Source organism: Haliea alexandrii (genome assembly GCF_003719295.1).
Classification (GTDB): domain Bacteria; phylum Pseudomonadota; class Gammaproteobacteria; order Pseudomonadales; family Halieaceae; genus Haliea; species Haliea alexandrii.
The window spans coordinates 344,156-459,498 of the sequence record NZ_RFLW01000002.1 but is presented as its reverse complement, the minus strand read 5'-3'; the positions used below and the strand labels follow the sequence as shown (position 1 = coordinate 459,498).

Sequence of the window (115,343 nt, the reverse complement as noted above, 5' to 3'; positions counted from 1 at the left end):
GAGATGGTGCTGCCAGTCGATGGCCATGTGCCGGACCCGCACGGCATGGACAACTCGACACAGCGCAGCGCCGCACAGCGCGCCATTGAGTACATGGGTCTGACGCCGGGCATGGCGATTACTGATATCCATCTCGATCGCGTGTTTATTGGCTCCTGTACCAACTCGCGGATTGAAGACCTGCGCGCGGCGGCCGCGGTGGTGCGCGGGCGGCAGGTGGCGTCCAGCATCAAGCAGGCCCTGGTTGTGCCCGGCTCCGGCCAGGTGAAGGCGCAGGCCGAAGCGGAAGGGCTGCACGAGATATTTCTCGCGGCGGGCATGGAGTGGCGCGAGCCGGGTTGCTCGATGTGCCTGGCGATGAATGCTGACAAACTGGGGGCGGGAGAACACTGCGCCTCTACCTCTAACCGCAATTTTGAGGGGCGCCAGGGGATTGGCGGGCGCACGCACCTGGTCAGTCCGGCGATGGCGGCGGCCGCCGCGATCGCCGGGCATTTCGTTGACGTTCGCACCTTGCAGGAGTCCACACAATGAAAAGTTTCACCGTGCTGGAGGGGCTCGTCGCGCCAATGGATCGCGCCAATGTCGATACCGACATGATCATCCCCAAGCAGTTTCTCAAGTCGATCAAGCGCAGCGGTTTCGGGCCCAACCTGTTTGACGAAATGCGCTACCTCGATGAGGGGCAGCCGGGAGAGGATTGCAGCAAACGGCCACTGAATCCTGATTTCCCCCTGAACCAGCCCCGCTATCACGGCGCGACAGTGCTGTTGGCGCGGGAAAACTTCGGCTGTGGCTCCAGCCGCGAGCACGCGCCCTGGGCGCTTGAGGATTACGGCTTTCGGTGCATTATTGCCCCCAGCTTTGCCGACATCTTCTACAACAACTGTTTCAAGAACGGCATTCTCCCGGTGGTCTTGCCCGCTGCAACGGTTGAGCAGCTGTTCACGGCGCTGTATGCACAAGAGGGGTATCGCCTGGAGATCGACCTGGCTGCACAGGAGGTGCGCACGCCCGCGGGCGAAGTGCTGGGTTTTGAGGTAGATGTAGCGCGCAAGCAGTGCCTGCTGAAGGGGCTGGACGACATCGGCGTGACGCTGGAGAGCGCTGCGCGTATTCATACGTTTGAGAATCAGTGGCGGGAGCAGTCCCCCTGGTTGTTCAATGTGATTGGTAAAGGGCAGGGCTGAGATGAGTAAGCGTATTCTGGTTTTACCCGGCGATTACATCGGTCCGGAAATCATGGCTGAGGCGGTGCAGGTGCTGGAGACGGTAAACCAGCGCTATCAGCTCGGGCTGTCGCTGGAACACGGCCTGCTCGGTGGCGCCGCCATTGATGCGCACGGCGTGCCGTTGCCGGATGCCACGTTGCAGGCGGCGCGGGACGCCGATGCGATTCTGCTCGGCGCTGTAGGCGGCCCCAAGTGGGACGCCGTTGAACGGCATTTGCGCCCGGAGCGTGGGCTGCTCGGTTTGCGTTCGCAGCTGGGGCTCTTCGGTAACCTGCGTCCCGCCATTCTCTACCCGCAGCTGGCCGAGGCCTCCAGCCTTAAGGCAGAGGTGGTTGCCGGTCTGGATATACTGATTGTCCGGGAACTCACCGGCGGCATTTACTTCGGTGAGCCCCGCGGCATTCGTACCCTGGAGAATGGCGAGCGACAGGGCTTCAATACGTATGTCTACAGTGAGTCCGAAATCCGCCGCATTGGCCATCTGGCGTTCGGGCTGGCGCGGCAGCGCGACCGGCGCGTGTGCTCGGTGGACAAGAGCAACGTGCTTGAAGTGACTGTGCTCTGGCGTGAAGTGATGGAGGAGGTCGCTCGCGAATACCCTGATGTCGAACTCAGCCACATGTATGTCGACAACGCGGCGATGCAGCTGGTGCGAGCGCCGAAGCAGTTTGATGTTATGGTAACCGGCAACATGTTCGGCGATATCCTGTCCGACGCGGCGGCCATGCTCACCGGATCGATCGGCATGCTGCCCTCCGCGTCGCTGGATAAAGACGGGCGCGGCATGTACGAACCCTGCCACGGTTCCGCACCGGATATCGCAGGGCAGGGCAAGGCGAATCCGTTGGCCACGATCCTCTCGGTCGCCATGATGCTGCGCTACACTCTTGACGAGGCCGAGGCTGCGGAGGCCATCGAGCGGGCGGTGAGCAGCGTGTTGGACCAGGGCCTGCGCACACCCGACATCGCCGCTGCGGGTCAGCCGGCGGTGTCTACCCGCGAGATGGGCGCCGCCGTGGTGGCGGCGCTTCACGGTTGAACGTTCACTTTTCGAATTGAGGTTGTTATGAGCAAGCAGTATGACGTCGCCGTTGTCGGTGCCACGGGCGCCGTAGGCGAAACCATGATGTCCATTCTTGAAGAGCGCGACTTCCCGGTACGCACCCTCTATCCGCTGGCCAGTGCGCGCTCGGCGGGCAAGACCGTGAAGTTCCGCGGCAAGTCGGTGCGAGTCACGGACCTCGCAGAGTTCGATTTCAGCCAGGCCCAGATCGGACTGTTCTCTGCGGGTGGCAGTATCTCCGAGGAATTTGCGCCGAAAGCGGCGGCTGCGGGTTGTATTGTTATCGATAACACCTCCCATTTCCGCCGTGATGCTGATATCCCGCTGATTGTGCCTGAAGTGAATCTGCCCGCACTGGCGGGTTATACCCAGCGCAATATCATTGCCAACCCCAACTGTTCGACGATCCAGATGCTGGTTGCGTTGAAGCCCATTTATGACGCCGTGGGTATTGAACGCATCAATGTGTGCACCTACCAGGCAGTTTCCGGCACCGGCAAGGAGGCGATTGAAGAGCTTGCGGGACAAACCGCGCGGCTGTTGAACGGACAGAGCATCGAGTGCGAGGTCTACCCGAAGCAAATCGCCTTTAATGTGCTGCCCCACATTGATACTTTCCAGGAGAATGGCTATACCCGGGAAGAAATGAAAATGGTCTGGGAAACGCACAAGATCTTCGGTGACGAGAGCATCCAGGTGAATCCCACCTGTGTTCGGGTACCGGTTTTTTTCGGTCATTCCGAGGCACTGCATATCGAAACACGCGACAAAATCTCTGCTGCTGACGCGCGCAAGTTACTCGAAGGCTCTCCGGGCATTACGGTGATCGACGAGCGTGCAGACGGCGGCTACCCCACAGCGGTCACCGAGTCGGCGGGCAAGGACCCGGTGTTTGTCGGCAGGATTCGCGAGGATATTTCCCATCCCCGTGGCCTCGATCTCTGGGTTGTATCAGACAACGTGCGCAAGGGCGCGGCGCTCAACAGTATCCAGATTGCCGAGGCGCTGATCCGGGGTTATATTGATTAACCCTTTGCGTTACAACAGACTTGCGGTATCTTCGGAGTCGTCATGAAAGGGCTCGAGCTGCAATAAAGATGGCTCAGGGGATGGCAGGGGAGCATAACAAGGCGTGTTTATGGCTCGAAAGAAGCGGTTGGCAGTTACACTGGCAGCCTTGGGGTGCCTGCAAGCAGGTTCTGTTTGGGCATTGGGGCTTGGCGAACTTTCGCTGAACTCGTTTCTGAATGAACCGTTGCGAGCGGAAGTCGGCTTGCTGGATGTCGGCAATCTCGATCAAGACCAGATTCGTGTTCGTCTCGCAACCGCAGACGACTTCGATCGGCTGGGCATTGATCGTGCGTACTTCCTGACGGGTATCAGTTTTGAAGTGCGCGTCGACAAAAATGGCGGCGGCGCGATTATCCTCACCTCAGAAGATCCGGTGCTTGAACCGTATCTTGATTTTATCGTCGAGGCCCGCTGGCCGTCCGGCCGTCTGTTGCGCAATTACACGGTACTGGTCGATCCGCCGGCATTTGAATCCCAGGGCGCGACGGTGTCTGCTTCACGGTTGGTGGCCGAAGCCGAAGCTGAGGCGAGTGCCGAAGTGCCGGCAGAAACTGCCGAGTCAGCGGGTGAAGGCACGCGGGTGGGCATGCGTGAATCCGACCTCGCACCCGGGGCGATGCCCGAGCGAAATTTTAGCGCGGGCACCGCGTCCGATCCGGCGCCGGGTGCCCGTTACATGATCCGTCGCGATGAGACTCTGTGGACGATTGCCCAGCGTGCGCGCCCTGAGGGTGTCACGGTGCAGCAGGCCATGCTGGAAATCCAGCGCCTGAATCCCGATGCTTTCATCGACGGCAATATCAATCGCATCAAAGCCGGTTATATTATTTATCTGCCCGACAGCAGCGACGTTGCCGGCGACGCAGATGTCGCAGCCGTGCTCGCGGAAGTGCGTCAGCAAAATGAAGACTGGCGCGCGGGTCGTGCCTCAGCGCCGGCGTCGGCCGGTCCTGCATTGCGCATCTCGGCCGGAGCCGCCAGCGAACAGGGCGACGCGGATACGCGTGCCGATGCAGTGCCTGACAGCACCTCTGCAACCGAAGTCGCCCGCGCAGCCGCGGAAGACGCGATGGCTCCGGCTACAGATGCTGCAGCCGATGCGCGCGAGCGCGCCGTATTTAGTGAGCAGCTCACACAATTGACCGATCGCCTCGATGCACTTGAGCGCATGGTTGAAGTCAAGGACGCGGAAATTGCAGCTCTGCAGCAGGCCCTCGCCGAAGCGGAAGCGACGCCGGCCAACGCTTTACCGGCCGCCGATGCCGGTGCTGACACGGTGGTGGCTCCTGTCGTTGCACCGGCGCCCGCTGCGGTCGTGCAGCCAGAGTCGCCCGCGCCGCAAGCAGGCAGCAATAGCTATTGGCTCTATGTCGCAGGTGGTGCAGTCCTCGCGCTGCTGGCGGGTGTGTTCGTGTGGCGTCGCCGACAGGAAGACGACACAGGTGAAGAAGCCGTGGCGGTAGTGCCCTCTGCGCGTGCGCCGCGCCAGAAAGAGGTCGACGCCTTCGCGGATATTCAGCTGCAGGATCATGCAGTCGAGTTTGATGAAGACGAGAGCAGCGAATCGGCGGCGGCAACGCCGCCAGAGACGCCCCCTGTGGATGCCGGGCTGCAGCGCGGTGGCCAGCGCGGCTACGGTGAGCGCAAGCACGATGAATACGCGTCCGATGTTGACGCCGGTGATGCGCTTGCGGAAGCGGATATTTATATCGCCTATGGGCGCTACGCCCAGGCCATGGACTTGTTGCGCAAAGCCACCCTGTCGGATCCCGATAACCCGGCTTACCGTCTCAAGTTGCTGGGTCTTGCCGCTGAGACGGGCGAGCGCGATCAGGCTGATCAACAGATGATGGAGTTGCAGCGAATTGGCGATGCCAACAGCATTGCCCGCGGCGAGAAGCTGCTCAGCGATGCGCGACTGTCGCCGGTTGACGAGCGCATCGATGCAGAGGATGACTTTGCCTCCTCTACACCGGGTGACGCATTCAACAACGGCGGGTTCCTGTCGGATCTCGACGAAGACTCCACACCACCGGCCACACCCGCGCGCGCGCCCGCATCCTATGCGCCTGTTGACGACCTGTCCGGTGATTTGCCGGAGCTGGAAGAGTTGAGCAGTCTGGATGGGCGCGATGCGCTTGTCCCCTCCGTGGATGAGGAGCCCGAGTTCCTCGATCTTGAAATTGAGGATGGCAGCGCTGATGAGCTCGATTTGTCGGCCGATTTCGAGAAAGCGCGCAGTGGTGGTGACAGCAGTGAAGACGATTTCGTGTTCGCCGACGACGGCGACCCGATGTCTACCAAGCTGGATCTCGCACGGGCCTACATCGACATGGGCGATGACGATGGCGCACGGCAAATTCTCGATGAAGTGATCCTCGGCGGTAGCTCGGAGCAACAGCAGGACGCGCGGGAGTTGCTCGAAAGGCTTGGCTGATTCAGGCATGGGGCAGGCGTTTTCCAGCGCGCTGCTTCCCACCGGTACGCGCATCGCCTGCCGTATAGAGTACGACGGCAGTGGTTACCACGGCTGGCAGGCACAGTTGAAGTCCAGCTCACCCACCGTGCAGGGCGCACTCGAGCGCGCCCTTGAGCAGGTGGCGGTGCAGCCCATACGTGTACACTGTGCCGGGCGCACTGATGCCGGTGTCCACGGCCACGCGCAAATCGTGCATTTCGACGCCCCCTGTACCCGCAGCGCCAAAGCCTGGGTTCTGGGTGGCAACAGCCACCTGCCGCCGGACGTGCGTATACACTGGGCACAGCCGGTGCCGGCGGACTTTCACGCGCGCTTTTCGGCGCTTGCCCGACGCTATCGCTATGTCATCGTCAACAGCGCCATTCGGCCCGCCCTGAGCAGCCGCCAGTTGACCTGGCAGCGCAAACCGCTGGATGCAGTGCGCATGCACGTCGCCGCGCAGGCACTGCTTGGCGAACAGGACTTCAGCGCTTTTCGTGCCGCGGCGTGCCAGTCGAGTACGCCGTTTCGTTGCGTGCACCATTGTTCCGTGATGCGCCGAGGGGATTTGCTGGTCATCGACATCGAGGCGAATGCATTCCTGCATCACATGGTGCGCAATATCGCCGGCAGCCTTATGGCAGTAGGCTGTGGCGATCAGCCGCCTGAGTGGATTGCCGAGCTCTTGCTCGCAGGGGACCGCACCCGTGCCGCTGAAACCGCGCCCGCGGAGGGGCTGTATCTTGTAGGCGTGCGTTACCCGGCGCAGTTCAGCTTGCCGGCAACCCCGCCGGGGCCCCTCGTGTTGCCGGGTTGAAGACACTGCGCCCCAGGGTCTGTTATCATCCGCGGCCTTCGTCAGGCAATCACCGATTCGAACTGTGGCCAGAACCCTTGTCAAGATATGCGGCATCACCCGCGTTGCGGATGCTATTGCCGCCAGTGAGGCCGGAGCCGATGCCATTGGTCTGGTGTTCTATTCGCCCAGCAAACGCTGTGTGACGCCACAGCAGGCCGCGGAGATCGTTGCCGCGTTGCCGCCGCTTGTCACGGTTGTGGCCTTGTTCGTTGATGCTGGCGCAGAGGAAATCCATAGCACTCTGCAGCGCGTACCCGTAGATTGTTTACAGTTCCACGGTGACGAGCCCCCGCAGTTTTGCGCGCAATTCGATCGCCCCTACCTGAAAGCCTTGCGCATGAGGCCGGGGATCAACGTTGACGCGATCGCGAAGGGCTATCACGGCGCACGTGGCCTGTTGCTGGACAGTTGGCAGCCCGGTGTGCCCGGCGGCACTGGGCAAACCTTTGACTGGACGAGCATACCGGCCCGGCTACCACGGCCACTTGTGCTCGCTGGCGGACTTGACGAGCACAATGTGGCCAGTGCCATTGCGGCCGTGCAGCCCGCCGCCGTGGACGTGAGCGGGGGTGTGGAGAGCGCCCCCGGTATCAAGGACGCGGCGAGAATACAGCGCTTCATCGCCGCAGTGCACAGCTGATTTTTTTTGCAGGGGAAGATGTCATGACAACGGATCTCAGTACGAAAATTTTTGCGTCGGTGCCCGACGCGGAGGGGCGTTTCGGCGTGTACGGTGGCAAATTTGTCGCCGAGACACTCATGTCGGCGCTGTCCGAGCTTGAGGCCTTGTATCGCAAGTTGGCCGATGATCCGGAATTCCAGCGCGAGCTGGATGAGGACCTCGCGCACTACGTCGGTCGACCGTCCCCGCTGTACGAAGCGCGTCGCTGGTCGGACCGCGTAGGTGGGGCCCGTATTCTGCTCAAGCGGGAAGACCTGAATCACACCGGTGCGCACAAGGTGAATAACACCGTCGGGCAGGCGCTTCTGGCCAAGCACATGGGCAAGCGGCGTGTCATCGCCGAAACCGGTGCCGGCCAGCACGGTGTCGCCACGGCCACGATCGCCGCAAGGCTGGGCCTCGAATGCCACGTCTTCATGGGCGAAGAGGATGTGCGGCGCCAGGCACTCAACGTGTACCGTATGAAGCTGCTGGGCGCCACGGTTGTGCCGGTTACCTCCGGCTCGCGCACCCTCAAGGACGCGATGAACGAGGCCATGCGTGACTGGGTGACCAACGTCGATGACACCTTCTACATCATCGGTACAGTGGCCGGCCCGCACCCGTACCCGATGCTGGTGCGGGATTTTCAGTGTGTGATCGGTCGCGAAGCGCGGGCACAGTCCCTCGCTCAAACCGGGCGTCTACCGGACGCGCTGGTGGCCTGTGTGGGCGGTGGTTCCAATGCTATCGGCTTGTTCCATCCGTTCCTCGAGGATGAGTCAGTCGCCATGTACGGTGTGGAGGCGGGCGGTCACGGCGTTGCCAGTGGTGAGCACGCCGCCCCCCTGACGGCGGGTACACCGGGTGTACTGCACGGCAATCGCACCTACCTGATGCAGGATGAGGACGGGCAGATCATGCACACGCATTCCGTGTCAGCCGGCCTCGATTACCCTGGTGTCGGCCCCGAGCATTCGTGGTTGAAAGACGTTGGTCGGGTGAACTATGTCACGGCTGATGATGCCGAGGCATTGGCGGCGTTTCACGATCTGACGCGCACCGAGGGCATTATGCCTGCGCTCGAGAGCGCACATGCGCTGGCCTATGCTGGCAGGCTCGCGGCCACCATGACGCCCGAGCAAACCATCATCGTCAACCTGTCAGGCCGTGGCGACAAGGACATACACACCGTCGCCGATATTGACGGCATGGACTTCTGAATTGCAGATGCACAAGGAGAACACCGAGTGAGCAAGATAGCCGGGCGCTTCCAGCAGCTCGCCGCCCAGGGCCGCAAGGCCCTTGTGCCCTATATCGTCGCAGGGGATCCCAACCTTGCCAGCACCGTACCGCTGATGCATGCCCTGGTTGCTGCGGGTGCCGATATCATAGAGCTGGGGGTGCCTTTTTCCGACCCCATGTCCGAGGGGCCGGTTATCCAGAAAGCCCACGAGCGTGCACTCGCCAGCGGTGCCCGCCTGCGCGATGCGCTGGCCATGGTGGCCACGTTTCGCGAACAGGATTCCGAAACCCCGGTGCTACTGATGGGTTATGCCAATCCGGTAGAGCACATGGGTTACGCGCGCTTTGCCGATCAGGCAGCCGCGGTCGGCCTCGATGGCCTGTTGACCGTGGATATCCCGCCGGAGGAAGTGGCCGGTGTCAACGCCGAGCTGCACCGCGTGGGCATGGATAATATTTTCCTGATTGCGCCCACAACGCCGAAAGCGCGCATCGAGTCGATCGTCAATCAGGCCAGCGGCTTCATTTATTATGTTGCCCTGAAAGGGGTTACCGGCGCCGGCAACCTGGATGCAGAGGACGTGGCGCGGCACCTCGCACATATTCGCGAAGCCACCACACTGCCACTGGCTGTCGGCTTCGGCATCAAGGATGCCGAGTCCGCGCGTCGTGTGGGCGCCACCGCAGATGGCGTGGTGGTGGGCAGTGCGCTGGTCGATGTCATTGCGCAGGCCGCCGCCGGGGGTGCCAGTCAGGAAGATCTGCTGCGCGTGGCGGCAGAGCTGGTGGCGAGCATCCGCAGCGGATTGGACAGCATCGCTTCCTAGAAGGTGCTGCCGGCGGCTATAATGGTGCCACCAAACGGGGGATACCATGAGCTGGATTGACAAGATACTGCCTTCCGGAGTGCGCAAAGAAGAGGGCGCTCGCCGCTCCAGCGTGCCCGAAGGATTGTGGAAAAAGTGCGTCAAGTGCGATGCCGTGCTGTATCGGCCTGACGTCGAGCGCAATGATGACGTCTGTCCAAAGTGCGATCACCACATGCGTATCGGCGCTCGCCGTCGCCTGGATATTTTCCTTGACCGCGAGGGTCGCGAGGAAATCCTCACGGATATCGAGCCTGTCGACCGACTGAAATTCCGTGACAAGAAACGCTATCGCGATCGCCTCTCGGCCGCACAGAAAGCGACCGGGGAGAAGGACGCCTTGATCGCCATGCGCGGTACCCTGCAGGGTATGCCACTGGTGACCGTCGCCTTCGAATTTGCGTTTCACGGTGGCTCCATGGGGTATGCCGTCGGCGAAAAATTTACGCGAGCAGCCCAGCTCGCGCTTGGCGAGGGTATTCCTCTGGTGTGTTTTTCGGCCTCGGGCGGCGCACGTATGCAAGAAGCGCTTATCTCGCTGATGCAGATGGCGAAAACCAGCGCAGTGATTGAGCGCATGAAAGTAGCCGGTGTCCCCTATGTCTCTGTAATGACCGACCCCATCTATGGTGGCGTATCTGCTTCTCTCGCCCTGCTGGGCGACATCAATGTCGCCGAGCCGGACGCGCGTGCCGGGTTCGCCGGCCCCAATATCATCGAGCAGACGATTCGTCAGAAGCTGCCAAAAGGCTTCCAGCGCAGTGAGTTCCTGCTCGCGCACGGCGCTATCGACATGATCGTGCACCGCAACGACATGCGCGACACCCTGGCGCGATTGCTCGGCAAGTTCACCGGGCAGGTGCCGGTGGTGCCCGAGGACACCGAAGACGATGCCAGCAGCGCGGACGCCACTGGCTCGGTCGAGAGTATCGATCATACGGATGACTGAGCCTTCGCTGGCCGACTGGCTGGCGCGTCTGGAAGCGCTGCATCCCCGGGAAATCGAGTTGGGCCTGGACCGGGTTGCGTCGGTCGCAGCCCGTCTGCACCTGTTGGCGCCATCCGCACCGGTGATCACGGTCGCGGGAACCAATGGCAAGGGCTCCGTTGTGGGGGCGCTGGAGGCGCTCTTGACGCACAAAGGGCTCTGCGTCGGCGTTTACACGTCACCGCATCTGCTGTGCTTCAACGAGCGGATACGGATAGGCTCGCGGAACGTGGACGACACGGATATCATCGCCGCATTCGAGGCGATTGATGCCGCCCGGGGCGATGTTTCCCTGACCTATTTCGAGTTTGCGACACTCGCCGGACTTTTCCTCTTCAAGCGGCGCGCTGTGGATGTCGTGGTGCTGGAGGTGGGCCTGGGTGGGCGTCTGGACGCGGTCAACATCATTGATCCCAGCGTGGCGGTGATCACAAGTATTGCTCTGGATCATCAGGATTGGCTGGGCGACAGCCTGGACGCGATCGCGCGCGAGAAAGCCGGCATTCTGCGCCCGGCAATTCCTGCCGTTATCGCCTGTAATGCGCCGCCTGCTGGATTAACGGCAGCGGTGGCGGCGAGCGGAGCGCGGGCGCATTGGCTGGGTGAGGCATTCGGCGTAGAGTCCGCTGCGGGGGGCGGGGCAGGATGGTTGGCCAGTGCCGGCGGTAAGCAGCGCCGTTTGCCGGTGATACATAACCCGGCGCTGCTCGCACAGAACCTGTGCGCAGCGCTGCAGGCACTCGAATGCCTGGGCATGCCGGCTTCCGATACGGAGCTCCTTGAGGTGTTACCTGCACTGCAATTGCCGGGGCGGCGCCAGCAAGTCACGGTGGGCGGTGTACGCGTGCTGCTCGATGTGGCGCACAACCCTGCTGCAGTGGCCAGGCTGGTTGAATTCCTTGAGACAGAACCCTGCGGGCAGAAGACGATTGCGGTATTTTCTGCCATGGCCGACAAGGATATCGCGGCGATGCTGGAACTCGTCAAGCGTCACGTTGATGGCTGGTTTCTGGCCGATCAACCGGGTAATGCGCGTGCCGCTTCTGCCGCTTCGATCGCGGCGCAATTGCGGGACGTGGGGGTGGGTATGATCAGTGTCAGTCGCAACCTGCGTCAGGCGTTGGCACGCGCGCGCAGCGTAGCAGCCCCTGGCGACCGGCTGCTGGTATTCGGCTCCTTTCACACGGTTGCGGCGGCTCTCACCTGGCTGTCGCGGGAACAGGAAAAGGCGTAAGCAGTGAACGATATTCTCAAGCAACGACTCGTCGGTGCGCTCATACTGGTCGCGCTCGGGGTGATTTTCTGGCCGATCATTTTTGTCGAGCCACCGTCGGACGGCAACATCGAGAACTTGCGCATTCCTCCGCGACCGGACGTAGATACCACGCCGATTGCCGCACCGGATGCCGACAGCCTGCGAGGCTCGCCGGATGCATCCCTGGACCTGTCGGAGGATAGCGAGCCGCTCGTGGATGATGATCTGGGCTGGTCGGAGCCCCCCGCGGTGGCTGCTACGCCGGAGACGGAGGGCGGCGGCGTTGAGGCAGCGCGCGAGGCCGTCAGCGAGGAGGCCGATGCCGGGCGAGCGTCGCCGCCAGAGCCGGGAGAGACACGGCAGGAGGCCCCGGAACAGCCCCTACTGGATGCTCAGGGCGTACCCATCGCCTGGATGCTGCAGGTCGCCAGTGTGAGTAGCCAGGACAAGGCGGAAGCCCTGCGGCAGCGCCTGGAAGCGATGGGTGAAAAGGCGTGGGTCGACCCGGTCAGCGTGGGTGGCCGCACGATGTATCGGGTCAATGTCGGCCCCAAATTCGAACGCGCCCGGCTCGACGCCCTGCGCCCGGAGGTAGACACCGAGTTTGGCGTCAAGTCTTTGGTGCGGCGGTATTTACCCTGATGAAGGGCCCGGTGACCTTTGGTGTTGCGCGCCAAGCTGGTAGACTTCCGGCCCCGCGAGCTCGGCAATGGCAGGCGGCACTGTGCTGAATATTGATGCGTTGACCTGGGTGGATTGGGCGATTTTTGCGATAGTGGCCCTGTCCACGCTGCTTAGTTTGCTGCGCGGTTTTACCCGGGAAGCGCTCTCCCTGGCGGGTTGGATAGCAGCATTTGTCCTCGCCTATGTGTTTGCAGGCGATCTGGCTTCACGCCTCACCGGCCTCATCAGTAACCTTACGGCGCGCTACATTGCGGCGTGGCTGTTGATCCTGGTTGGCGTTCTCCTGTGTACAGGGCTGATCGGCCTGCTGCTGGCCCAGCTGGTGAGGGTGACGGGATTGGGTACACTCGATCGTCTGCTGGGTACCATTTTTGGTTTTGCCCGCGGCGTGATCATCGTGCTGGTACTGGTGTTTCTCGTGCGCGAGTTGCTGCCACCGCGCGACCAGATGTGGCTGCATCAGGCCTATTTGATGCCGCAGGTCGATGCGCTGCTGGATTGGTCCATGCAGCGACTCGGCGAGTTCAACGCCGGGCGGCTGCCGGCGGTCAGTGTCTGACAAAGAGGAATACGCAGTATGTGTGGGCTGGTAGGACTGGTTGGCAAGGGTAATGTTGCTCCCGATATCTATGATGCTCTGACGGTGTTACAGCACCGGGGACAGGATGCCGCCGGCATAATGACCTGTTACGGCGGGCGCTTTACACAACGCAAGAGCGAGGGCCTCGTACGCGATGTGTTCCGACAGGACCACATGCAGCGACTCAAGGGTCCCATGGGGATCGGCCATGTGCGCTACCCCACGGCGGGCAGCTCGGGTACGGCGCTGGCGCAGCCGTTCTACGTCAACTCACCCTATGGCATCGCGCTGGCGCACAACGGCAATCTGACCAATTCGGAACAGCTTACACGCGAGCTGTTCCAGGACGACCTGCGCCATCTGAACACAGACTCCGACTCGGAAGTCCTGTTGAACGTGTTCGCGCACGAATTGCAGACTCTGGGCAAGCTCAGCCCGACAGCGGACGATGTATTTCAGGCGGTCATGGCCGTGCATCGCCGTTGCCGCGGTGGTTACGCGGCGGTGGCCTTGATTGTCGACTACGGCGTGGTGGGGTTTCGCGACCCGCTGGGTATTCGTCCGCTGGTGATCGGCGTGCGTAAAACCGACACGGGGGACGAGTATATGCTGGCCTCTGAAAGTGTCGCCCTGGATGTGCTGGGTTTCAGCATGCTGGGTGATGTCGCACCGGGAGAGGCGGTTTTCATTGACAGCCGCGGTGCCATGCACCGGCGCCAGTGTGCACAGAACCCGGAGCTGCGGCCGTGTATATTCGAGCATGTGTATTTCGCGCGTCCGGATTCGCTCATGGATGGCATTTCGGTGTACAAGACCCGCATGCGCCAGGGCGAGGCGCTGGCACGGAAGGTGTTGCGCGAACGGCCCGGGCACGACATTGACGTGGTAATCCCGATTCCCGACACCAGCCGCATTGCCGGTCAGTCGCTGGCCTCCGAGCTGGGCATCAAGTTTCGCGAAGGCTTCATGAAGAACCGCTACATCGGGCGTACATTTATCATGCCCGGGCAAAGCCAGCGCAAAAAGTCGGTGCGCCAGAAGCTCAATCCGGTACCACTGGAATTTGAAGGCAAGAACGTCATGCTCGTGGACGACTCCATTGTGCGCGGCACTACCTGCCGCCAGATCATCCAGATGGCCCGCGACGCGGGGGCCGCCAAGGTCTACTTCGCCTCTGCGGCACCGCCGGTACGCTATCCCAATGTCTATGGTATTGATATGCCGTCGGCCACAGAGCTGATTGCCCACGGGCGCACTGTCGACGAGGTGTGCACACTCATCGGCGCCGACTGGCTGGTGTATCAGGATCTTGAGGATCTGGTGAACTGCTCCCGTGAAGGCAACAAGGGCACACTGGGCTTTGATTGTTCAGTGTTCAATGGCGATTATCCCACCGGGGATGTGGATCAGGCCTATCTTGAACGTATCGAGGCACTGCGCAACGACGATGCCCAGAGCCTTAGCCGTGCCCGGGTGCTCGCCGAGGGCACCGTGGTGGGCATTCACAATGACGTCAGCTGAGGCAGCATGAACGATTCCAACGACCCGCTGGAAGGCGCCGGACTGGACACACTGGCAATCCGCGCCGGTATTCACCGCACAGCGGAGGGGGAGCACTCCGAGCCCATTTTCGCCACCTCCAGCTACGTCTTCGACTCCGCGGCGGACGCGGCGGCGCGCTTTGCCGGTGAAGCACCGGGCAACGTCTATTCCCGGTATACCAACCCCACGGTGCGCAGCTTTGAGGAGCGTCTGGCGGCTCTGGAAGGCGGTGAAGCCGCGGTGGGCACTGCCTCTGGCATGGCGGCCATCCTCAGTACCTGTATGGCGCTGTTGAAGGCGGGCGACCATGTTATCTGCTCGCGGGATGTCTTCGGCACCACAACCAACCTCTTTGCGCGCTACATGACCCGTTTCGGGGTGAGTGTGGATTTCGTACCCTTGCTCGCGACCGAGGAATGGCGTGCCGCGCTGCGCCCGGAAACGCGCCTGTTGTATCTCGAGACGCCCTCCAACCCGCTGTGCGAGGTCGCCGACATTCGAGCTCTGGCGGATATCGCTCATGCGCAGGACGCGCTGCTGGTTGTGGATAACTGCTTCTGTACACCGGCGCTGCAGCGCCCCCTCGCGCTGGGCGCGGATATTGTCATTCATTCGGCGACCAAGTATCTCGACGGGCAGGGGCGCTGCGTGGGCGGTGCCGTGGTGGGCTCGCGGGCGCTGATGGACGAGGTGGTGGTATTCCTGCGCACCTGTGGGCCGACCATGAGTGCGTTCAACGCCTGGGTTTTCCTGAAAGGGCTGGAGACGTTGCGCCTGCGTATGGAGGCACATTCGCGCGCGGCGCTGGAACTGGCCCTGTGGTTGCAACAGCAGCCACAGGTCCAGCGTGTGTATTATGCAGGCTTGCCTGAACACCCGGGACACGCACTCGCTGCCAGCCAGCAGACGGCTTTTGGTGGTGTTTTGTCCTTTGAAGTGCGCGGCGGTCAGGCGGCCGCGTGGCGTTGTATTGATGCCACGCAGATTCTCTCCCTGACCGCGAACCTCGGGGATGCCAAAACCACCATCGTACACCCCGCAACAACGACTCACGGACGCCTCAGCGCACAACAGCGTGCTGACGCGGGCATCAGCGACGGGCTGATTCGGGTCGCCGTGGGGCTCGAGGATGTGGCAGACCTGCGCAGGGATTTACAGCGCGGCTTGAGCGCGGCGGGCTGAAGCCGATTATCCTGCGTAACACCTTGCCAGAGCATTGGAAAAGGCCAGGAGCAACAGCATGGATATAGAAGGCGCGATTGACAGTGCCGTGGCAGAGGTTGGCACGGCGCTGTTGGGCAAAGAAGCGCAAATCAGGCTGGCGCTGTGTTGCCTGCTGTCGCGCGGGCACCTGCTGATAGAGGACTTGCCAGGGATGGGCAAGACGACCCTGTCTCATGCACTCGCGGCTGTGCTTGGCCTCTCCTACAAGCGCGTACAGTTCACCAGCGACCTGCTGCCCGCAGATATCCTCGGTGTCTCTGTGTACAACCGCAACGATGGCAGCTTTACCTTTCACCCCGGCCCGGTGTTCACCCAGGTCCTGCTGGCAGACGAAATCAACCGCACGACGCCACGCACACAGAGCGCGCTGCTGGAAGCCATGGCTGAAGGGCAGGTGACCATCGAAGGGGAAACCCGCCGTCTGCCCCGGCCGTTTTTTGTTATCGCCACGCAGAACCCGATCCACCAGTCGGGAACCTATCCGCTGCCGGAAAGTCAGCTGGACCGTTTTCTGATGCGATTGCATCTCGGGTATCCCGACCCGCAGGCCGAGCGGCAGATGTTGCTCAACACCACAGCCGGTGAAGACCCCGAGGCCGCCCTGCAACGCTGCCTGACGCCAGAGGAGCTGGAGTCCTGCCGCGCCGCAACGAGCCAGGTGCATGTGGCTGACAGCGTACTGGACTACCTGCAGCGGCTGGTGGCGTTTACCCGTGAACGCGCCGAGTTTGCCGTGGGTTTATCGCCACGCGGAGCACTGGCACTGCTCGACTGTGCCCGCACCTGGGCGTTCATGAACCGCCGCCAGCATATTGTGCCTGAAGATTTGCAAGCGGTGTTGGCTGCTGTGGCTGCGCACCGCCTGGTGCCCAGCGGTGATTACGCCGGGGACGGACACGCGCTGGTGGATCTGATGCAGCGCAGTGTGGATGTGATCCGGTCCTGATTCCGGGCATGGCAGACGACAGGCACGCAAACGGGGAGGGCAATGGGCTGCGCAGGCATTTCGGGCGCTGGCTGGCGCGGCGTATTCCACCTGCACGCTCAGTAACGCTGGACCAGCGTCGCATCTTTATTTTTCCCTCCCTGCCGGGGCTGTTTTTTGCGGTACTGTTGCTGCTCATTCTAGTCACAGCCATCAACTATCAGAACAATATGGCTTATGCCGTCGCCTTCCTGCTCGCCACGCTGTTCGTTATCTCCACACTGCACACCTACGCCAACCTGGCCGGGTTGACGCTGCATGCGCTCTCGGCCTCGCCTGTATTCCCCGGGCAACGCAGTCAATTCCGTGTGCGGGTGCAGCGTGCTGGCAAAGCAACCCACTACGCCCTGCGCCTCAGCTGGCCACAGGGGAGCGACAGCGTCGTCAGCCTGGTAGATCGGGACAGCTGCGAGGTGACGCTGTACGTTCCCGTCGGGTCCAGAGGCTGGTTCAATCCCGGGCGCCTGTTGCTGGAAAGCCGCTATCCACTCGGTTTGCTGCGCTGCTGGACCTGGCTGGACCTGGACCTGCAGGCGCTGGTTTACCCCCGGCCCCTGATCACCTCGGCACCGCCCGGGGTCGCCAGCGAACGTCCAGAGGGCACGGCGGTTGAGACTGCAGGCAGCGATGATTTCCATGGTTTCCGCAGCTATCGGCAGGGCGATGCGCTGCGGCAGGTGCACTGGAAAGGTGTGGCACGAGGACACCCGCCACAAAGCAAGGTGTACGGTTCCTATGCCAGTCACAGTGCCTGGCTGGATTGGGAGGCTTTTGCCGATGCTTCCGGCGAACAGCGCCTGTCCTACCTCTGCTACTGGGTGCTGGCACTGGAACGTCGGGGTGAGGATTATGGGCTGCGCCTCCCGGGCGTCGAGATAGCCCCCGCCTCGGGTGAGGCCCACCAGTCCAGGGTGCTTGCCGCCCTCGCCGTGTTCCAGCGTGCTGGAGGAGGGGGGAAATGAGCCAAACGTTAGCCGTCGGCACCCTGATACCGCGCAATGCACTGGTGTGGATTATCATCAGCCAGTTTGCGCTGCTGGCGCCGCACCTGACGCGGTTGCCGCTGTGGTTGGTGCTGGTTTACCTGGCCACGGCGGTGTGGCGAATTCTGGTTTTCCAGGGGCGCGCGTCATTCCCCGGGCGGGCACTGCGGGCATTGTTGGCGGTTGCCGGGTTTGTGGCTATTTACCTGAGTTACGGCAACTTGCTTGGCCTGGAACCCACGGTTGCGCTGTTGCTTGTTGCATTTGCCTTCAAATTGCTCGAACTGGTGAAGCTCAAAGACGCCTATGTGCTGCTGTTTCTGGGCTACTTCATTTGCGTCATCGGCTTTCTGTTCAGTCAGGACTTGTTGTTGGTCCTGTACGCCCTGTTCACGCTGGTGCTTGTGACCACGGGGCTGGTGGCCCTGCACCGGCCGCGGGAAGACCGCTTCCGTCTGGGCAGCGTGCGTCTGCCGGCCCTGATGCTGGCGCAGGCGTTTCCGTTGATGCTTGTGCTGTTTTTCCTGTTTCCGCGCATCGGGCCGCTGTGGACGGTGCCGGTGAAGAGTCACGCGGCGAAAACCGGCGTCAGCGACTTCATGAAACCCGGTGATATTTCCACCCTCAGCCAGTCGGGTGAGGTGGCGTTCCGGGTACAGTTTGAAGGCGATATTCCACCCAAATCCGGGCTGTACTGGCGGGGCCTGGTATTCAGTGTCCTCGACGAGGGCGCCTGGCGCAGCCTGCGTTACAACGAGTTGCCGGCCGGCGAATTGCGTCAACCCGCGGTGACGCCCAAGGGCACCCCACTGTCTTATAGTGTGCTCATGCTGCCCACGCAGCAGAACTGGCTGTACAGCCTGCGCTATGCCGAGCCGGAACAGCGCGGCATTCTGCGTACCTCCGATTTCCGCCTGTACTCCCCGGTCGAAATCGAGGAGCAGATGCAGTACAAAGTGCGCAGCTGGCCGGCCACCTCACTTGAGCTGGAGCTGTCCGCCTGGCGCCGGCAAACGGAGTTGGCCCTGCCGGCGCAGCACAACCCAGCTACCCGCGAGCTGGCACAGCGTCTGCGTCGCGACGCGCAAGACGATGCGGGGTTTGTCGACGCCGTGCTGCGCTATTTCCGCGAAGAGCCTTTCATCTACACCCTCCAGCCACCGCTGCTTGACACGCAGGATCCCATGGATCAATTTCTGCTGCAGACCCGGCGTGGTTTCTGTGAGCACTACGCGTATGCCTTCGTGGTCATGATGCGTGCCGCTGGCGTGCCCGCGCGGGTGGTGGCCGGGTATCAGGGCGGTGAGGTCAACCCGGTGAACCGCACGGTGATCGTGCACCAGTTCGACGCGCATGCCTGGGCGGAAGTCTGGCTGGAGGGGCAGGGCTGGGTACGCATCGACCCCACGGCGGCAGTCTCACCCGACCGCATCGAACTTGGGCTGGAAGAGGCGGTTGCCGGCGAGGGCAGCTTTCTCGCCAACTCCCCGCTGTCGCCACTGCGCTATCGCGGCGTGAACTGGGTGAATATGCTGCGTCTGCGCTACGATGCGCTCACCTACCAGTGGCAGAGTTGGGTGGTGGGTTTTGACGGCGAGGAGCAGTACCGGTTGCTGCAGAACCTGTTCGGCAGTATCCGCACGCCCGTGTTTGCCGGTGTTGTGCTGGCCAGCGGTGCCCTCGTTCTGCTGCCCGTTGCCTGGCTGTTGCTGCGCCGCCGTCGACCTCCGGCCCTGCCACCGGAACAGGCGCTTTACCTCGACTTCTGTGAGCAGATGCACAAACGCGGCATCACGCGCCGGCCCGGGGAAGCGCCCGGCAGTTTCGGGCGGCGCATTGCCCTGGAGGCGCCCGCGCTGCAGCAGTGGGCAAATCACGTTACCACGGTGTTTGACCAGCTCGAGTACAGCCGGGACTCCGGGGAGCCCGCGGCACATCGTCAGCAACTTGCACACCTGCGGCAGCTGTTGCGCCGCGGGCCGCAGGTGCAGTAGTGGTGGCAGGGCCGAGCGCAAACGAGCGAAGGTGACTCTATTGGGATGTGGCGCGGCGCTGTGGGCCCCGGGTTACAGCAACGTGCCGTAATCCGCCTGCAGCTGGTCGAAGTTCAGTGAGGCGATAAAGCGCGAAAAGCTCATCCAGGTCGCAAGCCCGGTCAAATCGGCGAAGTGGGGCGGCAGGAAACGCGGTGGGCTGACCACGCCTTCGTCAATAAGCAGGCGCCAGTCCTTGATGTCCTCCAGCAGAATCTTGCCGCAGAAGAGTACCGGCAGCGTGTCCAGCTTGCCGGTGCTCATGGCCAGGCGGAGAAAATTGTAGGTCTGCACGAAACCGCGCATGTAGGCGAGATCCTTGGTGTACGGCCGGCCCTCCGGCGTACTGCCGCGAAACACCCGCACGGCGATGCTGTAGCTGTCGTCGGCGCTCATGTTGTGGTCCTGCAGATAGTTGAATACCTCCAGGAAGTTTGCGCCGTTCTCCGCCAGTGTGACCGCGCGAACGCGGTTTATCAGCCTGTACAGCCGCGATGGGCTGGAGCGCAGGGTGAGTATTTCGGTCAGGACCGCGAGCCCCTCCTGCGTCGTGGTGGCTGAGGGGGTGCCTTTACTGAGGAAGGTACAGGCGGGCTGCGCCGTGCCGTTCAGCGTAGTGCCCAGATGTACCCAGCCTTCATGCACTTCCAGGACATCGATATCCAGCGCGTTGAATACGGCATCGCTGCGGATTTTCAGGTAATCCGAACCCGCCGCGGCATCCGCCGTCATCTGGTCGTTAAGCAGCACACGGATTCCCGCATCAGGAAACGCCAGCAGCAGACGCTCGTTGAGTATTGCCACGGCGTCTGCCGCTGGAATTGTCTTGGGCGCCTCCTGCATGGAGGTGTTTTGCAGCAGGTTAATCAGGGTGGCTTCCATGGCGGTGCCGAGGTCGGCCAGCGTCGGGTCACCGGCGTGGAAGACATCGGAAGAGGAGCCGTAGAGGTCCTCGGATATCTGGCCGAATTCGGCCTGTCCCCGGAACTCCAGCATCTGCACCACACTGCGATACTCGCGACACATCCGGCGCATGATTTGCGCCAGTGGGTTGAGCTGGCCCAGTTTACGCGCGATATCGCGTTCGATTTCCTGGAACTCTGCGCGTTTCGCGCCGGGGTCAAAGTCCAGTGGGTTGTGCTGCTGATAGAATGCCGCATCCACCCGGGGCAGTTCACGACAGCCGCTGGCAAAAAACTGGCGCCGCACAGTCCCGTTCCACTTGATGGCATCGAGGATGCGAATTGGCCGTTGGGCCTCAACGATGCGGTCAGACAGCGTTCTCACCAGTGCGAGGTAGTGTGGATCTGCACTCATGTCAGGCGGTTCCGCGTGGCCTGATTGCGACCACCGCGCGCAGGCGATTGCCACCAAAGCGGCTCATGGCGGCGAATTCTTCCCGGGCAATGGGTAAATACTGGCAGTCGAGTGGGGCCTTGTTGTCGTCCCGGCTGCCAGCGGGCGTGCCAAGGTCATCGAGCTCGGGATCGTGGACGTAGAAGCAGGCTTCGTCGTAGCCGGACAGCGCTACCCAGTGCGGTGCCTTTTTGCTGTCCAGGCGGTAGGTGGAAATGAGGATAAGGATATTGGCGCCGGCGTTGAACATGGCCAGCAGCCGCTCCTGATCCAGATCCTGGTAGTGAACCGTTATGCCGCGTGCGGCACACTGGCTGACAAAGCCATCGTGAACCAGGCCTATCACGCGTTTTTTGTTCTCGTCACGGACGCCTTCAACGAACAGTGGGCCGGGTGCGTTGACCCAGACCTCGGCGTGGAAACCACGAGCGTCAGCAGCCAGCGCCAGCCCCAGTGGGTGACAACCGCCATGACCGGAGGTCATGAAGATGGTGGTGGCCTCGCGCCAGATCTCGATTTCCTCCAAGGGTGATGGGAGGTAGGTGTCATCCAGGCCGGCCATGGCCATCATCAGGGCTGCGGGCCCACAGGTGAAGGGGGTTGTCTGCGCCAGCCAGGGTAGTGTGCGTGGGCCACTCTCGGGTTGGTAGGCGCGCACACATTTCTCCATGCGCAGGGCATCGCTGTGGTCTTCGTAGTAATCGTCATAGCGTCCGAACTGTGCGTACCCCATGTGCTCATAGAGCGCGATAGCGGCGGTGTTGCTGGCGGCGACTTCCAGGCGTAAATAGAGCGCACCGCTGGCGCGCGAATCGATTTCAGCTTGCTGCAACAGTTGGCGCGCTACGCCTCGCCCCTGGCGATCAGGGGAGACTGCGAGCGAATAAAGCCGCGCGAGGCGCGTGCCCTGACGCAATATCACCAGGCAATAACCCGCCAGCCCGTCGGTGTCGCGGGCCACCAGAAACACGCAATCCGTGCGGCGCAGCCACCGCTTGAAGCTGCGCCGGGAAAGCCGGTCCGTGCGAAAACAGCGGTTTTCGATCTCCAGAAGCCCCTCGAGGTCATCCGGGCGCGCGGCTTCTATCTGCAGCGCGCTCTCGGCTCGGGCTTTTTCGGTTGTGATTTTGGCGGGTAACGGCATGATCAACAGGTTCCTCGATACGCGTCAATATAGTGTGTGTTGGCGTCAGCTGTCACGGTTACCTCCATGGCAGGTTGAAAACTACCAAAACACTGCCGTTGCCTGTTAGGCTGTAGCTTCACAGGCGGGCGCCAAATTCTCCTTGCGTTTGCTCTACAGCGCCTTAGAATCGGCGCCGTTTCAACGACCCTTGTACGCCATGCCGTTGACGAGCAATCGCTGCACCTGAGGTCCTCCCGCCTCTGTGTGCACACTGACAGGAGCCCAGGAGGACCATGACTGATTCAGCACAGCCTACGCAGGATTGGAGTGCAGCGGATAGCGCAGAACTCTATGGCATCAACGCCTGGGGTGCCGGCTATTACAGCATTGCCGACAGCGGCGACGCCCAGGTCACCGTCAATACCGGCGAGGGCGAAACAACGGTTTCGCTGATGGATATCGTCGCAGGCATGCGCGCTCGCAGCCTCGAAATGCCCGCCGTGCTGCGTATCCGCAATGTGCTGGACCACCGTATCAAGGTGCTCAACGAGGCGTTTGCCGATGCCATCAGCAGCGGTGGCTATCACAACGTCTATCGCGGTGTGTTTCCCATCAAGGTGAACCAGCAGTGTCACGTGATAGAGGAGATCGCCAACTATGGCAGCCGCTATCACCACGGCTTCGAAGCCGGCAGCAAAGCCGAGCTGACAATTGCGCTGAGCCAGTTGCGCGACACCGAGAGCCTTGTGGTGTGCAACGGCTACAAGGATTCCGAGTTTATCGACCTCGGCCTGTACGCGCGTCGCATGGGGTATCCCTGCTTTTTCGTACTGGAGTCCCTCAGCGAGCTGCGCATGATTATCGAGCGCAGCAGGGTACTGGGCGTGGAACCCCTGATTGGCGTACGCATGAAGAGCTCGGTCAAGGTGGATGGCCATTGGAGCCAGGATAGCGGCGACCGTTCAATTTTCGGCCTCTCGACTGCGGCACTGATTGCAGTGGTGGATGAACTGCGCGCCGCCGACATGTTGCACTGCCTGCAGATGCTGCATTGCCATCTCGGCTCTCAGGTGCCCAATATCCGCAACGTGCGCAACGGTGTGCTCGAAGCCTGCCGGTACTACGCCGGGCTGGTGGAAGAGGGCGCTGCCATGGGCTACCTGGACCTCGGTGGCGGTCTTGCGGTGGACTACGAGGGCGCCCGTACCAACAGCACCCACAGCATGAATTATCAGCTGGAAGAGTATTGCGTCAACATTGTGGAGAGTATCCGCGAGACCTTCGACCCGTTGGAGATTGCCCACCCGGTAATCATTTCTGAGTCCGGGCGTGCCACTGTTGCCTATTCCTCGCTGTTGCTGTTCAACGTGCTCGACGTGCGCAGCTGTGAGCCCATGGATCTGCCGACGGCTATCGATGATGACTGTGTAGAACCGCTGAAGCACATTCAGGAAGTGCTGCGCGTGGTGGGGGAGGCCAACTTCCAGGAGTGTTACAACGACGCCCTGTTCTACCGTGATGATGTGCGGGACATGTTCAACCACGGCCAGGCCAGCCTGCGCGAACGCGCCATGGCGGAGGATATCTGCCTTGCCGTGCTGCAGCGTATTGCGCAGATTCTGCCCGGTGTGGCCCGCGTGCCACCCGAGCTGGAAAACCTCAGCGAGGTCCTCTCCGACATTTACTACGGTAATTTCAGCCTGTTTCAATCGCTGCCCGATATCTGGGCGATCGACCAGCTGTTCCCGATCATGCCCTTGCACCGCCTGCAGGAGTTACCCAACCGCCAGGCCATGCTGGCGGACCTGACCTGTGATTGCGACGGCAAGATTGACAACTTTTCGCTGCCGGCGGGAACCTCGAAAACGCTGCCGTTGCACGCGCTGCGTGAAAATGAGGACTATATCCTGGGTGTGTTCCTGGTGGGCGCCTACCAGGAAACTCTCGGCGATCTGCACAATCTCTTTGGTGATACCAACGTGGTGAATGTCACCATCAACCCCGACGGCAGCTTCGACTTTGCACGCGAGTTTCACGGTGACAGCATTTCCGATGTGCTCAGCTATGTGGAGTACGAGCCGAAGCACATGCAGGAGCAGTTCCGGCAAGTGGCGGAAAGTGCGGTGCGCAGCGGGCGTATCTCCGTTGCCGAGCGCCAGGAGATCCTGCGTGCGTTTCGCGATAGCCTGCAGGGCTACACGTATTTCGAGCATCACTGAACCACTCAGCTATACAGGAGCAGGGTTATGTCCAGAGTCATTATCATTGGAGCGGGTGGCGTCGGCGCTGTGGTGGCCCACAAGTGTGCCCAGCTACCGACTGTTTTTACCGACATCATGCTCGCCAGCCGCACCGAGGCCAAGTGCAAGGCCATTGCCGCGCAGATAGAACGGCCTATTCGCACGGCACAGCTAGATGCCGACAATGTCGCTGAACTCACCGCGCTATTGGAGCGTGAGCAGCCTGAACTGGTGATCAATGTCGCACTTCCCTACCAGGACCTGAGTATCATGGATGCCTGCCTTGCTGCAGGAGTGCACTACCTCGATACCGCAAACTACGAGCCGCCGGATACGGCCAAGTTCGAATATCACTGGCAGTGGGCCTATCAGGATCGTTTCCGCGAGGCGGGCTTGACGGCGATATTGGGCAGCGGCTTTGATCCCGGTGCAACCAACATTTTCACCGCCTATCTCGCCAAACATTATTTTGACGAGATACATGAACTCGACATCATCGACGTCAACGGCGGCGATCACGGCTACCCCTTCGCGACGAATTTTAACCCGGAAATCAACATCCGCGAGGTCAGCGCGGAGTGTCGGCACTGGGAGAACGGGCGCTTTGTCGCCACGCCTGCCATGTCCAAGCAGGCACGTTTCGAGTGTCCGGATGCGGTGGGCAGCTACAACATCTACCGCATGTACCACGAAGAGCTGGAGTCGCTGAGCAAGCATTTTCCGTCCTTGAAACGGGCCCAGTTCTGGATGAGCTTCTCGGAGAACTACCTGAAGCACCTGGAAGTTCTGGAAAATGTCGGCATGACGGGGATACAGCCGGTCGAGTTCCAGGGACAGCAGATTGTACCCATCCAGTTTCTGGCCTCCTTGCTGCCGGACCCCTCCACCCTGGGGCCGCGCACCAAGGGCAAGACCTGCATCGGCTGCGTCGTGCGCGGCGTCAAAGATGGCAAGGAACGGGTGATGTACCTGTACAACATCTGTGACCACGAAGCCTGCTACCGTGAGGTGCAGTCACAGGCTATTTCCTACACCACCGGTGTGCCTGCGGTTATCGGTGCGAAGATGATTCTCGAGGGGCACTGGCGCGAGCCGGGCGTCTGGAACGTTGAGCAGCGTGACCCGGACCCCTTCATGTCGGACATGAATCTGTACGGTCTGCCCTGGCAGGTGGTTGAGCTTGACCCCGGCTTCCAACTGGACGTGGTGCAAGGCCGGGACCTGTAGCATGCAGATTCTGCAGTTCACCGATTTCAGCAAGCTGGATCTCGCGCGGCTCCCGTCCCCGTGCTACGTTGTTGACGAAGTCGCCATTGAGCGCAATCTCCGGATTTTGCGGCACGTGGCGGATGCCAGTGGTGCCAAGGTGCTGGCAGCGCTGAAAGCGTTTTCCTGCTGGCGCCTGGGCGCACTGACTACACGCTATCTCAGTGGCAGCTGTGCCAGTGGCCTGCATGAGGCGCGCCTCGGGCACGAGCACTACGGTGGGGAAGTGCACGTTTTTGGCGCTGGCTACCATGAGGCTGACCTGCAGCAGATTCTGGAAATCGCACATCACGTGGTGTTCAATAGCTGTGCCCAATGGCGGCGTTTCAGGCCGCTGTGCCTGGCTGCTCAACAGCGTCGGCCCGAGCTGCGCTTCGGCCTGCGCATCAATCCTGAACACTCCGAGGGCGATGTACCCATCTATGACCCCTGTGCGCCAGGTTCGCGACTCGGCATCCTGCGTTCGCAACTGGATGTCGACAGCCTTGAGGGCATCAGTGGCCTGCACTTCCACACGTTGTGCGAGCACGACTTTCCGCCACTGGCCCGCACCCTGGCAGCGGTCGAGGAGAAATTCGGCGACCTGCTGCCGCGCATGGAGTGGGTGAACTTTGGGGGTGGGCACCACATCACCCGCCCGGACTACCAGGTGGATGAACTGATAGCCTGCATTCGCGATTTTGCGGCGCGCCGCCAGGTTCAGGTCTATCTGGAGCCCGGCGAGGCGGTGGCGATCGGCAGTGGGGTACTGGTCAGCGAAGTGCTGGACCTCACGTGGAACGCGCTCGACCAGGCGATTCTGGATTGCTCGGCGACCTGCCACATGCCCGACACGCTGGAGATGCCCTATCGCGCCGAGGTCATGGATGCGGATGCGCCGGGGGTATTACCCCACACCTATCGCCTCGGCGGCCTTACCTGTCTTGCTGGTGACGTGATCGGCGACTACAGCTTCCCGCAGCCCTTGCAGGTCGGCCAGCGCGTGGTTTTCAAGGACATGGCGCACTACACCATGGTGAAAACCTCTACCTTCAACGGTACCCGCCTGCCCGCCATCGCCCTGTGGAATTCGGAGACAGATGCACTGGAGATCGTGCGGCGGTTCGATTACGAGGATTTCCAGCAGCGTCTGTCCTGAGCTGTCGTCTGCTCCTTCGGGGCTCATGGGCGTTGGTCTCGCGCAAGCTCCGTTTGCACAGCCCCAGCATGCCGCTACAATCAAAGGCGACGCGTTTGCCTCTGGAGCGCCCTGCGATGTCCCACCGCCTGTTTTGGCCGCAAACTTGTCCATTGGGCGGCTGCGTCTCCCACTGGCAGTCGGCGGCACTGCTGGTAATGGCGACGCTGGTCACCGCCTGTGCGGGTCTGCCAAACCCTGACAGTTACGCCAAACCCGTTACGCATGTCATAGCCGATACGGAAAACACGGCCCTGGCACGGCAGATGGAGCAATGGTATCCCGTCGATGCACCAGGGCTCTCCGGGTTCGTGCCACTGGCCGAGGGCATGCGCGCTTTCGTCGCTCGCGTGGGGCTTATACGGGCTGCCGAGCGCAGCCTCGATGTGCAGTATTACATCTGGCACGCGGACACCAGTGGCCAGCTGCTGGCCCATGAGCTGCTGCAGGCGGCTGACCGCGGCGTGCGGGTCAGGCTGCTGCTGGATGACCTGGATACTGCCGGCAAGGATACCTTCCTCAGCCAGTTCGATGCCCACCCGAACATTTCGGTTCGGCTGTACAACCCTTTTGCCTATCGCGGCAATCGTGGGCTGGGTTTCGCCTCCGATCTCAGCCGCCTGAACCACCGCATGCACAACAAATCACTGACCGCAGACAACCTGCTGGCTGTGGTGGGCGGGCGCAACATCGGCAATGAATATTTCAACGGTCTCGCGCACACGGCTTTCTCGGACCTGGACGTGCTGGCGGTGGGCCCGGTTGTGAACGCGGTGTCATCCATGTTCGACCAGTACTGGAACAGCGATGCCGCGGTGCCCATGGCGGCTTTCGCGCGCGCTGGCGATGTCACAGTGGAGCGCCTGTCCGCGGCGCGCAGTCAATTCGAGGCGGTTGCCCGCTCGGCCTTCGCATCGGACTACGTACAGGCCGTCAAGGACTCTAGCTGGCTTGAGCAGATGCAGCTGGATCAACTCACATTCGCCTGGGGCAGCGCCGATGTGATTTTCGATGCTCCCGACAAACCCCGCAACCGTGAGGTGACGGCGGAGACGCATCTTGCACCGCAACTGCTGCCCATGTTGCAGAATGCGGAGCGCGAAGTGTTGATAGTATCGCCGTACTTCGTGCCCGGCGACAGGCTGGTGGAGTTCCTCGCCGGCCTCGAACGGCGCGGCGTACACGTGCGGATCCTCACCAATTCCCTGGCCGCCAACGATGTTGGCCTGGTGCACGCGGGGTACATGCGCTATCGCAAGGATTTGCTGCGCGCCGGAGTGGAGCTCTACGAATTCAAGCCCGAGCCCGGGGAGCTGCAACGGAACAAGCGCTGGACCGGCTCTTCTGCGGCGAGCCTGCATGCCAAGACCCTGGGCGCTGATGCGCGGCATGTTTTCGTCGGCTCTTTTAACCTCGATCCGCGCTCCGTGGCGCTGAACACCGAGATGGGCATCATTATCGACAACAACGAGCTGGCGTCGCAGATGCGCGCAGGTTTTGAGCAGGTGGTCAGCAACAGTGCCTATGCCGTGGCGCTGAACGGGGAGGGCGACTTGCGCTGGCTTGACCCGGCAGCGCCAGGGAGTGAACCGCTGGCGCAGGAGCCGCGCACCACCTGGTGGCAGCGATTTGTCGTCGGTACGCTTTCTCTTGTCGTACCCGAGAGCATGCTCTAGGCGAGCTGGCTCTCGCTGTCGCGGCGGCGGAACAGGGGCAGGGGCTCGTCGACGCTCGCCTGATAATGTTCCGAGAACACGCGCAACTGGCGCAGGTATTCCTCGATACGAGAGGCGTCTGCAGGCTGGAAAGCATCAAAACCGCAGCGACGCAGGTAGTGGACCTGGTCGGGCATGAACTCGCCGGTCGCGCGCAGTTCGCCGCGATAGCCACGCTGTCGCAGCTCACGCGCGTAGGAAAAGCCGCGGCCATCGGTAAACACCGGAAAATCTACGGCAATGAGTTCGAGCGTATCCAGCGCCTCCACAAGCGTGACGACCTCGTCACCCGGCTGCAGCTGCACGGTGGGGAGCGTTTCTGTCGCCGCTTGCCATTGGGCCAGGGTGGGGAAATGGCCTTTGGCGAGCTGATCGCTGTCGGGCAGGGCGCGCTGCCAGCTATCGCTGCTGACGGCGTCGTTCTTAATCAGCTTTGGCATAAACGCGCTCCTTGAAAGGTTCAATCCCGACCCGGTTGTAGGTCTGCAGGAAGGTTTCTTCGCCTTCACGCAGGCTGACGAAGGTGCCCAGCAGGTTTTCCACCACATCGGGAACCGCTTCCTGGCTGAAGGAGGGCCCCAGAATCTTGCCAATAGCGGCATCCTTGGACTGACTGCCACCGAGGCTCACCTGGTAGAATTCCGCACCCTTCTTGTCCACACCCAGAATACCGATGTGACCAATGTGGTGATGGCCGCAGGCGTTCATGCAGCCGCTGATGTTGAGCTCGACAGGCCCCAGGTCATACAGGTAGTCGAGATCCTCGAAGCGCGCCTGGATCGCCTCGGCCACGGGAATCGATTTGGCGTTTGCCAGAGAGCAATAGTCGCCTCCGGGACAGCAGATGAGGTCGGTGATGTAGCCGATGTTGGCCGTGGCCAGGCCCGCTTTCTGCAGGTGCTGCCACAGCTCGTACAAGGCGGCTTCCTCTACATCAGCAAGCACCATGTTCTGCTGATGCGTCGTGCGCAGCTCGCCAAAGCTGTAGCGATCTGCGAGGTCGGCCAGCAGTTCCAGCTGACGGTCGGTGACATCGCCGGGCGCAATGCCGGTTGCCTTGAGGGATATGGTGACCGCCCGATAGCCGGGCACCCGGTGCGCGCGGGTGTTACGGGCCAGCCAGTTGCCGAATATCGGATCTGTTGCCGCCCGTGCCGCCAACGCCTCCTGCGAGGACCTGCCGTCCAGCGCGGCATACGCCGGGCTGGTAAAAAACGACTGGGCACGGGTTATCTCGCATTCGGTCAGCGTGCTGGGACCGTCCTTGAGCAGGGCCCATTCGGCCTCCACCGCGTCGCGAAACGCGTCGATCCCCATTGCCTTGACCAGAATCTTGATGCGGGCCTTGTACTTGTTGTCGCGCCGACCGTGCTGGTTGTAGACACGGAGTATGGACTCGAGATAGGTCAGCAGGTGACGCTTCTCCAGCCACTCGCAAATCACCGAACCCATTACCGGCGTCCGGCCCAGACCACCGCCGACGAGAACTTTGAAACCCAGCTCGCCCGCAGCATTGGGCAGCAATTCCACGCCGATATCGTGCGCGTGAATGGCGGCTCGATCCTCCTCACTGGCGCAGACTGCAATCTTGAACTTGCGCGGCAGAAAGGCGAACTCGGGATGCAGGGTTGACCACTGGCGAATGATTTCACACCAGGGGCGGGGATCTTCGCGTTCGTCGGCGGCTACCCCCGCGAACTGGTCGGTCGTGGTATTGCGAATACAATTACCGCTGGTCTGTATGGCGTGCATCTGCACGCTGGCAAGCTCGGCGAGAATGTCCGGCACTTCCTCCAGCAACGGCCAGTTCAGCTGGATGTTCTGGCGGGTGCTGACATGCGCGTAGCCCTTGTCATAGTGGCGTGTAATGTGTGCCAGCTTGCGCACCTGCTTGCTGCTTAGCAGCCCGTAGGGTACGGCGATGCGCAGCATGGGCGCCAGCCGTTGTACGTAGAGCCCGTTCTGCAGGCGCAGCGGCAGGAACTCTGCGTCGCTCAGTTCCCCGGCAAGGTAGCGCCGGGTCTGGTCCCTGAATTGCGCGACTCGCTCGTCGACGATGCGCTGGTCGTACTGGTCGTAAATGTACATCGAAAGGTCCTGTCACCTGTCGGCAAATCTGCGAGGCGCTACCTTACCAGAAAGCGCCGCGCTGAATTATGCTGATTGTTTATAAGTTTAGAACGCGAGCTGCAATTACCCCGGCGAGCCGGCGGTCACCTGATTTTGGCGCGGAGGTGCGTTGGCAGTGGGGCCTTTCCTGCTATAATCGCGGACGTTGAGAGCCGGAGTTACCGGAAACCACGAACCAGCTGGAGCGCAACCTATGTCAGGATCCACTAAACAGAGCGATGGGGCAGCCGACGCGATCGCCGCCACCGCCATCATCACCATCGTGGTGTTCGGGCTGTACCTGTGGCTGGGAGCCATGCCTGGCTAGGCAGCACTGCTGATCACTATCTTCACGATAGCGACCACAGTCACGATAAACAGCAGGGTGAAGATCAGTCCTGCGGCGATGAACACCCCGAATCGACCCTGCTTGAAATCCCGCTCACGGTTGCGGCTGCTCTGGACGCCCAGGCCAGCCGCAAAGACACTGCTGATGACTTGCCAGGGACGCAGTGGCGCTTTCTGCTCGACATCGTCCTCAGCTTTTGCACTCTGCGCCTGCTGTGTTTCAGCGGGTTCGGACATTGTTACACTCCTCGATTTTGCTCAGCGTGCTCGCGCACATCATCAATAGTCCAGTACGGGGGCCAGCCAGCGCTCCACGTCATCAACCGTCATCCCTTTGCGGTGCGCCACGCTGTTGACCTGGTCGCGCCCGATTTTGCCGACCGCGAAGTAGCGCGCATCGGGGTGGGAAAAGTAGAAGCCGCTGACCGCGGAAGCGGGTGACATCGCAAAGTTGTCCGACAGTGTTACGCCGCAGGTTTCGGGCGCCTGCAGTAACTGGAACAGGGTCGCTTTTTCCGTGTGATCGGGGCAGGCGGGGTAACCGGGTGCCGGGCGAATGCCCTGGTAGCGCTCGCGCACCAGCTCCTCGTTGCTCAGCGATTCATCCGGCGCGTAGCCCCACAGCTCCATACGCACCCAGCGGTGCAGGTACTCGGCGAAGGACTCCGCCAGGCGATCCGCGAGCGACTTCAGCAGAAGACTGTTGTAGTCGTCATGCTCCGCCAGGTATTGCTCCGAGAGCTCATCGACACCGTGCCCCGTGGTGACGCAGAAGGCGCCCACGTAGTCTGCAGCGGCTCCGGGGGGGGCCACGTAGTCGGCAAGGCACAGGTTCGGTTCACCGCTGGGTTTGTCCATTTGCTGGCGCAGGTGATGCAGCGTCGCCACGACTTCGTTGCGGCTGTCATCTGTGTACAGGTCAATGTCGTCACTGCCGTTGCGGTTTGCGGGCCAGAAGCCCAGTGTCGCGCTGGCGGTTATACGCTTCTCGCTGATGATCTTGTCCAGCATGCGCTGCGCATCGGCAAACAGCGAGCGAGCCTGTTCGCCGACCACGTCGTCCTCGAGTATGCGTGGATACTTGCCAGCCAGTTCCCAGGAAATAAAGAAGGGTGTCCAGTCGATGGTGTCGACCAGTTTCTCCAGCGGGAAGTCTTCCAGCACACGGGTGCCGAGGAAACTGGGGCGAGGGGGGGTGTAGTTGTCCCAGTCCAGCTGCTGCGCGCGCGCAACGGCTTCCTCGTAGCCCAATTGACGGGTGCGTGGCTGGCGGTTGGCCACCCGCTCGCGCACCTGGGCGTACTCATTGCGACGCTCGGCAACGAATTGGGCCTTGCCGCGCCCCAGTAGCGCCGCGGCAACGGAAACACTGCGTGACGCATCCGGCACATAGACCACGGCATCATTGCTGTAGCGTGGTTCTATTTTCACGGCGGTGTGGGCCTTGGACGTGGTGGCGCCACCGATCATCAGTGGCACCTGAAAGTCCTGGCGCTGCATTTCACTTGCCACGTGAACCATTTCATCCAGCGACGGCGTGATCAGGCCAGAAAGACCGATGATATCCACCCGCTCTTCGCGAGCGACCTGCAGGATTTTTTCGGCGTGTACCATGACTCCGAGGTCGATTACCTCGTAATTGTTGCACTGCAACACCACGCCGACGATGTTCTTGCCGATGTCGTGAACGTCGCCTTTTACCGTCGCCATGAGGATTTTTCCGTTGCTCTGGGTCGCCTCGGTTTTCTCCTCCTCGATAAAGGGCTGCAGGTAGGCGACGGCCTGCTTCATCACGCGCGCACTCTTGACCACCTGCGGCAGGAACATTTTGCCGTCGCCGAAGAGGTCACCGACCACGTTCATGCCGTCCATCAAAGGTCCTTCAATCACCTCGATGGGTCGTTCAAAGGTGTGCCGCGCTTCTTCGGCATCTTCCACAATCCACGTGTTGATGCCCTTCACGAGTGCGTGCTCGATACGCTTGGCCACCGGCGCCTCGCGCCAGCTCAAATCTTCCACGCGTGCCGTGCCACCGGCGCTGTCACGGTAGGTTTCCGCCAGCTCCAGCAGGCGCTCGGTGCCGTTGTCATTGCGGTTGAGAATAACGTCCTCCACGGCGTCGCGCAGTTCGCCGGGCAATTCGTCGTACACGGCGAGCTGGCCTGCGTTGACGATGCCCATGTTCATGCCCGCGCGGATGGCGTGGTAAAGAAACACGGAGTGGATGGCCTCGCGCACCACGTTATTGCCGCGGAATGAGAAAGACACGTTGGATACGCCACCGGAAATCAGCGCTCCCGGAAGGTACTCGTGGATGTAGCGGCTGGCCTCGATGAACTCGACGGCGTAGTTGTTGTGTTCCTCAATACCCGTTGCGATGGCGAAGATATTGGGGTCAAAAATGATGTCATTGGGATTAAAGCCCACACGATTGACCAGCAGATCCCAAGAGCGTTGGCAGATCGTCTTGCGCCGCTCGAGGCTATCGGCCTGCCCCTGCTCGTCAAAAGCCATGACCACAACGGCGGCACCGTAGCGCTTGCACAGGGTCGCCTGTTCAATGAACTCCGCCTCGCCCGACTTGAGGCTGATGGAGTTGACCACCGGTTTCCCCTGAATGCACTTCAGCCCGGCCTCGATTACCGACCACTTGGAGGAGTCCACCATGATGGGTACCCGGGAGATATCCGGCTCGGATGCCACCAGGTCGAGAAACGTCACCATGGCGCGCTCGGCATCGAGCATGCCCTCGTCCATGTTGATATCGATGATTTGTGCGCCATCCTCGACCTGGGTACGTGCCACAGCGAGCGCGGACTCGTAGTCCTCGGACAGGATCAGGCGCTTGAAGGCGGCGGAGCCGGTAACGTTGCAGCGTTCTCCCACGTTGACGAACAGGCTGTCTGCGTCAATATTGAACGGTTCCAGGCCGGAGAGTCGACAGGCGGGAGGGCGCTGGGGCAGTTCACGCGGTGCCACATCGTGTACGGCGCGCGCAATCGCCTCAATGTGATGGGGTGTGGTGCCACAGCAGCCCCCCGCCAGGTTGAGAAAGCCGCGCTGGGCGAAGCCGCGGAAATCCTCATACATATCGTCCGGTGTTTCATCGTACTCGCCAAACGCGTTGGGCAGCCCGGCATTGAGGTGCGCGCTGAAGTAGCATTCGGCCACCGAAGCAAGCTCCTCCAGGAACGGACGAATTTCCTTGAAACGGCGACCGCAGTTGCTGCCGACGATCAGCGGTCGGGCGTGGGCAATGGCGTTCCAGAAGGCCTCCGGGCTCTGCCCGGAAAGTACCCGGCCACTGGTGTCAGGGAAGGTGACGGAGATCATCAGGGGCAGGCTTTCGCCGCGCTCCGCGAACACACCCTGCACCGCAAAAATCGCCGCTTTGGCGTTCAGTGTGTCGAATATGGTCTCGATCATGATCAGGTCGACGCCCCCCTCAATGAGGGCCCGGGTGGCTTCACTATAGTCCTGAACCAGCTCATCGAAACGGATATTGCGCGCCCCGGGGTTGTTCACATCCGGCGAGATGGACGCGGTGCGGGGCGTGGGCCCGAGTATGCCGGCCACGAAACGCGGACGGGAAGGGTCCCGCGCCGTCATGTCGTCGGCCACCTGCCGCGCGATGCGCGCGCCTGCGAGGTTCAGTTCCGCCGCCAGCCCGGACAAGTCGTAGTCGCCCTGCGCAACGCGGGTACTGTTGAAGGTGTTGGTACCGATGATGTCGGCGCCGGCTTCCAGGTAGCGCTTCTGGATACGCGCAATGACCTCGGGCTGCGTGAGGCAGAGCAGGTCGTTGTTACCCTTCAGGTCTCCGCGGTGATCGGCGAAGCGCTCCCCCCGGTAATCCGCTTCCTCCAGGCCCTCCGCCTGCAGCATCGTGCCCATGGCGCCATCCAGAATGAGGATGCGCTCGCGCAGGGCTGCTGCCAGGGGGTGGTCTGAGTGGATATCCGGAGCCATGTTGGTACCTGTGTGTTGAAGAAGGGCGTGTCAGTCGCCGCCGGTAAAAAAGCCCGCAATATTAACAGATAATGACGCGCTGGTGGGTCGCAGCATTTGCTCTCGCACTGGGACCGCGATGTTTGCTAGAATACTTGACTAATTTACTCGGAATGGAAGAGGGCCATGGTTACCATCACGGAGTCAGCACAGGGATATCTGGCGGAACTGTTGTCAAAGCAGGAAGATGCTCTGGGTGTGCGCGTATTCATCAACCAGCCTGGAACCCCGAAGGCAGAGACCTGCATCGCCTACTGCCGTGACAGTGACATCCTTGAGGGCGATGAAAAGCGCGATTTTGGGGCCATCACTGCCTGGTTCGATGCCCGCAGCCTGCCGTTTCTGGAAGACGCCCTGGTCGACTACGCCAAGGATCGCATGGGTGGACAACTGACCATCAAGGCACCCAACGCAAAGCTGCCGCGCGTGGATGAAAACAGCCCGCTGGAAGACCGTATCAATTACATTCTTTACAATGAAGTGAACCCGGCACTGGCGGCGCATGGCGGGGAGGTCAGCCTCGTCGAGTTGACGCCTGATCCCTACGCCATTCTCAAGTTCGGCGGCGGTTGTCAGGGCTGCGGCATGGTGGACCAGACGCTGAAGGGTGGGGTGGAGAAAACCCTGCTTGAGCAGTTGCCTGAGTTGCGCGGTGTGCGCGACACCACCGACCACTCGGATCGCAGCAACGCCTACTATTGAATCTAGCTCCGGGGGCGAGCGCTGCCTGAGGGGTGCGCGGCGTCCTCAGGCGTCTTCGAGACGCCGGGGCAGGGCGGTTTGAAGCGCCGCCCGTAACTTGCGCAGGCAGGTTTCGGTTTCTTCCCAGCCAATACAACCGTCGGTAATCGATACACCGTATTGCAGGTCTTCCAGGCGCTCGGGAATGGACTGGCTGCCCGCATGCAGGTGGCTTTCTATCATCAGGCCGACAATTGAATGGTTGCCTTCCAGAATCTGGTTGCCCACGTTTTCTACCACCAGGGGCTGCAGCTCAGGCTGTTTGTTGGAGTTCGCGTGGCTGCAGTCAACCATGATGTTCAGCGGCACCCCGGCTTTCACCAGCGCCTCTTCGCACAGTTTGATGTGCACCGAGTCGTAGTTGGGACCATTGCTGCCACCGCGCAGCACGATATGGCCGTAGCGGTTGCCGCGCGTGGTGATGACCGCGACCTCACCGTCGCCGTTGATGCCGAGAAAGCGGTGGGGCTTGGCCACGGAGTTCAGCGCATTGCTGGCTACGGTGAGTCCGCCATCGGTGCCGTTCTTGAAGCCGACGGCGGACGATAGGCCACTGGCCATTTCGCGGTGGGTTTGCGACTCCGTGGTGCGCGCGCCAATCGCCGACCAGCTGATCAGGTCCTGCAGATACTGGGGCGAAATCGGATCCAGCGCCTCGGTAGCGGTCGGCAGGCCGAGCTCCAGAATATCCAGCAGGAGCTTGCGACCGATGTGCAGGCCTTCTTCAATCTTGAACGAATCATCCAGATGGGGATCGTTGACCAGGCCTTTCCAGCCCACGGTGGTGCGAGGTTTCTCGAAGTACACCCGCATGACGATGTACAGGCTGTCCTGCAGTTCTTCAGCCAGCGCCTTGAGGCGCCCGGCGTATTCCAGTGCGGCATCCACATCGTGTATCGAGCAGGGGCCAACGACCACAAACAGGCGGTGATCCTTGCGGTCGAGGATGTTCTCAATGACTTCGCGGCTACTGGAGAGCTGGGCGTGAGCCGCGGGGCTCATGGGCAGGGCCTGCTTCAGCTTTGCCGGGGTGATCAATACGTCCTGCGAGGCGACGTTGACGTTGTAGACTTCGGTATGACTCATTGCGCATTACCTGATTGCGGGCTTCTGGCGGGCGACTAGAGGCCCGCTGCGGCGAAGCATTCTATAGCAGCGTCAGGCTTTTGAACAGAAAGTGACCGCTGCGCTCAGGATAGCGGCGCAATAACCTCGTCAGCGTAGCGCTTCACGCCGTCGATCTTTAGCGCCACGTCGTCTGTTTCGCCGTGATAGAACATCCAGGGCATGGTGAGGATATGCGTCACACCCGCGTCCTCAAGGCGGCGGTAGCCATCGGCATCCCAGGCGTCGTTGGGGGTGGCCATGACGTCGAAGGGCTCGCTGTCCCGACCGTACTCCCGGCGCCACTGCCGTATGCGCTCGATGCTCTCGATGATCTCGCTCGACGGCTGCAGGTCGGTGACCCAGCCGTCTGCAAGGCGTGCCGCGCGCCGCATGGCCGGGTCGGAAATGCCACCAATCCAGAACGGAATGGGGGCGCTGGGCGCGGGGTTCATTTCCAGCCGGTCGAAGTCGTAGTATTGCCCGTGGTACTCCACCATGTCGCCCGTCCAGAGCAGTCGCATGATCTCCAGCATCTCGTCGGTGCGCTTGCCGCGCGTTTTGAAGTCCTGCTGCATCAGGGCAAATTCATCCGCAGACCAGCCCACGCCGAACGCCGGCGTAACCCGGTTATTGGACATAATCGCTGCGGTGCTGATGGCCTTGGCCACCAGGAAGGGGTTACGCATGGGCAGCACGAAGATATTGGTGGTAAAGCGCAGGCGCTTGGTGATGGTTGCCAGCCCACCAATGACCACCCAGGGGTCGGGCCAATCGGTGAATGCGCCCCAACGCCGGCTACCGTCCTCGGTGTAGGGGTAGGGCTGGCTGATATTCTCCGGGTGCACCACGTGGTCGGAAAAGGACATCGCTTCCCAGCCGTATTCATCAGCCACCGGCGCGATGTCTGTAAGGTGTGAAACCGTGCTGAACGAGGTGGAGAGGACAAACTTCACAGTGAAACTCCGTCAGTTTTGTTATCAACTTGCCTTAACTGTAACAAGATGCTTGGCCCTGCAGCAGCGCGGCTCCGCCTGGTCGCGGAACTAGCACGGCGTTGTCCAACAAGTCATACCCGGCTCAGCGCTCGGCGAGATACACCCGAAACTTGCGGTTCTCGGCCAGAACCCGCCATTGCCGGAAGCCCGTTTGCAGGGCGCTGCGGTAGTCGAGGTGCCGGTTGGCCACCAGGCACAGCGCGCCACCCGGCGCCAACACCTGCGCCGCCTGCAGGATCAGGCGGCGTCCGACAAAATCGTCCACGGTGTGTTGCGCATGAAATGGCGGGTTACACAGTATCAGTTCGGGCGCTTGCTCCGACCAGTCCAGCAGGCCATCACCGTGTAAGAAGTGTGTCTTGTGCTGGCTCGTCGTGGGTGCCAGCAGCCGCTGGGCATTGATACGCGCCGAGGCAATGGCCTGCGCCGACTCGTCGCAAAACCACACTGTTGTAGCGAGCCCGGCCTGCAGCGCTGCCAGGCCAATGACACCATTACCGCAAGCCAGGTCCACCGCGCGGGTCACGGGCCGCAACGCGGGCAATTGGTCGAGAAGAAAGCGGGAGCCGATATCCAGGCCCTCGCGACTGAACACGTTGGGCAGGGCGTACAGCGGGATGCCGAGCGCCTCGCAGACGTAGTTCTGGCCGGGCTCAGGCGCTGCGGGCACTGGCTCCGCAGCGCGCTGCGTGCGCCACAGATGTGCCTTGTACTGGCCGTGTTCGCGGTGTGGGGTGCCAACCCAGTGCTGCAGCTCCTCGCTCAGGCCCTTTGGCGTGTGTTTGTCCATGGCTGCGGCCAGCAGCAGGGCCCCGGCGGGTAACAGGCCGGCGATTGTCGCCAATTGTTGGCGCAGCAGAGCCTTTTGCTTGGGCACGCGCAGTAGCACGATGTCGGGTGCGGCGGGCGGGCGCTCGGTGCTCCAGACCACATCAACCGCTGGGGCACTATTGTTCGCGGTATTGAGCGCTGCGGCGTGGGCAGCCAGAGCGGAATCGGTCCAGAGCGTAGTGGCGATGCCACTGGCCGAGAGTGCGGTGCAGAGCGCCCCGTGTTCATCATTTACAACCAGCGCCGACGCGGGGCGAGGCAGCGTCTGCGTCACCGCCTCGAGCAACAACAGGTCTGCGCCACACCAGGCTTGCAGCAACTCTTTTCGCCGGGTCGGGTAGCGTTGTAACAGGAAGTCGCCCAGCGGCGTTTGACAGAGCTGAGGTGTAACCGCTGTCGCGGAATCAACCGTCTCCGACATAAAGTGTCAGCTGTTGCCCGGGAAAGATGGGGGCGCGGACATTCAGGGCATTCCAGGCGACAATGTCCTCGACTCGCACCTTGAAGCGTCCTGCAATCCGGTACAACGAGTCGCCAGGGCGCACTTTGTAGTCCCTCGCTTCGGGAATTTTCGTTCCACGGCGGCTGGCGATGCTCAGGGCGCTATCGTCCCCGCGGGGAATCACCAGTGTGGCGCCTTCCCGGATGAAATTGCTGTGCAAATCGTTGGCGGCGCGCAACAGGTCTACACGGGTGGAGAACAGCCGGGCGATACGGCTCAGGGTGTCACCCCGTCGCACCCGGTAATGATCCCACTGCACGCGCTGCTCGGCAGACAGCTGTGCCAGTTGCTGCTGAAATGCCGTGGCACGGTCTGGCGGCACAAGCAAGTCGCCGGCATGAGGCGCTGTTGCCCATCGCAGGTGGCCGGGATTGAGCGCCTGCAGCCGGGCTTTTGGAACACCCGCCAACTGTGCTGCGCGACCGAGTTCCAGCTGTCCACCGGTCGGTACAGCGACAAATGCGGGCCGATTCTGCAGCGGTGGCAGGTTGACAGCCCAGCGCTCGGGCTCGGCGATCAGGCTACTCAGGGCCAGCAGGCGCGGTACATAGTTCCGGGTTTCCCGCGGCAGCGGTAGGGACCAGAAGTCGGTTGGCCGGCCACGAGCGGCATTGCTCGCCACTGCCCGGCTTACCCGGCCGACGCCGCCGTTGTAGGCAGCGAGCGCGTTAAGCCAGTCGCCATCCAGGGTGGCATACAGATACTCCAGGTAGTCCAGGGCAGCGCGGGTGGAATCCCGCAGGTCCCGGCGGCCGTCATACCACCAGTCGCTGGTGACGCCCAGGGTTTTTCCGGTACTGGGTATGATTTGCCAGAGGCCAACGGCCTGCTGGGATGACACAGCGAAAGGATCCAGCTGGCTTTCGACCAGGGGTAGCAGGGCCAACTCGAGTGGAAGGTCACGACGCTCGACCTCTTCGACGATGAAGTGCAAGTAGAGCTCACCGCGTTGCGCAAGCACCCGCTGTAGCCCGGATTTCTGGCGCAGGTAGTAGTTGCGTGCGTCCGCTACCTGAGCGTTCTCGGGTACTTGCCATTGCATGCCATGCTGCAGCCGGCCCCACAAGTCGTCAGGGTTGCTGTGGGGTAGCCGAATGGGACGATTTTCAACGCTGCGCCGGACGGGGCCCGCCTGCGTGGTGGCGTTGCCGGCAGGGCGCGCTGCATCGGTGCCCTCTCCGGGCGGCAGGGCCTGGCAGCCTGCCAGTGCAAAAAGTGCAGAAATTACTATAGCTATACTTTTTAAATTTTTGATTATATTGCAGTTTATCAAAATGAATCTTTCCACGATCGGAGCGCGGCGAAGACGGATGCGGGCGCATCACCCTGCCATTTTCCCTCGCGTTGCAGGGAGGCAATCAACGCCGGTTCAGCGCAGCGCAGGAAGGGATTGGTGGCCCGTTCAACCGCGATGGATGAGGGTACGCTGGGCTCATCCTGTGCGCGTAGTCGGGCAACGGCCTTTACCCGCTCCGCCAGTGCGCTGTTATCCGGTTCGGCCGCCTGCGCGAACCGCAGGTTGGCCTGCGTGTATTCATGCGCGCAATACACCCGGGTCTCGGCTGGCAAAGCCGCCAGTGTCGACAGGGAGGCGTGCATCACGGGTGCGGTGCCTTCAAACATGCGACCGCAGCCGCCGGCGAAAAGCGTATCACCACAAAACAGGAGGGGCTCTTCGCCAGGGCTGAAGAACGCGATGTGGTCAAGGGTGTGACCGGGCACGGCAAATACTGTGAAATCCCGACCAAACACGGAAACGGAATCGCCCTCGCCAACCGCATGCGTAATGCCGCTAATTGCAGGGTTGTCGGGGCCGTATACAACGGGCTGCGCATGCGCAATGAGCTCGGGCAGCCCGCCCACGTGATCGAAGTGGTGGTGCGTGATGAAGATTGTGGTGAGCTGCACATTGCGTTCGCGCAGCAGACTCAGCACGGGGGCCGCATCGCCCGGGTCGACCACGGCACACTGCTCGCCGCGTTGAAGCAACCAGATATAGTTGTCGTTGAAGGCCGGTATCGGTTCAATTGCCAGCATGGATGACGTTCAAAACCCCTTCAAATGCATTAACATGGCCGCTGATTCAAGCGAGTGCCGGTGAACGGCCACGGGAACTGATGCGCGAGTGTAGCGATATTTTGGCCGAACTGGAATCCTGGTACGCCAGGGAAACCACCCGGCACCTGCACGCAACGGTGCAGGGGGCCCTGGAGCCACTGCTGGAAACCGCATTTGGCTACCATCTCCTGCAGATTGGTCACACCCGCGATCAGCCTTTGTATGGCAATAGTCGCATCAGGCACCGCGCCTATCTGGCGCCAGCGCACGGGGCAGCGGTTTCCCTTGTTGCCCAGCACGACGAGTTACCGATAGAAAGCGACAGCGTCGACGTCGTGATTGCGCATCACAGCCTTGATTTCACCCAGCGACCGCACGAAGTGCTGCGCGAGTTACAGCGTGTGCTCACGCCCCACGGGCAGCTGTTGTTGGTGGGTTTCAACCCGCTTGCCACGGGGTGCGGCGTGCGCCGCCTGCGGGGCCTTGCGGGGCACACCCTGTGGCAGGGGCTGTCGCCCGTGAGCGCCCGCAGGTTGCTGGACTGGCTGCGCCTGCTGGGCCTCGAAACCCAGTCGCTGCGCTACCTGCACCCGCTACCGGTGGCAGGGCAGGGGCGTATCGCCCGCTACGCGCAGCAGGCCAACCAGTGGAGCCAGAAAATACCGCTGCCACTTGGCGAGATTTACCTGGTGCACGCTGTCAAGCAGGTGGGCGGGCGCGTGTTGCCGGTGCGTCGCTCGCGGCCGGGGCCCCGCCTGATCGGGCTGACGGTGCCCAAGCCAGCGGCGGCACCACGTGGAGACCACGCAGCGTGAAGCAGGTCGAAATATTCACCGACGGCGCCTGTCGCGGGAACCCCGGGCCAGGCGGTTGGGGCGCACTGCTGCGCTTTGCGGGCCGTGAGCGAAAGCTGTATGGCGGCGCTGCGGAAACCACCAACAACCGCATGGAACTGCAGGCAGCGATTGAGGCCCTGCGCGCGCTCAAGGAACCCTGCGAGGTCAACCTGACCACGGACTCTGTGTATGTGCGCGACGGTATTACCAAGTGGCTTCCCAACTGGAAGCAGAAAAACTGGAAGACGGCAGCACGCCAGCCGGTCAAGAATGTCGATCTCTGGCAGGCGCTGGATGAACAGAACCAGCGTCATCGCATTCATTGGCACTGGGTCAAAGGCCACAGCGGTCATCGGGAAAACGAGATCGCCGACCAGTTGGCCAACCGGGGCATAGACGAACTGCACCATAAAGCCTGAACAACGGAAGCATAGTGTGAGATTGATTGTACTGGACACGGAGACCACTGGCCTGGAAGTCAGTCAGGGACACCGCATAATCGAGATTGGTTGCGTGGAACTGGTCAACCGGCGTTTGACGGGAAACCATTTCCACCGTTACATCAATCCGGAGCGCGACATTGACCAAGGCGCGATAGAGGTGCACGGCATTACCCGTGAATCTCTGGCCGACAAGCCGGTGTTTGCACAGGTAGCCGCCGATTTCCTCGAGTTCGTGCGCGGGGCGGAGCTGGTCATCCACAACGCGCCCTTCGATCTCGGCTTTCTGGATGCGGAGCTCCGACGGCTGGATGACAATCACCCAGGGCTTGAGCGGTGGTGCACGGTAACCGACACCCTGGTTATGGCGCGCCGTCGCCATCCGGGGCAGCGCAACAACCTCGACGCGCTGTGCAACCGCTACACCGTGGACAATTCCCAGCGCGATCTGCACGGCGCCCTGCTGGATGCCGAAATCCTGGCGGATGTCTACCTGGCGATGACCGGTGGACAGACCACGTTTCAGCTTGCCGACAACGGCCCCGGCGAGGAGGGCGGCAGTGGCCGCAGCGAGGGGATTCGGCGCCTGCCCGCCCAGCGCCAGCCCCTGCCGGTGATCAGGGCCAGCGCAGAGGAGCTCGCGGCGCACGAAGCCCAGCTGGAGGCGATTGAACGGAGCAGTGGTGGCAGGGTGGTCTGGCGGGAGGTATTTCCAGTATGAGTGTTGAATTTCACAATCGCGCACCGCAATCCATTGAAGACGCGTTGCACCTGGTGTTCCAGGGCGGACAGCTGGTGAGCGACATGCACGCGGAACCCCTGCTGCCTCGGGCCGAGTTGCAGGCACTGGGCTGGATGGTGGTACGCGAGCAGTTCCTCGGTTACTGGCACGGCCGTCCGTGCTTTGCCGTGGAGATTGATGCTGCCATCGAGCCGGACCCCATGCGTTTCGTGCGTGGCAACCTGTATCAGTGGCTGGGCCGGGTTGATGATGGCCTGTTCGCACTGGCCGGGCGCGCGACACAGCTGCTGGCCTGGGAGCGCGACCACCAGTACTGTGGGCGCTGCGGTGCCGCGATGGTTGTGGATATCGGCGAGCGCGCCATGCGCTGCAGGCCCTGTGCGACCATCAACTACCCCCGCATCAATCCCTGCGTGATCACGCTCGTGACGCGCGGCGAGGAACTCCTGCTGGCGCGCAATGCCAACTTCCCGGGCAAGATGTACAGCACGCTTGCCGGGTTTATTGAGGCGGGTGAAAGCGCCGAGGATACCCTGCACCGCGAGGTCCGCGAGGAAGTGGGCGTGGAGGTGACGCGGCTGCGCTATTTCGGCTCGCAGTCCTGGCCCTTTCCCAGTCAGCTCATGCTCGGCTATTTTGCCGACTATGCGGGAGGCGACATCGTCTGTGAGCCGGGCGAGATCGCCGACGCCCGCTGGTTCCACTACAGTGCACTGCCGCAGGTGCCACCGCCCAGTTCCATTGCCGGGCAACTCATTCGTCACTACATCAGCGAACTAACACGGGAGTAACCCCTTGGAGCACGTTTATCAGTACGGTCTTTTCCTGGCCCAGACACTTACCTTCGTGGTTGCGGCACTCTTGCTGGTCGCCGGTATTGTTGCGCTTGGCCAGCGCCACAAGGCGCGGGCAGAAGGGCACATCGAAATCCATAAAGTGAATGACAAGTACAAGGACATTGCGGACGCCATGCGCACCGCCATGACCGACCCGGCGCTGCACAAAGTAGCGGAGAAGGCCCGCCAGAAAATGAAGAAGGCGGAGGCCAAGGCCGCCAAGAAGCGCGCCAAAAAGTCAGAATCAACTGAAGAAAAGCATCGTAACAAGCTGTTTATACTGGACTTTGACGGTGACATAAAAGCCAGCGCCTGTGACCAGCTGCGCGAAGAGATTTCTGCTGTATTGCCGCATGTGGCCGAAGGCGATGAGATTTTGCTGCGCCTGGAGAGCCCGGGCGGCATGGTGCACGGCTATGGCCTTGCCGCCAGTCAGCTACAGCGGATTACCGATGCCGGCGCGCAATTGACCGTGGCCGTCGACAAAGTGGCGGCCAGCGGCGGTTACATGATGGCCTGCGTTGCCCAGCGTATCATTGCCGCGCCGTTCGCCATTCTGGGTTCCATTGGCGTGCTCGCACAATTGCCCAACTTCCACCGGCTGCTGAAAAAGCACGATATCGATTTCGAGCTGCTCACAGCAGGGGAGTACAAGCGCACATTGACCTTGTTCGGCGAAAATACTGACAAAGGGCGTGAAAAGTTCATTGAAGACCTAGAGAAAACCCACGCCCTGTTCAAGGCATTCGTGAGCGAAAACAGGCCCGCGCTGGACATCGAGCAGGTCGCCACTGGTGAGGTCTGGTACGGGCGTGAGGCGGTCGCGATGGGCCTTGTCGACGCGGTGCAGACCAGTGATGCTTTCGTGCAGGCCCAGCTAGAGGAGCGGGATGTGTTCGAAGTGTCTTACGTGGAGCGCAAGAACTGGCAGGACAAGCTGGGCGTGGCGGCACAAGGCGCCGTTGAGCGGGGTCTATTGAAATTGTGGCAATACAACCGAGGGCCTCACGCCTAGGCCACGCGGCACGTCAATAACCCAGGTAGCGATTGTAATCCAGCACACCGGCGGCCAGCCCGTCCTGTTCACGGTAGAGCGTATGCAGGCGGTCGCTGACCGCCCAGAACCAGGGTGAGTTGCGCCGCACCCCGTAGCGCTGACGCAAGAGCTGGAAGTCTTCTACCGCCTGCATGCGCACAATATCGTTGACGAACAGGGGCACCTGCTTTTCGTGTACCTGGAAAAACAGGTTGGGGTGGGCGCCGATAAACCCGGAGACGACCGTGACCGCGTCCTCTTCCGGCAGGCGGCGTTCTTCCTCGCGGAACAGCTGTGCGATGTTGCTGTAACCGGCATCATGCAACAGAGTGTAGGCTTCGTCACGACCCGGCCCGATCACGTTCACGAAGCTCACAGCGGGCAGGAAGCTGTTGTGCGCCCCGCGTGCGCTCACAAGGGTTTCGAAGGCCGCTGCCATATCCTCACTGGCGGTGCGTCGGTAGTCAAAGGAGGGCGCTTGTGCCCCATGCAGGCGCTCGCGCATCCAGCCCAGGAATTCTGCTTTCGGATCTTCTGAAGTGAAGCTCAGGCTGGTCTCTCGCTGCATCGCATCGCTGCGTACGAAAGGGTGTTCGCGGGCCGAATCGGGAGCGTTCCGGTACCAGTGCTCCCACAGTGCCTGACGCCGGTTTGCCGGCAAGAACATGAGGAAGTTCAGCTCGCCCTCCATGCGCAGGAAGTCCATATAGAGCCGCGATTCCAGTTGATGCGAGGCGGCTCCGTAGACATCGAAATTCGCGACCAGCAGGTAGTGAATGCGTTCCAACAGAGAATAGGTGATGAACCATGCGGTTTTCGGCGTCTCGCCCACGAAGCCCTTGACGACTGAAGCGGTGTCTACGTGGCGCGCGATGGTCAGCGCCGCATTGGGGTTGTCGCCATCGCCATCCCAGATCACCTCCAGGCCAGGCCGACGACCCTGCTCCACGTACTGCCGCTCAAGATAGTCTGCTTTGGCGCGCATGTAGCGGGCGTGGCCGCGCGCATAGCGGCGCCATTCGAGCAAATCGATCACCGTGCCCGTGCGCGCAGCCGGCAGTCGCAGGTTGCGGGCCTCGCGCTCGAGAAAGGCTCCGTCCAGCTCCGGGTCGAGTTCATCCGGGTCCATGAACATCACCCAGAAGCGGTCATCAATCACATTCAGGGCAATTTGCCCACGACAGACCGGCCCCTTGATAAAGTTCATGATGGTGAACTCGGCTTCCTTCAGCAGGAAGCGATAGCGCGACCGCACGGGCAGGGCGGCAAAGGTGGTAAACGGATTGCCGGCCGTGTTTTTGTCGTAGCCGGGCACCTGGGGTACCGCATAGTCGGGCGTGAGAAACAGTGACTGGTACAAGGCGCGGCGCTCGGCATCAAACCGGTAGGGCTGGTGGCTTTTGGCGGCCACGATGATCGGCATCGCCTGGAGGCGATAATAGAACGTCTTGCGACCCGGGTCGTCAAAGGGGCGCCGGGTTGTCAGTAGATCAATGGGCTCCCCCGGCGGCGTGGCCGAGCGCACCAGCCTGAACCACCGCGGGCGGTGATCTGCCTGTAAATAGAGCGTTGCCAGGAACAGGTGTTCGTAAACATACCGCGCCATCAGCCGTGACTTGTTATCGTCGCCATTCAGAAATTGCTCCCAGGCCGCAAGTTCCGCCTGTAACGCGGGAGAGAGCGGTTCCTGTTTAAGGTCTGGCGCTCCAGCGTCCAGCCAGCTAACCAGTGTGGCGTGCTCATCCGGTTGCAGTGCGGGTAGGCCATAGGGCATTCCCCATAGGGGGAATTCACTGGCGAACTGGTCAAAATCGTCGGGTTTGGCACATTGCTGATCGCGGTGCAGGCGAAAGTCGAAGCCCTCGGGAAGCGGGCCGTTGGGCGGCAGGGGGTTCGCCTGCTTCAAATCCAGCATGCGGCGCATTAGGCCCGCAGCGGGCTCAGACGCGTTGAGGACGGGGTAAAACCCTTTCTTGCGCCAGGCTCGTTCGCCCTGCGCGTCATCGAACAGGCGGGTGAGGTCGCCCGCAAGCAGGCGCGTGGAGTCGTACACCAGGGTCTGGCTGGCGCCGCGCACCAGCCCTTCGTGCGCCTCCATTTTCAACTGACAGGGTGCGTCGTAACAGGCGTGGCAAACCACACAGCGCTGCTCGATCAGCTGATGTGCCTGGCTGGCCAGGCTCTCTGCACCGGCGACTGCGCTGCTGAGTAGCCCGAGTACTATGGCGAGCAAACCATTACTGTGCAGGTTCACAGTCACCTCGCTGTATGATGGCCCGGTTCACCAGCGCGTCCTGATCACCGGATTCATCAGCGAGCACGGCGGCTCCCACGTCCTGATTCAGCGCGCTGCAGGGGTCCGGCTCGGGCTCGGTGGTCAGCCAGGCCAGCACTGCAATGATCAACAGCACCGCCACCAGTGACAGCAGTGATAGGTACCAGGGATTTTTGAGCATGGTCAGGCTGACTCAGGGTTGGTGTAGGCCGATGATAGCACGCATACTGTGCGCCCTCCCGCACCGAACCGACGGCTCCACATGGATATAAGCAGCTTCATCTACAGCCTGGATCTGATTGGGGTAGGGGTGTTTGCCATCAGCGGTGCGCTGGCCGCAGCGGAAAAGCGCCTGGATATCCTCGGCTTCCTGCTGTTTGGAACGATCACGGGTATCGGTGGTGGCACCCTGCGTGACCTGCTGTTACACACCGGAGAGGTGTTCTGGATCGGGGATACGGCGTATCTGTGGATGTGCATTGGCGCGGGCGTAGCCACCTGGTTCCTCGCTCACCTGTTTGTTTCACTGCGCCGTGTATTGCTGTGGGCCGATGCACTGGGACTGGCCCTGTTTTCGGTGCTGGGCACCCAGAAAGCACTGGCCTTCGACGCACCGCTTCTGGTCGCTATTGGCATGGGCATGATGACAGCCACATTCGGCTCGCTGATTCGCGACGGACTGCTGGGCCGCCCGCCGGTGCTGCTTGAGCCCGATATCTACGTAACGGCTGCAGCACTGGGGGCGGTTAGCTATGTGGCGCTGGAGTCACAACCCTGGGCGCGGGAGGCGGCACTGCCGCTGGCGGTGGCCGCGGCATTTAGCTTGCGTGCCGCAGCGATTCTTTTCGACCTGCGCCTGCCCAAGTACCCCCCAGAGTAGCTTGACGGCAGGTTTCAGCCTTTGCCGGTGGGCTTGTTGGGGCCGGCCTGAGCGTCCTTTTCCAGATACTCGATAATCTTGCTGGCGATATCGATACCTGTGGCCTTCTCGATGCCTTCCAGGCCAGGTGAAGAGTTAACTTCGATGACCAGCGGGCCGTGATTGGAGCGCAGGATATCCACACCGGCCAGATCCAGTCCCATGACCCGCGCTGCCTTTACCGCCAGGCGGCGCTCTTCCGGCCGCAGTTTGATCACTTCGGCGGTGCCGCCGCGGTGCAGGTTGGAGCGGTATTCGCCTTTTACGGCCTTGCGTTGCATAGCGGCGATCACCTTGTCGCCCACCACAAAACAGCGGATATCCGAGCCTCCGGCCTCGCGGATAAATTCCTGCACCAGGAAGTCTGATCCGATGCCGCGGAAGGCATTGATCAGCGCTTCTGCCGCTTTCTTGGTTTCTGCGAGCAACACGCCATTTCCATGGGTGCTCTCGGTGAGTTTTAGGATCAGCGGCGCCCCGCCGACTGACTCGATAAGCTTGTCCGTTGCCCGCGCCGAGTGGGCATAGCTGGTGACAGGCTGGCCGATGCCACGCCGAGCGAGCAATTGATGGGCGCGCAGCTTGTCGCGCGAGCGGGTAATGGCAATCGATTCGTTCAGGGAATATACGTGCCCCACCTCGAACTGGCGCAGCACGGCACACCCGTAAGACGTAATGCTGGCGCCAATGCGCGGGATGACGGCCTCGAAATCCAGTGCTTCAACCCGTTCTGCAGAGTGCTGGTAGATCACGGTGGGGTCATTCGCGGTGATGTTCATATAGCACTTGAGCACGTCGATCACACTGACATCATGGCCGCGCGCCGCCGCCGCCTCCACCAGTCGACGAGTGGAGTAGAGCCTGCGATTGCGCGACAGGATGCCGATTTTCATAGAGTGCCCTTGTGAGCCAGAGGAATGTGATACCGGCCTACATGATAGCTGTTCTGTGGAGACTTTGCGCGTACACCTCCCGAGCTGTCGCGCTCAGTAGCCGGCAGTCTTGTCGACCAGCCCCTGCAGCGGCTCACCGCGGAAAAATGCCTGTACATTGGTAATAAAAGGGGCGAGCAGGCGCTCAGTCATATTGGGACCACTCCACGAAATGTGTGCGCTGAGGCGGATGCCGGGGTGACTGTAGATCCAGTGACCTGCCGGCAGTGGCTCCGGGTCGACAACATCCAGTGAGGCGCAAGCAAGGTGGCCAGTGTCGAGCGCCGTGCGCAATGCGCTCTGGTCTACCAGACTCGCACGCGATACGTTCACCAGATGTGCGCCAGGCTTCAGGGCTGCAAGCGTGCGTGCGTTGATCAGGCCGTCGCTCTCGGACGTGGCGGGGAGGGCGAGTACCAGGTGATCCGCTTGCGGTAGAAGGCTGTCGAGCTGTTCGACCAGTCGCACGCCGGGCATGGGGCTCTCTCGGTAGCGGCGAACGGTGGCGACAACCTGCATATCAAACGCCAGCGCGCGTCGTGCAACCGCTTGACCAATGGCGCCAAAACCAACAATACCGAGGGTTTTGCCCTCCAGGCAGCCGAGGTCCGCGGCGTACCAGGAAGCAGGGGGTTCTTTGAGCCAGCGTTCGGGCAACTGCTTCTCCCGGGCAAGCATGGTGGATAGCACCCATTCGGCAATGGGCGTAGCGGTCGCTCCTCGGGAGCAGGTGAGTAAGGTGTCATCGGCCAGCAGCGATAGCGGAAAGCCATCAATGCCAGTGCCGAACACATGAATCCAGCGCAGCCCCTGGCATGCCGAAATCAGGGCAGGGAGGTCGCCTCCGCGCACAGTGCACAGCAACACGTCAGCTGCGAAGGGCTGCAGTGGGCCATCGCCGGGGGGCACCACAAACGCATCCACGGCCTGGCTCAGCCCCTGCAACTGTTCGCAAAGGCCGGGTATGTCGTGCTGAAGTGCTATACGCATGCAAAAATCTCCATTTAAAGTGTAAAGCAACCCAACAGGGCGGCATGATCCGACAGGTCGCGCCAGTGGCCGTCTCCCAATCGCTGGCAGCTGACCGCCTGCAGGCCTCGATAGTAAATTCGGTCTACCGGGAACATCGGCGCCCATACCGGGAAGGTGCGTGCATGTTGTCCGCGCAACGCCATGAAAACCTCCTGCAGGTCCAGGTTTGCCTCCAGGTAACGGGCGCCACGCTGTCGCCAGTCGTTGAAGTCTCCAGCCAGAATAAGTGGCTCTCCATGCGGTACGTGAGCCTCTATGCGACGCACCAGTGTTTGCAGCTGGGTGCGTCTTTCGCGCTCGAGCAGGCCGAGATGCACACAGAGGGTATGTAGTCGGGTACCCAGCCGAGGGACTTCGAGGACGCTGTGCAGGATACTGCGACTCGATCGTGGGAACAGCGAAACGTCGATATTCTCGGAGTCCAGAATCGGGTAGCGGCTGAGCAGGGCGTTGCCGTGATCTCCCTTGCGGTAAATGGCATTGCGCGCGTAGGCGAAATGCGGCCACACCTGATCGGCGAGATATTCGAAATGCGGCTCTTCCGGATAGGTGAAGCGTTGCCGGCGCCGCGGACTGAACTGCGCTGCGCCATGCACTTCCTGCAGAAACACCAGATCCGCCCTGGACTCGACAATCCGCTGCCGGATCCCGTCGAGGATAAAGCGGCGGTTACCGGTGCAGAAGCCCTTGTGGATATTGTAGGTAAGAACGCGCAGCTCAGGCGTCGAGCGGTCCGCTGGGGTTGAACTGTTGCCGGCGTGCACCGTGCTTTCTCCTTGGCGCAGTGCGGGACTGGGCGACCTTGAGCGTTGTGGCATTGCACCATTATGCGGACAGTCATTGCGTGAGCAAAGCCCTGTACCGATGGTTTGCAGTACGCGACGGTTAAAACGACCGATAACGTTGGCTGGTGCGCGAGTTTGGCTGGCGGGCCGCTGGGCACTCAGACTGACAGCCAAGGCTTCACCCATGCAGGCTGCCAGTAGGGCCAGAAACCAGCCCCGCAGCCTGCAAAACACGGCAAATCCGTTATCCGCGAAAGAATCCACAACTGCGTATAATATATATTATGTTAAATAGAGCGTTTGGGCACACAGTTATGCACAGCCTCTGGGCACCACCGGACATCACGCTCGTTGCGGAAGCGGCCCGCGATGGGATTTATCGGCATCTGACGCTGGAATGCACTGCGTGTGATGAGGACAGGATCAGGAGGAATATCAGCTGGATATCCGGAGGGATGCCGATGCCTGCTCCGGCATGGCTAAGGACATTCTGTTCGATCAGGACAAGTGGCAAGCGCCCCACGTCCGTTGTTACCGCCGCACCCGCAGCACAGCGGGAGGCGCTACCGTCTCCGCGTCAGGGTGCTGTGCCTTGTGCGGCAACGGCCAACCCGTGTTGAGGGGCTAGCGCATCAATGCGCCACCGTTCACGTTGAAAACCTGGCCATTGATCCAGCGGCCATCTTCCGACAACAGCATTGCCACCATACCGGCAATGTCGTCGGGCGACCCCAGACGCGTCCCCGGAATTCTGCTCAACATGTAGTCTTTGATGTCGTCGGTCAGGTGGCCACTGCTTTCCATCTCGTCCGTCAGCACAAACCCCGGCGCGACTGAATTGGCGTTGATGCCCTGGGCGCCATAGCACGAGGCCACATGGCGCATAAGCGCATTGAGGCCGCTTTTTGACATGGCATAGGAAGGCCGAACGGGCTCCCCCGCATCGGCCGCGCTGGAGCTGGTATAGACAATCGCGCCCCGCTTGTTGACCAGCAAATGAGGCAGCAGCGCCCGGGTGCACAGTAAATGCCCTTTCAGATTTACATCAATGGTTCGATCAAAAACATCGAGTGATACGGTTTGTGCATCGCTGTCTTCCATAATGACACGCAGGTCTGCCGCGTTGATATGTGCGCCGTCCAGCCCGCCCAGGCGCTCAACAGAAGACGTCACGGCATCAGTAACGCTTGGTGCATCCGCGAGGTCGATAGCGATGGCGTGGGCTTCACCGCCCGAATCGCAAACGTCTTGTGCGACGGTACGCGCACCCTCCATGTTGATATCCGCCACGCAGACTCGAGCACCTTCCCTGGCCAGCCTGCGTACCGTAGCAGCGCCTATTCCGCTGCCAGCACCTATGACAATAATGCGTTGTCCCTCAAGCCTCGACATGTTTTTTTCCCCTTTATGTTCTAGCGTGGCTGATGTGTTCCAGTGTGGCTGAGTGTAATGGCAAAAATGGTCCTTGCGCCCTGATGCTCGAAAAGCGAGCTACCAGTCCAGTATGTGCTACCAGTCTGAGCCTTCACCGGTCAGTACTGCTGCGTTCCAAATTCGCGTGCAGGGAACGGCGCAGCGCGCCCAGGTGTTCGCGCAGCGCCTGCTCGAACCTTTCATCATTGAAGTGCGCTGCACTCACCATGAAAATGATGCCACCACCCCAGGCGAGGTTGAAGACGACACCACCCTCCTCGCGCAGGCTTTGCTCCTGTACGGGAATAGTATAAGGCTCCAGGATACGGGTGAGAGTCGCATCGCCTAAAGGATGCAGCCGCCGCTCTGCCATATCGCGTAAAATAAGGCCCAGCTGGGCTGGTCGATTGCGCATGAATCGCAGCCATGCGTTGACTGTGGCCAGGATGCGCTCCACCTCACCATGACCTGCAGGTGCGGCGTGCTCGGCCAGGTGAGTGGCGTAATCAATTGCCATTCTCTCCAGCACCCCGCGGTACAGTGCCTCCTTGTTGCCAAAAAAATGTGCCACCGCTGGCGCAGTCTTACCCGCATCAGCTGCCACGTCCTGTAAGCGCGTCGCGGCATAACCGAGATCCGCAAAACGCTGCTCTGCGGCGTCAAGAATCGTCGTTCGAGTCTGCGCACCAACGCGCCCCTCGCCCTTGGGGCGACCGCGCCGAAGCGGGCTGTCCTTCCTCATATCGCACTCCCCTTGTATGCGTGCAAGCACCGCATTTGCAGCAAAATCACTCAAGCTGATATCAAATATTAAACCGTTGGTGGACTGCCCTGAATTTTACTGAATTGATATTAAGTTAATTGACGGTATTCTGTCACGGTGTCGCAGCAATAGCGTGCGATGCCCCAGATCCAGGCGCTCACAGCCCTTCCCATGCTTGCGTAAAGAGGAGATAAAAATGGCGACAGATAAACTGGAACCCCGCGTCGTCCGTTACGGCGGCGCCATGTTCGGCGAAGATGAAATCGCCAAAGTGAATGCTGTATTGCAAGACCCCAACGGTATGATTCCAGGTGCCCGTGTGGGTGAATTTGAAGCCGAAGTGGCTGCCTTCATGGGCAAAAAGCACGGTGTTATGGTCAATTCCGGTTCATCTGCACTGATGATCGCGATGCGACTACTGAATCTGCCTCAGGGCTCAGAGGTCATCACGCCTGCCCTCACCTTTTCCACTGACGTGGCGACGATCTACCAGGCTGGGTATACCCCTGTGTTCATCGATGTGGGCCTGGACAGTTACCAGATGATCGCGGACCGGGTCGAAGACGTTGTGACGGAAAATACCAGGGCCATGCTGGTGCCCGACCTTGTCGGTGGCATTGGCGACTGGGACAAGCTGCGCGCGCTCGCCGACAAGCACGGACTGCAACTGGTGCACGACTCAGCCGACACCCTCGGTGGCAGCCTGCGGGGCCGCAAAACTGCGACGCGGGCTGACATTTCGATTACCAGTTTCTCTATTTTTCACATCATCACCGCGTTGGGCAATGGCGGCATGGTGTTCTTCGATGACGATGAGCACCTGGACAAGGCACTCATGCTACGTGCCTGGGGCCGCTCTTCCGAGAAATACATGTTCGGTACCAAGGTGGCAGAGAGTGATGGACGCTTTCTGGAAAAGCTCGATGGTCTGGACTACGACTCGCTGTTTATTTTCGAGGATCTGGCGTATGGCTTTATACCCAACGAGGCGGGCGCAGCCTTCGGCCTGGGGCAGATGAACCGTATTCACGAGCTGTGGAAACTCCGCAATGCCCGTTTCCAGGGCTACTATGACTTCTTCGCGGAACACGCCGACAAATTCATCGTGCCGACCACGCTCCCGGAAACTGAAACAACCTGGATATGCTTTCCGCTGCAGATCCGTCCGGAAACAGGCTGGAGTCGGAAGTGTCTGCAATTGCATCTGGAAGACAGCGGTATTTTTTCGCGGGTAATTTTTTCCGGTAACATCACACGGCACCCCATGTTGAAAGGCCGCGACTATCGCGTGCATCCAGAGGGCCTGGGCAACTGTGACCAGATCATGGAGTTTGGTGTGATGCTGCCCTGCCACCCCACGATGACTGAAGAAGACCAGCAGTATGTGAAACAGGTACTACTGGAGTTCATCGAGGCCGACGGCAAGCCCTGAGATTGTCGAACAAACCAGGCGCTATGGAGAAACCGGCTTTTCCAGCTCGCCCCGTGCTGTCGTCAATTACCAAGGCCTGACGGCACGATATCGGGGTGGGCATACTCCGGGAGCACCGGGTCAGCAATACGCTCTTTGCCGTTGAGGGTGTACACCGGGAGCTGATGATAGTGCGGGAAATGCAGGCTGTATGCAGTCAAGCCCGTGCGCTCAGCGGCCGGCAAGTGGCACAGCGCCAGACCGGTCTCCGCGATATATTCAATGCGTTCGGAAGGATACTCCTCGGGAATGAACTCGCTCGCACCCGGTGTACGAATCGCGGTGCTCGGCGCGAGGGTGTTCACCGCGATATTGTCGGCCAACAGCTCCGCTGCAAGCCCCTGAGTCATGCGGTGCACTGCCGCTTTGATTGCAGCGTAAACCGTTGCGCCCCCCTGCGCTGCGAAGGCGTCATACGGGCGCAGCGGTGGCAACGCGGTCACCGACCCCAGCGTGACGATCCAGCCACCACCCCGCTTGCGCATCTCGGGCACCGCGTGGTGATAGAGAATGAATGGGGCGCGCAGATAGTGGCCGAAGGTGTTGTCGAACATAGCCTGCTCCATGTCCACCGTCGGCGCGTATTCAGCCTTGCCGCCACTGTGCACCAGAATATCCAGGCCACCCGCCGCACCGACTGCCCGCTCAACCAGGCTCTGTAAGTCCTGTTCTTTCTCAAGGTCGGCGACCAATGGATGTGCTCGGCCACCCTCGTCCTCTATCAATGCCACCGTCTCCTTCAGGGTGCCTGCATAGTTCCCGGCACTGTCCAGGCTGCGCGCCGTGACCACGACGGTCGCCCCCTCAGAGGCCAGTCGCTGTGCCAGCGCGCGGCCTATTCCACGACTGGCTCCGGTGACCAGTGCAATCTTGTTGTCGAGTAAGTTCGGCATAGTGAAATCCTTTCCAGGGGGCCAGGTTGCAAAGGCCGTTAGTGCCCAGGGGGTATCAGCTCAAGCGCCAACAAGCTTTCCCCGAAAGCGCTGAAGGCATGAGAGAGGTTTACGTCGATCGCCTGGTCACCGGACTCCGGGTCAAACCAGCGGTCGATATGCGCCCAGTGATGCGGGTGGATCATATAGGGGCCTGTCAGGCCGTCGAGGTCGTTGAATTCCTGCTCCCAAACCCACGTCCAGGGTGCGGCATCCGTGTGGTCCCAGCCTGCCGAGCTGGCCCGGCTCAAGCGCCAATTGCGTATCTCGGGAATATGCAGTGGCATGGCGAGAAGGTCGCGTTCGAAGTGGGCCGCCCTATCAGCATTCACGCCAGGCAGCAGACGGAAAAAGGCGGTGCGCTTGACCCCATTGGCAATGCCGGGGGCACGCAAGCCCGCGCCCACAGTGTCCATTGCCAGCGCATGTATGGCGTCGCAATGCCGGTCTAGCAGGGGCGCAATGCGCTGCCGCCAGACTGTGCTTTTCTGCGCTTCCCTGGCGGTGTTCGCGTCAGGATACAGAAGGTCCCAGGTCAGGTGACCGGCGGCATACTCCGGGGCAAAGTTGCGCGCCAGCGCTGTATGTTCTGCACCGGGTAACAGCGCTATCGCCTCACGCAGGCCAGTGTCCAGCGTATCGATGCTGCCCTCACGCACGCGCAATTGCGCTGTTTCCCGGTAGCCTCGGCTCGCCACGTCGGAGGCGTTACCCATGGGCGCTGGCAGCTCACTGGCCGTGTGTGCTCCCGGATACACGCGTTCCCGAGAAATCGTGAGCGCGTCAATGCGCTGCCAGAACTCAGCCACTGCCGGGATACCGGACCGCGCTCGCATGCTCCACCAGGCGCCCACGTCTGCCACTTCCCAGCGCTGCCAAAGCGTCAGCGGGGCCTCGGTAAGCATAAGCGGCGGGGATATTTCCCGCGCAACCAGCCGCAAGCCCCGCTCTGCCGCAGCCGGCTGATAGCACTCGCGAAACAGTCGCTCCACCTCGGGCAGCTGTGTCGCTTCAAGAACAATTCGGTCCAGTACTGTAATCATCCAGTTCAACTCATTGCGCGCACCTTGCTGGTACACTAACGCAATCCGGCACGGATTGTCGTGACTGTGCTCACGGGTTTCAGTGCCGGGAGAGACATAACAACAACGAGTTCAAGGAGCACTACCAGCTTGGATACCAACCTCATTCGCCAGCAAACCGTCTACCACGCATTGCGGCGCACCGCGGCCCGAAACCCGCAGCAGGCCGCCATTCGACAGCACGACGTAAACTGGACCTATGCTGAATTTCATGACCTCTGCCTTCGCGTTGCTGGCGGGCTGTTGGAACGTGGAATTCAGCCCGGTGACCGTGTCGCCATCCTGTCGCGAAATTCGAATGCCTTTGCTGTCGCGCGCTTCGCCATAAGCGCAATTGGCGCCGTGCTGGTGCCGGTCAACTTCATGCTCAATGTGCAGGAATCGGCCTATATCATTGAGCACAGTGGAGCCCGCCTGCTTCTGGTGGGAGACAGTGAGGTGGAGAAAGCGCAACAGGTGGCAACACAATGCCCCGAACTTGAGCAATTGTTCTGGTTGGCAACTTCAGGTGATGCGCCTGCTGGACTGGACGCTTTCAGCCTGCTGACCGTGAGTGCCCCGCTGGCGACCCTGCCTGCTGTAGAGAGTCAGGATGCCGCACAGATCATATACACCAGCGGCACTGAATCGGCGCCAAAAGGGGCGGTGCTAAGTCACGCCGCGGTGTTGTGGCAGTACGGTAGTATTCTCGCCGATGCGGAAGTCTGTAGCACGGACACTGTGTTGCACGCCTTGCCACTGTTCCACTGTGCACAGCTGGACTGCTTTCTAGGGCCCGCGATTCAGTGCGGCGCCCGCAATGTGATAACCGACGACAACAGCCCAGCGAACCTGCTCGAGTTGTTGTCCCGCGAAAAAATCACCTCGTTTTTTGCGCCGCCTACCGTCTGGATTTCTTTGCTCCGTCATCCCGACTTTGACCGCGCGGATTTGTCTGCACTGCGCAAGGGCTACTACGGCGCATCCATCATGCCGGTGGAGGTGCTGAAGGAAATCCAGACTCGCTTGCCCCAGCTGCGTCTGTGGAACCTGTATGGACAAACGGAAATTGCGCCGACGGCAACCATTCTCAAACCGGAAGACCAATTACGCAAGGCGGGCTCAGCCGGCCGTCCTGTACTCCACGTTGAAACCCGTGTCGTTGACGATGACGGCAATGATGTCGCGACGGGTGATATCGGCGAAGTCGTGCACCGGTCACCACAGTTATTGACTGCGTATTTCAGGAACCCGGAGAAGACGGCGGAGGCGTTTACGGGTGACTGGTTCCACAGCGGTGACCTGGCAACACTTGATGAGGAAGGCTACCTGACCATTGTCGACCGCAAAAAAGATATGATCAAAACGGGTGGCGAGAATGTGTCCGGGCGAGAAGTGGAAGAGACGATCTACCAGCTGCCCTGGGTCGCGGAAGTGGCAGTTATCGGCCTGCCGCACCCACACTGGATGGAAGCCGTTGCTGCTGTTGTAGTGCCCAAGGATGACGCGAGTGAGCAAGCAAGCGAACAGGCTGTTATCGACTTTTGCAAACAGCATCTGGCCGCTTTCAAAGTGCCCAAATGCATCCTCATAGCGCAGGATTTGCCGCGTAATCCTTCAGGTAAAATCCTCAAGCGGAACCTGCGCGAGGCCCACGCCGACGTTTTCAGCAGCGCTCCTGAGTCGTAAAGGCTAGTCTATCGACAGCCCCATACCCTTGAGCACTTCTTCCGGAAGTGCGGGGGGCTGCAGAGCCGACAGGTGCGCGGCGCGGCCAGCGGCAAACTCACGGGTAAGCTCCGGGTGCGTGGAGACCCAGAATTCCCCGGCGGCAATTTGCGGCAGAATGCGTTGCGCCGCTTCGTACCCACTGATGCCGTCCGACGACAGCATGCCGTGCATCATCACCCGGTGCTGTTCGCTCGCGGAATTGGTGGTGGTGCCACCGTCCTCAAAAATACGGGTGGCCACCGGCCCGGGCAAAACCGCGGACACCTGAATTGGCGCCTTGCTTATCTGCATTTCCAGAAACAGGCATTCACTGAAGGAGATCATGGCGTGCTTGCTCAGGATGTAGGATGTTTGCACAGGCATCATGCCAAGGCCGCCAATGGAGGCGGTGTTGGCAATCCAGGCAGGCTGGCCACTGGCGATCATTCGTGGCGCAAAGGCCCGCACGCCATGTATTGCGCCGTGAATATTGATGTTGAGTGTCTTGTCCCACTGCGCTGCGGAGAGCTCCCAGGTCAGGCCCAGCGTTTCGACCCCGGCATTGTTGATCAGCAGCGTGACGTCGCCCCAAGCGTCGTGGGTGGTTGCCGCGAGCGCGTCGATAGAGGGTGCATCGGCTACGTCAACTCTCACCGCCATGGCCTCCCCACCCTGCGCACGGATACTCTCAGCCACAAGCTGCGCACGATCTTCGGCAATGTCCGCCACCACCACACGCATACCCTGTTCAGCTGACACGCGCGCCAGGCCTTCCCCTATCCCCGAACCTGCACCGGTAATAACGGCTACTCCGCCGCGCAAGCGTTCCATACTGGTTTCCATCGATTGTTTTCCTGTTACGTGTTCGTTACTGCTCAAAGCCGCGGGCGATTGAATATCCGTTGACTGCGCTCACTCGAAATTTGCAACTTCAAGCACGATTTTCCCGCGAGTGTGTCCCTGCTGCAGAATACGGTGTGCATCGGCAACGTCGCGCAGCTGAAATGTTTTTAAGGGTGGCAGTCGCACATCGCCACTGACCAGCAGGCTGGCAATTTTTTCCAGGGTCCTGCTGCAGTTCGCGTCGTCCATCGTAGAAAACACGCGATTGACGCCCCTGGCAGCGCCCGCCTCTGCGGCTGCAGGAATATCGCCGTCGTCGACCAGGGTAGGAATGCTGACAAAGGTGCCCCCTGATCGCACCAGGTCAAGGCCATTGGGCAATGTGCTGACGCCCACCGCATCCATGAGATAATCAAGCCCCTCTGGCGCCCAGGCCTGCACTTCACGCGTGATATTGTCTGTGCGGTAGTCAATGACGTTGTCGACGCCGAGATCCAGCAGGTATTGCACATTGGGCGTTGAGCACGTCGCCGCGACGTCTGCACCGGCCCAACGGGCAAACTGTACCGCAAAGCTGCCGAGACCTCCTGACCCGCCGTGAATCAGTGCCCGCTGACCTCGCTGCAGGCCGCCGCGGTCAAACAGACCCTGCCAGGCCGTGAGTGAAGCCACGGGCAATGCGGCCGCCTGCGCAAAATCCATCCCCTCGGGGATTCGCGCGACCCGGTCGGCGTTTGCAACAACGAACTCTGCATAGCTCCCCTGCCCCCCCTGACCATGATTGGTTGGCGTAAAGACCCGGTCGCCAACGGCAAAGCCCTCAACGCCTTCGCCCACGGCACTGATGCGGCCCGCGGCGTCAAAGCCGATAATGTAGGGAAAAACATAGGGACGAAACTGGGCGAGGTGGCCTTCGCGGTTTTTCCAGTCTGCGGGGTTCACACCGGCGTAGGCGACTTGCACTACAACCTCACCGCGGCCGGGTTCTGGCGTGTCCACCTCGGCGTACTGGAACACTTCCGGTCCACCCGTCCTTTCAATGATCATCGCGTACATCGCATCCCTCCACAGTGGCTAAGCGCTACCGTAGCGCATATCACGTCGCTTGCAGGCTTTTGCGTTTCAAGTATGTGAACTGAGTGGCGACATGTTAGGGCACTGCAGTCGCTCCGCCACCGAGAGGGCGTCTGATCGGCTGGCCGGGCATGCTGTCCATACTCAATACGCCGCCATCAATTACCGGAACACCGTTGACCAGAACATAGTGCATACCGGTTGCAGGCTGTCGCGGGTTGGAAAAAGTCGCCCTGTCCGCTACCTGGCTCGCATCGAACACCACGATGTCGGCATCCATGCCTGTCTGCAAGCGGCCTTTCCGGCGCATCTGCGGCACGGAAGATTGCAGGATCATCGCCGGTATCAGCGATGACTTGCGCAGGGCCTCTGTGAGGCTGAGAGACGCGCTTTCCCGCACCCATTGCGCAAGTAACCGGGTAAACGTTCCCGCACTTCGCGGATGCGCATAGGCGGATTCCGGCAACGGCCATTGATCAGGGGCAACAAGCGCTCCGGTGCTACTGTCGATCCAGGGCATGCCGTCGCTGGCTATCGCGCCGCCGGGAAAGAGCACAGAGGTGTCGAGGATATCCCGCTCGGCCGGCAGGTCGAGGAAGTGCCTCACGATCACAGCGCCGGGCTGTGCAGCGCGCAATGCCGTGAAGCTGGCTTCATCCAGTCGTTCGCCGTTGTACTCGATATCCTCCGGCTTTACGCCTTTGGCCGCCATCGCCTCTGCGCTGAACAGTGCAGCCCCAATGGTCGTGCTGCCGGCGCCATAGGTGTAGGCCTCTGTGCTGAGTGGCACGCCGGCTGCCTGTGCCGTGCGAATCATATCGCTGGTCACGTCCACCGCACGCACACTGCTACTGTTCAAATGGCAGATATGGGCGTGATTGTTGCTGCTTGCCGCGAGCGCAATGACCTGCCCAACGCACTCGGCAGAGCTGCCCGGATCCGCAAGGTTGTCGCAGGAAATATGTGTGAAGGTGGGTACCTCATGGCGCGCGGCAAGCTCGTGGACCGCAAGCAACTCGCGAAAACCGCCTCCGGGCGCGTAGCCGCCGTTGATACCAATACCCAGTGCGCCTTCTTGCAAGCCCTGCTCAAGGCTCTTGACGATATTGGCGACCTGCACGCCGGATGCGGTCTCCTTGACCCAGCGCTCAAGTGCAAACGCCTCTCGGAACCACTGCAGGTCCGCCTGTGGAGCCAGCCCCTCGAACTCTTCGATGCGGGCGAACGTCCAGGCCGCCGATGTGCCGTAGTTCAACGCTCTTCCCGCGGCGGCCTGCCGACTGTACCAATTTCCGACGGGAAGTATGCCGGACTCAAGCTCCAGCGCTGTCGTCACACCGTCGTAGGCATGCATCCTGTCGGCGACCAGTGACTGGCCATGGGAATGCAGATCAATGAAGCCCGGGGCAACCACAAGCCCGGTCGCGTCGATCACCCGTTTACCGTCAAGTGCTTGCTCTGTTACCGCGGTAATCGCCCCGCCTGTGACGCCCACATTGCGAACGGCATCCAACCCACTTTCCGGATCAATCACTCGCCCACCGGCCAACACGAGGTCATAAGCCGGCTCTGCGGCCTGCAGTGCCGTGCTCAGCACCCCGGCGGCGAAGACGAGCAGTGCCCATAGAGCGCTGCGCCAGGCGCGCGTGTTTTGCGGTGCAACACGTGTGTATTTCAACTCGCCTCCTCAACCCGGGGCTTCTCTGCCACACTGGGCAATCGACAAAAGTGCGACACTAGCATATAACGGCGGATTGAGGGCGTGAGCCCCCAACCTCACGCGCTACAGCGTCGTTGCGGCGGGCGGCCGCTCCATAAATTGGCACGAGTAACAAAACCTGAGGGTCTGACACAGTGAATGCGATAGTTCCACAGCGTACAGAAGATAGCGCCGGCGAACGCTGGGCGCGTTTCACACCGATCGTCAACAGCGACGATTATGTACAGAGCCTGCGCAACCGCAATGTCACGGTCTACCTGATGGGCGAACGCATTGCAGAGCCGGTTGACCACCCGATCATTCGCCCCTCTATCAACGCCCTGTGCGCCACCTATGATCTGGCCCTGGAAGACCCCGAATTGGCAACCGCGCATTCGTCACTTATCGACGCTCGGGTCAACCGCTTTCTGCACATCGTTGAATCACCGCAGGATCTGGTGCTGAAAAACCGTATGCAACGGCGTATGGGGCAGATTACCGGCACCTGTTTTCAGCGCTGCGCCGGGTTGGACACCATCAGCGTGTTGCATTCCATCACCTGGGACATCGACCAGCAGCACGGCACCGAGTATCACCAGCGGTACCTTGCCTTCATGCGCGAGGCGCAGCGCCACAATGTGATCATCGGCGCGGGCATGACCGACCCGAAAGGTGATCGCAGCAAACGCCCGCATGAGCAGTCAGATCCAGACCTGTTTTTGCACGTCACGGCGCGCAACGCGCGTGGCCTGTATGTTACCGGGGCCAAAGCGCACATGACCGGTGGCCTTAACAGTCACTGGATCTGCATCATGCCCACCATGAACATGGGAGCGGCTGATCGCGACTACGCCGTTGTCGGCATGGTACCCGGGGATGCAGAGGGGCTTACCTATATTTACGGACGTCAGAGTTGCGATACGCGGGCTCTGGAGACGGGCGATATCGACAAGGGCAATGCCCGCTTTGGCGGCCAGGAGACCCTGGTGGTGTTCGATAATGTATTTATCCCCTGGGAGCACGTGCTCATGGACGGTGAGTACGAATTCGCACAGCCCATGGTCGCGCGCTTCACGGCCTATCACCGCGCCAGCTACGTGTGTAAAACCGGGCTGGGGGATGTGATGGTGGGTGCCGCCGCGTCCATTGCCGAGTACAACGGGGCCGATGCCGCCAGCCACATCAAGGACAAGCTGGTTGAGATGACGCATCTGAACGAAACCATTTACTCCTCGGCCATCGCCTCATCCCATGAGGCAACACAGCTCGATTCGGGTATCTGGATGAATGATGAAATGCTGGCCAACGTCTGCAAACACAACGTTACCCGCTTCCCCTACGAGATCGCGCGTTTCGCGCAGGACCTCGCCGGCGGTCTGATGGTGACGTTGCCGTCACAGGCAGACTTTGAGCACGCAGAAGCCGGACCGTTGTTACACAAATACTTTCAGGGACGCGCAGATATACCGGTGGAAAGCCGAACCCGTATGCTGCGCCTGATCGAGAACATGACCCTGGGGCGCAATGCTGTGGGTTACCTGACGGAGTCATTGCACGGCGCGGGGTCACCACAGGCGCAGCGTATCCAGATACTGCGGGGCATGGATCTGGCGCGCAAGAAGCGCTATGCGCAGGACCTGGCGGGCATTGAAATTATTGCCAGTGACGCAGATTGAGTGCCTAGCCCAGCTTGAGGCCGACCACGGCGATCTGATCGCCGTCGAGCTTCTTGACCACAAACTCCACACTGTCGAGTGACACCCTGTCGCCCACCACCGCCTTGTGATGGAACTGACGGTTGATGAACTCCCCCACGGTCAGTGCCTGCAAAGCCTCGGGTACCGCTATACCGTACATCAGTGAAATGTCCGCCAATCGCGCGCCGGGCTTGAGCACGAAGTCCCCGTAGAACGCCGAGGCCTTCTGCGAGCTGCTGGCGTCTGCCGGCGTGAATAGCCGTGCCAGTGCCGGTGCGGCGCCGTCGTTGCCGAGCACCATTACGTGGTCTTCCAGCTCGACATCCTGTTCTCGCGGGTTGTCCAACAACACACCCTGGCGCACAACACCCACCAACTGGGCCCCACCGGAAAGCGGCAGGCGCCCAGCGCGCATGCTGATAGCGGGGCTCCCCGCGACCGCCCGGTACACCAGTACTTCTTTTTCCTGCTCGTCGGGGATGCGCAGCACCAGGTGCTCCGGGTCTACCAGGAGCGGCGGCACTTCGATGCCCAGCCAGCGGGCAATGGGCGCAATGGTCCAGCCCTGCAGCACCAGAGACACCAGCACCACGAAGAAGGCCAGCTCGAAAAATACGTCGGCATGCTCCAGCCCCGCCAGCGAGGGAAACAGCGCGAGAATGATCGGCACCGCGCCGCGCAAGCCACACCAGCTGATGAACACCTGCTCGCGCCAGGGGAAATGGAACGGAGACAGGGACACCGCAACGGCCAGCGGACGTGCCACCAATATCAGCGCAAGGGCGATGCCCAGCGCCGGAAGTACCAGCGGTACCAGGCTGCTCGGGGTCACCAACAGGCCCAGCATCAGAAACATGCCAATTTGTGCCAACCAGGCAATACCGTCGTGGAAGCGACGAATATCCTTGGCGTGAGGCAATGACGCATTGCCAATCAGGATGCCAACCAGATAGATGGCGAGAAAGCCACTGCCCCCCCAGAGGTTGGCGATACCGAATACGCTCATGCCGCCCGCCAGCGCCAACAACGGATACATGGATACCGGCAGGGACAGGCGTTTCAATAATTGCACCAGCACATAACCGCCGGCAAAGCCGATAGCCAGGCCCAGGCCCATTTGCTCGGCAAATGCGCCCAGAATACGGACGCCGGGATTTTCTGCCTGCAATGAAATCAGTTCCACCAGCGTGATGGTGAGGAAAATGGCCATGGGGTCGTTGCTACCCGACTCCACCTCCAGCGTGGCACTGGTGCGTTCCTTGAGCTGTAGCCCGGCAGAGCGCAACAGGCCGAACACAGCGGCGGCATCCGTGGACCCCACAATGGCGCCGATCAGCAGTGATTCCAGCCAGCTCAGGTCGAGCAGGAAGTGCGTGACCAGGCCGGTGATGCCCGCCGTGAGTACAACACCGACGGTCGCCAGTGATAGTGCAGGCCCCAGGCTCACCCGGAACGTGTCGCGACGGGCGCCCTGGCCGCCATCGAAGATGATGATAGCCAACGCGAGGCTGCCGAACAGAAAAGCCTGGCTGACGTTGTCAAAGCGCAGTCCACCCACGCCCTCTTCCCCGGCCAGCATGCCCAGTATCAGGAACACCAGCAGCACGGGGGCGCCCACACGCCGTGACAAGCCGCTGGCAACAACGCACAGCAGCGCCAGCAGGGCGCCCCAGAAAATCATGCTGTTGGTGAGTTCAATCGGGTTCACGGGCTTGCGTGCCCCTGTGTCGGCATCCTGAAAAGCCATGGTACACCAGTCCAGCGCGGGAGGGACGGGAACACCGATACTTAAGCGCTGTCAGAAGCGAGTACCGATAACCCGTAATCATGGGATTGGATGCAACCCTGCACAGGGTTACACTGCTTGCTTCGAACACAGGAGATAGCGACTTTGTCAAACAATCTGGCCTTCGGGGCGAGGCACTTGCGGATCGTCCTGCTGGGGGTTGCGGCCCTGCTGGTAGGGGCTTTGCCGATGGGCGTTGCCGCCTCCATTGCGTACACAGACAGTCAGCGGGAAACCATTGTCGAGTTGATCGAACAGCTGGAGGAGCGTCATTACGCCAAACTGGTTTATGACGACAATCTGTCCTCCCTGCACCTCGACAATTACATCGACAGCCTGGACGGCGGGAAGATGTTCTTCACGCAGGTGGATCTGGCCGACTTCGAGCGCTATCGCACCGTGATGGATGAAGACCTGCATGCGGGCAACCTGCAGGCGGGCTTCGCTATTTTCAACCGGTTCCAGCAGCGCCTGCAGGAGCGCCTGGAGGGCGTTGTGGGTACGCTGGAGGAACGCGTTGCGGCCATGGACTTTGCCCTTGAGGAAGATTACGAGCTAGATGGCGAGGATCGGGCGTGGGCGAGCAGTGAAGAAGAGCTCGACGATCGCTGGCGGCGCCACCTGAAGAACCAGGTGCTGAGCCTGCGGCTCAGCGAAAAGGCAGCTGACGACATCGTGCCGACGCTGGAGAAACGCTACCGCAATCAGCTCAAACGCATCGAGCAGTACAACGCGCAGGATGTTTTTCAGGTTTACGCTAACGCTTTGACAGAATTGTACGACCCACACACAAACTATCTCTCGCCGCGTCGTTCGGAAAACTTCAACATCAACATGAGCTTGTCGCTGGAAGGCATCGGTGCGGTGCTGCAAATGGAGGACGAATACACCAAGGTCGCCCGGTTGGTTGCGGCAGGCCCGGCGGATAAACAGGGGGACTTGCAGCCATCGGACCGCATTGTGGGTGTCGCCCAGGGCGAAGATGGCAGTTTCGAGGACGTTATCGGCTGGCGCCTGGACGAGGTCGTCGAGCTGATACGTGGCCCCAAAGACTCCACCGTCCGCTTGCAGGTCATACCCGCCAAAGCGCCCACGACCGACGCTCGCAAGGAAATCACCATCGTACGCAACCAGGTCAAGCTGGAGGAACAGTCCGCGCAAAAGCATGTGCTTGAAGTGCCCGAGGGAGACCAGACCGTGAAGATCGGGGTGATCGATATCCCCGCATTCTACATCGACTTCGAAGCCATGCGGCGTGGCGACGAAGACTACAAGAGCACCACCCGCGACGTGCGCAAGTTGTTGACCGAACTGGAAGACGAAGGGGTCGAGGGCATCGTTATAGACCTGCGTCACAATGGTGGCGGTTCCCTGCAGGAAGCCAACGAGTTGACCGGGCTGTTTATCGAGTACGGCCCCACCGTGCAGATTCGCCATTCCTCACGCCGCGTCTGGCGCGACGGCAAACGGGTGCGCGGTCCTTACTACGACGGTCCGCTTGTCGTACTCATCAACCGGCTGAGCGCGTCTGCGTCAGAAATCTTCGCCGGTGCGATCCAGGATTATCAGCGCGGCATTATTGTGGGTGACCGCTCCTTCGGCAAAGGTACCGTGCAAACGATGGTGCCGCTTACCGAAGGCCAACTGAAGCTCACCGAATCGAAGTTCTATCGCATCTCCGGTGATAGCACGCAGCATCGCGGCGTGCTGCCCGATGTGATGTTCCCCTCGCTGTTCGACCCCGAGGAGATCGGCGAAAGCGCTCTGGATCACGCGCTGAACTGGGACCAGATCAACCCGGTGAAGCACCGCCGCTACGGCGATGTTGCGGCGGTGGTGCCGGAGCTGACGCGTCAGTTTCGCGAGCGCAGTGTGAGCAATCCGGATTTCGTCTACCTCGAGGAACAGGTGCACCTTGCCGAAGAGGCGCGCACGGTCAAAGCGCTGCCGCTGAACGAAAAGGCGCGCATCGCCATGCGCGAGATGCAGGAGACCAAGGCACTGGCCATCGAGAACCGTCGCCGTGCAGCACGCGGTGAGGAGCTGCTGACGTCGCTGGAAGACGAGTTTGTCGAAGACGACGAGAACGCAGAACCGGAGCCGGATGCCGATGCCGATGCGTTAGAGCACCCGGATGTGCTGCTCACTGAGGCCGGCAACATTCTGGTAGATGCCCTGCTATTGCGCCAACAACAGTTTGCCCAGCACAGCGAATCGAGCGCAGACGAGCACTAGCAGGAACATCGGCGGCATCGGTGTGTTGCGGACTTTTCCACGCCGTCCAGGGCAGGACGGCTAACCTTCAGGCTTGCCAGAGACGGGCTTTAGCATATGACAATGGATTGGATTGAGGGACTCGGGGCAATAATGCCTGTCACCCGCCTCGGGGATGATATGCGAGTGGTGGACATGTCGCCGGCATCATTGCGCATGCACGGGATGACCCTGGAGGAAGTGCGCGGTAAAACGCTGTCTGAGCTGGCGCACCGCCCCCCCATGACCAATGTCTTGCCCAGTGCCTGGCGACGGACCGCGCCGCTAACCAAGGATCCTATTGGCGGATTGCTAGAAGACGCGGCGCGGCAGTACGGCAATGCCACGGCTTGGGTGTGGCTGCTGACGCCCTCCGGGCGCCTTTTCCGCGGCATTCTCAACGTCATCAAACTACACGTCGGGTTCCTCACTTACCTGGCCAATGTGGAAGACCCTTTCACTCGCAGCCTGGTGCGCGCGGAACCGGATGGCACCATTATCGGTTCGCTCGGAGCACGCTGGACACTGGAAACCATGCAGGTGTTTGAAGATTTTATTGCCGGGGACAGCCTATTGGACATCGCCAGCAGCCACAAGCTCAGCAAGAACCGGGTACGCACCATTCTTGACGACCTCTCCGACCAGACCGGTTATGAAACCCCCGGTGCACTGCGCGCCGCTATCTACCGGAACTATGCCGACGAGATGGTTCCCGCACGACAGACGATTTTCCCGGTCGTTACCAATGAGGTGCCGGGCTTCCCCATTTACGACCGGGCACCGGTCTAGCCCTCATGGTTTCACTGCCCTACTCCCAGGCCTGCGAAAACAACAAGCAGCCGATTCTGGCGCGGTTACAAGAGGTGTTTGTGGGCCCCGGCACCGTCCTCGAAGTGGGTTCGGGAACGGGGCAGCACGCGGTCTATTTTGCCGCTGCGTTGCCGCACCTGACCTGGCAGCCCAGTGATCATCCAGCGAGTATTGAAACCTGTCGGCCAAGGCTTGCCGCGGCAGCGTTGCCCAACCTCGCCGAGCCGCTGGTGTTGGATGTTGCCGATTCCGCCTGGCCCCTGACACGCGCCGATATGGCGTTCTCTGCCAACACCGCACACATCATGAGCTGGAACGAAGTGGAAGCGCTTTTCCGCGGGCTCGGCGGCATGCTTCCCGTGGGTGCACCCTTCTGCCTGTACGGGCCTTTCAGTTACGGCGGGCGCCACACCAGCGCCAGCAACGCCGATTTTGATAGCTCGCTGCGCGCACGAGCGGCGCACATGGGGCTGCGGGACATGGACGATCTGCAGCGCCTCGCCAACAGCACAGGCTTTCGCCTTGAAAACGATATCGCCATGCCGGCGAATAACCGCTTGCTCGTGTGGCGCAGGCCATAACGCGCAACCGGCACGAGCCTGTTACCCTGGCGTCTGTGGCGTGTCGGGTCCGAACCAGGCCAGTTGCGTCTGCAGGTCAACCACCGAACCGATAATGATCAGGGTGTGTGCCGACGGGCGCGAGGCAGCGACAATGTCGCTGATGCTGCTCAGGGTGCCGGTGATGACACGCTGTTCAGGCAACGTGGCGCGTTCGATAACGGCCACCGGTGTTTGCGGAGAGCGGCCATGGGCTATCAGCTGGCTGCAAATGACCTCCAGCGCGGCCAGCCCCATATAGAACACCAGGGTTTCATTGGGTGAGAGAAACTCCTGCCAGCGGTGTTCCAGTCGGTCATCTTTCAGGTAACCGGCCACGAAGCGCACCGATTGTGCATGCTCACGATGCGTCAACGGGATGCCGGCATAGCTGGCGGCCCCACTGGCAGCGGTAATGCCGGGCACTACCTGGAACGGGATATGGTGTCGCGCCAGTAACTCGATCTCCTCACCACCGCGGCCGAAGATGAACGGATCACCGCCCTTCAGGCGCGCCACGCGATGCCCCTCGCGGGCGAGGTCGAGTAGCCGCTGGTTGATCTCCGCCTGCGGTACGCTGTGGTCGGAACGCTGCTTGCCCACATAGATGCGCTCGGCATCGCGACGCGCCAGGTCTGTGATGGCGGGGCTCACTAATCTGTCGTAGAGCACCACATCCGCTGACTGCAGCAGGCGCAGGGCCTTGAAGGTCATCAGGTCCGGATCGCCGGGGCCGGCGCCAATCAAATAAACCTCGCCCTGGTTGAGACTCTTGGGATTGCGCTGCTGTTGCGCAAGCAGCGCCTCGAGGCGGCTTTTCGCCTCTTCCTCGCGGCCGTTGAGTACCTGCGTGGCGATGGGGCCCTCGATAATTTGCTCCCAGAACCGCCTCCTGTGCTCTACGTCGGGCAGGGCGCGTGCCACGGTTGCGCGCAGCGCGCGGGCGAAGGTCGCCAAACGACCATACGCAGCGGGCACCATGGCCTCGATACGCCGTCGCAATTGCCGCGCCAGTACCGGGCTGGCGCCGTTACTGCCGATAGCAATCACCAGCGGTGAGCGGTCGACAATCGCTGGAAAGATAAACGTGCACAACTCTGGCGAGTCCACTACGTTGACCAGAATACCCGCGGCACTGGCATCCGCAGAAACCACCGCGTTGAGCGTTCTGTTGGGCGTGGCCACAACCACCAGGCGCGCGCCCGCCAGATGCTGTACGCCTTCATAGCCAAAGGCTCGCCAATGATGACGCGGCTGCTCGCCCCCAGCCTCTTCAGCGCCCTGTAAGCCGAGCAGGGCGAGAAGCTCACTGCAGGCCTGTGGCGCGACCACAGTGATACAGGCGCCGGCGGCCTGCAACAGCCTGGCCTTGCGGGTCGCCACCTGGCCGCCACCCACCAGAACGACCGGCGTATCGCGAAGCTTCAGGAAGAGTGGCAGCGATTCCATGGTAGCGGACTCCTGGCGTGTGATGGGCGTACTCAGAGCTGCGTCAGGCCACCCATATAGGGCTGCAGGACCACGGGAATGGTGACACTGCCGTCCGCCTGCTGGTAGTTCTCCAGCAATGCCACGAGTGTGCGTCCCACCGCGAGCCCTGAGCCATTCAGCGTGTGCAGCAGCTCAGGCTTGCCGGTTTCCGGGTTGCGCCAACGGGCCCGCATGCGCCGCGCCTGGAAATCACCAAAGCTGCTACAGGACGAAATCTCGCGGTAGGTATTCTGGGCGGGCAACCACACCTCCAGGTCGTAGGTGCGCTGTGCAGAAAAACCGGTATCACCGGCGCACAGCGCCATCTTGCGATAGGGCAGCTCGAGCAGTTGCAACACCCGTTCCGCGTGACCGGTGAGCGCGTCCAGAGCCTGCTCGGACTGCCCGGGGCGCACCAACTGCACCAGCTCCACTTTCTCGAACTGGTGCTGGCGAATCATGCCGCGCGTGTCGCGACCGTAGCTGCCTGCCTCACTGCGGAAACACGGCGTGTGACACGCAAACCGTACGCCCTCGGCGCCGAGTTCAACATCCTCAAATATGCGGTCGCGCGCCACATTGGTCACTGGCACCTCCGCGGTGGGAATCAAGTAGTAGTCCTGGTCGCCATGCAATTTGAACAGGTCCTCGGCAAACTTCGGTAGCTGCCCAGTGCCACGCAGGGACTCGCCATTGACGATATAGGGCACGTAGATTTCGCGGTAACCGTGCTCGCCAGTGTGCAGGTTGAGCATGAACTGGATCAGGGCGCGATGCAGGCGAGCCAGTGGGCCGACCATCACGGTAAAACGGGAGCCGGTGATCTTGCCCGCGGTCTCGGCGTCAAGCTGCTGCAGGGCCTCACCGATCTCCACGTGGTCGCGCACCGGGAAATCAAACACCCGCGGCTGACCGCAGCGTGCTATCTCGGTGTTGTCTTCCTCGCGCGTGCCCTCGGGCACCTCGGGTGCCAGCAGGTTCGGCACACCCAGCATGAATTCCTCCAGCTTCGCCTGTACGCCCCTGGCCTGTTCGGTAAGCGTGTCGAGTTGGGCGGCTATCTTATCGAGGGTCAGGTTCACCTGGGCTTTCGCCTCATCGACACTCATGCCCTGCCCCACCAACTGGCCGATAGTCTTGGAGGCGCGTTTGCGTTCTGCCAGCAGCGACTGGCTGTCCATGTCGGCCTGCTTGCGCTGTGCGTCGAGGGCTTCGAACGCGGCAACATCGAAAGTGAAACCGCGCCGCGCCAATTGCGCCGCGATGGCTTGCGGGTCCTGCCGCACCGCTTTGATATCCAGCATTGTTGTGTTCCTGTTGTCTGTTGTGTCGGACGCTAGAGCAGAGTCCGGGTCAGGGTGATTGCGAGGGCGGCACCGACCACGCAGAGCGTGACACTGGCCAGCATATACCCCACTGCATGCGCTGCCTGGCCCGACTCCCAGAGGGCGAAGGTCTCCAGGGAAAACGTGGAGAACGTGGTGAACGCCCCCAGGAAGCCAACCATCAGCAGACCGCGCCAGTCCGCATGCAGAACCTGGCGCTCCAGCAGCGCAAATACCACACCGATAGCACAGGAGCCCAGAAGGTTGACCAGCAAGGTGGCCACGGGAAACGCGCCTTGCCACTGTGCCTGAGTCCACTGCGACAGCAGGTAGCGGGAAACCGAGCCCGCTGCTCCCCCGAGTGCAACGAAAACCAGGTACTTCATGGGAAAACCCGCAGCGTGCAGTTGCCAGCGCGCATTGTACTGATTTTTTGCCTCCGGGGCAGCGCCCTGCGCCGCGCTTACGGCTTGCGCGGGTAGCGCTGCCGATTGCTGTTCTGGTCCAGGCCGCGCAGGTACTCGAGCTTTTCGCCGATCTTCTGTTCCAGACCGCGCGCTACCGGGAAATAGTAGCGCCGCGACTGCAGCGCCTCCGGGAAATAGTTTTCGCCCGCGGCATAGGCACCCTCCTCATCGTGGGCGTAGCGGTAATCGTCGCCATGGCCCTCCGCTTTCATCAGCGCTGTCGGTGCGTTTCGCAAGTGCAGAGGCACTTCGCTGCTGCCCTGGCTTTGTACATCGGCCAACGCCGCCTTGTAGGCGCTGTACACTGCGTTGCTCTTGGGCGCACAGGCGAGGTAGATCACAGCCTGCGCGAGGGCGAGCTCTCCCTCGGGGCTGCCCAGGCGCTCCTGTACCTGCCAGGCATCCAGGCACAGGCTGAGCGCGCGCGGGTCGGCGTTGCCGATATCTTCGCTCGCCATGCGCACGATGCGGCGCGCCAGATACAGCGCGTCGCAGCCCCCGTCCAGCATCCGGCACAGCCAATACGCGGCGGCGTCCGGGGCCGAGCCTCGCACAGCCTTGTGCAGGGCGCTGATCTGGTCATAGAACAGGTCCCCGCCCTTGTCGAAGCGCCGTAACGAGGCCTGCAAGACTTCTTCCAGAGTCGCGGCTGTGATGATGCGCCTGCCGTCGTGCTCGTCCGCGAGATCGGCGGCCAGCTCGAGCAGGTTCAGGGCGCGCCGGGCATCACCGTCAGCCTGCCCGGCAATCTGTAACAGGCACCCTTCGTCGACGCCAACCGCGGGCGAAAGCGCAGCGACACCGCGGCGCAACACGTCCAGTAACGCGTCCGGCTCAAGCGCACGCAATTTGTAGACACGGGCACGGGAAAGCAGCGCATTATTCAGTTCAAACGAGGGGTTTTCGGTGGTGGCGCCGATAAAAATGACGGTGCCATCTTCCACATGGGGCAAAAACGCGTCCTGCTGACTCTTGTTGAAACGGTGCACTTCATCCACGAACAGAATCGTGTCGCGCCCTGTGGCGCGCTGCTGACGCGCCTGGCTGATGGCTTCGCGTATTTCCCGCACGCCGGCAAGCACCGCCGAAAGCTGCAGGAAGTGCGCGTTGGCAGCGCCGGCCACAATACGCGCCAGGGTGGTTTTACCGACGCCCGGGGGGCCCCAGAAAATCATTGAGTGCAGCTGGCGCCGCTCGATGGCCTGGCGCAGCGGCTTGCCGGGCCCCAGAAGATGCGCCTGCCCGGCAAAGGTGTCCAGGGCTTGCGGACGCAGGCGTGCCGCAAGCGGCTGGTAACCCGCTTCGTCGTCGGCGCTGAACAGGTCGTCGGCCAAGCGCTACTCTGCCTGGTAAAACAGATCCGCGCCGGGGGGCGGCGTGAAGTCGAATTCTGCAGGCGTCATCGGGGTCTGCGTGTCCAGGGCTGTAAACGTAATCACCACACGCTGGTTGAGGTTGTCCTGCACTTCCATGCCCTGCAAAGTGTTGCCCTCCAGTGCCAGAGTCAGTTCCTGGAAACCTGCGTCCAGTCCGCGGGGGACAAGCACAAAACGCTGCTGCGCGTCGCGGTGCACGGTGTAATCACGACGCAGGGCCGCCCCATCACCGCCAAGCACCTGCAATGGCGTCATCGCTTCACTGCCCACCACGGGCTTGCGTGTGACCGTTTCCAGGTCGCGGTCGTGGTGCCAGAGATAATCCCGGTTGGCAATGATCAACTGGCTGTCGGGAGCGCGGATCTCCCAGGCAAAATAGCCCGGGCGTAGCAGGCGAAAACGGCCCTCGGAGTCGCTCACCACGCTGCCGTCTGTGGCGTACTGCCGCTGGCGGAACTCACCCTGCAGGCGCTCTATCGATTGTAAGGCACGCAATAGTTCATCCACCGCCTCTGCCCGCACGGGTGTGGACATAACGGCGAACAGCAGCAGACAAAGATACGACAGTGTTTTCACATGAGGCACGTGTTGATTCCTGTGCAATGTTGCGGGGAGTGCAGTGAGTTACTCTGGCGGCGGCGGTGCCAGCACTTCACGCTGCCCATTGGTGCCCATTTCGCTGACTACTCCGGCCTGCTCCATGCTTTCGATGAGGCGCGCGGCGCGGTTGTAGCCGATACGTAATTTGCGCTGTACCGATGATATAGACGCACGCCGACTCTGGGTCACATAGTGTACGGCTTCATCATACAGGTTGTCGCTCTCTGGATCTTCGTCCCCGTTACTGGCCTGAAGTTCCCCAGCGGTCACCGGCGTGCTGCTGCCTTCATCCAGCAGGCCGTCGATATAGCGGGGCTCGCCGCGGCGCTTCCAGTCGGCCACTACGCGGTGTACTTCCTCGTCGGAACAGAAAGCGCCGTGCACACGTGTGGGCAGGCCCGAGCCGGGGGGCAGGTAGAGCATGTCGCCGTGGCCGAGCAATTGCTCTGCACCACCCTGGTCCAGAATGGTCCGTGAGTCGATCTTGGAGGACACCTGAAAGGCGATACGGGTGGGAATGTTGGCCTTGATCAGGCCTGTGATGACGTCGACCGAAGGTCGCTGTGTGGCGAGAATGAGGTGAATGCCCGCTGCCCTCGCCTTTTGCGCGATTCTCGCAATGAGCTCTTCCACTTTCTTGCCGACAATCATCATCATGTCAGCAAATTCGTCGATCACTACTACAATGGAAGGCAGACGCTCCAGCGCCGGAGCTTCCTGTTCCTCGTCAGTCAATGCCAGAATGGGGTCCGGCTTCCACAGCGGGTCGACAATAGGCGTTCCTTCCCGCTCGGCATCGGCCAGCTTGCGGTTGTAACCGGCCAGGTTGCGCACCCCGAGATGTGCCATCAGCTTGTAACGGCGCTCCATTTCCGCCACGCACCAGCGCAGGCCGTTGGCAGCATCCTTCATGTCGGTGATCACCGGGGTCAGCAGGTGGGGAATGCCGTCATAGACCGAAAGCTCAAGCATCTTCGGGTCCACCATGATCAGCCGTACATCGGCGGGGGTAGACTTGTAGAGCAGGCTGAGCAGCATGGCATTGACGCCCACCGACTTGCCGGAACCAGTGGTACCTGCAACGAGCAGGTGCGGCATCTTACCCAGGTCCGCGACCACAGGTTCGCCGGAAATGTCGTGCCCCAGCGCCAGGGTGAGTGGCGAACGCGACTGGTCGAAGGCCCGCGAGGACAGCACCTCGCGGAAGTTGACGACCTCCCGGTCTTCGTTGGGGATTTCAATGCCCACCACCGACTTGCCGGGAATCACTTCCACCACGCGCACACTGATGACCGCCAGCGACCGTGCGAGGTCCTTGGCGAGGTTGGAAATGCGCGAGACCTTGATGCCGGCAGCCGGTTGTATCTCGAAACGGGTGATTACCGGGCCCGGATACACCGCCACCACCTCGGCGCTGATGCCGAAATCCGCGAGCTTGAGCTCGAGCAGTCGAGACATGGCCGCCAGAGCCTCTTCGGAAAAGCCCTTGGTCGGGTCCTTCGTCTCCGCGTCGAGCAGGTTCAGGGCCGGCAGTTCGCCGGTGACCGGCGCGTCAAACAGCGGCTGCTGTTTTTCCTTTTCGGCGCGTTCGCTTTTTTCCGGGCGCGGCTTCAACGGCTTGATCTTCGGTGGCTTGCGCTGTTTGCTGCGCTCCACGTGCTCGTCTATCACCGCCTTGCGTGCTTCCAGGGCTTTCTCACGCTGGCGCCGGTCGCGCAGTCTATCAATAGCATTGATACACCAGAGCCGCACACGCTGTGCGCCGTTGAGTGTCCAGCGCCCGAGTCGCTCCATCAGACGCAGCCAGCTGACATCGGCGAAAATCGTCATGCCAAAAAGGAACACGGCGAGCAGGATCAAGCGGCTGCCGATAGCGCTGAAGGCAACGGTAAACCCATCCCCGATCGCCTGCCCGAGGATGCCACCGGCACCCTGTGGCAGGCCGGAGTTGCCGGCATCGTTCATCGCTGCGAGCGCCGTGCCGGCAATCATGACCAGCACCAGGCCGAGGGCCCGGATACCGAAAGTCACCCAGTCGAAAGGCTTCTGGCGATGGCGCTGCAGCAGAATTACAAGCGCTCGATAGGCCAGTAGCAGGGGCAGAAGATAGGCGGCAAACCCCACCAGCGAGAAGGCGACATCGGCGACCCATGCGCCGGTGGGGCCACCTGCATTAACTATGCGTGTGCCGGAACCGGTTGCCGACCACCCGGGATCCCTGGGACTGTAGGTGACGAGCGCCAGCAACACGTAGAGGCAGGCCGCACTGACGCCAATGAATGCGCCCTCACGCAACCGCGGGCCCAGGACGCTGTGCTGACCGGATTTCTCAGGCACGCTTGAATTTCCCCTCACTGGCGTGGAAAAGTGCCTTTCCACGGGCGACAATATTGCGCAATTGTGCTTTATTTTATGATTATATTCAATTACTTATAAGAACAAATTAGAAACGGTCTCGCCTTTGCCGCAGCGCAGCCTTTACATTACCATACGCTGCCCCGGTCAGCGCCGGGCAACGCCAGCACGCCGGCATGCGCGCCGGTCCATATTTAACACCAGCAACCGGGAAATCACCACATGAGCGACGTTCAACATCACCCTCTGATCATTCTCGGTTCCGGCCCGGCAGGCTATACGGCAGCGGTGTACGCGGCGCGCGCCAATTTGAAGCCGGTCGTGATCACGGGTATGCAACAGGGCGGCCAGCTCACCACCACAACTGAGGTGGAAAACTGGCCCGGTGGTCATGCCGAGCTGCAGGGCCCCGAGTTGATGCAGCAAATGCAGGCCCACGTTGAGCGCTTTGAAACCGCCGTGGTGTTCGACCACATCGAGAAGGTCGACCTGTCCAGTCGGCCCTTCCAGCTGGAGGGCAGCAGCCGCTACAGCTGTGACGCCCTCATTATCGCCACCGGCGCATCGGCACAGTACCTGGGCCTGCCCAGTGAGGCGGCCTTTATGGGCAAGGGCGTGAGCGCCTGCGCCACCTGCGATGGCTTTTTCTATCGCAACCAGAAAGTCGCGGTCATCGGCGGCGGCAACACGGCGGTCGAAGAGGCCCTGTACCTGGCCAACATTGCTTCCGAGGTCGTGCTGGTGCACCGCCGCGACAGCCTGCGCGCCGAGAAGGTGTTGCAGGACCGATTGTTCAAGCGCGCCGAGGAAGGCAAAGTGCGCCTGCTCTGGAACCATACCCTCGACGAAGTGCTGGGTGACAGCAGCGGCGTAACGGGTATGCGGGTTAGATCGACCGGAGACGGCGCAACCAGCGACCACGACCTTGCCGGTGTCTTCATTGCCATCGGCCACAAGCCGAACACGGATATATTCCAGGGCCAGTTGGATATGAAAGATGGCTATATCAACCTCCGCAGTGGCACCGAGGGCAACGCCACGGCCACCTCCGTTCCCGGCGTGTTCGCCGCCGGCGACGTAGGCGATCATATTTACCGCCAGGCAATTACCTCAGCCGGGTTTGGCTGCATGGCGGCGCTGGACGCCGAGAAGTACCTGGATAACCTCGGCTAACAGCATGCCGGGGATCGCCCGTTTGGCGCCCGGTGACGATTTTCCGCCTACCCGGTGCGCCCTCTCCTACCCCAACGGCCTGCTGGCCGCTGGCGGTGGGCTGTCACCTGAACGTCTGGTAGCGGCTTACCGCCGGGGTATCTTCCCCTGGTATGAACCGCCGCAGCCGGTACTCTGGTGGACGCCGGACCCACGCTCGGTGCTGTATCTCAACGAGCTGCACATATCCCGTTCTTTACGCAAAACACTGCGCAAGGCTCCCTTGCAGCTCAGCGTTGACCGACGCTTTGCCTCGGTGATGGAGGCCTGCGCGGCACCCCGGCGCGACAGCGACGGCACCTGGATCAGCGAGGACATGCTACAGGCTTATCAGGCCTTGCACCGGCGCGGCATCGCCCACTCGGTAGAGGTGCTCAATGGCAACGGCGACCTGGTGGGTGGGCTCTACGGCGTGGCACAAGGGCGCGTATTTTTTGGCGAATCGATGTTCTCCCGCGTACCGAGTGCCTCTCGGATAGCGCTGGTTGCTCTTGTCCACCTGCTGCGCCGGGCCGGTTTTCTCCTGGTCGATTGCCAGATAGAGAGCGAACACATGAACAGAATGGGGGCATGCAATATCAGCAGGCTGGACTTTGAGGCGGAGCTTGCCCAAACTGTAGACAAGCGTATTGAACCGTCCATCTGGGTGCTGCCGACCCACTGCGGAGACCTGCTGCCGTGACCTCATCCCTGCGGGATCTCAAGGTATATACCACCTACCCCCATAGCTGCAGCTACCTGAAAGATCAGGAAGCCACCACTCTGTTCATCGATCCGCGGCAGGAGATGGATCAGTTGCTCTATAGCCGGCTCTCGCAGATGGGTTTCCGGCGCAGTGGCAACCATATCTACCGGCCACATTGCGGACGCTGTAACGCCTGTATTCCGGCACGCATTCCGGTGAATGCGTTTACGCCCAACCGCGCGCAAAGGCGCACCTGGCGCCGCAATGCCGATATCCGTGTTGAGCTCAGCAAGCATATCCGCGATGAGGCCGCCTACGACCTCTACTACCGCTATATAGAGCAGCGCCACGCCGACGGCGACATGTATCCGCCCGATCGGGAGCAGTACGAGTCCTTCCTCAATGACGCCTGGGATTGCACGCGCTACTACCGTTTTTTTGCCGGTGAGCGTTTGCTGGGTATTGCGGTGGTGGATGTGCTGACCGATGGCCTCTCGGCCATCTACACCTTCTTCGACCCCGAGGAAGACAAACGCAGCCTCGGCAGTTATGCCATCCTCTGGCAGATCGAGCAGGCCCGCACCCTGGGCCTGGATTATCTGTATCTCGGCTACTGGATTCGTAACTGCAATAAAATGGCCTATAAAACAGCCTATCAGCCGCTTGAGCTGTATCTCGAGAGCCAGTGGCAGCTGCCGGACGAGCCGGCCTGAAACGCACCGTATAGCTGTAACCTGCGCTAACCCTCCATCTTCCAATCGCTCTTTAACTGCAAGGCATCGCTGCGTGTATATTGAAATATCTCCCCTCAGGACACTGCTGGTTCTGCTGATCACGATTCTCTTTCTGGTTATCGCCAGTAGTCTGGGCGTCGCCTGGTTTATCGTTAATGCGCCGATTCGGGAAATTCCCGTGTGGATCAATCTCTTCAATTTAAACCTTGAGGCGAATATCCCGACGTTGTTTTCCTCCCTGCAGTTGCTTTTGGCAGCCGCTCTGCTTGCCGGAATTGCGTATGGTCATCGCAAGCAACAGGAGGCGTTTCTTCTGTGGTACGTTCTGGCGGCAATTTTTGTGTTTCTGGCTATCGATGAAACTGCCGCGTTGCACGAGAATCTGACCGTGTATGTCAGAACCACGTTAGGCACATCCGGCTATTTTTATTACGCCTGGGTTATTCCCTATGGAATCATTGCCGCCTTGGTAGCCGGCCTGTTCGCCAGATTTCTGATCCGATTACCTCGGCCAAGCGGGCTATATTTTGTGAGCTCGGGAACGCTGTATCTGGCGGGAGCGCTGGGAATGGAAATGCTGGGTGGGAAGTACATCTCCTCTCCCGGAGCCGAGGAGCTCACTTACACCATCATCTACACGCTTGAGGAATCCTTGGAGATGGTGGGGATAGCCTTTTTCATATACGCGCTGCTGGATTACGTCACCCGGGTATTCGTTCAGCTGAACTATTCGGTAGGACAGGGGAACTAGGCGCTACGCGCGCCTTCTCGACTACTCTGGAAACACCACGTTCCAGTCCGCTTTCATGTCGATGACCGTCCAGCCTTTGGCGCGCGCCTCATCAAGCCCCTGGTCCAGCCGGCCAACGCTCGACTCGCGGTCATAGGCCCACTCACGCTCGGCATCCGTGTGGTGCAGGTAGAGCATCAGGCGCGGCCCCGCCCCCGCAGCGGTGTACTGCAGCATCTGCAGGTCGCCATCGGAATTGCCGGACGCCAATAGGGGGCGCCTGCCGATGTGTGAATTGATACCCACTGGCTTGCCCGCCTTGTCATCGATGAAATCAATCTCCGGCAGGCGCACAAGAACCGGTTGCCCGTCACGCAGTTCGAAGCGGGTTTTAATACTGCTGCCAACCACCTGTTCTGGTGGTATGCCGTAGACAGATTCGACCCAGGGGCGCATGAATTCGATACCGCCACCGGAGACGATAAAGGTTTTGAATTCGTTCGTGCGCAGGTAATCGAGCAACTCCAGCATGGGCTGGTAGACCATGTCGATATAGCGTCGGTCGGTTGTTGGGTGGCGCGCCGTCGCGACCCATTCCCGCACGATGGCAGCGAACTCATCAGTGGTCATGCCGGCGTGCGTTGCCATGATGATATCGTTGACTGCCGCCATGCCGCCGGCATGCACAGCCTCGAGGTCGCCTTTCAGCAAGGAGGCAAACGGCTCCTTGGTTTGCCATTCGGGGTGTTGCGGTGCAAGCGCCCGAATGCGGTCAGCCGCGAAGAACAACTGGAAATACGCAGGCTGCTCGGCCCACAGGTTGCCGTCATTGTCGAAGGTGGCGATACGCGCTGCGGGCGGCACGTAGCCTTCCGAACCCTCGCGCGTGACCTGCTCAACGAACGCAACGATGGCCTGTTTGGCGGCCGTGTCGTTCCAGGATGGCAGTGAATCGTTTTGCTGCGCAACGACAAAATGGGAGCCGAGCAGTAAGGTGATAACCGCGAGGAGCTTCACTGGCAATGAATGCTTCATAAGAATGGCTGACAATGGTGACAAGAGATACCCACCGATCCTGCCTTCACGCGGCCCAGAAGGCAACAAGTCATTAAAAAAGCCCTCATTGAGAGGACTTGGGGTTCGTGCAACCGATCTACGCTTTCTTGCGTCGGTTCCAGCCCTGTCCAGCCAAAACGAGGCCGAAAAGTGCCAGCGTAAGCGTCCGGCCATCACACCTTGATAGCCGGACGCTTCCGTTAGGCCCTCAAGATAACCGAGTCATTGATGGGCTCGAACAGCTCGGGATCTTTTTCTGTAGACCTGCCCACAGCCTTGCTGACGGGGTACAGCGTCAGATTGTATTTGAGTACAGGCGCCAGGATAGGGTCGTTCGGGTCAATAGACTGGGTATTGTCCAACCAGCGAGCGCGCTCCTGCTGCGTTAGCATCACCGGCATTCTGTTGTGCCAGGGCCGGAAAGCATCAGCAGCCTGTGTGGTAACCAGCGTGCAGGACAGTAATGGCGCCTCAGCGCCGTGCCAGACGTCCCAGAGCGCGGCTACGGCAATGGTTTGCTCGTCATTGGTGATAACCCACGGCTGCTTCTGGCCGCTCTCCGCCCGCCATTCGATGAAGTTCGACATTGGCACAATGCCGCGCTGCGATCGAAACGGCTTCCTGAAGCCTGGACTGCTTGCCAGCGATTCGGCCCGGGCGTTAAACATGCTGTATTTCGTGTCGACCTCTTTCGCCCAGGAAGGCACCAGCCACCAGCGCGCAAAATCGGCATGACCCTCATGGAGCAGCAACACATCTTCGGTCGGCGCAACGTTGTAGCGCGGCTCTGGCAGTGTGAGGCCAATGTTCAGCTCATCCAGAAGTCCCTGGAGACCAGGCAGGTGAGTGATGTTGAAGCGGCCGCACATGCCAGCACCTTAGTATAGATCCGGCGAAGCTGCGAAAATATCTGTCTTTAGGGGTTTTCAGGCATAGCAATGCCCCGGCGTGATGCCGAAGTACGCTATTTAATAGGGAGATGGAGGCTCGGGTCGGAATCGAACCGGCGTTGACGGATTTGCAATCCGCTGCATAACCACTCTGCCACCGAGCCTTGATCGTTTCTGTACCAGACAGTACAAAAGGGGTTGGAGCGGGAAACCGGGTTCGAACCGGCGACCTCAACCTTGGCAAGGTTGCGCTCTACCAACTGAGCTATTCCCGCTTTACTGCTTCGTTACTACTTCATCCCTGGTCGCCGGAACCGTCGAAGCTTCGCGCCCCGCCTCAACCATGGCAAGGTTGCGCTCTACCCACTGAGCTATTCCCGCGTTTCAAGCGACCCGGGGGCCGCGTGAGGGCGCCTATTCTAGGGCCTGTAACGTTCCTGTCAAGAACATTGCGGGGCTCAGTGCCCCTTCATCACCTCCACCGCGGCACGCAGGTAAATCACCATGGACCAGAGTGTGAGCACAGCGGCGGCATACAGCATGAGGTAGCACAGCGCCTGCAGCCAATTCTCGTGCACTACCGGGTCAATCGCCAGCAGGCCGATAATGGCAATCATCTGAAAGGCCGTTTTCACTTTGCCAATATAGGACACAGCCACCGAGGTACGCTGCCCCAGTTCCGCCATCCATTCACGCAACGCGGACACAACAATCTCGCGGCCAATGATGACGCTGGCCGCCAGAGTGAGCAGGATCGTGTTGTGCCGCTCCACCAGCAGCACCAGGGCCACGGCGACCATTAATTTGTCGGCTACCGGGTCCAGGAACGCGCCGAACTTGGTCATCTGCCCCAGGCGCCGCGCGAGGTAGCCGTCCAGCCAGTCTGTCACCGCCGCGACAGTGAATACGCCCGCCGCTACGAGGAGATGGTGCTGAAACGGCAGATAGAACACCACCACCAGCACCGGAATGAGGAAAATACGCATCAGGGTCAGCGCGTTGGGTATATTGATACTCAAAAGGACGTTTGCTCCATTACTGGCCAGTGCCATGCAAGTGATCGTATATCTGTTGCGCGAGGGTCGCACTAATTCCATTGATTTTTTTCAGCTCGTCGACGTTGGCATTGGCCACACCGCTGGCGCTGCCAAAGTGGCGCAGCAGCTCACGGCGACGTTTGGCGCCCACGCCCGGAATACCCTCCAGCGAAGAGCGTTGCCGCGCCTTGTCCCTGCGCGCGCGATGCCCGGTAATGGCAAAACGGTGTGCCTCGTCCCGAATCGACTGTATCAGGTGGAGGGCAGGACTATCGCCGCGTAACTGCTGCTCCGCACCGGTGTTCCCGCGGATCAGCGTCTCGAAGCCAGCTTTGCGGGTCACCCCTTTCGCAACACCGACGACCTCGATGGTGTTCAACTGCAGCGATTCAAGCACCTGCAAGGCCTGCGCGACCTGGCCCTTGCCACCGTCGATGAACAGGATGTCGGGCAGACTCGCCTCGCCTTCCTTCAGGCGTTTGTAACGCCGCTCCAGAGCCTGCTGCATGGCGGCATAGTCATCGCCCCCGGTAATACCCTCGATATTGAAACGCCGATAGTCCGCTTTACGCGGCCCGTTCTGATCGAATACCACACAGGAGGCAACCGTTGCCTCCCCGGAGCTATGGCTGATATCAAAGCACTCCATGCGTTCTGGCAGTGCGGGCAGGCTGAGCAGCGCCTGCAGTGCCTGCAGTCGCTCCAGTGTGGATTGCCGGCCTGCCAGATGGGACTGCAGGTTGGTTACCGCAGTTTGGCGGGCCAGCTGCAACCATCTTGCGCGCGCATCACGCACGCTGGCACGAATACGCACCCGGCGGCCAGCCTGCTGGGTGAGCGCCGCCGCCAGGGCATCACTGTCTTCAGGCAGCTCGGTAACAATAATCTCACCGGGGATGGGGCGTCCGCCCGCCAGGTAGAACTGCGGCAGAAAGGCCGCCAGCACTTCGGCACCTGTTTCGTCCAACTTGAGCGGTGGATACCAGGTTTTGCTGCCGAGCACCTGCGCGTTGCGCACAAACAGCACTTGAACACAGGCCCGGCCACCCTCCACCGCTGCGGCAAGAATGTCGAGTTCCCCGCTGGCCCCTTCAATGCCCTGACTCGCCTGCACATGCTGCAGCTGGCTGATCTGGTCTCGATACACCGCAGCTTTTTCATACTCCAGCTCGGCGGCGGCCTGCTCCATGTCATCCGCCAGACGCACCAACAGTTCCTGCGACTTGCCGCCGAGGAAGAGTGCCGTGTTCTGCACCTGCTCGGCATAGTCCTCGGCAGAGACCAGGTTGACACAGGGTGCGGTGCAACGATCGATCTGGTGCTGCAGGCAGGGCCGCGAGCGGTTGCGAAAGAAGCTGTCCTCACACTGGCGCACGCGGAACACTTTTTGCAGAAAATGCAGCGACTCGCGCACCGCAGAAGCGGATGGGTAAGGGCCGAAGTAACTGCCTTTACGTCGCTTGCGCCCACGATGCATGCTCAGGCGGGGAAACTCGTCGTCGCTCGAAAGGAATATATACGGATAGGACTTATCGTCGCGCAACAGGATATTGTAGGGTGGTCGATGGCTCTTGATCAGGTTGTGCTCGAGCAACAGCGCGTCCACTTCCGTTGAGGTCACGGTCACCTGGATGTCGTGTATGCGCGCGACCAGCGCCATGGTCTTGGTGGTCAGGCCACTGGCGCGGAAATAGCTGCTGACGCGTGCGCGCAGGTTGCGCGCCTTGCCGACATACAGCAGTTCGCCATTGGTATCGTACATCTGGTACACACCAGGGCGCGTGGTGAGCTGCTTGAGAAAGCTCTCTGCGTCGAAGGTGCTCACCGCTCCTCTCCATACACACGAGGCTCAAGCTCCAGTTGCACACCAAATCGTTGCCATACTGACGCCTGAATCTCAGCGGCCAGCGCCAGTAGCGCAGGAGCGGCGTCCGCAGCGTAGTTCACCAATACCAGCGCGTGCCCGGGGTGCACGCCGACCGGACCTGCTCGGTGGCCCTTCCAGCCTGCCTGCTCGATCAACCAGGCCGCCGCCAATTTATACTCACCGCCGCTGGTTGGGAAAACAGGGAGGTCTGCATGCTGGTGTTTCAGAGCCTCGGCCAGTGTGTGTGGCACGATCGGATTCTTGAAGAAGCTGCCTGCATTGGGCTCAAGAGCGGGATCTGGCAAGCGCGCCTGACGCAGCGCCACAACCGCATCAAACACCTGCTGCGGTGTCGTGCTGCCGCTGCAACCGGCTTTTTCCAGTGCGGTACTCAGCGCGGGATACTGGGTATTGGCCGTTGGCGTTCTCCCCAGCCGCAAGTCCACTTGGGTGATGACGACACTGTCCACAAGGCCTTGTTTGAACACGCTGTCACGGTAGCCGAACTCGCATTCGGCTGCGCTGAGCGTCAGGTGGCTGCCGTCGCTGATGCGCCTGGCGTGCACCGCCACAACGAAAGACGCCACTTCACAGCCATAGGCACCGATGTTCTGAATGGGGGCCGCACCCACCGTGCCTGGGATCAGGGCCAGATTCTCCAGGCCGTAATATCCGCTGGCGAGCGACCAGACCACGAGGGCATGCCAGTTCTCACCGGCACCCACTCGCAACGTCACGTACTCCCCGTTGTCCGCAACTACTTCCCGACCCGGCACCTGCACCAGCAGCGCCAATGCGCGCAAGCGAGGCTGCAGCACAACGTTACTGCCCTCCCCCAGTGGCAACACCGGCAGGGCTTTCGCGCGTGCCCAGGCCAGTGCCTCATTCACCTCGGCCAGTGAGCGTACGCTGTGTACGGCGGTTGCCTGAGAACACAGGCGCAGGCTATTGGCTGGCTGCCCCGGTGGGTATTGCTCAGTCATGCTGTAGTATTGTTGCAAGGAGGCCCTCGCTGGCCGCTTCGACCAGCTCCAGCACGCGCACGAATCCGTCCCCCGTCCCGTAGTACGGATCGGGCACCTCGCGCTCGGGCACTTCAGCGGCGAAATCGAGGAACAGCCCGATGTGCCCGGCGTAGTCCAGGGGCGCTTGGCGGCGTACGTTGTCGAGGTTGGATTCGTCCATCGCCAGTATGTAGTCGAAGGAGTAGAAGTCCTCCCAGCACAGCTGCCGCGCGCGCAACGACTCCAGTGAGTACCCGCGCCGGCGGGCCGCTGCCACGCTGCGCGCGTCGGGCGCTTTGCCAATGTGCCACTCGGCGGTGCCGCAGGAGTCGGCCTCAATGCGGTGCTCGAGCCCACGGGAGGCAATCAGGTGGCGAAACACCCCTTCCGCTGTGGGCGAGCGACAGATATTGCCAAGGCACACGAACAGCACACGTTGGGGTGCGGCCGGCTCAGGTGCGGCCGGCTCAGGTGTGGCCGGCTGAGGTGCGTCTGACTTACTCACGCCGTCTCCTCTAAGCGTGCGCGAACTGCCAGCAAATCCTCGTGCGTGTCCACGCCGGCCGGCACCTCGGCTACCGCGGCGGCAACGTGGATGCCGACGCCGTGGTACAGCGCGCGCAACTGCTCCAGCTGTTCCAGTCGCTCCAGCGGAGCCGGAGGCCAGCTTACGTAGCGGTGCAAGAAGGCAACCCGGTAGGCATAAATACCCACATGACGCCACCAGCGGCCATTCTCGGGCAGGCTTGCGTCAGGCGCGGCAAAAGCATCCCGCGGCCAGGGCACCGGGGCGCGACTGAAGTAGAGTGCCCGACCCTGTGCATCCGCTACCACTTTCACCGCGTTCGGGTTGCGCAGCTCCTCCACACTTTCAATGGCGACACTCAGCGTGGCAATTTCGCAATCCCGGTGTGCCGCCAGGTTCGCCGCCACCTGGTCGATTACCGCGGGTGGAATCAGGGGTTCGTCACCCTGCACGTTCACCACGATGGCATCATCCGGCAACTCGAGCAGGCGCACCACTTCTTCCAGTCGGTCCGTGCCGGAGGGGTGCCCAGGGTCAGTCATCACGGCCTCGGCACCGAACGCCGTGGCAGTGCGGTATACGCTATCGTCATCCGTTGCCACCACTACGCGCCGGGCGCTGCTGCGCCGCGCCTGCTCCCAGACATGCTGGAGCATGGGGCGGCCGGCGATATCCAGCAATGGCTTGCCGGGTAGACGGGTTGAAGCGTAGCGAGCGGGAATAACCACAGTGAATTTCATAGCGTATACAGGCTCAATGCGATTGGGTGGCCAGCGCGACGATGCGCTCGATGACGGTGTCCGGCAAGCGGGCACTGATCTTGACATACCAGTGGTTTGCCGCGGCGAAAGCACGGCATTTTACCGCGTCTTTCTCCGTCATGATAACCGGCGCCGCACCGAGGGCACTGACGTCTGCCGCGCTATAGCGGTGATGGTCGGGGAAAGCATGCTCGACGACCTGGTAACCCATGCCACGCAGCGTGTTGAAAAACTGCTGCGGTTGCCCGATACCGGCGACCGCATGGACTTCGGCGCCCGACACCGGCGCACTGCCCTGCGCTGCCGCTGCCACCGCAAACACACCATCCACGCTGTAGACCACCGACGTGTCCGCGTCCTCGCCGCCCCGCCAGAGCAGCGCATCGACACTGCCGAGGCGGCTTCTAGGCTCGCGCAGAGGCCCCGCAGGCAGGCAGAACCCATTGCCTACGCCGCGCCCGGCATCCAGCAGGGCAATTTCAAGGTCCCGGGCCAGCGCGTAGTGTTGCAGGCCGTCATCGCACAACACCACATCCACCGACTGTTCGGCCAACAAGGCGCGCACCGCAGCCGGTCGATCAGGAGCCACCACACAGGGTGCGCCGGTGCGCTGGAATATCAGCAGTGGCTCGTCGCCGCAGTCGCTGGCGGTGCTGGCCGCGTTGACGCGATGCGGGAATGCGGCCGTGGGGCCTGCCCCGTAGCCGCGGCTGACCACACCCGGGCGCAGGCCACGCGCCTGCAGGGCTTCCACCAGGGCAATCACCACAGGCGTCTTGCCTGTGCCGCCCACGGTGATGTTGCCGACAATCACCACGGGCACGGGCGCACGGTATACGCGGCGCAGGCCCCAGCGGTAAGCGAGCCGCCGCAGGGCCATCGCACTGCGGTAAGCCAGCTCCAGGGGACGCAGTAGCCACGCCCAGCGCGCACCTTCGTACCAGGCCCGCAACAGAGCCGCTTCCACGGGTGAACTAGTCACTGAACTCCTGATGGTAGAGTTGCGCATACAGCCCGCCCTGCGCGAGCAATTCCTCGTGCGTACCGGCCGCGACAATGCTGCCTGCATCCATAACCACGATGCGATCGGCACGCTCGACGGTGGAGAGCCGGTGGGCGATCACAATACTCGTGCGGTTGCGCATGATGGTGTCCAGGGCGCGCTGGATACGGTGCTCCGACTCGTTGTCCAGCGCCGAGGTCGCCTCATCCAGAATCAGCACCGGTGCGTCCTTGAGAATGGCGCGGGCGATTGCCAGCCGTTGCCGCTGGCCGCCGCTGAGGCCACCGCCATCGTCGCCCAGCTCCGTATCCAGGCCCTGGGGTAGACGTTCGATGAACTCCATGGCGTGTGCGGACTGGCAGGCCGCGATGACATCGTCGCGACTGGCGCCGGCCAGATCCCCATAAGCGACGTTGTTGAAGACGGTGTCCTGGAACAGCGTGACATCCTGCGACACCATTGCCAGTTGACGCCGCAGGTTGGCCAGCTCGTAGTCGGCAATGGACATGTTATCCAGTGTGATTTCGCCATTTTGCAGTGGATAGAAGCGCGCCAATAACTGTATCAGGGTACTTTTGCCGCTCCCGGAACGCCCCACCAGGGCGACCGCTTCTCCCGCGCGGATGTCCAGGTTCAACGCGTTGAGCACCAGCTGGTTCGTGCCCGGGTAGCTGAAGCTCACATTGCGCAGGGCGATATCGCCACGTGCCCGCGCTACGGTGTGCGTGCCGGTATCGAGCTCGTCCTCCAGGTCCAGTTGCGCGAAGATGTCCTCTGCCGCCGCCAGCCCGCGCTGGATAATGCTCTGAATGCTGCTGACCTGCCGAATGGGCTTGCCCAGCAAGCCGGCGGCCGTCAGAAAGGCAACCAGCGACCCGGCGCTGAACCCGCTCAAGATCTCCGGATTGAGCGCGAACCAGACCAGTGCCCCCAGGGCAATGGAGAGCATGGTCTGAATAACGGGTGTACTGAAGGCGTCGACGAAGGCCAGTTTCAGGCTCTGGTTGCGATTGTACTCGCTGGCCGCAGCAAAGCGGCTGCTCTGCTGCGCCTGACCGCCGAACAGGCGCACCTCCCGGTAACCGCCAATGCTCTCGTTGGACACCTGGGTCACGTTCCCCATGGAGTCCTGTATGCGCCGGCTGTAGCGCCGGAAATGTTTGCCGACCACGCTCACCACAAGGGCGATACAGGGAGCCACCAGCATGAATATCAGGCTCAGGCGCCAGTTCAGGTAGAAGAGGTAACCGAGCAGGCCGATGACCGTGAGGCCCTCACCCACGACCACTTTCAGCGCCTTGGTCGCAGCGCCGGTGATCTGCTCCACGTTATAGGTGATTTTGGAAATCAGCACGCCCTGGCTGTTGCTGTCGTAATAACTGCTGGGGGCCAGCTGCATCTTGTCAAAAAGCTCGAGGCGCAATTGGTGTATCAGGTTGCGCGCCACGTGGTTCATGAAATAGTTGCCGGCGAAATAGCCCATGGAGCGGGTAAAAGCCAACACCACCATCGCAACCGGCACACCGATACGGGCGAACTCCAGACGGGTCATGTCGCCTTCATCCAGCAAGGCATAGGCCGCGCGTGCCACCAGGCCAGAGTCCGCCTTGTCAGATTCGTTCAGTGAGTCCAGCAGGAACTGCATGAGGTCGGCCAATAGCACGTTGCCGATGGAATACAGTATGTAACCGGCAATGCTGAGCGCGAACAGGTACCAGTAGGGCAATACATAGGAGAGCAAACGCCGGTACAACTGCCAGTCGCTGGTGCGCGGGCCCTCAGTCACCGGCGGCGGCCTCCGCGGGCAGGCGGGTACTGATATTCATGTGCACAAAGCCCATCTGCCCCGCCGCATCCATGGCCCGCACGACAGCCTGATGTGCCGCCTGCGCATCAGCGGCGATAACCAGCGGCAATGTGGTGTCGCCGGCGGACACCTTGTAGATCGCCGCCTGCAGCGTTCGCACGCGGTTGTCGACCAGTGGCTGTCCATTTACCCGGTAGCGCCCCTCCTCGTCCACCAGCACTTCCACCTGCTGCTCGACAACCTCCCGTGGCTCGCCATTGGCTTCCGGCAGGTCCAGCGTGAGCTGCGTTTCCCGCGTGAACGTGGTGGAGACCATGAAGAAGATCAGCAGCAGGAATACCACATCGATCAGGGGCGTGAGGTTTACCCCCACTTCTGCGGCTCGCTGGCGGCGGAATTTCAAGTGCGCTCGTCCCGCCGTTCATCGTTATGCAGGGCGTCCATGAGCTTGATCGTTTCCTGCTCGAGGCCGACGACAATGGCGTCGATACGGCCGACGAAATAGCGGTGCATGACCAGTGCGGGAATCGCCACCGCCAGGCCAGCGGCGGTAGTTATCAGGGCTTCCGAAATACCGCCGGCAAGCGCGCTGGCATTGCCCGTACCCTGCGCCATGATCTGTGCAAAGACCTTGATCATGCCGACTACGGTGCCGAGTAGCCCGAGCAGCGGCGCAACGGCGGCAATGGTGCCCAGCGTATTCAGGTAGCGCTCCAGCTCATGCACAACGTGGCTCGCGGCATCCTGGATGCTCTCTTTCATCACATCGCGGCCGTGGCTGGCATTGGCGAGGCCAGCCGCCAGTATGCGCCCGAGCGGGGACGACTGGCGCAGGCTGCGCAGGCGCTGGGTGTCCAGCTCCCCCGCCTTGAGCTGTTTCCATACCGTGGCCAGCAGGTGAGGCGGCGCTATCTTCCTGGTATTCAACGTGTAGAGGCGTTCCACACAAATCGCCAGCGCGAGAATAGAACAGAGCAGAATCAGCACCATCAGCCAACCGCCCGCAGTTACAAGTTCCAGCACAATACATTTCCATTGCCCGAGTGGCATGCATTATACGCACAGGCCCGAGGCCTGCGAAACTGCAGCTAACGCTTCCAATACCGGGGCTCCAATGCCCGATGCTGTACCAATACGGGCGCCTTTGCGGGGTGCAGCACCCACTCCAGCGCGCCCGACTCGGCAGTACTGAAGGTTGGAATGTCAGCCACGCGGTGTCGGTCGACCACCACGCGCGCCGGGTGGCCAAAATGGTTGGCCCGGGCATGGGTGAACACCACATAGGCCGGCGCCACCTGCCGTAACCAGGCCCAGGAGGATGAGGTCTGGCTGCCGTGGTGCGCGGCCAGGGCAATTTCACTGGCCAGGCTCGAGCGCCAGTAGCGCACCAGCGTTCTTTCGCGCTCAGCGCCGATATCCCCCGGCAACAATAGCTCGATACCGGGGAGCTGGATGCGCAGCACACAGGAGCCATCGTTCTTGTTGAGCTGCTCCCCTTCGGCGGGGGACAGCAGCTGAAACCGGACATCATCACGCCAGCGCCATGCCGCGCCCGCACGGCACACGTGCGCCCCTACTGCGGCCGCAAAGTCGGGCCCTGCCCACAGCGCTCCGGACACCCACCAGGGCCGCAGGCTTTCAAGGCCGGCACTGTGATCCCGGTCGCCGTGGCTGACGATCAGCGTGTCCAGACGGGAAATACCGCGCTGCCGCAGCACCGGGATGACCGCACGCTCGGCGACCGAGACGCCACCCGGGGCACCGCCACCGGTATCGTAAAGCAATGCACGGTGGCGGTCATAAACGAGGACGGATGTTCCCTGCCCCACGTCCAGCACGAGTACATGCACCGCCTGTGGACTCGCCACCCGATGGCTGGCAAAGGGCAACAGCAGCGGCAGCACCAGCGTGAACAGCAGTGTTCTGTGTAGCCAGCGCAACGGCATGCACAACAGCAGAAGCGCCACAACCGACAGGCCAAGGGCGAGTGGCGTTGTGACGACGTCCCGGAAGATCGCCTGTGGATACTGCTGAGCCAGGGCTTGCGCAAGCGGCAGGAGCCGAGCGAGCGGCCAGGCTCCCAGCGCCCAAAGCAGTGTGGCCAGGCCGCTACCCAATAGCGCAGCGACACTACCCGCAAGCACCAGCGGCACGACGATCATGCCCACCAGCGGCACCAGCAGGGCATTGCTCAGTGCCGCTATCAGGCTGGTTCCACCAAACCAGGCCCCCGCCAGCGGCAACATGGCCAGTGCCATGAATCCATGAGCCCCCAGCCAGCGGCTTCGACCAGACTGCCAGGCCCCGAACCAGAGCAAACATGCCACGGCCGTAAAGGACAGCCAGAAACCTGCTCCCAGTACGGCAAGCGGGTTTACCGCCAACAACATCGCTGCTGCGAGCAGGAGATTGCGCCAGCTCAGCGCCGGGCGCCCGACCATCGCGGCACACAAGAGCGCAGCGCACATCACCCATGCGCGCGATGTCGCCAGAGTGAAGCCTGCCAACGCTGTGTACAGCGTTGCCAGCAACAGCGCCAGCAGCGCAGGTAAGGCGCCGGTATTGCGATGCACGCCGAATAACACCAGCACCCGGCAGAGGGCTGCGCCAAGCAGCAAGCCACAGGCCGCGACCATGCCCACATGCAGGCCTGAAATGACCAGCAGATGACTCACCCCGAACTGTTGAAACAGACGCCACAACGGCATCGTGAGCCCATTGCGGTCGGCCACTGCCAGCGCGCGCACCAGTGCGGCCTCCGGCCCACTACCGAGTGCGCTGTGAATCTGCTCGCTGATTCGCTGACGAATCCTGTGGTGCCGCTCCCGACCACTGGGCTCGCCGAGGCGTTGTGCAGGCGCCGTGCTGCTGACGCTGCCAACGGCGTCGATGCCCGCTTCCGCGTACCCGCGTTGCCTGTTTGTGCCACCGGGGTTCTGCATACCCCACGGTGTGCGCAGGCGCACCAGAAAGCGCCAGTGCTCCCCCGGCTGCAGGGTAAGCCCACTGCTCTCGGTGAGCAGTAAGCGCCGTGGACCGGCACAGGGGCCGGTGCCCGCAGTATCGCGAACCAACTCGAAACGCTGCCATTGGCGCCCCTCCGGCTGCAAAAACACCTGAGGTAGGCCTGCAACGCGACCCTCAATCCAGGTTGGCGTACGCTCACAACCCGCCGGCAGACGTTTGGCCGACAGTGACTGTGCCGCGCAGAGTCCAACGGCCGTGCCCAGCAACAGCGCTCCAGCCGTGCGCGTCAGCTGCGCCTCCCCCTGCCAGCTGAACAGGGCGAGCCCGGCAAACACCAGGGTGAGCCAAGCCGGGCCGGGAGAGGGCATAAGGGAGCAGAGCATTATGCCGGCGATAAACGCCACCAGCTGCGCAGGCATCAGTGGTTTAGCCGACTGTTTGCCGCCATAATACGGGCCTGACAGTTACCGTGGTTACGTCATTCCACTCAAACACGGCCTAGCGGCTCCATACACATCAAAGCCAGCCAGATTTCCACATGCCCCGAAAGACGCTCAAACAGTGGCTGCCCTCGCCCACCCGCATACGCCGCATCGACAGCTTGCGTGTGCTGGGCGACTGGATTTACCAGCCCAACCTGTGGCACATCAACCGCTTTTCCGCGTCGATGGCCTTTTTCGTGGGTGTCTTTGTCGCGTTTCTACCCATTCCCGGTCAAATGCTGGTGGCCGCCGTACTCGCGGTGCTGTTGCGCTGCAACCTGCCCATGTCCGTGGCGCTGGTGTGGATCACCAATCCGGTAACCATGCCCGCGATGTTCTATCTGTCCTACCGGGTGGGGGCCTTGTTGATAGACGCGCCCGTGCACGTACTGGAGTTCGAGCTCAGCGCGGCCTGGATCACCGACCGTATCGGGATGATCTGGAAGCCCCTACTGGTGGGCAGCCTGCTATCAGGGTTGTTGTTCGGTTCTCTGGGCTATACGGCGGTCAGTCTGCTGTGGCGCTGGCGTGTCGGCCACCACTGGCGCAAGCGCCAGGTGCGAAGGGCGCAGCGTGTTACACACGCTCCTGGTGAAGAATCTGGGCGGGCGCAAGACGGGCCGCCCGGCGCGCCGGATACAGCGCGGCCAGCACGCAAAGACTGAGCGCCACCAGCGACACCCAGAGCACGTCTGACATGAGTATTTCCACGGGTAGGAAAGACACCGGATAGACGTCGGTGCTGAGAAAGCGAATGCCCAGAACCTGCTCTAGCCCCGCCACCAGTTGCGGAATACCCAGGCTCAGCAAGACGCCAAATACACTGCCGAGCACCGCGCCCAGCACGCCAATCATGGCGCCCTGGAGGAGAAAGATACCTGTAATGTCGGTGCCGGAGGCGCCCAGAGTACGAAGAATTGCGATGTCACCCTGTTTGTCGAAGACCACCAGCACCAGCGACGACACCACGTTGAAGGCCGCCACGCCGATAATAGAGAACAGCAGGATACTCACCAGGTCGCGAGAGAGCTGTATGGCGGAATACAGGTTGCCGTGCGTCATCATCCAGTTGGTGGTGTAATAGCCCGGTGGTAAATCCGCCAACAGCGACCAGCCCAGACCGTGAACGTTAAATAGATCATCAACCCGCAACTGCATGCCGCTCACGGCCCCCGCCAGCCCCGCCAACTCGGATGCCAACGCCAGGCTGATCACCGCGGCGGACTCGTCCAGCTCAGTACCGGTGGCAAACAAGCCGAGTAAGGTGACGGCGGCAAACCGGGTTGCCGCAGGGTTGCTGCTATCGCTGCCGGGAACGATCAGGGTGAGTGAATCCCCCGGTTTTGCATCGAGGCGGGCCGCCAGGCCGCTGCCTAACAGCAGCCCGCTTGAGGCCTCGTTGAAGCGCTGTTGCAGCGCCGGGTCGAGTGCGGCGAGCAGTCCCTCAGCCTGCGCGGGCGGCAGCCCCATACCGATACCGGTTTCGATATCCCGCCCGCGCACGAACAGGGCATCAAACTGGACAAAGGGCTGCACTGACTGCACCTCCGGGCGCGCAGCCAGTGCGCTGGCGACCGGCTGCCAATCCACCAGCGGGTCTGTGCCATACACGGTGATGTGGGGCACCAGTGCAAGAATCCGTTCGCGCATCTCCTTGTCGAAACCATTCATCACCGACAGCACGGCAATCAGCAGACCGATCGCCAGAATCAGCCCCAACGCCGACAGGGACGCCAGAAACGTCGACAGGTAGCCGCGCCCGAAGGCGAAACTGTAGCGCAGGGCGATACGCCCCTGATCACGCAGGCGCACGGGGCTGCTCCAGCAGCGCGCCCTGGCGCAACTCCAGCGTGCGGTCCATGCGCTGTGCTATGCGCGGGTCATGCGTAACCACAATAAAACCGGTGCTGGCCGCACTCAGGGAATCAATCAGTGCCAGCACCTGTTCGGCGGACTCCGGGTCCAGGTTCCCGGTGGGCTCGTCCATCAGCACACAGTCGGGCTGGGTGACCAGCGCCCGTGCAATGGCGACACGCTGACGCTCGCCGCCCGACAACTCCCCCGGGCGGTGCTGCAGACGATGCTGCATGCCGACCTGCGCCAGAACCGCCTCTGCAGCCTGCCAGGCGCTGCGCCGCCCCGCTCCGCCGATCAACAGCGGCATGGCGACGTTTTCGCGCGCGTCGAACTCCGGCAGCAGATGGTGAAACTGATAGACAAAGCCCAAGTGCTGATTGCGCCAGCGGCAGAGCGCGCGCTCGCCCAGCGCTGCCAGGTCCTGGCCACGAATCATTACCCGCCCCCGGCTTGGCGTGTCCAGACCACCCAAAAGATTCAGCAGGGTCGACTTGCCGGAACCTGATGCGCCCACGATGGCAATTTTTTCGCCGTCGCGCAGCGCCAGCTCCACGCCATTGAGTACCTGGACTTCACGGCTACCGTCCCGGTACACCCGGCCCAGCTGCTCGCAGCGCAACACCAGCGCATTATTCATAACGCAACACCTCGGCGGGCGCGATGCGAGAAGCCCGCCAGGCCGGATAGACGCTCGCCAGCAGGCTCAACAGCAGCGAGGCCACAATCACCGCCGCCACATCCTGGCCCTGCAGGCGAGCCGGGAGTTCACTGATGAAGTACACGGAGGGATCGAACAGCTTGACACCAAACCACTGCTCCAGCATCGCCGTGAGACGGGCAATGTGGCTCGCCAGCGCCACGCCCAGTACGGCGCCCACACCGATGCCGGTACAGGCCAGCCCCAGACCATGAGCCAGAAAAATCGCCATGATTTCCCCTGAGCGCGCGCCCATTGTGCGCAGCACCGCAATATCGCCGCGCTTTTCCGCTACGGCCATCACCAGTGTGGACACGATATTGAACGCTGCGACGGCAACGACACTGAGCAACAGCAGACCCACCATGATTTTCTCCATTTTCACCGCGCGAAACAGGCTACCCTGGGTTTGCGTCCAGTCGCGGACTTGCACACCCGGTGGCAAGCCAGCCGCCAGCGCCGCCAGCTGATGCGGTGCCGTCATCAGGTCGCCGGTGCGCAGCTGCAAGCCATCGACCGTGTCACCGGCGCCGAACAGCCGCTGTCCCGTCGCCAGAGAAACATAGGCCTGATAGCTATCGGGCTGGGCATTGACGGCAAACAGGCCGACCACATGCAAACGCTTGCTGCGCGGGAACGTGCCCAGTGGCGTCACCGTAAGGCTCGGCAAGGTTACTTCGAGGCTATCACCCGGGGCGACCCCCAGCCCGCGTGCCAGAGCCGCACCCAGCACAATGCTGAAAGGCAGCTGCTCGAGTTCAGCCAGCGTCCCTGCCACCATGGCGTCACCAACGCCAGACACCCCGGCCTGACGTTCAACATCGATTGCGGTGAGATTGGCGCCGCGTGCTGTGCCGCGGCTCGCGAGAATAACCTTGTCCGCCAGATAGGGCGCGACCGCAAGGACGTCCGGTTGTGCGGCCAGTTGGCCTGCAAGCTCCGTCCAGCCGTCAACACGCCCTTCCTGTGCCACCACAAACCCGTGTGGCACCAGGGCGAGAATGCGCTCGCGCAGCTCGCCGGCAAAGCCGTTCATTATGGAAAGCACCGTAATCAGGCTAGCCACACCCAACACCATGCCCAGCATGGATACCGTGGCGATAACACTGGCAAAGCGATTGCGTCGACGGCTGAAGCTGTAGCGCAAGCCGACAAAAATAGCGTAGTGAAGGCCCAGGGGAGTTACCTGCAGGTGTGTCGGTGTCAGCGATCAGCCGGATAGAAACGCGGATCTGTGTCCTCGTCGCCTGTTTCGCTGTTACGTGTTTCCTTCTCACAGCGGCCGGGGTCGCCGCCACAGATATCGCAGGCGGTATCGAACCCCAAGGCGCCCATGCCGCCGCAGGACCCCTTGATGGGCCCGCGGCCCATGAGCACACCAACCGCCATGATACCCATGACGATCGCCATGAAGACAGCTGCCAGCAGAAATTCGATCATCACTTCATTCCTCGCGGCCCGTGGCCACTATTGGGTCGGGGTGCTCTGTTCCAGCCACGGCTCAAAAGCGCTGGAATACAGCGGCACAATACGCTCACCGTCGCGTCGCATCAAATACACGGCCAGCCCCTCGGCTTCTGCCAGCGCCAATGCCTCATCGGCACCGAGTACTGTCAGGGCCGTGGCCCAGCCGTCTGCGGTCATGCAGTCGTCTGCCAATACGGTGACAGAGACCAGGTCGTGTGCCACCGGATAGCCGGTTCGCGGGTCGATACTGTGTGAATAGCGCCGCCCCTCCAGCTCGAAATAGTTGCGGTAGTCGCCCGAGGTGGCCACGGCGATATCTTCCAGTGCAATACCCAGAGCGATGGCTCGCGCGCCGGGCTCGGGCCGTTCCACGGCGATGCGCCAGGCGTCGCCCCGCGGGCTCTTGCCGGCAACACGCATCTCACCGCCCACTTCAACCAGGAAGCTGTCGATACCCTGTTCGCTCAGCGCGTTCGCCAGCACGTCGACAGCGTAGCCCTTGGCGATGGAAGACAGATCCAGTTCCACCTGGCGCAGACGGCGCAGGCGTTGCAGCTCGGCATCGAATTCAACGAACTGCTGACCCACACGGTCCCGGGCGGCCTCAATGGCGCTGGTCTGCGGCAACTCCCTGCGCGGTTGGACAGGGCCAAAGCCCCAGAGTTCGACCAGCGGCCCCACGGTGACATCGTAGGCACCACTGGTGCGCTCGCCGATGTGTAGAGCCTCGGCCATGACGCGTGCGAAGTGGCTGGACACAGGCACCCAGCTACCGACCACACTCTGGTTGAAACGACTGATTTCCGAGTCAACCTGCCAGGTGGACATGCTGTCATTCACGCTCACCAACAAGCCTTCCAGGCTTGCCTGAACCTGCTCCGGTGGTGGTGTCTGTGGACCCGGCAGGTAGGTCACGTGCCAGGTGGTGCCCATGGTCGCGCCGGACAGGGCTACGCCGGCGTTGGGCTGCGAACACGCGGAGAGCAGCAGCACACCGGCTAGCAGAAACCAGGCAGGCTTACAAAAAAGCCACCCCGAAGAGTGGCTTTCACTGAGCACGTGGTGTTGCATCACCCGCCGAAGTCGTCCAGCAGGATATTTTCCGGCTCAACGCCCATATCCGTCAGCATGCGCACGACAGCGGCGTTCATCATTGGCGGACCGCACATGTAAAACTCGCAATCTTCAGGCGCGGGGTGGTCTTTGAGGTACTCTTCATACAACACGTTATGGATGAACCCGGTCAGGCCATCCCAGTTGTCCTCTGGCTGCGGATCCGAGAGCGCAACGTGCCATTCGAAGTTATCGTTTTCCGCGGCCAGCTGGTCGTAGTCTTCCACGTAGAACATTTCGCGCAGCGAGCGGGCGCCGTACCAGAAGGAAATCTTGCGCTTGCTGTGCAGGCGCTTGAGCTGGTCGAACAGGTGCGAGCGCATGGGCGCCATACCTGCACCACCGCCGATAAAGATCATCTCGGCGTCCGTGTCCTTGGCGAAGAACTCACCGAAGGGGCCATACACATTCACCTTGTCACCAGGCTTCAGGTTGAAGACCCAGGACGACATGACGCCCGGCGGAATGCCCTCACTGCCGGGGGGTGGCGTGGCGATGCGAATGTTGAATTTAACCAGACCACGCTCTTCGGGGTAGTTGGCCATGGAGTAGGCGCGGATGGTGGTTTCCTCTACCTTGGACTCCAGCTTGAAGAAGCCGAACCGCTCCCAATCGCCGCGATACTCCTCGTCGATATCGAAATCTTTGTACTTCACCAGGTGCGGCGGACATTCCAGCTGCACGTAACCGCCGGCACGGAAGTCAACGCTCTCCCCTTCCGGCAGCTTCAGAGTCAGCTCCTTGATGAAGGTGGCGACGTTAGGGTTGCTCTCAACCGTGCACTCCCACTGCTTGACGCCGAAGACTTCTTCCGGCACTTCGATTTTCATGTCCTGTTTGACGGCGGTCTGACAACTCAGGCGCCAGCCTTCCTGCGCGTCCCGCTTGGTAAAATGCCCCTCTTCCGTAGGCAGCATGGCACCGCCACCCTCGGTGATGATGCATTTGCATTGCGCACAGGTGCCGCCGCCGCCGCAGGCGGAGGGCAGGAACAGGCCGCTCTCGGAGAGCGTCTGCAGCAACTTGCCACCTGCGGGGACATGAATGGTTTTCTCGCCGTTGATTTCAATGGCGACTTCGCCACTGCTAACCAGGCGTGAGCGTGCACTCAGGATGACGGCGACCAGGGCGAGCACGATCGCCGTGAACATGGTAACACCGAGGATGATCGTCAGGTTCATAACAGCACTTCCGCCTAGAGATTCATACCACCGAAAGACATAAAGCCGAGAGACATCAGCCCTACCGTGATGAAGGTGATGCCAAGGCCCTGCAGGCCATCGGGCACATCACTGTACTTGAGCTTTTCGCGGATACCCGCAAGCGCCACAATCGCCAGCGCCCAGCCGACACCGGCACCGGCACCGAAGACCACGCTTTCACCAAAGGTGTAGTCGCGCTCCACCATGAACAACGCCGCACCCAGAATGGCACAGTTTACGGTAATCAAGGGGAGGAACACGCCGAGCGCGTTGTACAGAACCGGGACATACTTGTCGAGGAACATCTCCATGATCTGGACAATGGCCGCAATCACGCCGATGTACGACAGAAGCCCCAGGAAGCTCAGGTCAACGTCAGGCAGCCCCGCCCACGCCAGCGCGCCATCGGCGAGCAGGTAGTTGTAGATCAGGTTGTTGACGGGCACCGTGATGGTGAGCACCACGATCACAGCGATGCCCAAACCAATGGCCGCCTGCACCTTCTTGGAGATGGCGAGGAAGGTACACATACCGAGAAAGAAGGCCAGCGCCATGTTTTCAATAAACACGGCCCGGATAAACAGGCTCAGATACTGTTCCATTACGCGCCCTCCTCGGCAGCGGTGTGCTTCGCCATGCGGAAGTCGGGTTCTTCAACCTGCTTTTTGTCCACGCTGCGCAGAATCCAGATAAAACCGCCAATCAGGAAGAAGGCACTGGGCGGCAACAGCAGCAGGCCGTTGGGGTTGTACCAGCCGCCTTCCGTGACCAGAGGCAGCACTTCCATGCCGAACAGCTTGCCGGAGCCGAACAGCTCACGCACGAAGGCGACCGCGAGCAGCACTGTGCTGTAGCCGAGGCCGTTACCGATGCCGTCGAAGAAGCTGGGCAGCGGCGGGTTCTTCATGGCGAACGCTTCCGCACGCCCCATCACGATACAGTTGGTAATGATGAGCCCCACGAACACCGAGAGCTGCTTGCTGATGTCGTAGGCAACCGCTTTCAGTACCTGGTCAACCACAATCACCAGCGAGGCGATAACGGTCATCTGTACGATGATGCGGATGCTGCCGGGTATCTGAGTGCGGATCGCGGAAATAAACAGGTTGGAAAAGGCGGTGACCAGGGTCAGCGCAATACACATCACCACAGTGACCTGCAGCGACGAGGTGACGGCCAGCGCCGAACAGATACCGAGAATCTGCAGGGCAATGGGGTTGTTCTTGAAAATGGGCGTAATGAGGGTGTCCTTGACCGCTGACATCTCAGGCCTCCCCTGCTTTCAGGTTATTGAGGAACGGTTCATAGCCCTGCTCACCGAGCCAGAAATGAACCAGTTGCGTGACGCCACGCGACGTCAGCGTGGCGCCGGAGAGGCCATCCACGCGCCAGGGCGCATCGGGGCTACCGGGGTCAACGCTCCCTTTGGCCAGCGACAGGGCAACGTCCCCATCGCGATAGACTTTCTTACCCGGCCACTGTGCTTTCCAACGGGGGTTATCGACTTCGCCGCCGAGCCCTGGTGTTTCTCCGTGCTCGTAGAAGCCGAGGCCAGCGACGGTGTTGGCATCCGACTCCAGCGCGATAAAGCCGTAGAGGGTCGACCAGAGACCGTAGCCACGGACAGGCAGGATCAGCTTGTCAATATCGCCGCCACTGCCCTCGACCAGGTACACCAGTGCAAAATGTTCGCGGCTGCCAATGCCAGCGATATCTTCCGACTTGCTCAAATCGGTGGAGCGGTCGGGCTCTTTCGCCGCTTTGATCTGCTCGTAGCTGGCGGGGTCCACCGCCTCGGTGAATTCGCCGGTGCGCAGGTCTACCACGCGGGTTTTCACCTGCGCGAACTGCTCCTCAATTGAGCGTTCTTCATCAAGCATACCGGCGGCGGCAAGGATATTGCGTTTGCGGTCCAGTGTTTTGTTCGCTTCCTGCGCCGGCTTGAGCATCACTGCGGCGGTTGAGACCACCACGGAACACACGATACACAGCGCGAAGGCGACCAGCAGGGTCTTACTGATGCCGTCATTCTTAGACACGGGCAAGCCTCCGTTTGATATTTGACTGGATCACGAAATGGTCCATCAGCGGCGCAAACAGGTTGGCAAACAGGATGGCCAGCATGATGCCTTCAGGAAAGGCCGGGTTGACCACGCGGATCAGCACACACATCACACCGATCAGTATGCCGTAGGCAAACTTGCCGGTGTTGGTGTAAGCGGCGGACACCGGGTCGGTGGCCATGAACATCATACCGAAGGCAAAACCACCTACTACCAAGTGCCAATAGAACGGCATGTTGAACATCGGGTTGGTCTCGGAGCCAATCAGGTTGAACAGCGAGGACAGCGCGACCATACCCAGGAACACACCGGCGACAATGCGCCAGGAAGCGATACGCATCAACATCAATACGGCGCCACCAATGAGGATAGCCAACGTCGATGTCTCGCCGATGGAGCCGTGTATGTTGCCCACAAAAGCCTGCATCCAGGTGATTTGCGCTTCGGCGAGTCCGGAGATGCCATCCGATGCCACAATCGACAGTGGCGTGGCGCCGGTGTAGCCATCTACCGCCGTCCACACGCCGTCACCGGACATCTGCGCCGGGTAGGCGAAGTAGAGAAAAGCGCGCCCGGTGAGGGCCGGATTAAGAAAGTTCTTGCCGGTACCGCCGAACACTTCCTTGCCGATCACCACACCGAAGCTGATACCCAGGGCCACCTGCCACAGGGGCACATCGGGCGGGCAAATCAGGGCGAAGAGGATAGACGTGACGAAGAAACCCTCGTTCACTTCGTGGCCACGCTTCATGGCGAACAATACTTCCCAGAAACCGCCGACGAGGAAGGTGGTGGCGTAAATGGGCAGGAAGTACAGCGCGCCGAAGAAAAAGCAGTCCCAGAGACTGGACGCGTCATAGCCACCGAAGGCGGCAATCAGGCTGCCGCGCCAACCGTCCACCGATCCGCCCGTGGCGGCGAGGATATCATTGGCCTGGAACCCCAGGTTGTACATGCCGTAGAACATGGCCGGGAACGTGGCGAACCAGACCGTGATCATGATCCGCTTCAGGTCCACGCCGTCGCGAACATGTGCCGTGCTCCGCGTTACCGAAGAGGGTGAATAGAAAATGGTATCCACCGCTTCGTAGAGCGGATACCACTGCTTGAAGCGTCCCCCCTCTTCAAAATGGTGCTCAACACCGTCAAGGATCTTGCGCAGTCCCACGGTCTAACCCTCCTTCTCGATGCGTGTCAGGTTGTCCCGCAAAATGGGACCGTACTCGTACTTGCCGGGGCACACGTAGGTGCACAGCGCCAGATCTTCTTCGTCGAGGTCGAGGCAACCCAGCGACTGGGCCGTCTCGGTGTCACCCACAATCAGTGCCCGCAACAGGTGCGTGGGGAGATAGTCCTGCGGCACCACCGTTTCATAGGTGCCCACCGGCACCATGGCACGCTGGCTGCCATTGGTGGTGGTGGTCATGGCCAGTGGCTTGAGGCCGAACAGGCTGCTCAGGTAGATACCCAGATTGGAATGCTTTTCTGCGCCGGGTGACAGCCAGCCCATGAAGGCCCGCTGACGGCCCTCCAGCAGCACGGATACCTGGTTGTGGTAGCGCCCCAGGTAGGCAGTGGGCGCCTGCACGCGACGACCGCCAAGCACCGAACCGGAAATGACCCGGTTGTCGCCATCTTTTGTTTCGCCAGCACACAGGGCCTGAAGGTCGGCACCCATGCGCGTGCGTAGCAGCCGCGGTTTGACCACCTGCGGCCCGCTCAGCGCGATCACGCGCGAGGTGTAAATGGCACCGTCAAGGAACAGGCGACCGAGGGCAATCACGTCCTGGTAGCCAATAGTCCAGACAACCTTGGTCGCCGTGACGCCACCCTCGAGGAAATGAATGTGCGTCCCGGCAAGACCCGCGGGGTGCGGTCCGCCGAATTCCGCCAACTGTATGTTCTGTGCTTGCCCTGCGGGCAGGTTGGCACCGGGGGCCGCGCACAGGTAGACCGTACCGGTCGTGAGCTGGGCGAGGATATCCTGCCCGAGCGCGAACGCTTCGGGTTCCGCTGCAATGACCACTGACGGATCGGCCGCGAGCGGATGGGTATCGATTGCGGTAATGAAAATTGCCGCCGCCTCGGCGTCCAGGGCCGGCACGCGGCTGAACGGACGGGTGCGCAGTGCGGTCCACTGCCCCGCGTTGTTGAGGTGTTCGCGAATGGTCTCGCTGCCGAGTTTGCGCGCTTCGTCGGCGCTGTAGGCGGTGAAACTCTCGGAGGCATCGCCCTCCACCTCGATCACCACCGACTGCAGGGCGCGGCGCGCGCCGCGGTTGATCGCGGCCACCACGCCACCGGCAGGTGCCGTGTAACGAACGCCTGCGGTCTTCTTGTCGGTGAAGAGCAGTTGGCCGGCCTTCACCCGGTCGCCCTCTGCCACTTCCATGGTCGGTTTCATGCCGACGTAATCCGGGCCCACCAGCGCCACGGCACGTGCCGGAGAAGCTTCTTCAATCGTTTGCTGGGGGGCGCCCTGGATGGGAATATCCATACCCCGCTTGATCTTGATCATACGATCTGCCTACAGGTTCGTCAGTATTTGTGGCGGCCAGAGCCGTGTGTGAAGCCTGTGCTCCACAGCTGGCAGCGGCAAGGCGCAGGGCTTTCCATGCACCTTGCCGGGCCGGAGGAATCAAGCGCAGCCACCCTGTCCCGGGCCGCGCGCATTATAACGGAAGCCTGCGCCAAAACACCACTGCGCAAGCCGCCCTTCGCGCTGTTTCCGCACATCCGCGCGGCGCTCCGCCGCGAGCCTCAGGAATTCCTGGGGTAGCGGGCGTAGCGGATACCGGACACCTGCTCAAGGATGCGATACACCTGGCAGCTATAGCCGAACTCGTTGTCATACCACAGATACAGCACGGCCTGCGTGCCGTTGACGATGGTCGCCTGGGCGTCAAAGATACAGGCGTGGCGCGAGCCGACAAAATCGCTGGATACCACCTCGGGCGAGTTGGAGTAGTCGATCTGCTTGCGCATGGTGGAGTGCAAGGCCATGTGGCGCATGTACTCGTTGACCTCTTCCTTGGTGGTGGCGCGCCCCAGTGTCAGGTTGAGAATCGCCATGGACACGTTCGGGATGGGTACGCGTATCGCGTTGCCGGTGAGCTTGCCCGCGAGTTGCGGCAACACCTTGGCCACCGCCTTGGCTGCACCGGTTTCGGTGATCACCATGTTCAGCGGCGCACTGCGCCCGCGGCGATCAGCCTTGTGGTAGTTATCGATGAGGTTCTGGTCGTTGGTATAGGCGTGCACGGTCTCCACGTGACCGCTGATGATGCCATAGCGATCATCCATCGCCTTGAGTGGGGGCACAATGGCATTGGTGGTGCAAGACGCGGCGGAAATGATCGTGTCCGTTGCGTCAATCATGTCGTTGTTGATGCCGGCGACCACGTTCTTCATGTCGCCCTTGCCGGGTGCGGTGAGGATGACTTTGGCGACGCCCTTGGATTGCAGGTGCCGCGACAGGCCTTCCTGATCACGCCAGACGCCAGTGTTGTCGACCACAATGGCATTGTTGATGCCGTATTCCGTGTAGTCGATACTATCGGGCGAATCGGCGTAGATCACCTTCACCTCGTTGCCGTTGGCAACAAAGGACTGGCGCTCCTCATCGACACGGATGGTGCCGTCGAAGGCGCCGTGTACCGAGTCGCGGCGCAGCAGGCTGGCGCGCTTGACCAGGTCATCGGGGGCGGAGCCCTTGCGTACGACCACCGCGCGCAGGCGCAGCGACTCGCCGCCGTCCGTCTTGTCAATCAGGATACGCGCCATGAGCCGCCCGATGCGGCCGAACCCGTAGAGCACGACATCAACCGGGGCGTGCCCGGGCTCCGGGCGCGCGCCGATCAGGTCGGCGACTTCCTGGCGAACGTAATCGTCGACACTGAGGCCGGCACCCTCGCCCTTGTCATAATACTGCACCGCCAGCCGGCCGATATCGATGTGCGCCGGGCCCAGGTCCAGTGCGGATAGCGACTTGATGATCGGGAAGGTTTCGAACTCGGAGAGCTCGTTTTCCTCTACCTGCCGCACGTAGCGGTGATCCTTCATGATCTGGGTGACTGACTGGTTGACCAGCGACTTGCCGTAGATGTAACACTTCACATTCTTGCGACGGGACAGCTCACCCACGAGGGGGATCATGCCTTCCGCCAGCGCCTCGCGCTCTTTCCAGTCTTTGAAATAGTCGTCAGGACGCTCTCGCTTGCGTTCGTTCACTCGTCTGTCACCTGTGTGAGGGGGAATACGGGTTGCAACGGGCGCGTATTATCCCGCCGCATCCCGGCGAGGGCAAGGCACAGTGGTACTTTTCACCCAGCGCTTTACAATAAGCGCCCCTTCCGCACTGAAACACCGGGGTTTCATGTACACATCCCTGCTCGCCAGCACACCCTGGCCCGCCAAATCCGGCACCCGCACCTCGATTGGTCCCTTCCACGGCTGTGCCGAGGCGCGGCTGGTAGCCGAGCTCGCGCGCCCCGACAGCCTGTTGCTGGTGATTACGGCGGACACCAGCTCAGCCCTCGCACTGGAACGGGAGCTGCCCTTCTTCCTGGCTGAAGAGATCGACATTCTCGCCTTTCCCGACTGGGAAACCCTGCCCTACGATAACTTCTCGCCGCATCAGGACATCGTGTCCGAACGGCTGGAAACACTGTACCGGCTACCCAGCCTGGCAGCCGGCATCCTGGTTGTGCCCATGTCCACCCTGATGCACCGCCTGCCCCCCGTGCACTACGTGGCGGGTTCCAGCCTGGTATTGGAGCCCGGCCAGGTGCTCGACCGCGAATCCTTCCGTCGCAACCTGGAGCGCAACGGTTACCGCAACGTCGAAACCGTCTACGAACACGGCGAGTTTGCCCTGCGCGGCTCGCTGCTGGACATTTTCCCGATGGGCAGCGATCTGCCCTATCGGGTGGACCTGCTCGATGACGAGGTCGACAGCCTGCGCACCTTCAGTCCCGACACCCAGCGTACGCTGGAAAAGGTCAGCGCCATCAACCTGCTGCCGGCCCGGGAATACCCGCTGAACCCGGCGGCCATCGAGCGTTTTCGACTCAACTGGTACGACGCCTTCGATGTTGATCACGATGCCTGCCCCACCTACCGCGAAGTCAGCGCCGGCCGCGCGCCCGGTGGCTGCGAATATTACCTGCCACTGTTCTTCGAGGCCTGCGCCACCCTGTTTGACTACCTGCCCGCGGGCACGCCGGTCATCGCCGTCGGCGATCACTACCGGGCGGCACAGCGCTTCTGGGCAGATGCCGAGCACCGACACACGGAATATGGCATTGATCCTCGCCGCCCTCTGCTGCCGCCGGCGCGCTGTTTTACACCGGTAGAGGAGCTCTATCAGCTGCTGGGCCACTGCCCGGTGCTGGAGCTGCGGCGCAATCCGGAGGCCCCGGTGCACGTGGCCAGCCCGTCGCAGGCACTACCCGACCTGAGCACCCAGGGCGCACGGCAAACACCGGCCGAACGGCTACAACACTTCATGCAACGGCACACCGGGCCGCTATTACTCTGTGCGGAATCTGCCGGCCGTAGGGAAGTGCTGTTGGAAAACCTGGCGGCCCACGGCCTGACACCGCCGGAGGTGGCGGACTGGGCCGATTTTCTCGCCTCTGGCCTGCGCTTTGCCATCAGTACCGCGCCCATCGACCGCGGCATGTACTTTGGCGAGGACGCCCCGGCACTGGTGTGCGAGGCACAGCTGTTCGGCAACCGGGTTGCCCAGCGGCGCCGTCGGCGCAAGGTTGACGAAACCCAGGCCGAGAACGTCTTTCGCGACATCAACGAGCTGCGTGAGGGGGTGCCGGTCGTGCATCTGGAACACGGCGTCGGTCGCTACCTGGGACTGCAGACCCTGGAGGTTGATGGAGCCGATAGCGAGTTCCTGATGCTGGAATACGCCCAGGGCAGCAAACTCTACGTGCCCGTTGCGTCCCTGCACCTGGTGAGCCGCTATGCCGGCAGTGACCCGGACCTGGCACCGCTGCACAAACTGGGTTCCGAACAGTGGGAAAAGGCGCGCCGCAAAGCCACGGAAAAAGCCAGCGACGTGGCCGCGCAGCTACTGGACGTCTACGCCCGCCGCGAGGCGCGCAAGGGCTTCTGTTTCGAGTTGCCAGCGCTGGAGTACGAACAGTTCGCAGCGAGCTTCCCGTTTGAGGAGACCGCGGATCAGGCGGCGGCGATTGAGGCGGTTATCGGTGATATGACCGCGACGCGGGTCATGGACCGCCTGGTGTGCGGCGATGTGGGCTTTGGGAAAACCGAGGTCGCCATGCGTGCGGCGTTTATTGCGGCGCGCAACGGCAAGCAGGTAGCGGTGCTGGTGCCCACCACCCTGCTCGCCCAACAGCACTACAACTCGTTTGCCGATCGCTTCGCCGACTGGCCTGTGACCGTGGACGTGGTGTCGCGCTTCAAAAGCGGCAAGGACCTCGGGGGTGTGCTACAGCGGGTTGCCGATGGCGACATCGACATCCTCGTGGGTACCCACAAGCTACTCTCCAGCGACTTCCGCTTCCATGATCTGGGCCTGCTGATCATCGACGAGGAGCATCGCTTTGGCGTCAAACAGAAAGAGGCGATCAAGGCCTTGCGCGCCGAGGTGGACATTCTCACCCTGACCGCCACACCGATACCGCGCACGCTGAACATGGCCCTGGGTGGCATGCGGGACCTGTCTGTCATTGCCACACCGCCCGCCCGCCGTCTGTCTATCAAGACCTTTGTGCGCGAGCACAATATCGCCCTGATCCGGGAGGCAGTACTGCGCGAAACTCTGCGCGGCGGGCAGGTTTACTACCTGCACAATGAGGTCAAGAGCATAGAGGAAGCGGGGCGCAAGTTACGCGAGCTGTTGCCGGATCTCTCGATCGGCATCGCCCACGGGCAGATGCGCGAGACAGAGCTGGAACAGGTGATGTCGGCGTTCTATCACCAGCGCCATCATATACTGCTGTGCACCACGATTATCGAAACGGGAATTGACGTCCCCACCGCCAACACCATCATCATTGAGCGCGCCGACAAGTTCGGACTCGCCCAGCTGCACCAGCTGCGTGGCCGTGTCGGGCGCTCACACCATCAGGCCTACGCCTATTTGCTGTGCCCGCCACGTTCGGCCATAACGCCGGATGCGGAAAAACGCCTGGAGGCCATTGAAGCCGCCGGTGACCTCGGCGCAGGGTACCTGCTGGCGACCCACGACCTGGAGATTCGCGGCGCCGGCGAGCTGCTCGGTGATGAGCAGAGTGGACAGATTCACAGTGTCGGCTTTGCCCTCTACATGCGCATGCTGGAGCGGGCGGTGGCCGCCCTGCGACGCGGCGAGATCCCCAATGCGGATGCGCCGCTGGATGCCGGCACCGAGATCAATCTGCATGTCCCGGCGCTGATTCCCGACGACTACCTGCCAGACATCAACACGCGTCTGGTTCTGTACAAGCGCATCGCAGCAGCCCAGAACGAGCAGGCGCTGCGGGACATTCAGGTAGAGATGATCGACCGTTTCGGCCTGTTGCCGCAACAGATCAAGAATCTGGTGCAGGTCGCGCGACTGCGTATCCGCGCCGAACAGCTGGGCATTGCGGGGATTGAGGTTGGCCCCGGCGGTGGTAACATCGATTTTCGGGAGTCCACGCGGGTGAACCCGCTGAGCCTGGTGAAGCTGGTGCAGTCCGATCCGAAGGGCTACCAGCTCACCGGTGCCACCCGCCTGCGTTTCAAGCGCAGCCTGGACAACCCCGAACAGCGCCAGCAGTTTGCCGACGAGCTGCTGGACACCTTTGCCGCTGACGCCACGGACGATGCCGCCTGATGATTCCTCACCCGATACACACCCTGCTTACTTTCCTGGCGGCAGCCCTGGCGTTTCCGCTCGCGCCGGCCCAGGCGCAGGAGCGCGAACAGAACTGGTATCAGGTGGAGTTGCTGGTTGTCGCGCATACCAACCCGACGGCGCAGCGGGCGGAACAGTGGGAACCCCTGCCTCGGCTCGCCTATCCGGAGGCGTTCCGATTCCTGCTCGATCCGCAGCGACTGCGGGCCAACCTTGAGCGCACGCCAGACGCGAGCCATAGCGAGGTTGACGCTAACGGAAAACAACTGATCCACTTGCGCCGCCGCTCCTCCCCCGCAGCGCTGGATGATACCGCGCCGCCACCCACAACGGCAGAAGCCTCAGGCAGTGCGCTTGACGCTGTAAGCGACGGACCGGGGCGCTCGCCTGAAGACTCGCCTGCCAGCGGCGACCCGGCTGCTGTCACCGAGGCGCCGAATGAAGCCCGGCTCCCCACGGCCTTCCTGACGCTGCCGGCCCAGGCGCGGGAGTTTCGCGGCAAAGCGGCCTACATGGAGCGCAACGGCCCCTATCGCGTGCTGTTCCACGAGGTGTGGTGGCAGCCAGTGGGCGGCGCCCGTAGCGCCCTGCCCATCGTACTCGACCAGTCAGGCGACCAGCAAAGCTACCCCGCGCTACAGGGCACGGTGCGACTGCATCGCTCCCGCTTCCTGCATGTGGATACCCAGTTATGGCTGAATACCAGCGGTGACTACCTGCCGGGCACCTGGCGGATGCCCCCGCCCCCGCTCGGCCCCGTATCGCTGGAGCGGGTGCCCGCCGCACTGCTGCCGGACGCAGACGCCGATGTGCTGAGCGCGGTGACAGGCTACGACCCCGCATGGGATGCCGCCCCGGGGCTGCTGGAGGAGGCGACACCCACTGCCGCGCCTGTCTACCCCTACCGGCACGCGGTACTGCTGCAACAGCAGCGTCGCATGCGCTCGAACGAGGTGCACTATATCGATCACCCGCTCATGGGGGTTGTGATCAAGCTCACCCCGCTGGACGCGGAGGCGCTGCACGCAGCGGCCTACGACCGTGATGTGCTGGAGCTTATTACAGGCCCGCAGACGCCAACTGCGGCAGTAGCCGACCCAGCAGGCGCCTGACCACCGCCGCCTCGCGCTGCAGGATGTCACGCATGGTGTCCTGCGTGAGGGGCAGGTCGCCCAGTCCGGCAGCGGCATTCACCACCATGCAAATAGTTGCATAAGCGATACCGCATTCGCGTGCCAGGGCTGCTTCCGGCATGCCGGTCATGCCCACCACGTCGCAACCATCGCCGGCAAAACGCCGCACTTCGGCGGCCGTCTCCAGCCTGGGACCCTGGGTAACCGCATGTACCCCACTGGGTTCATGAGGAATGCCCGCTGCTTCCGCACTGTCGATGATCGCCAGCCGCAGTGCCTGATCGTAGGGCTGGGTGAAATCGATATGCTGCAGTGTCCCATTGCGCCCATCGTCAAACGTGTGCTCGCGCCCCCAGGTGTAATCCACAAGCTGGTCCGGCACCACCAGGCGTCCGGGCTGCATATCCGCACTGATGCCGCCGACGGCGTTGATACCGATCAGCTGAGTGACGCCCAGCGCGCGCATCGCTTCGATGTTTGCCCGGTAGTTGATCAAGTGCGGCGGAATGGCCCGCGGACTGCCGTGGCGCTGCAGGAAAAACACGCGCTGGCCATTGAGCACCCCCTCTTGCAGGGGGCGCGAGGGGGCGCCGTAGATGTTCTCCCCGGCGTGCTCGCGCAGGAGTTCCAGGCCCTCGATCTGGTGGATACCCGTACCGCCGATAATGCCGATACAGGGCGCCGTAGCGTCAGCGCTCATGACTGCGCACCTTCAGCCGCGCGCGCAAGCTCGGGCGGCGCGCTGTCCAGATGCAGGGTGCGGGTCGGGAATGCCACATCCGCGCCATGATCGTGAATGATACGCAACGCCTGCAGCAGCACATCCTGCTTGATCGCGTGGTACTCCACCCAGACTGTGGTGCGGGTGAAGGTGTAGATGAAGAAGTCCAGCGAGGACGGCCCGAAGGACACGAAATTGACAATCAGCGTGCGGTTCAGGTCGATATCTGGATGATTCTCCAACATCTGGCGCACATCTCTGACGATATCTGCCAGCTTGGCTGAATCCTGATAGCGCAAGCCAATGGTCTCGTAAATGCGTCGATTGAACATGCGCGACGGGTTCTCGACAGATATCTGCGTGAACACCGCATTGGGGACATACAACGGCCGCTGGTCAAAAGTGCGTATGCGTGTGAGGCGCCAGCCGATGTCTTCCACTGTCCCTTCAATTTCCCGGTCCGGGGAGCGAATCCAGTCCCCGGGGGTAAAGGGGCGGTCCAGGTAGATGCTCATGCCGCCAAAGAAATTGGCCATGAGGTCCTTGGCGGCAAAACCCACCGCTATCCCGCCAATACCGCCGAAGGCCAGCAGGCCGGAAATGGACACCCCGACACTCTGCAGCGCCATAAGCCCGGCAAGTATCCACAGGATGACCCGCATCAACTTGGCGGTGGAGCGCACCGCAGCCTTGTCCGTGGATGCGGTGTGGCCGCGCGCGGGGCACAGGAGCTCTTCTTCGGCACCAAAAATCAGGCGTTGCAGAAACCAGGTGAGCAAGAGGATCAATACCGTATCGTAGGCCCGCAACACCAGGGATTGCAGATTCTCGGCGATCGGCAGCATGTGCATTATCAGCATGAACACGATCACCCAGAGCGCCACACGCAGCGGCGACTCCAGCGCGCTGATAAAAATGTCATCCCAGCGATTGCTGCTCACGCCCGCAACCCGATGCAAGCGGCGCAACAGGATGCCGAGCAACAAATGCGCAAGCAGCCCTGCCAACAGCACGCCTGCGATTGCCACGAGCGGTGTATCCAGGCCATAGGTCGCCAGTAGCCGGGACAGTGATTCCTCTGTCGCTTCCACGTTACATCAAGCTCCTGTATTCCCGGGGGTTAGACAATTTTCTTCTTTTATCGCACGCTCGTCAGAGGCGCAAAGTATAACAGCGCCCCTGCTCTCCCGACACGCCTTTGCGCCTGCGCGCAAGCGACTGATCTGCCGCATAAAATTTGTGCAGGGATAAAACGCTATGAAGCCATCAGGTTTTTAGATCACCGACTCATAATGGACAGACAACACCGAGATGGTATGTTCAAGGTGAGTCGAATCTGAGGAAAGGGAGACAGAGCATGTTGAGCCCTGCTGTTGGCAACTGGTACAGAGACATCGAAACCGGCGCACTGTTCGAGGTCGTGGCCCTGGATGATGCCGCGCGCACCGTTGAAACCCAGTTCCTCGATGGCGAGGTCACCGAATACGATCTGGAGGTCTGGCGCATGCTGCAGTTGCAGAAGGCTGCGGCCCCGGAGGACTGGCGCACGCCCTTCGAACTTGATGACGAGGACAGCCAGGATCCTGACCAGCCCTACCACCCGGAAGAATGGAGCAGCCCGGTGTCGACCATCGAACCCGATACCATGCTCGGCGTCGAGGACAGCTAGGCAAATACGCGCCTGCCGTTGCTTGTCGCCAACGCGCATTACTGTATATAATCCCAGCCACTGTACAAAAACACAGATGGACGGGTTATGGACAAACTCACGCAGCGACAGCAGCAGGTGCTCGACATTATCCGTCAGCACATCGACCAGACCGGCTATCCCCCCACCAGGGCCGATATCGCCAGAGAGCTCGGCTTCAAATCCGCCAATGCGGCAGAAGAACACCTGAAAGCGCTGGCCCGCAAGGGTGCTATTGAGATTATCGCCGGTGCGTCGCGCGGTATCCGGCTGCCAGAAAACCCGGGGCTGCCTATTATCGGGCGTGTTGCGGCAGGCCATCCGGTATTGGCTCAGGAACACATCGAGGACCATTGCGCCATACCGGCGGATTTTTTCCGCCCCGCGGCGGATTACCTGCTCAGGGTCACCGGCGACAGCATGCAGGACGTGGGTATTCTCGATGGGGATTTACTCGCCGTGCACCGCACAGCAGAAGCCCGCAATGGCGATATTGTTGTGGCGCGTATCGATGACGAGGTGACGGTAAAGCGCTTCCGGCGCGGCAGCAGCCGCCACCTGATCGAACTACAGGCCGAAAACCCCGACTACGCGCCGATTCTAGTGGATTTACGCACCCAGGCGTTTGCGATAGAGGGTTTGAGTGTGGGGGTCTTGCGGCGCTAACAGCGCCATCTCGCAGGCCACCATCACCCGCGCATTGTGACAGTGCTGTGACAGTACTCAGTGGACGGTGCGCGCTCTGTCCTCGCTGTCGTCAGGGTGATCCTTTTCACTGATACTGGCGGCTGCCTGCATGCCCGCCTGAATCATGACCTTCGCCACTTCCAGGCCGTTGTCCAAGAGGTAATCGCGGGCTTCATCGGAGAACTGAATGCGCAGCAGGGGCTCGGAATCGTCCTCGGACCGCTGCAGGACGATTTCACCGTCACCGAGATCAACAATTTCCAGCAGGGCTGTAGCCACAAGAGGCTCCTTTGTGCAGATGAGCTTGCAGTGTAACAGGGGGTGGATGATGCCGCCAACGCGAGCCCGTCAACACTCGTCGAGCAGGTCGCCCATGCGCGAAAACGCCGCGTCAAGCTGGTCGGCGATGCTCTGCAGCTCAGACCGATCCGGCAGGCCAGAGGCGGTTACCGCCAGGCTGCCCTCGCTGCGCCGGGGCGTCTCGGCGCCGGGCTCCTGCAGCAGCGGTGCCAACCAGCCATCTGCCTCCAGTTGGGCGAACTCCGTCAGTTGCGCCGGCTGCGCCTTGCCGGGGGCCGTGGGTGGCAGGGCCGCCACGCAAGCCGGAGGCTCGGCGGGCAGCTGGGCGGGCTTCTGCAAGTCGAGCAGAAACCAGCCGTAGGCCCTGAGGAGGTGCTGACGCACCGCCGGCCCGAACGCCTGCGCCAGGAGATGGGCTGGCAGGCTCTCGGCGCCCTGCGCCTGTCCCCAGCTCTGCAACAGGATGCGACCGAGGTACAGGGCGTGGTTGGCTTGTCCGCGCAGACTGCTCATGAGCGCTTGCGAGCCGCCTTGCGTTTCGGCGCGGCCTTTTTCTTGCGGGCTGCCGGTTTGGCGCTCGACGTACTCTTGCCCTCCTCGACCTGCCAGGCGCCATTGCGGTAAACCGCACGCCACCCGGTGGGTTTGCCGTCCTGCTCAGTCATCACGTACTGCTCGGCCGCCTTGCGACTGTAGCGCACCTGCGTACGGTTGCCATCACCATCGGCGACAGGCGCCGAAAACAGGAAGCTGTATTTGGGGTCAATCTCCGAGGTGTGCGGCAGGAGCTCGTCCACAAAAGGCGCTCGCGTTTCCCGGTTGCGCGGGAATTGACTGGCGGCCAGGAACAGGCCAGCCGCACCGTCGCGCAGAATATAGTGGTCTTCAACTTTCTCGCAGATGAGCTCCGGCATGGGCACCGGGTCCATTTTCGGCGGGGCCGCTTCCC

Annotated in this window: 105 protein-coding genes and 2 tRNA genes (2 of these 107 running past the window's edge); 46 read left to right on the top strand and 61 right to left on the bottom strand. The window is 61.5% G+C overall.

The window, feature by feature from the left end:
* The 18 genes from leuC to EGJ68_RS10245 all read left to right on the top strand — a co-directional run.
* Positions 1 to 534: the end of a 3-isopropylmalate dehydratase large subunit gene (leuC, locus tag EGJ68_RS10330; RefSeq protein WP_123034855.1), read on the top strand. It extends 900 nt beyond the left edge of the window; 534 of the gene's 1,434 nt are visible here — the last part of the coding sequence; its start codon lies beyond the left edge, outside the window; the stop codon is at positions 532 to 534.
* Positions 531 to 1,190, top strand: a complete 660-nt coding sequence (gene leuD, locus EGJ68_RS10325; protein ID WP_123034460.1) for a 3-isopropylmalate dehydratase small subunit — start codon at positions 531 to 533, stop codon at positions 1,188 to 1,190. The genes leuC and leuD overlap by 4 nt, the downstream gene beginning before the upstream one ends.
* A 1-nt stretch (position 1,191) precedes the next feature.
* Positions 1,192 to 2,271 carry a 3-isopropylmalate dehydrogenase gene (gene leuB, locus EGJ68_RS10320; RefSeq protein WP_123034459.1) on the top strand — a complete coding sequence of 360 codons (1,080 nt, stop codon included), beginning with the start codon at positions 1,192 to 1,194 and terminating at the stop codon, positions 2,269 to 2,271.
* 27 nt (positions 2,272 to 2,298) lie between these two features.
* Positions 2,299 to 3,324, top strand: a complete 1,026-nt coding sequence (locus EGJ68_RS10315; protein WP_123034458.1) for an aspartate-semialdehyde dehydrogenase — start codon at positions 2,299 to 2,301, stop codon at positions 3,322 to 3,324.
* A gap of 109 nt (positions 3,325 to 3,433) precedes the next feature.
* Complete coding sequence (locus EGJ68_RS10310) at positions 3,434 to 5,803, top strand: FimV/HubP family polar landmark protein (RefSeq protein ID WP_123034457.1); 2,370 nt, start codon at positions 3,434 to 3,436, stop codon at positions 5,801 to 5,803.
* Positions 5,796 to 6,641 (top strand): tRNA pseudouridine(38-40) synthase TruA, encoded by an 846-nt coding sequence (truA, locus tag EGJ68_RS10305; RefSeq protein WP_332888879.1) that lies wholly within the window; start codon positions 5,796 to 5,798, stop codon positions 6,639 to 6,641. The genes EGJ68_RS10310 and truA overlap by 8 nt, the downstream gene beginning before the upstream one ends.
* 64 nt (positions 6,642 to 6,705) lie before the next feature.
* Complete coding sequence (locus tag EGJ68_RS10300) at positions 6,706 to 7,323, top strand: phosphoribosylanthranilate isomerase (protein ID WP_123034455.1); 618 nt, start codon at positions 6,706 to 6,708, stop codon at positions 7,321 to 7,323.
* A gap of 23 nt (positions 7,324 to 7,346) precedes the next feature.
* Positions 7,347 to 8,567, top strand: a complete 1,221-nt coding sequence (gene trpB / locus EGJ68_RS10295) for a tryptophan synthase subunit beta (protein WP_123034454.1) — start codon at positions 7,347 to 7,349, stop codon at positions 8,565 to 8,567.
* Positions 8,568 to 8,594: 27 nt separating this feature from the next.
* Entirely contained in the window at positions 8,595 to 9,416 is an 822-nt protein-coding gene (gene trpA / locus EGJ68_RS10290) for a tryptophan synthase subunit alpha (RefSeq protein ID WP_123034453.1), read from the top strand.
* A gap of 46 nt (positions 9,417 to 9,462) precedes the next feature.
* Positions 9,463 to 10,404, top strand: a complete 942-nt coding sequence (accD, locus tag EGJ68_RS10285) for an acetyl-CoA carboxylase, carboxyltransferase subunit beta (protein WP_123034452.1) — start codon at positions 9,463 to 9,465, stop codon at positions 10,402 to 10,404.
* Complete coding sequence (gene folC / locus EGJ68_RS10280; protein WP_158283603.1) at positions 10,397 to 11,677, top strand: bifunctional tetrahydrofolate synthase/dihydrofolate synthase; 1,281 nt, start codon at positions 10,397 to 10,399, stop codon at positions 11,675 to 11,677. Before accD ends, folC begins: the two co-directional genes overlap by 8 nt.
* Before the next feature lie 3 nt (positions 11,678 to 11,680).
* Positions 11,681 to 12,340, top strand: coding sequence for an SPOR domain-containing protein (locus tag EGJ68_RS10275; RefSeq protein WP_123034450.1), 660 nt, complete (start codon positions 11,681 to 11,683; stop codon positions 12,338 to 12,340).
* 82 nt (positions 12,341 to 12,422) lie between these two features.
* Complete coding sequence (locus EGJ68_RS10270; RefSeq protein WP_233248763.1) at positions 12,423 to 12,941, top strand: CvpA family protein; 519 nt, start codon at positions 12,423 to 12,425, stop codon at positions 12,939 to 12,941.
* An 18-nt stretch (positions 12,942 to 12,959) separates the two neighbouring features.
* Positions 12,960 to 14,483, top strand: a complete 1,524-nt coding sequence (gene purF / locus EGJ68_RS10265; protein WP_123034448.1) for an amidophosphoribosyltransferase — start codon at positions 12,960 to 12,962, stop codon at positions 14,481 to 14,483.
* A 6-nt stretch (positions 14,484 to 14,489) separates the two neighbouring features.
* Positions 14,490 to 15,686, top strand: coding sequence for an O-succinylhomoserine sulfhydrylase (locus tag EGJ68_RS10260; RefSeq protein WP_123034447.1), 1,197 nt, complete (start codon positions 14,490 to 14,492; stop codon positions 15,684 to 15,686).
* Between the two features lie 58 nt (positions 15,687 to 15,744).
* Positions 15,745 to 16,674, top strand: a complete 930-nt coding sequence (locus EGJ68_RS10255; protein WP_123034446.1) for an AAA family ATPase — start codon at positions 15,745 to 15,747, stop codon at positions 16,672 to 16,674.
* A gap of 8 nt (positions 16,675 to 16,682) precedes the next feature.
* On the top strand, positions 16,683 to 17,675 hold the full coding sequence (locus EGJ68_RS10250) for a DUF58 domain-containing protein (RefSeq protein WP_123034445.1): 993 nt from the start codon (positions 16,683 to 16,685) through the stop codon (positions 17,673 to 17,675).
* Positions 17,672 to 19,690: a transglutaminase TgpA family protein gene (locus EGJ68_RS10245; protein WP_123034444.1), complete on the top strand. Its 2,019-nt coding sequence runs from the start codon at positions 17,672 to 17,674 to the stop codon at positions 19,688 to 19,690. Before EGJ68_RS10250 ends, EGJ68_RS10245 begins: the two co-directional genes overlap by 4 nt.
* Positions 19,691 to 19,762: 72 nt before the next feature.
* Here the strand turns inward: EGJ68_RS10245 and EGJ68_RS10240 are convergent, their stop codons facing one another.
* Both EGJ68_RS10240 and EGJ68_RS10235 read right to left on the bottom strand, forming a co-directional pair.
* The gene (locus tag EGJ68_RS10240; RefSeq protein WP_123034443.1) at positions 19,763 to 21,046 is read right to left on the bottom strand and encodes a flavohemoglobin expression-modulating QEGLA motif protein; all 1,284 of its coding nucleotides are present in this window, start codon (positions 21,044 to 21,046) and stop codon (positions 19,763 to 19,765) included.
* Between the two features lies 1 nt (position 21,047).
* On the bottom strand, positions 21,048 to 22,229 hold the full coding sequence (locus EGJ68_RS10235) for a GNAT family N-acetyltransferase/peptidase C39 family protein (RefSeq protein WP_123034442.1): 1,182 nt from the start codon (positions 22,227 to 22,229) through the stop codon (positions 21,048 to 21,050).
* A gap of 275 nt (positions 22,230 to 22,504) precedes the next feature.
* Between EGJ68_RS10235 and speA the strand changes: the two genes are divergently transcribed.
* From speA to EGJ68_RS10215, 4 genes are all read left to right on the top strand, one after another.
* Positions 22,505 to 24,430 carry a biosynthetic arginine decarboxylase gene (gene speA, locus EGJ68_RS10230; protein WP_123034441.1) on the top strand — a complete coding sequence of 642 codons (1,926 nt, stop codon included), beginning with the start codon at positions 22,505 to 22,507 and terminating at the stop codon, positions 24,428 to 24,430.
* A gap of 27 nt (positions 24,431 to 24,457) precedes the next feature.
* A complete protein-coding gene (locus tag EGJ68_RS10225; protein ID WP_123034440.1) occupies positions 24,458 to 25,678 on the top strand; it encodes a saccharopine dehydrogenase family protein in 1,221 nt (406 codons plus the stop codon).
* Position 25,679: 1 nt separating this feature from the next.
* On the top strand, positions 25,680 to 26,855 hold the full coding sequence (gene nspC, locus EGJ68_RS10220) for a carboxynorspermidine decarboxylase (protein WP_199228006.1): 1,176 nt from the start codon (positions 25,680 to 25,682) through the stop codon (positions 26,853 to 26,855).
* A gap of 116 nt (positions 26,856 to 26,971) precedes the next feature.
* Entirely contained in the window at positions 26,972 to 28,570 is a 1,599-nt protein-coding gene (locus tag EGJ68_RS10215) for a phospholipase D family protein (protein WP_158283602.1), read from the top strand.
* Here EGJ68_RS10215 and EGJ68_RS10210 read toward each other — a convergent pair.
* Positions 28,567 to 29,049, bottom strand: coding sequence for a DUF934 domain-containing protein (locus EGJ68_RS10210; RefSeq protein ID WP_123034438.1), 483 nt, complete (start codon positions 29,047 to 29,049; stop codon positions 28,567 to 28,569). The two genes, EGJ68_RS10215 and EGJ68_RS10210, sit on opposite strands and share 4 nt — an antisense overlap.
* A complete protein-coding gene (locus tag EGJ68_RS10205) occupies positions 29,033 to 30,697 on the bottom strand; it encodes a nitrite/sulfite reductase (protein WP_123034437.1) in 1,665 nt (554 codons plus the stop codon). Before EGJ68_RS10205 ends, EGJ68_RS10210 begins: the two co-directional genes overlap by 17 nt.
* 235 nt (positions 30,698 to 30,932) lie before the next feature.
* Here EGJ68_RS10205 and EGJ68_RS18240 point away from each other — a divergent pair, with 235 nt between their 5' ends.
* A complete protein-coding gene (locus EGJ68_RS18240) occupies positions 30,933 to 31,046 on the top strand; it encodes a methionine synthase (RefSeq protein WP_199228005.1) in 114 nt (37 codons plus the stop codon).
* On the opposite strand, the gene EGJ68_RS10200 is transcribed toward EGJ68_RS18240, so the two are convergent.
* Positions 31,043 to 31,303 (bottom strand): DUF2970 domain-containing protein, encoded by a 261-nt coding sequence (locus EGJ68_RS10200; protein ID WP_123034436.1) that lies wholly within the window; start codon positions 31,301 to 31,303, stop codon positions 31,043 to 31,045. The two genes, EGJ68_RS18240 and EGJ68_RS10200, sit on opposite strands and share 4 nt — an antisense overlap.
* Positions 31,304 to 31,345: 42 nt before the next feature.
* Complete coding sequence (gene metH / locus EGJ68_RS10195) at positions 31,346 to 35,035, bottom strand: methionine synthase (RefSeq protein ID WP_123034435.1); 3,690 nt, start codon at positions 35,033 to 35,035, stop codon at positions 31,346 to 31,348.
* Positions 35,036 to 35,200: 165 nt separating this feature from the next.
* On the opposite strand from metH, the gene nfuA reads away from it, so the two are divergent.
* A complete protein-coding gene (nfuA, locus tag EGJ68_RS10190; RefSeq protein WP_027949399.1) occupies positions 35,201 to 35,776 on the top strand; it encodes a Fe-S biogenesis protein NfuA in 576 nt (191 codons plus the stop codon).
* A gap of 45 nt (positions 35,777 to 35,821) precedes the next feature.
* On the opposite strand, the gene EGJ68_RS10185 is transcribed toward nfuA, so the two are convergent.
* From EGJ68_RS10185 to gloB, 5 genes are all read right to left on the bottom strand, one after another.
* The gene (locus EGJ68_RS10185) at positions 35,822 to 36,901 is read right to left on the bottom strand and encodes a 3-deoxy-7-phosphoheptulonate synthase (protein ID WP_123034434.1); all 1,080 of its coding nucleotides are present in this window, start codon (positions 36,899 to 36,901) and stop codon (positions 35,822 to 35,824) included.
* Between the two features lie 104 nt (positions 36,902 to 37,005).
* Positions 37,006 to 37,875: an LLM class F420-dependent oxidoreductase gene (locus EGJ68_RS10180; RefSeq protein WP_123034433.1), complete on the bottom strand. Its 870-nt coding sequence runs from the start codon at positions 37,873 to 37,875 to the stop codon at positions 37,006 to 37,008.
* A 124-nt stretch (positions 37,876 to 37,999) separates the two neighbouring features.
* Positions 38,000 to 39,169: a class I SAM-dependent methyltransferase gene (locus EGJ68_RS10175; RefSeq protein WP_123034432.1), complete on the bottom strand. Its 1,170-nt coding sequence runs from the start codon at positions 39,167 to 39,169 to the stop codon at positions 38,000 to 38,002.
* Positions 39,153 to 40,292, bottom strand: coding sequence for a LysM peptidoglycan-binding domain-containing protein (locus tag EGJ68_RS10170; protein ID WP_123034853.1), 1,140 nt, complete (start codon positions 40,290 to 40,292; stop codon positions 39,153 to 39,155). The genes EGJ68_RS10175 and EGJ68_RS10170 overlap by 17 nt, the downstream gene beginning before the upstream one ends.
* A gap of 227 nt (positions 40,293 to 40,519) precedes the next feature.
* Positions 40,520 to 41,287 (bottom strand): hydroxyacylglutathione hydrolase, encoded by a 768-nt coding sequence (gloB, locus tag EGJ68_RS10165; protein WP_123034431.1) that lies wholly within the window; start codon positions 41,285 to 41,287, stop codon positions 40,520 to 40,522.
* A gap of 80 nt (positions 41,288 to 41,367) precedes the next feature.
* Between gloB and EGJ68_RS10160 the strand changes: the two genes are divergently transcribed.
* The 5 genes from EGJ68_RS10160 to sohB are packed head-to-tail and all read left to right on the top strand — an operon-like array spanning position 41,368 to position 45,177.
* A complete protein-coding gene (locus EGJ68_RS10160; RefSeq protein WP_158283601.1) occupies positions 41,368 to 42,123 on the top strand; it encodes a class I SAM-dependent methyltransferase in 756 nt (251 codons plus the stop codon).
* Positions 42,120 to 42,563: a ribonuclease HI gene (gene rnhA, locus EGJ68_RS10155; protein WP_123034429.1), complete on the top strand. Its 444-nt coding sequence runs from the start codon at positions 42,120 to 42,122 to the stop codon at positions 42,561 to 42,563. The genes EGJ68_RS10160 and rnhA overlap by 4 nt, the downstream gene beginning before the upstream one ends.
* Positions 42,564 to 42,579: 16 nt before the next feature.
* A complete protein-coding gene (dnaQ, locus tag EGJ68_RS10150; protein WP_123034428.1) occupies positions 42,580 to 43,305 on the top strand; it encodes a DNA polymerase III subunit epsilon in 726 nt (241 codons plus the stop codon).
* Positions 43,302 to 44,117, top strand: coding sequence for an NAD(+) diphosphatase (gene nudC, locus EGJ68_RS10145; protein WP_123034427.1), 816 nt, complete (start codon positions 43,302 to 43,304; stop codon positions 44,115 to 44,117). Before dnaQ ends, nudC begins: the two co-directional genes overlap by 4 nt.
* 4 nt (positions 44,118 to 44,121) lie before the next feature.
* Complete coding sequence (gene sohB / locus EGJ68_RS10140) at positions 44,122 to 45,177, top strand: protease SohB (RefSeq protein ID WP_123034426.1); 1,056 nt, start codon at positions 44,122 to 44,124, stop codon at positions 45,175 to 45,177.
* 13 nt (positions 45,178 to 45,190) lie between these two features.
* Here sohB and EGJ68_RS10135 read toward each other — a convergent pair whose 3' ends face one another.
* Positions 45,191 to 47,452 carry a fatty acid cis/trans isomerase gene (locus tag EGJ68_RS10135; protein ID WP_233248762.1) on the bottom strand — a complete coding sequence of 754 codons (2,262 nt, stop codon included), beginning with the start codon at positions 47,450 to 47,452 and terminating at the stop codon, positions 45,191 to 45,193.
* Positions 47,436 to 47,654, bottom strand: a complete 219-nt coding sequence (locus EGJ68_RS10130) for a hypothetical protein (RefSeq protein WP_199228004.1) — start codon at positions 47,652 to 47,654, stop codon at positions 47,436 to 47,438. Before EGJ68_RS10130 ends, EGJ68_RS10135 begins: the two co-directional genes overlap by 17 nt.
* A gap of 81 nt (positions 47,655 to 47,735) precedes the next feature.
* Between EGJ68_RS10130 and EGJ68_RS10125 the strand changes: the two genes are divergently transcribed.
* Positions 47,736 to 48,353 carry a trimeric intracellular cation channel family protein gene (locus EGJ68_RS10125; protein WP_123034425.1) on the top strand — a complete coding sequence of 206 codons (618 nt, stop codon included), beginning with the start codon at positions 47,736 to 47,738 and terminating at the stop codon, positions 48,351 to 48,353.
* A 14-nt stretch (positions 48,354 to 48,367) separates the two neighbouring features.
* Here EGJ68_RS10125 and rimK read toward each other — a convergent pair whose 3' ends face one another.
* The 5 genes from rimK to EGJ68_RS10100 all read right to left on the bottom strand — a co-directional run bounded on the left by rimK (position 48,368) and on the right by EGJ68_RS10100 (position 53,296).
* Positions 48,368 to 49,285, bottom strand: coding sequence for a 30S ribosomal protein S6--L-glutamate ligase (gene rimK, locus EGJ68_RS10120; RefSeq protein ID WP_123034424.1), 918 nt, complete (start codon positions 49,283 to 49,285; stop codon positions 48,368 to 48,370).
* 93 nt (positions 49,286 to 49,378) lie between these two features.
* The gene (locus tag EGJ68_RS10115; RefSeq protein WP_123034423.1) at positions 49,379 to 50,314 is read right to left on the bottom strand and encodes an NAD(P)-dependent oxidoreductase; all 936 of its coding nucleotides are present in this window, start codon (positions 50,312 to 50,314) and stop codon (positions 49,379 to 49,381) included.
* 14 nt (positions 50,315 to 50,328) lie between these two features.
* Complete coding sequence (locus tag EGJ68_RS10110) at positions 50,329 to 51,120, bottom strand: endonuclease/exonuclease/phosphatase family protein (RefSeq protein WP_233248761.1); 792 nt, start codon at positions 51,118 to 51,120, stop codon at positions 50,329 to 50,331.
* Positions 51,121 to 51,765: 645 nt separating this feature from the next.
* Positions 51,766 to 52,533 carry an SDR family NAD(P)-dependent oxidoreductase gene (locus tag EGJ68_RS10105; RefSeq protein WP_123034422.1) on the bottom strand — a complete coding sequence of 256 codons (768 nt, stop codon included), beginning with the start codon at positions 52,531 to 52,533 and terminating at the stop codon, positions 51,766 to 51,768.
* Between the two features lie 133 nt (positions 52,534 to 52,666).
* Positions 52,667 to 53,296: a TetR/AcrR family transcriptional regulator gene (locus tag EGJ68_RS10100; RefSeq protein WP_123034421.1), complete on the bottom strand. Its 630-nt coding sequence runs from the start codon at positions 53,294 to 53,296 to the stop codon at positions 52,667 to 52,669.
* A gap of 217 nt (positions 53,297 to 53,513) precedes the next feature.
* Here EGJ68_RS10100 and EGJ68_RS10095 point away from each other — a divergent pair, with 217 nt between their 5' ends.
* Positions 53,514 to 54,749: a DegT/DnrJ/EryC1/StrS family aminotransferase gene (locus EGJ68_RS10095; RefSeq protein WP_123034420.1), complete on the top strand. Its 1,236-nt coding sequence runs from the start codon at positions 53,514 to 53,516 to the stop codon at positions 54,747 to 54,749.
* A gap of 62 nt (positions 54,750 to 54,811) precedes the next feature.
* Here EGJ68_RS10095 and EGJ68_RS10090 read toward each other — a convergent pair whose 3' ends face one another.
* On the bottom strand, positions 54,812 to 55,681 hold the full coding sequence (locus EGJ68_RS10090) for an SDR family NAD(P)-dependent oxidoreductase (protein ID WP_123034419.1): 870 nt from the start codon (positions 55,679 to 55,681) through the stop codon (positions 54,812 to 54,814).
* A gap of 38 nt (positions 55,682 to 55,719) precedes the next feature.
* Positions 55,720 to 56,763 carry a Dabb family protein gene (locus EGJ68_RS10085; RefSeq protein ID WP_158283600.1) on the bottom strand — a complete coding sequence of 348 codons (1,044 nt, stop codon included), beginning with the start codon at positions 56,761 to 56,763 and terminating at the stop codon, positions 55,720 to 55,722.
* 129 nt (positions 56,764 to 56,892) lie between these two features.
* On the opposite strand from EGJ68_RS10085, the gene EGJ68_RS10080 reads away from it, so the two are divergent.
* Positions 56,893 to 58,470 carry a fatty acyl-CoA synthetase gene (locus EGJ68_RS10080; RefSeq protein WP_123034417.1) on the top strand — a complete coding sequence of 526 codons (1,578 nt, stop codon included), beginning with the start codon at positions 56,893 to 56,895 and terminating at the stop codon, positions 58,468 to 58,470.
* 3 nt (positions 58,471 to 58,473) lie between these two features.
* Here EGJ68_RS10080 and EGJ68_RS10075 read toward each other — a convergent pair whose 3' ends face one another.
* The 3 genes from EGJ68_RS10075 to EGJ68_RS10065 all read right to left on the bottom strand — a co-directional run bounded on the left by EGJ68_RS10075 (position 58,474) and on the right by EGJ68_RS10065 (position 62,086).
* On the bottom strand, positions 58,474 to 59,334 hold the full coding sequence (locus EGJ68_RS10075) for an SDR family NAD(P)-dependent oxidoreductase (protein WP_123034416.1): 861 nt from the start codon (positions 59,332 to 59,334) through the stop codon (positions 58,474 to 58,476).
* 69 nt (positions 59,335 to 59,403) lie between these two features.
* Complete coding sequence (locus EGJ68_RS10070) at positions 59,404 to 60,390, bottom strand: NADP-dependent oxidoreductase (RefSeq protein WP_123034415.1); 987 nt, start codon at positions 60,388 to 60,390, stop codon at positions 59,404 to 59,406.
* A 94-nt stretch (positions 60,391 to 60,484) separates the two neighbouring features.
* Entirely contained in the window at positions 60,485 to 62,086 is a 1,602-nt protein-coding gene (locus EGJ68_RS10065) for an amidohydrolase family protein (protein ID WP_199228003.1), read from the bottom strand.
* Positions 62,087 to 62,262: 176 nt separating this feature from the next.
* Between EGJ68_RS10065 and EGJ68_RS10060 the strand changes: the two genes are divergently transcribed.
* Entirely contained in the window at positions 62,263 to 63,783 is a 1,521-nt protein-coding gene (locus EGJ68_RS10060; RefSeq protein ID WP_123034414.1) for a 4-hydroxyphenylacetate 3-hydroxylase family protein, read from the top strand.
* A 4-nt stretch (positions 63,784 to 63,787) separates the two neighbouring features.
* Here EGJ68_RS10060 and EGJ68_RS10055 read toward each other — a convergent pair whose 3' ends face one another.
* Positions 63,788 to 65,551, bottom strand: coding sequence for a potassium/proton antiporter (locus EGJ68_RS10055; protein ID WP_123034413.1), 1,764 nt, complete (start codon positions 65,549 to 65,551; stop codon positions 63,788 to 63,790).
* 144 nt (positions 65,552 to 65,695) lie between these two features.
* On the opposite strand from EGJ68_RS10055, the gene EGJ68_RS10050 reads away from it, so the two are divergent.
* The 3 genes from EGJ68_RS10050 (at position 65,696) to EGJ68_RS10040 (ending at position 69,234) form a co-directional block, all read left to right on the top strand.
* Positions 65,696 to 67,825, top strand: a complete 2,130-nt coding sequence (locus EGJ68_RS10050) for a carboxy terminal-processing peptidase (RefSeq protein ID WP_233248760.1) — start codon at positions 65,696 to 65,698, stop codon at positions 67,823 to 67,825.
* Positions 67,826 to 67,957: 132 nt separating this feature from the next.
* A complete protein-coding gene (locus EGJ68_RS10045) occupies positions 67,958 to 68,632 on the top strand; it encodes a PAS domain-containing protein (protein ID WP_123034411.1) in 675 nt (224 codons plus the stop codon).
* Positions 68,633 to 68,637: 5 nt separating this feature from the next.
* Positions 68,638 to 69,234: a DUF938 domain-containing protein gene (locus tag EGJ68_RS10040; protein WP_123034410.1), complete on the top strand. Its 597-nt coding sequence runs from the start codon at positions 68,638 to 68,640 to the stop codon at positions 69,232 to 69,234.
* Between the two features lie 21 nt (positions 69,235 to 69,255).
* Here EGJ68_RS10040 and cysG read toward each other — a convergent pair whose 3' ends face one another.
* The 6 genes from cysG to EGJ68_RS10010 all read right to left on the bottom strand — a co-directional run bounded on the left by cysG (position 69,256) and on the right by EGJ68_RS10010 (position 76,827).
* Positions 69,256 to 70,701, bottom strand: a complete 1,446-nt coding sequence (gene cysG / locus EGJ68_RS10035; protein WP_123034409.1) for a siroheme synthase CysG — start codon at positions 70,699 to 70,701, stop codon at positions 69,256 to 69,258.
* 32 nt (positions 70,702 to 70,733) lie between these two features.
* A complete protein-coding gene (gene serS / locus EGJ68_RS10030; RefSeq protein WP_123034408.1) occupies positions 70,734 to 72,026 on the bottom strand; it encodes a serine--tRNA ligase in 1,293 nt (430 codons plus the stop codon).
* A 32-nt stretch (positions 72,027 to 72,058) separates the two neighbouring features.
* Positions 72,059 to 72,433, bottom strand: coding sequence for a fluoride efflux transporter CrcB (gene crcB, locus EGJ68_RS10025; RefSeq protein ID WP_123034407.1), 375 nt, complete (start codon positions 72,431 to 72,433; stop codon positions 72,059 to 72,061).
* A 77-nt stretch (positions 72,434 to 72,510) separates the two neighbouring features.
* On the bottom strand, positions 72,511 to 73,848 hold the full coding sequence (locus tag EGJ68_RS10020) for a replication-associated recombination protein A (RefSeq protein WP_123034406.1): 1,338 nt from the start codon (positions 73,846 to 73,848) through the stop codon (positions 72,511 to 72,513).
* A 3-nt stretch (positions 73,849 to 73,851) separates the two neighbouring features.
* Complete coding sequence (gene lolA, locus EGJ68_RS10015) at positions 73,852 to 74,475, bottom strand: outer membrane lipoprotein chaperone LolA (protein WP_158283599.1); 624 nt, start codon at positions 74,473 to 74,475, stop codon at positions 73,852 to 73,854.
* Between the two features lie 39 nt (positions 74,476 to 74,514).
* Positions 74,515 to 76,827, bottom strand: a complete 2,313-nt coding sequence (locus EGJ68_RS10010) for a DNA translocase FtsK (protein WP_233248759.1) — start codon at positions 76,825 to 76,827, stop codon at positions 74,515 to 74,517.
* Positions 76,828 to 77,067: 240 nt separating this feature from the next.
* Here EGJ68_RS10010 and trxB point away from each other — a divergent pair, with 240 nt between their 5' ends.
* The 4 genes from trxB to EGJ68_RS09990 all read left to right on the top strand — a co-directional run bounded on the left by trxB (position 77,068) and on the right by EGJ68_RS09990 (position 80,227).
* Positions 77,068 to 78,018: a thioredoxin-disulfide reductase gene (gene trxB, locus EGJ68_RS10005; RefSeq protein ID WP_123034404.1), complete on the top strand. Its 951-nt coding sequence runs from the start codon at positions 77,068 to 77,070 to the stop codon at positions 78,016 to 78,018.
* A 4-nt stretch (positions 78,019 to 78,022) separates the two neighbouring features.
* Positions 78,023 to 78,739, top strand: a complete 717-nt coding sequence (gene aat / locus EGJ68_RS10000; RefSeq protein WP_123034403.1) for a leucyl/phenylalanyl-tRNA--protein transferase — start codon at positions 78,023 to 78,025, stop codon at positions 78,737 to 78,739.
* The gene (locus EGJ68_RS09995) at positions 78,736 to 79,455 is read left to right on the top strand and encodes an arginyltransferase (RefSeq protein WP_123034402.1); all 720 of its coding nucleotides are present in this window, start codon (positions 78,736 to 78,738) and stop codon (positions 79,453 to 79,455) included. Before aat ends, EGJ68_RS09995 begins: the two co-directional genes overlap by 4 nt.
* Before the next feature lie 73 nt (positions 79,456 to 79,528).
* Positions 79,529 to 80,227 (top strand): hypothetical protein, encoded by a 699-nt coding sequence (locus EGJ68_RS09990; RefSeq protein ID WP_123034401.1) that lies wholly within the window; start codon positions 79,529 to 79,531, stop codon positions 80,225 to 80,227.
* Between the two features lie 21 nt (positions 80,228 to 80,248).
* Here the strand turns inward: EGJ68_RS09990 and EGJ68_RS09985 are convergent, their stop codons facing one another.
* From EGJ68_RS09985 to EGJ68_RS09920, 14 genes are all read right to left on the bottom strand, one after another.
* Positions 80,249 to 81,241, bottom strand: coding sequence for an HAD family hydrolase (locus EGJ68_RS09985; RefSeq protein WP_123034400.1), 993 nt, complete (start codon positions 81,239 to 81,241; stop codon positions 80,249 to 80,251).
* A 221-nt stretch (positions 81,242 to 81,462) separates the two neighbouring features.
* Positions 81,463 to 82,131 carry an SOS response-associated peptidase gene (locus EGJ68_RS09980; RefSeq protein ID WP_123034399.1) on the bottom strand — a complete coding sequence of 223 codons (669 nt, stop codon included), beginning with the start codon at positions 82,129 to 82,131 and terminating at the stop codon, positions 81,463 to 81,465.
* A 111-nt stretch (positions 82,132 to 82,242) separates the two neighbouring features.
* Positions 82,243 to 82,316, bottom strand: a tRNA-Cys gene (locus EGJ68_RS09975).
* Positions 82,317 to 82,351: 35 nt separating this feature from the next.
* Positions 82,352 to 82,427: transfer RNA gene (locus tag EGJ68_RS09970), tRNA-Gly, on the bottom strand.
* A 183-nt stretch (positions 82,428 to 82,610) separates the two neighbouring features.
* Complete coding sequence (gene pgsA, locus EGJ68_RS09965) at positions 82,611 to 83,165, bottom strand: CDP-diacylglycerol--glycerol-3-phosphate 3-phosphatidyltransferase (RefSeq protein WP_027949446.1); 555 nt, start codon at positions 83,163 to 83,165, stop codon at positions 82,611 to 82,613.
* A 22-nt stretch (positions 83,166 to 83,187) separates the two neighbouring features.
* The gene (gene uvrC / locus EGJ68_RS09960; protein WP_123034398.1) at positions 83,188 to 85,014 is read right to left on the bottom strand and encodes an excinuclease ABC subunit UvrC; all 1,827 of its coding nucleotides are present in this window, start codon (positions 85,012 to 85,014) and stop codon (positions 83,188 to 83,190) included.
* Positions 85,011 to 86,039, bottom strand: a complete 1,029-nt coding sequence (gene murB, locus EGJ68_RS09955; RefSeq protein WP_123034397.1) for a UDP-N-acetylmuramate dehydrogenase — start codon at positions 86,037 to 86,039, stop codon at positions 85,011 to 85,013. Before murB ends, uvrC begins: the two co-directional genes overlap by 4 nt.
* On the bottom strand, positions 86,032 to 86,493 hold the full coding sequence (locus EGJ68_RS09950; RefSeq protein ID WP_233248791.1) for a low molecular weight protein-tyrosine-phosphatase: 462 nt from the start codon (positions 86,491 to 86,493) through the stop codon (positions 86,032 to 86,034). The genes murB and EGJ68_RS09950 overlap by 8 nt, the downstream gene beginning before the upstream one ends.
* A gap of 68 nt (positions 86,494 to 86,561) precedes the next feature.
* A complete protein-coding gene (gene kdsB / locus EGJ68_RS09945) occupies positions 86,562 to 87,326 on the bottom strand; it encodes a 3-deoxy-manno-octulosonate cytidylyltransferase (protein ID WP_123034395.1) in 765 nt (254 codons plus the stop codon).
* Between the two features lie 13 nt (positions 87,327 to 87,339).
* A complete protein-coding gene (gene lpxK / locus EGJ68_RS09940; protein WP_233248758.1) occupies positions 87,340 to 88,329 on the bottom strand; it encodes a tetraacyldisaccharide 4'-kinase in 990 nt (329 codons plus the stop codon).
* Positions 88,322 to 90,136, bottom strand: a complete 1,815-nt coding sequence (gene msbA / locus EGJ68_RS09935; protein WP_123034393.1) for a lipid A export permease/ATP-binding protein MsbA — start codon at positions 90,134 to 90,136, stop codon at positions 88,322 to 88,324. The genes lpxK and msbA overlap by 8 nt, the downstream gene beginning before the upstream one ends.
* On the bottom strand, positions 90,129 to 90,560 hold the full coding sequence (locus EGJ68_RS09930) for an ExbD/TolR family protein (protein WP_123034392.1): 432 nt from the start codon (positions 90,558 to 90,560) through the stop codon (positions 90,129 to 90,131). The genes msbA and EGJ68_RS09930 overlap by 8 nt, the downstream gene beginning before the upstream one ends.
* Positions 90,557 to 91,180, bottom strand: a complete 624-nt coding sequence (locus tag EGJ68_RS09925) for a MotA/TolQ/ExbB proton channel family protein (RefSeq protein WP_027949454.1) — start codon at positions 91,178 to 91,180, stop codon at positions 90,557 to 90,559. The genes EGJ68_RS09930 and EGJ68_RS09925 overlap by 4 nt, the downstream gene beginning before the upstream one ends.
* A gap of 65 nt (positions 91,181 to 91,245) precedes the next feature.
* A complete protein-coding gene (locus EGJ68_RS09920) occupies positions 91,246 to 93,543 on the bottom strand; it encodes a DNA internalization-related competence protein ComEC/Rec2 (RefSeq protein WP_123034391.1) in 2,298 nt (765 codons plus the stop codon).
* 119 nt (positions 93,544 to 93,662) lie between these two features.
* Here EGJ68_RS09920 and EGJ68_RS09915 point away from each other — a divergent pair, with 119 nt between their 5' ends.
* The gene (locus EGJ68_RS09915) at positions 93,663 to 94,271 is read left to right on the top strand and encodes a DUF2062 domain-containing protein (protein WP_123034390.1); all 609 of its coding nucleotides are present in this window, start codon (positions 93,663 to 93,665) and stop codon (positions 94,269 to 94,271) included.
* On the opposite strand, the gene EGJ68_RS09910 is transcribed toward EGJ68_RS09915, so the two are convergent.
* The 11 genes from EGJ68_RS09910 to EGJ68_RS09860 form a co-directional block, all read right to left on the bottom strand.
* Positions 94,183 to 95,418 carry a lipoprotein-releasing ABC transporter permease subunit gene (locus EGJ68_RS09910; RefSeq protein WP_123034389.1) on the bottom strand — a complete coding sequence of 412 codons (1,236 nt, stop codon included), beginning with the start codon at positions 95,416 to 95,418 and terminating at the stop codon, positions 94,183 to 94,185. The genes EGJ68_RS09915 and EGJ68_RS09910 overlap by 89 nt on opposite strands.
* Positions 95,405 to 96,100 (bottom strand): ABC transporter ATP-binding protein, encoded by a 696-nt coding sequence (locus EGJ68_RS09905; protein ID WP_123034388.1) that lies wholly within the window; start codon positions 96,098 to 96,100, stop codon positions 95,405 to 95,407. Before EGJ68_RS09905 ends, EGJ68_RS09910 begins: the two co-directional genes overlap by 14 nt.
* Complete coding sequence (locus EGJ68_RS09900) at positions 96,093 to 97,307, bottom strand: lipoprotein-releasing ABC transporter permease subunit (protein WP_233248757.1); 1,215 nt, start codon at positions 97,305 to 97,307, stop codon at positions 96,093 to 96,095. Before EGJ68_RS09900 ends, EGJ68_RS09905 begins: the two co-directional genes overlap by 8 nt.
* Positions 97,308 to 97,363: 56 nt before the next feature.
* A complete protein-coding gene (gene nqrM, locus EGJ68_RS09895) occupies positions 97,364 to 97,600 on the bottom strand; it encodes a (Na+)-NQR maturation NqrM (protein WP_123034386.1) in 237 nt (78 codons plus the stop codon).
* A gap of 27 nt (positions 97,601 to 97,627) precedes the next feature.
* Positions 97,628 to 98,620, bottom strand: coding sequence for an FAD:protein FMN transferase (locus EGJ68_RS09890; protein WP_199228001.1), 993 nt, complete (start codon positions 98,618 to 98,620; stop codon positions 97,628 to 97,630).
* 77 nt (positions 98,621 to 98,697) lie between these two features.
* Positions 98,698 to 99,921, bottom strand: a complete 1,224-nt coding sequence (gene nqrF, locus EGJ68_RS09885) for an NADH:ubiquinone reductase (Na(+)-transporting) subunit F (protein WP_123034384.1) — start codon at positions 99,919 to 99,921, stop codon at positions 98,698 to 98,700.
* Positions 99,922 to 99,935: 14 nt separating this feature from the next.
* Positions 99,936 to 100,544: an NADH:ubiquinone reductase (Na(+)-transporting) subunit E gene (gene nqrE / locus EGJ68_RS09880; protein WP_027949461.1), complete on the bottom strand. Its 609-nt coding sequence runs from the start codon at positions 100,542 to 100,544 to the stop codon at positions 99,936 to 99,938.
* A complete protein-coding gene (locus EGJ68_RS09875) occupies positions 100,544 to 101,206 on the bottom strand; it encodes an NADH:ubiquinone reductase (Na(+)-transporting) subunit D (RefSeq protein WP_027949462.1) in 663 nt (220 codons plus the stop codon). The genes nqrE and EGJ68_RS09875 overlap by 1 nt, the downstream gene beginning before the upstream one ends.
* 1 nt (position 101,207) lies before the next feature.
* Positions 101,208 to 101,981, bottom strand: a complete 774-nt coding sequence (locus EGJ68_RS09870; protein WP_123034383.1) for a Na(+)-translocating NADH-quinone reductase subunit C — start codon at positions 101,979 to 101,981, stop codon at positions 101,208 to 101,210.
* Entirely contained in the window at positions 101,974 to 103,173 is a 1,200-nt protein-coding gene (locus EGJ68_RS09865; RefSeq protein ID WP_123034382.1) for an NADH:ubiquinone reductase (Na(+)-transporting) subunit B, read from the bottom strand. Before EGJ68_RS09865 ends, EGJ68_RS09870 begins: the two co-directional genes overlap by 8 nt.
* Before the next feature lie 3 nt (positions 103,174 to 103,176).
* Positions 103,177 to 104,523, bottom strand: coding sequence for a Na(+)-translocating NADH-quinone reductase subunit A (locus tag EGJ68_RS09860; RefSeq protein WP_123034381.1), 1,347 nt, complete (start codon positions 104,521 to 104,523; stop codon positions 103,177 to 103,179).
* A gap of 48 nt (positions 104,524 to 104,571) precedes the next feature.
* Here EGJ68_RS09860 and EGJ68_RS18115 point away from each other — a divergent pair, with 48 nt between their 5' ends.
* On the top strand, positions 104,572 to 104,784 hold the full coding sequence (locus EGJ68_RS18115; protein ID WP_158283598.1) for a hypothetical protein: 213 nt from the start codon (positions 104,572 to 104,574) through the stop codon (positions 104,782 to 104,784).
* On the opposite strand, the gene EGJ68_RS09855 is transcribed toward EGJ68_RS18115, so the two are convergent.
* Entirely contained in the window at positions 104,766 to 106,235 is a 1,470-nt protein-coding gene (locus tag EGJ68_RS09855) for a glyceraldehyde-3-phosphate dehydrogenase (RefSeq protein ID WP_123034380.1), read from the bottom strand. The two genes, EGJ68_RS18115 and EGJ68_RS09855, sit on opposite strands and share 19 nt — an antisense overlap.
* Before the next feature lie 145 nt (positions 106,236 to 106,380).
* On the opposite strand from EGJ68_RS09855, the gene mfd reads away from it, so the two are divergent.
* Both mfd and EGJ68_RS09845 read left to right on the top strand, forming a co-directional pair.
* A complete protein-coding gene (gene mfd, locus EGJ68_RS09850; protein ID WP_123034379.1) occupies positions 106,381 to 109,845 on the top strand; it encodes a transcription-repair coupling factor in 3,465 nt (1,154 codons plus the stop codon).
* Positions 109,845 to 110,978, top strand: a complete 1,134-nt coding sequence (locus EGJ68_RS09845; RefSeq protein WP_123034378.1) for a CsiV family protein — start codon at positions 109,845 to 109,847, stop codon at positions 110,976 to 110,978. Before mfd ends, EGJ68_RS09845 begins: the two co-directional genes overlap by 1 nt.
* On the opposite strand, the gene EGJ68_RS09840 is transcribed toward EGJ68_RS09845, so the two are convergent.
* Complete coding sequence (locus EGJ68_RS09840; RefSeq protein ID WP_123034377.1) at positions 110,926 to 111,699, bottom strand: S-methyl-5'-thioinosine phosphorylase; 774 nt, start codon at positions 111,697 to 111,699, stop codon at positions 110,926 to 110,928. The genes EGJ68_RS09845 and EGJ68_RS09840 overlap by 53 nt on opposite strands.
* Complete coding sequence (locus EGJ68_RS09835) at positions 111,696 to 112,811, bottom strand: mechanosensitive ion channel family protein (RefSeq protein ID WP_123034376.1); 1,116 nt, start codon at positions 112,809 to 112,811, stop codon at positions 111,696 to 111,698. Before EGJ68_RS09835 ends, EGJ68_RS09840 begins: the two co-directional genes overlap by 4 nt.
* Before the next feature lie 266 nt (positions 112,812 to 113,077).
* Between EGJ68_RS09835 and EGJ68_RS09830 the strand changes: the two genes are divergently transcribed.
* Together EGJ68_RS09830 and lexA are read left to right on the top strand one after the other, a co-directional pair.
* A complete protein-coding gene (locus tag EGJ68_RS09830) occupies positions 113,078 to 113,389 on the top strand; it encodes a DUF6763 family protein (RefSeq protein WP_123034375.1) in 312 nt (103 codons plus the stop codon).
* An 87-nt stretch (positions 113,390 to 113,476) separates the two neighbouring features.
* Positions 113,477 to 114,073: a transcriptional repressor LexA gene (gene lexA, locus EGJ68_RS09825; protein WP_123034374.1), complete on the top strand. Its 597-nt coding sequence runs from the start codon at positions 113,477 to 113,479 to the stop codon at positions 114,071 to 114,073.
* 57 nt (positions 114,074 to 114,130) lie between these two features.
* On the opposite strand, the gene EGJ68_RS09820 is transcribed toward lexA, so the two are convergent.
* The 3 genes from EGJ68_RS09820 to topA all read right to left on the bottom strand — a co-directional run.
* A complete protein-coding gene (locus tag EGJ68_RS09820) occupies positions 114,131 to 114,373 on the bottom strand; it encodes a hypothetical protein (protein WP_123034373.1) in 243 nt (80 codons plus the stop codon).
* Between the two features lie 69 nt (positions 114,374 to 114,442).
* Positions 114,443 to 114,907: a DUF6586 family protein gene (locus EGJ68_RS09815; protein WP_123034372.1), complete on the bottom strand. Its 465-nt coding sequence runs from the start codon at positions 114,905 to 114,907 to the stop codon at positions 114,443 to 114,445.
* A protein-coding gene (topA, locus tag EGJ68_RS09810; RefSeq protein WP_123034371.1) for a type I DNA topoisomerase crosses the window boundary here: on the bottom strand, positions 114,904 to 115,343 show its 3' portion. Its footprint extends 2,266 nt past the window's final position; 440 of the gene's 2,706 nt are visible here — the last part of the coding sequence; its start codon lies off the right edge, out of view; it ends in the stop codon at positions 114,904 to 114,906. Before topA ends, EGJ68_RS09815 begins: the two co-directional genes overlap by 4 nt.

What these genes read in the sequence shown, in the direction of transcription:
- leuD (WP_123034460.1), top strand. Translation starts at nt 531, where the DNA reads ATGAAAAGTTTCACCGTGCTGGAGGGGCTCGTCGCGCCAATGGATCGC.
- leuB (WP_123034459.1), top strand. Translation starts at nt 1,192, where the DNA reads ATGAGTAAGCGTATTCTGGTTTTACCCGGCGATTACATCGGTCCGGAA.
- EGJ68_RS10315 (WP_123034458.1), top strand. Translation starts at nt 2,299, where the DNA reads ATGAGCAAGCAGTATGACGTCGCCGTTGTCGGTGCCACGGGCGCCGTA.
- EGJ68_RS10310 (WP_123034457.1), top strand. Translation starts at nt 3,434, where the DNA reads ATGGCTCGAAAGAAGCGGTTGGCAGTTACACTGGCAGCCTTGGGGTGC.
- trpB (WP_123034454.1), top strand. Translation starts at nt 7,347, where the DNA reads ATGACAACGGATCTCAGTACGAAAATTTTTGCGTCGGTGCCCGACGCG.
- accD (WP_123034452.1), top strand. Translation starts at nt 9,463, where the DNA reads ATGAGCTGGATTGACAAGATACTGCCTTCCGGAGTGCGCAAAGAAGAG.
- folC (WP_158283603.1), top strand. Translation starts at nt 10,397, where the DNA reads ATGACTGAGCCTTCGCTGGCCGACTGGCTGGCGCGTCTGGAAGCGCTG.
- purF (WP_123034448.1), top strand. Translation starts at nt 12,960, where the DNA reads ATGTGTGGGCTGGTAGGACTGGTTGGCAAGGGTAATGTTGCTCCCGAT.
- EGJ68_RS10260 (WP_123034447.1), top strand. Translation starts at nt 14,490, where the DNA reads ATGAACGATTCCAACGACCCGCTGGAAGGCGCCGGACTGGACACACTG.
- EGJ68_RS10255 (WP_123034446.1), top strand. Translation starts at nt 15,745, where the DNA reads ATGGATATAGAAGGCGCGATTGACAGTGCCGTGGCAGAGGTTGGCACG.
- EGJ68_RS10250 (WP_123034445.1), top strand. Translation starts at nt 16,683, where the DNA reads ATGGCAGACGACAGGCACGCAAACGGGGAGGGCAATGGGCTGCGCAGG.
- EGJ68_RS10245 (WP_123034444.1), top strand. Translation starts at nt 17,672, where the DNA reads ATGAGCCAAACGTTAGCCGTCGGCACCCTGATACCGCGCAATGCACTG.
- EGJ68_RS10240 (WP_123034443.1), bottom strand. Translation starts at nt 21,046, where the DNA reads ATGAGTGCAGATCCACACTACCTCGCACTGGTGAGAACGCTGTCTGAC.
- EGJ68_RS10235 (WP_123034442.1), bottom strand. Translation starts at nt 22,229, where the DNA reads ATGCCGTTACCCGCCAAAATCACAACCGAAAAAGCCCGAGCCGAGAGC.
- speA (WP_123034441.1), top strand. Translation starts at nt 22,505, where the DNA reads ATGACTGATTCAGCACAGCCTACGCAGGATTGGAGTGCAGCGGATAGC.
- EGJ68_RS10225 (WP_123034440.1), top strand. Translation starts at nt 24,458, where the DNA reads ATGTCCAGAGTCATTATCATTGGAGCGGGTGGCGTCGGCGCTGTGGTG.
- nspC (WP_199228006.1), top strand. Translation starts at nt 25,680, where the DNA reads ATGCAGATTCTGCAGTTCACCGATTTCAGCAAGCTGGATCTCGCGCGG.
- EGJ68_RS10215 (WP_158283602.1), top strand. Translation starts at nt 26,972, where the DNA reads ATGTCCCACCGCCTGTTTTGGCCGCAAACTTGTCCATTGGGCGGCTGC.
- EGJ68_RS10210 (WP_123034438.1), bottom strand. Translation starts at nt 29,049, where the DNA reads ATGCCAAAGCTGATTAAGAACGACGCCGTCAGCAGCGATAGCTGGCAG.
- EGJ68_RS10205 (WP_123034437.1), bottom strand. Translation starts at nt 30,697, where the DNA reads ATGTACATTTACGACCAGTACGACCAGCGCATCGTCGACGAGCGAGTC.
- EGJ68_RS18240 (WP_199228005.1), top strand. Translation starts at nt 30,933, where the DNA reads ATGTCAGGATCCACTAAACAGAGCGATGGGGCAGCCGACGCGATCGCC.
- EGJ68_RS10200 (WP_123034436.1), bottom strand. Translation starts at nt 31,303, where the DNA reads ATGTCCGAACCCGCTGAAACACAGCAGGCGCAGAGTGCAAAAGCTGAG.
- metH (WP_123034435.1), bottom strand. Translation starts at nt 35,035, where the DNA reads ATGGCTCCGGATATCCACTCAGACCACCCCCTGGCAGCAGCCCTGCGC.
- nfuA (WP_027949399.1), top strand. Translation starts at nt 35,201, where the DNA reads ATGGTTACCATCACGGAGTCAGCACAGGGATATCTGGCGGAACTGTTG.
- EGJ68_RS10185 (WP_123034434.1), bottom strand. Translation starts at nt 36,901, where the DNA reads ATGAGTCATACCGAAGTCTACAACGTCAACGTCGCCTCGCAGGACGTA.
- EGJ68_RS10175 (WP_123034432.1), bottom strand. Translation starts at nt 39,169, where the DNA reads ATGTCGGAGACGGTTGATTCCGCGACAGCGGTTACACCTCAGCTCTGT.
- EGJ68_RS10170 (WP_123034853.1), bottom strand. Translation starts at nt 40,292, where the DNA reads ATGCAATGGCAAGTACCCGAGAACGCTCAGGTAGCGGACGCACGCAAC.
- gloB (WP_123034431.1), bottom strand. Translation starts at nt 41,287, where the DNA reads ATGCTGGCAATTGAACCGATACCGGCCTTCAACGACAACTATATCTGG.
- EGJ68_RS10160 (WP_158283601.1), top strand. Translation starts at nt 41,368, where the DNA reads ATGCGCGAGTGTAGCGATATTTTGGCCGAACTGGAATCCTGGTACGCC.
- nudC (WP_123034427.1), top strand. Translation starts at nt 43,302, where the DNA reads ATGAGTGTTGAATTTCACAATCGCGCACCGCAATCCATTGAAGACGCG.
- EGJ68_RS10130 (WP_199228004.1), bottom strand. Translation starts at nt 47,654, where the DNA reads ATGCTCAAAAATCCCTGGTACCTATCACTGCTGTCACTGGTGGCGGTG.
- EGJ68_RS10125 (WP_123034425.1), top strand. Translation starts at nt 47,736, where the DNA reads ATGGATATAAGCAGCTTCATCTACAGCCTGGATCTGATTGGGGTAGGG.
- rimK (WP_123034424.1), bottom strand. Translation starts at nt 49,285, where the DNA reads ATGAAAATCGGCATCCTGTCGCGCAATCGCAGGCTCTACTCCACTCGT.
- EGJ68_RS10115 (WP_123034423.1), bottom strand. Translation starts at nt 50,314, where the DNA reads ATGCGTATAGCACTTCAGCACGACATACCCGGCCTTTGCGAACAGTTG.
- EGJ68_RS10105 (WP_123034422.1), bottom strand. Translation starts at nt 52,533, where the DNA reads ATGTCGAGGCTTGAGGGACAACGCATTATTGTCATAGGTGCTGGCAGC.
- EGJ68_RS10100 (WP_123034421.1), bottom strand. Translation starts at nt 53,296, where the DNA reads ATGAGGAAGGACAGCCCGCTTCGGCGCGGTCGCCCCAAGGGCGAGGGG.
- EGJ68_RS10095 (WP_123034420.1), top strand. Translation starts at nt 53,514, where the DNA reads ATGGCGACAGATAAACTGGAACCCCGCGTCGTCCGTTACGGCGGCGCC.
- EGJ68_RS10090 (WP_123034419.1), bottom strand. Translation starts at nt 55,681, where the DNA reads ATGCCGAACTTACTCGACAACAAGATTGCACTGGTCACCGGAGCCAGT.
- EGJ68_RS10085 (WP_158283600.1), bottom strand. Translation starts at nt 56,763, where the DNA reads ATGATTACAGTACTGGACCGAATTGTTCTTGAAGCGACACAGCTGCCC.
- EGJ68_RS10075 (WP_123034416.1), bottom strand. Translation starts at nt 59,334, where the DNA reads ATGGAAACCAGTATGGAACGCTTGCGCGGCGGAGTAGCCGTTATTACC.
- EGJ68_RS10070 (WP_123034415.1), bottom strand. Translation starts at nt 60,390, where the DNA reads ATGTACGCGATGATCATTGAAAGGACGGGTGGACCGGAAGTGTTCCAG.
- EGJ68_RS10055 (WP_123034413.1), bottom strand. Translation starts at nt 65,551, where the DNA reads ATGGCTTTTCAGGATGCCGACACAGGGGCACGCAAGCCCGTGAACCCG.
- EGJ68_RS10045 (WP_123034411.1), top strand. Translation starts at nt 67,958, where the DNA reads ATGCCTGTCACCCGCCTCGGGGATGATATGCGAGTGGTGGACATGTCG.
- EGJ68_RS10040 (WP_123034410.1), top strand. Translation starts at nt 68,638, where the DNA reads ATGGTTTCACTGCCCTACTCCCAGGCCTGCGAAAACAACAAGCAGCCG.
- cysG (WP_123034409.1), bottom strand. Translation starts at nt 70,701, where the DNA reads ATGGAATCGCTGCCACTCTTCCTGAAGCTTCGCGATACGCCGGTCGTT.
- serS (WP_123034408.1), bottom strand. Translation starts at nt 72,026, where the DNA reads ATGCTGGATATCAAAGCGGTGCGGCAGGACCCGCAAGCCATCGCGGCG.
- crcB (WP_123034407.1), bottom strand. Translation starts at nt 72,433, where the DNA reads ATGAAGTACCTGGTTTTCGTTGCACTCGGGGGAGCAGCGGGCTCGGTT.
- trxB (WP_123034404.1), top strand. Translation starts at nt 77,068, where the DNA reads ATGAGCGACGTTCAACATCACCCTCTGATCATTCTCGGTTCCGGCCCG.
- aat (WP_123034403.1), top strand. Translation starts at nt 78,023, where the DNA reads ATGCCGGGGATCGCCCGTTTGGCGCCCGGTGACGATTTTCCGCCTACC.
- EGJ68_RS09985 (WP_123034400.1), bottom strand. Translation starts at nt 81,241, where the DNA reads ATGAAGCATTCATTGCCAGTGAAGCTCCTCGCGGTTATCACCTTACTG.
- EGJ68_RS09980 (WP_123034399.1), bottom strand. Translation starts at nt 82,131, where the DNA reads ATGTGCGGCCGCTTCAACATCACTCACCTGCCTGGTCTCCAGGGACTT.
- murB (WP_123034397.1), bottom strand. Translation starts at nt 86,039, where the DNA reads ATGACTGAGCAATACCCACCGGGGCAGCCAGCCAATAGCCTGCGCCTG.
- kdsB (WP_123034395.1), bottom strand. Translation starts at nt 87,326, where the DNA reads ATGAAATTCACTGTGGTTATTCCCGCTCGCTACGCTTCAACCCGTCTA.
- EGJ68_RS09920 (WP_123034391.1), bottom strand. Translation starts at nt 93,543, where the DNA reads ATGCCTGCGCAGCTGGTGGCGTTTATCGCCGGCATAATGCTCTGCTCC.
- EGJ68_RS09915 (WP_123034390.1), top strand. Translation starts at nt 93,663, where the DNA reads ATGCCCCGAAAGACGCTCAAACAGTGGCTGCCCTCGCCCACCCGCATA.
- EGJ68_RS09905 (WP_123034388.1), bottom strand. Translation starts at nt 96,100, where the DNA reads ATGAATAATGCGCTGGTGTTGCGCTGCGAGCAGCTGGGCCGGGTGTAC.
- nqrM (WP_123034386.1), bottom strand. Translation starts at nt 97,600, where the DNA reads ATGATCGAATTTCTGCTGGCAGCTGTCTTCATGGCGATCGTCATGGGT.
- nqrF (WP_123034384.1), bottom strand. Translation starts at nt 99,921, where the DNA reads ATGAACCTGACGATCATCCTCGGTGTTACCATGTTCACGGCGATCGTG.
- nqrE (WP_027949461.1), bottom strand. Translation starts at nt 100,544, where the DNA reads ATGGAACAGTATCTGAGCCTGTTTATCCGGGCCGTGTTTATTGAAAAC.
- EGJ68_RS09875 (WP_027949462.1), bottom strand. Translation starts at nt 101,206, where the DNA reads ATGTCAGCGGTCAAGGACACCCTCATTACGCCCATTTTCAAGAACAAC.
- EGJ68_RS09860 (WP_123034381.1), bottom strand. Translation starts at nt 104,523, where the DNA reads ATGATCAAGATCAAGCGGGGTATGGATATTCCCATCCAGGGCGCCCCC.
- mfd (WP_123034379.1), top strand. Translation starts at nt 106,381, where the DNA reads ATGTACACATCCCTGCTCGCCAGCACACCCTGGCCCGCCAAATCCGGC.
- EGJ68_RS09845 (WP_123034378.1), top strand. Translation starts at nt 109,845, where the DNA reads ATGATTCCTCACCCGATACACACCCTGCTTACTTTCCTGGCGGCAGCC.
- EGJ68_RS09840 (WP_123034377.1), bottom strand. Translation starts at nt 111,699, where the DNA reads ATGAGCGCTGACGCTACGGCGCCCTGTATCGGCATTATCGGCGGTACG.
- EGJ68_RS09830 (WP_123034375.1), top strand. Translation starts at nt 113,078, where the DNA reads ATGTTGAGCCCTGCTGTTGGCAACTGGTACAGAGACATCGAAACCGGC.
- lexA (WP_123034374.1), top strand. Translation starts at nt 113,477, where the DNA reads ATGGACAAACTCACGCAGCGACAGCAGCAGGTGCTCGACATTATCCGT.
- EGJ68_RS09815 (WP_123034372.1), bottom strand. Translation starts at nt 114,907, where the DNA reads ATGAGCAGTCTGCGCGGACAAGCCAACCACGCCCTGTACCTCGGTCGC.